The organism is Limosilactobacillus caviae (assembly GCF_014635905.1).
Lineage (GTDB): Bacteria > Bacillota > Bacilli > Lactobacillales > Lactobacillaceae > Limosilactobacillus > Limosilactobacillus caviae.
In genome coordinates this window covers 230,685-346,027 of the sequence record NZ_BMDS01000001.1, presented here as the reverse complement: position 1 = coordinate 346,027, position 115,343 = coordinate 230,685, and the positions used below count along the sequence as shown (strand labels likewise).

Annotated in this window: 122 protein-coding genes, 2 riboswitches and 3 other annotated features (2 of these 127 cut by a window edge); of the genes, 48 read left to right on the top strand and 74 right to left on the bottom strand. The window is 39.2% G+C overall.

The annotated features are described in order from the left end of the window. The 6 genes from trpX to IEU90_RS01355 all read left to right on the top strand — a co-directional run. A protein-coding gene (gene trpX, locus IEU90_RS01380) for a tryptophan ABC transporter substrate-binding protein (RefSeq protein WP_153709275.1) crosses the window boundary here: on the top strand, positions 1-85 show its end. Its footprint begins 911 nt before the window's first position; 85 of the gene's 996 nt are visible here — the last part of the coding sequence; its start codon lies beyond the left edge, outside the window; it ends in the stop codon at positions 83-85. After that, a complete protein-coding gene (locus IEU90_RS01375) occupies positions 82-981 on the top strand; it encodes an ABC transporter permease (RefSeq protein WP_153709276.1) in 900 nt (299 codons plus the stop codon). Before trpX ends, IEU90_RS01375 begins: the two co-directional genes overlap by 4 nt. Further along, on the top strand, positions 974-1,738 hold the full coding sequence (locus IEU90_RS01370; protein ID WP_153709277.1) for an ABC transporter ATP-binding protein: 765 nt from the start codon (positions 974-976) through the stop codon (positions 1,736-1,738). The genes IEU90_RS01375 and IEU90_RS01370 overlap by 8 nt, the downstream gene beginning before the upstream one ends. 65 nt (positions 1,739-1,803) lie before the next feature. Beyond that, positions 1,804-2,367, top strand: a complete 564-nt coding sequence (locus IEU90_RS01365; protein ID WP_153709278.1) for a cadmium resistance transporter — start codon at positions 1,804-1,806, stop codon at positions 2,365-2,367. Between the two features lie 40 nt (positions 2,368-2,407). Continuing rightward, positions 2,408-2,737, top strand: a complete 330-nt coding sequence (locus IEU90_RS01360) for an ArsR/SmtB family transcription factor (RefSeq protein WP_153709279.1) — start codon at positions 2,408-2,410, stop codon at positions 2,735-2,737. A gap of 112 nt (positions 2,738-2,849) precedes the next feature. After that, complete coding sequence (locus tag IEU90_RS01355; protein WP_188357622.1) at positions 2,850-4,175, top strand: MATE family efflux transporter; 1,326 nt, start codon at positions 2,850-2,852, stop codon at positions 4,173-4,175. A gap of 299 nt (positions 4,176-4,474) precedes the next feature. Here IEU90_RS01355 and IEU90_RS01350 read toward each other — a convergent pair whose 3' ends face one another. The 5 genes from IEU90_RS01350 to IEU90_RS01330 form a co-directional block, all read right to left on the bottom strand. Next, positions 4,475-9,304, bottom strand: coding sequence for a mucin-binding protein (locus IEU90_RS01350; protein WP_188357621.1), 4,830 nt, complete (start codon positions 9,302-9,304; stop codon positions 4,475-4,477). A 63-nt stretch (positions 9,305-9,367) separates the two neighbouring features. Further along, complete coding sequence (locus tag IEU90_RS01345; RefSeq protein ID WP_188357620.1) at positions 9,368-9,532, bottom strand: KxYKxGKxW signal peptide domain-containing protein; 165 nt, start codon at positions 9,530-9,532, stop codon at positions 9,368-9,370. Between the two features lie 174 nt (positions 9,533-9,706). Then, positions 9,707-10,024: a thioredoxin gene (gene trxA / locus IEU90_RS01340; RefSeq protein ID WP_188357619.1), complete on the bottom strand. Its 318-nt coding sequence runs from the start codon at positions 10,022-10,024 to the stop codon at positions 9,707-9,709. Continuing rightward, positions 10,014-10,781, bottom strand: a complete 768-nt coding sequence (locus tag IEU90_RS01335) for a TerC family protein (protein WP_153709282.1) — start codon at positions 10,779-10,781, stop codon at positions 10,014-10,016. The genes trxA and IEU90_RS01335 overlap by 11 nt, the downstream gene beginning before the upstream one ends. Next, positions 10,782-11,720 carry an RluA family pseudouridine synthase gene (locus tag IEU90_RS01330; protein WP_153709283.1) on the bottom strand — a complete coding sequence of 313 codons (939 nt, stop codon included), beginning with the start codon at positions 11,718-11,720 and terminating at the stop codon, positions 10,782-10,784. A gap of 145 nt (positions 11,721-11,865) precedes the next feature. Here IEU90_RS01330 and IEU90_RS01325 point away from each other — a divergent pair, with 145 nt between their 5' ends. Beyond that, positions 11,866-12,783, top strand: coding sequence for a magnesium transporter CorA family protein (locus IEU90_RS01325; RefSeq protein WP_153709284.1), 918 nt, complete (start codon positions 11,866-11,868; stop codon positions 12,781-12,783). A gap of 46 nt (positions 12,784-12,829) precedes the next feature. Here IEU90_RS01325 and IEU90_RS01320 read toward each other — a convergent pair whose 3' ends face one another. After that, complete coding sequence (locus tag IEU90_RS01320; RefSeq protein WP_188357618.1) at positions 12,830-14,263, bottom strand: C69 family dipeptidase; 1,434 nt, start codon at positions 14,261-14,263, stop codon at positions 12,830-12,832. Between the two features lie 167 nt (positions 14,264-14,430). Further along, positions 14,431-14,529, top strand: a riboswitch (purine riboswitch). Positions 14,530-14,634: 105 nt separating this feature from the next. Between IEU90_RS01320 and IEU90_RS01315 the strand changes: the two genes are divergently transcribed. Then, positions 14,635-15,963, top strand: coding sequence for a nucleobase:cation symporter-2 family protein (locus IEU90_RS01315; protein WP_153709286.1), 1,329 nt, complete (start codon positions 14,635-14,637; stop codon positions 15,961-15,963). A 312-nt stretch (positions 15,964-16,275) separates the two neighbouring features. Continuing rightward, the gene (gene nhaC / locus IEU90_RS01310) at positions 16,276-17,673 is read left to right on the top strand and encodes a Na+/H+ antiporter NhaC (protein ID WP_153709287.1); all 1,398 of its coding nucleotides are present in this window, start codon (positions 16,276-16,278) and stop codon (positions 17,671-17,673) included. A gap of 113 nt (positions 17,674-17,786) precedes the next feature. Here the strand turns inward: nhaC and IEU90_RS01305 are convergent, their stop codons facing one another. After that, entirely contained in the window at positions 17,787-18,440 is a 654-nt protein-coding gene (locus IEU90_RS01305; protein ID WP_153709288.1) for a histidine phosphatase family protein, read from the bottom strand. 132 nt (positions 18,441-18,572) lie between these two features. On the opposite strand from IEU90_RS01305, the gene IEU90_RS01300 reads away from it, so the two are divergent. Together IEU90_RS01300 and IEU90_RS01295 are read left to right on the top strand one after the other, a co-directional pair. Next, complete coding sequence (locus IEU90_RS01300; RefSeq protein ID WP_153709289.1) at positions 18,573-18,842, top strand: hypothetical protein; 270 nt, start codon at positions 18,573-18,575, stop codon at positions 18,840-18,842. Between the two features lie 125 nt (positions 18,843-18,967). Beyond that, positions 18,968-21,097, top strand: coding sequence for an LTA synthase family protein (locus tag IEU90_RS01295; RefSeq protein WP_188357617.1), 2,130 nt, complete (start codon positions 18,968-18,970; stop codon positions 21,095-21,097). A 44-nt stretch (positions 21,098-21,141) separates the two neighbouring features. On the opposite strand, the gene IEU90_RS01290 is transcribed toward IEU90_RS01295, so the two are convergent. Genes IEU90_RS01290 through IEU90_RS01250 form a run of 9 tightly spaced genes read right to left on the bottom strand, consistent with a single transcriptional unit; the run spans position 21,142 to position 28,851 of the window. Then, the gene (locus tag IEU90_RS01290; RefSeq protein WP_153709291.1) at positions 21,142-21,645 is read right to left on the bottom strand and encodes a shikimate kinase; all 504 of its coding nucleotides are present in this window, start codon (positions 21,643-21,645) and stop codon (positions 21,142-21,144) included. Positions 21,646-21,647: 2 nt separating this feature from the next. Continuing rightward, positions 21,648-22,724: a prephenate dehydrogenase gene (locus tag IEU90_RS01285; protein ID WP_188357616.1), complete on the bottom strand. Its 1,077-nt coding sequence runs from the start codon at positions 22,722-22,724 to the stop codon at positions 21,648-21,650. Positions 22,725-22,726: 2 nt separating this feature from the next. Then, complete coding sequence (aroA, locus tag IEU90_RS01280) at positions 22,727-24,019, bottom strand: 3-phosphoshikimate 1-carboxyvinyltransferase (protein WP_153709292.1); 1,293 nt, start codon at positions 24,017-24,019, stop codon at positions 22,727-22,729. Further along, a complete protein-coding gene (locus IEU90_RS01275) occupies positions 23,997-24,551 on the bottom strand; it encodes a hypothetical protein (RefSeq protein ID WP_153709293.1) in 555 nt (184 codons plus the stop codon). Before IEU90_RS01275 ends, aroA begins: the two co-directional genes overlap by 23 nt. Beyond that, positions 24,551-25,723 carry a chorismate synthase gene (gene aroC / locus IEU90_RS01270; RefSeq protein ID WP_188357615.1) on the bottom strand — a complete coding sequence of 391 codons (1,173 nt, stop codon included), beginning with the start codon at positions 25,721-25,723 and terminating at the stop codon, positions 24,551-24,553. Before aroC ends, IEU90_RS01275 begins: the two co-directional genes overlap by 1 nt. 5 nt (positions 25,724-25,728) lie before the next feature. Next, positions 25,729-26,001, bottom strand: coding sequence for a chorismate mutase (locus tag IEU90_RS01265; RefSeq protein ID WP_153709295.1), 273 nt, complete (start codon positions 25,999-26,001; stop codon positions 25,729-25,731). A gap of 11 nt (positions 26,002-26,012) precedes the next feature. Further along, positions 26,013-26,768 carry a type I 3-dehydroquinate dehydratase gene (gene aroD / locus IEU90_RS01260; protein ID WP_153709296.1) on the bottom strand — a complete coding sequence of 252 codons (756 nt, stop codon included), beginning with the start codon at positions 26,766-26,768 and terminating at the stop codon, positions 26,013-26,015. 6 nt (positions 26,769-26,774) lie between these two features. Beyond that, complete coding sequence (locus IEU90_RS01255; protein WP_153709297.1) at positions 26,775-27,647, bottom strand: shikimate dehydrogenase; 873 nt, start codon at positions 27,645-27,647, stop codon at positions 26,775-26,777. Further along, the gene (locus tag IEU90_RS01250; RefSeq protein ID WP_153709298.1) at positions 27,634-28,851 is read right to left on the bottom strand and encodes an MFS transporter; all 1,218 of its coding nucleotides are present in this window, start codon (positions 28,849-28,851) and stop codon (positions 27,634-27,636) included. Before IEU90_RS01250 ends, IEU90_RS01255 begins: the two co-directional genes overlap by 14 nt. A 430-nt stretch (positions 28,852-29,281) precedes the next feature. Between IEU90_RS01250 and IEU90_RS01245 the strand changes: the two genes are divergently transcribed. Next, complete coding sequence (locus IEU90_RS01245; RefSeq protein ID WP_153709299.1) at positions 29,282-30,403, top strand: glycerol dehydrogenase; 1,122 nt, start codon at positions 29,282-29,284, stop codon at positions 30,401-30,403. A 103-nt stretch (positions 30,404-30,506) separates the two neighbouring features. Here the strand turns inward: IEU90_RS01245 and IEU90_RS01240 are convergent, their stop codons facing one another. After that, on the bottom strand, positions 30,507-31,361 hold the full coding sequence (locus IEU90_RS01240) for an alpha/beta hydrolase (RefSeq protein ID WP_163704735.1): 855 nt from the start codon (positions 31,359-31,361) through the stop codon (positions 30,507-30,509). A gap of 38 nt (positions 31,362-31,399) precedes the next feature. Next, positions 31,400-32,611 (bottom strand): D-alanyl-D-alanine carboxypeptidase family protein, encoded by a 1,212-nt coding sequence (locus tag IEU90_RS01235; protein ID WP_153709301.1) that lies wholly within the window; start codon positions 32,609-32,611, stop codon positions 31,400-31,402. A 70-nt stretch (positions 32,612-32,681) separates the two neighbouring features. Here IEU90_RS01235 and IEU90_RS01230 point away from each other — a divergent pair, with 70 nt between their 5' ends. Then, the gene (locus IEU90_RS01230; protein ID WP_153709302.1) at positions 32,682-33,263 is read left to right on the top strand and encodes a hypothetical protein; all 582 of its coding nucleotides are present in this window, start codon (positions 32,682-32,684) and stop codon (positions 33,261-33,263) included. Positions 33,264-33,461: 198 nt separating this feature from the next. Here IEU90_RS01230 and IEU90_RS01225 read toward each other — a convergent pair whose 3' ends face one another. After that, positions 33,462-34,106 carry a L,D-transpeptidase gene (locus IEU90_RS01225; protein ID WP_153709303.1) on the bottom strand — a complete coding sequence of 215 codons (645 nt, stop codon included), beginning with the start codon at positions 34,104-34,106 and terminating at the stop codon, positions 33,462-33,464. Positions 34,107-34,297: 191 nt separating this feature from the next. Here IEU90_RS01225 and IEU90_RS01220 point away from each other — a divergent pair, with 191 nt between their 5' ends. The 4 genes from IEU90_RS01220 (at position 34,298) to IEU90_RS01205 (ending at position 37,405) form a co-directional block, all read left to right on the top strand. Further along, the gene (locus tag IEU90_RS01220) at positions 34,298-34,540 is read left to right on the top strand and encodes a hypothetical protein (protein ID WP_153709304.1); all 243 of its coding nucleotides are present in this window, start codon (positions 34,298-34,300) and stop codon (positions 34,538-34,540) included. A gap of 79 nt (positions 34,541-34,619) precedes the next feature. Then, positions 34,620-36,005: a L,D-transpeptidase family protein gene (locus tag IEU90_RS01215; RefSeq protein ID WP_153709305.1), complete on the top strand. Its 1,386-nt coding sequence runs from the start codon at positions 34,620-34,622 to the stop codon at positions 36,003-36,005. Positions 36,006-36,167: 162 nt separating this feature from the next. Then, positions 36,168-36,809, top strand: a complete 642-nt coding sequence (locus IEU90_RS01210; RefSeq protein ID WP_188357614.1) for an NAD(P)H-hydrate epimerase — start codon at positions 36,168-36,170, stop codon at positions 36,807-36,809. Between the two features lie 101 nt (positions 36,810-36,910). Beyond that, a complete protein-coding gene (locus IEU90_RS01205) occupies positions 36,911-37,405 on the top strand; it encodes a winged helix DNA-binding protein (RefSeq protein WP_153709307.1) in 495 nt (164 codons plus the stop codon). Positions 37,406-37,471: 66 nt separating this feature from the next. On the opposite strand, the gene hisS is transcribed toward IEU90_RS01205, so the two are convergent. From hisS to IEU90_RS01190, 3 genes are all read right to left on the bottom strand, one after another. Then, complete coding sequence (gene hisS / locus IEU90_RS01200) at positions 37,472-38,749, bottom strand: histidine--tRNA ligase (RefSeq protein ID WP_153709308.1); 1,278 nt, start codon at positions 38,747-38,749, stop codon at positions 37,472-37,474. Between the two features lie 325 nt (positions 38,750-39,074). Further along, positions 39,075-40,271 carry an MDR family MFS transporter gene (locus tag IEU90_RS01195; RefSeq protein ID WP_188357680.1) on the bottom strand — a complete coding sequence of 399 codons (1,197 nt, stop codon included), beginning with the start codon at positions 40,269-40,271 and terminating at the stop codon, positions 39,075-39,077. Positions 40,272-40,274: 3 nt separating this feature from the next. Beyond that, positions 40,275-40,895, bottom strand: coding sequence for an LVIS_2131 family protein (locus IEU90_RS01190; protein WP_188357613.1), 621 nt, complete (start codon positions 40,893-40,895; stop codon positions 40,275-40,277). 223 nt (positions 40,896-41,118) lie between these two features. On the opposite strand from IEU90_RS01190, the gene IEU90_RS01185 reads away from it, so the two are divergent. Next, entirely contained in the window at positions 41,119-41,304 is a 186-nt protein-coding gene (locus tag IEU90_RS01185; RefSeq protein WP_003665077.1) for an LBP_cg2779 family protein, read from the top strand. A gap of 122 nt (positions 41,305-41,426) precedes the next feature. Here IEU90_RS01185 and IEU90_RS01180 read toward each other — a convergent pair whose 3' ends face one another. Continuing rightward, positions 41,427-42,368, bottom strand: coding sequence for a LacI family DNA-binding transcriptional regulator (locus IEU90_RS01180; RefSeq protein ID WP_153709311.1), 942 nt, complete (start codon positions 42,366-42,368; stop codon positions 41,427-41,429). A gap of 413 nt (positions 42,369-42,781) precedes the next feature. Between IEU90_RS01180 and IEU90_RS01175 the strand changes: the two genes are divergently transcribed. Both IEU90_RS01175 and IEU90_RS01170 read left to right on the top strand, forming a co-directional pair. Then, entirely contained in the window at positions 42,782-44,503 is a 1,722-nt protein-coding gene (locus tag IEU90_RS01175) for a LysM peptidoglycan-binding domain-containing protein (protein WP_153709312.1), read from the top strand. A gap of 162 nt (positions 44,504-44,665) precedes the next feature. Beyond that, a complete protein-coding gene (locus tag IEU90_RS01170) occupies positions 44,666-44,983 on the top strand; it encodes an ArsR/SmtB family transcription factor (protein ID WP_076460125.1) in 318 nt (105 codons plus the stop codon). A gap of 101 nt (positions 44,984-45,084) precedes the next feature. Here IEU90_RS01170 and IEU90_RS01165 read toward each other — a convergent pair whose 3' ends face one another. From IEU90_RS01165 to IEU90_RS01145, 5 genes are all read right to left on the bottom strand, one after another. Beyond that, complete coding sequence (locus IEU90_RS01165) at positions 45,085-45,321, bottom strand: hypothetical protein (protein ID WP_188357612.1); 237 nt, start codon at positions 45,319-45,321, stop codon at positions 45,085-45,087. A gap of 107 nt (positions 45,322-45,428) precedes the next feature. Beyond that, positions 45,429-47,411, bottom strand: coding sequence for an ABC transporter ATP-binding protein/permease (locus tag IEU90_RS01160; protein ID WP_153709314.1), 1,983 nt, complete (start codon positions 47,409-47,411; stop codon positions 45,429-45,431). 96 nt (positions 47,412-47,507) lie between these two features. Then, positions 47,508-48,203 (bottom strand): ABC transporter ATP-binding protein, encoded by a 696-nt coding sequence (locus IEU90_RS01155; protein ID WP_153709315.1) that lies wholly within the window; start codon positions 48,201-48,203, stop codon positions 47,508-47,510. A 13-nt stretch (positions 48,204-48,216) separates the two neighbouring features. Beyond that, positions 48,217-49,275, bottom strand: a complete 1,059-nt coding sequence (locus IEU90_RS01150) for an ABC transporter permease (protein ID WP_153709316.1) — start codon at positions 49,273-49,275, stop codon at positions 48,217-48,219. Positions 49,276-49,285: 10 nt separating this feature from the next. After that, positions 49,286-49,798, bottom strand: a complete 513-nt coding sequence (locus IEU90_RS01145; RefSeq protein WP_188357611.1) for a TetR/AcrR family transcriptional regulator — start codon at positions 49,796-49,798, stop codon at positions 49,286-49,288. Between the two features lie 150 nt (positions 49,799-49,948). On the opposite strand from IEU90_RS01145, the gene IEU90_RS01140 reads away from it, so the two are divergent. Further along, positions 49,949-52,612: an LTA synthase family protein gene (locus tag IEU90_RS01140; protein WP_188357610.1), complete on the top strand. Its 2,664-nt coding sequence runs from the start codon at positions 49,949-49,951 to the stop codon at positions 52,610-52,612. Positions 52,613-52,953: 341 nt separating this feature from the next. Here the strand turns inward: IEU90_RS01140 and IEU90_RS01135 are convergent, their stop codons facing one another. Next, complete coding sequence (locus IEU90_RS01135; protein ID WP_003665087.1) at positions 52,954-53,964, bottom strand: zinc-dependent alcohol dehydrogenase family protein; 1,011 nt, start codon at positions 53,962-53,964, stop codon at positions 52,954-52,956. Between the two features lie 523 nt (positions 53,965-54,487). Here IEU90_RS01135 and IEU90_RS01130 point away from each other — a divergent pair. The 4 genes from IEU90_RS01130 to IEU90_RS11400 all read left to right on the top strand — a co-directional run bounded on the left by IEU90_RS01130 (position 54,488) and on the right by IEU90_RS11400 (position 59,610). Beyond that, positions 54,488-56,128 carry an Nramp family divalent metal transporter gene (locus IEU90_RS01130; protein WP_188357609.1) on the top strand — a complete coding sequence of 547 codons (1,641 nt, stop codon included), beginning with the start codon at positions 54,488-54,490 and terminating at the stop codon, positions 56,126-56,128. 264 nt (positions 56,129-56,392) lie between these two features. Beyond that, positions 56,393-57,088 carry a hypothetical protein gene (locus IEU90_RS01125; protein WP_188357608.1) on the top strand — a complete coding sequence of 232 codons (696 nt, stop codon included), beginning with the start codon at positions 56,393-56,395 and terminating at the stop codon, positions 57,086-57,088. Positions 57,089-57,413: 325 nt separating this feature from the next. Then, positions 57,414-59,219: a threonine--tRNA ligase gene (gene thrS / locus IEU90_RS01120; RefSeq protein ID WP_153709321.1), complete on the top strand. Its 1,806-nt coding sequence runs from the start codon at positions 57,414-57,416 to the stop codon at positions 59,217-59,219. Between the two features lie 256 nt (positions 59,220-59,475). Further along, positions 59,476-59,610, top strand: a complete 135-nt coding sequence (locus IEU90_RS11400) for a hypothetical protein (protein ID WP_259395117.1) — start codon at positions 59,476-59,478, stop codon at positions 59,608-59,610. 56 nt (positions 59,611-59,666) lie between these two features. Here the strand turns inward: IEU90_RS11400 and IEU90_RS01115 are convergent, their stop codons facing one another. Then, the gene (locus tag IEU90_RS01115; RefSeq protein ID WP_153709322.1) at positions 59,667-60,503 is read right to left on the bottom strand and encodes an AraC family transcriptional regulator; all 837 of its coding nucleotides are present in this window, start codon (positions 60,501-60,503) and stop codon (positions 59,667-59,669) included. 234 nt (positions 60,504-60,737) lie between these two features. Between IEU90_RS01115 and IEU90_RS01110 the strand changes: the two genes are divergently transcribed. Further along, the gene (locus IEU90_RS01110) at positions 60,738-62,711 is read left to right on the top strand and encodes a sugar MFS transporter (protein ID WP_153709323.1); all 1,974 of its coding nucleotides are present in this window, start codon (positions 60,738-60,740) and stop codon (positions 62,709-62,711) included. A 78-nt stretch (positions 62,712-62,789) separates the two neighbouring features. Here IEU90_RS01110 and IEU90_RS01105 read toward each other — a convergent pair whose 3' ends face one another. Both IEU90_RS01105 and IEU90_RS01100 read right to left on the bottom strand, forming a co-directional pair. Then, positions 62,790-64,037 (bottom strand): MFS transporter, encoded by a 1,248-nt coding sequence (locus IEU90_RS01105; RefSeq protein WP_188357607.1) that lies wholly within the window; start codon positions 64,035-64,037, stop codon positions 62,790-62,792. A 9-nt stretch (positions 64,038-64,046) separates the two neighbouring features. Continuing rightward, positions 64,047-65,339, bottom strand: a complete 1,293-nt coding sequence (locus tag IEU90_RS01100; protein WP_188357606.1) for an alkaline phosphatase family protein — start codon at positions 65,337-65,339, stop codon at positions 64,047-64,049. A gap of 226 nt (positions 65,340-65,565) precedes the next feature. On the opposite strand from IEU90_RS01100, the gene IEU90_RS01095 reads away from it, so the two are divergent. Further along, positions 65,566-66,942 (top strand): APC family permease, encoded by a 1,377-nt coding sequence (locus IEU90_RS01095; protein ID WP_153709325.1) that lies wholly within the window; start codon positions 65,566-65,568, stop codon positions 66,940-66,942. Positions 66,943-66,996: 54 nt separating this feature from the next. On the opposite strand, the gene IEU90_RS01090 is transcribed toward IEU90_RS01095, so the two are convergent. Continuing rightward, a complete protein-coding gene (locus tag IEU90_RS01090; RefSeq protein ID WP_153709326.1) occupies positions 66,997-67,953 on the bottom strand; it encodes a ketopantoate reductase family protein in 957 nt (318 codons plus the stop codon). Positions 67,954-68,006: 53 nt separating this feature from the next. Beyond that, positions 68,007-68,242, bottom strand: a binding site (T-box leader). A 120-nt stretch (positions 68,243-68,362) separates the two neighbouring features. Then, positions 68,363-68,626: a binding site (T-box leader), on the top strand. 82 nt (positions 68,627-68,708) lie between these two features. Here IEU90_RS01090 and IEU90_RS01085 point away from each other — a divergent pair. Then, entirely contained in the window at positions 68,709-69,845 is a 1,137-nt protein-coding gene (locus tag IEU90_RS01085; protein WP_153709327.1) for a 5-methyltetrahydropteroyltriglutamate--homocysteine S-methyltransferase, read from the top strand. 96 nt (positions 69,846-69,941) lie between these two features. On the opposite strand, the gene IEU90_RS01080 is transcribed toward IEU90_RS01085, so the two are convergent. The 5 genes from IEU90_RS01080 to IEU90_RS01060 all read right to left on the bottom strand — a co-directional run bounded on the left by IEU90_RS01080 (position 69,942) and on the right by IEU90_RS01060 (position 72,270). Beyond that, entirely contained in the window at positions 69,942-70,187 is a 246-nt protein-coding gene (locus IEU90_RS01080) for a cytochrome b5 domain-containing protein (RefSeq protein WP_153709328.1), read from the bottom strand. 18 nt (positions 70,188-70,205) lie between these two features. Beyond that, positions 70,206-70,424: a cytochrome b5-like heme/steroid binding domain-containing protein gene (locus IEU90_RS01075; protein ID WP_153709329.1), complete on the bottom strand. Its 219-nt coding sequence runs from the start codon at positions 70,422-70,424 to the stop codon at positions 70,206-70,208. A gap of 137 nt (positions 70,425-70,561) precedes the next feature. Next, a complete protein-coding gene (locus IEU90_RS01070) occupies positions 70,562-70,999 on the bottom strand; it encodes a GNAT family N-acetyltransferase (RefSeq protein ID WP_153709330.1) in 438 nt (145 codons plus the stop codon). Between the two features lie 174 nt (positions 71,000-71,173). After that, positions 71,174-71,830, bottom strand: a complete 657-nt coding sequence (locus tag IEU90_RS01065; RefSeq protein WP_188357605.1) for an NAD(P)H-binding protein — start codon at positions 71,828-71,830, stop codon at positions 71,174-71,176. 128 nt (positions 71,831-71,958) lie between these two features. Further along, the gene (locus tag IEU90_RS01060) at positions 71,959-72,270 is read right to left on the bottom strand and encodes a winged helix-turn-helix transcriptional regulator (RefSeq protein WP_153709332.1); all 312 of its coding nucleotides are present in this window, start codon (positions 72,268-72,270) and stop codon (positions 71,959-71,961) included. 103 nt (positions 72,271-72,373) lie between these two features. Between IEU90_RS01060 and IEU90_RS01055 the strand changes: the two genes are divergently transcribed. Both IEU90_RS01055 and IEU90_RS01050 read left to right on the top strand, forming a co-directional pair. Beyond that, positions 72,374-72,976: a nitroreductase family protein gene (locus IEU90_RS01055; protein ID WP_153709333.1), complete on the top strand. Its 603-nt coding sequence runs from the start codon at positions 72,374-72,376 to the stop codon at positions 72,974-72,976. A gap of 65 nt (positions 72,977-73,041) precedes the next feature. Continuing rightward, positions 73,042-73,479: a winged helix-turn-helix transcriptional regulator gene (locus IEU90_RS01050; protein WP_153709334.1), complete on the top strand. Its 438-nt coding sequence runs from the start codon at positions 73,042-73,044 to the stop codon at positions 73,477-73,479. Positions 73,480-73,488: 9 nt separating this feature from the next. On the opposite strand, the gene IEU90_RS01045 is transcribed toward IEU90_RS01050, so the two are convergent. The 3 genes from IEU90_RS01045 to IEU90_RS01035 all read right to left on the bottom strand — a co-directional run bounded on the left by IEU90_RS01045 (position 73,489) and on the right by IEU90_RS01035 (position 77,473). Further along, positions 73,489-74,802, bottom strand: a complete 1,314-nt coding sequence (locus IEU90_RS01045; RefSeq protein ID WP_153709335.1) for a hypothetical protein — start codon at positions 74,800-74,802, stop codon at positions 73,489-73,491. Between the two features lie 11 nt (positions 74,803-74,813). Continuing rightward, positions 74,814-75,995 (bottom strand): MFS transporter, encoded by a 1,182-nt coding sequence (locus IEU90_RS01040; protein ID WP_153709336.1) that lies wholly within the window; start codon positions 75,993-75,995, stop codon positions 74,814-74,816. Positions 75,996-76,150: 155 nt separating this feature from the next. Next, complete coding sequence (locus IEU90_RS01035; RefSeq protein WP_188357604.1) at positions 76,151-77,473, bottom strand: C1 family peptidase; 1,323 nt, start codon at positions 77,471-77,473, stop codon at positions 76,151-76,153. 218 nt (positions 77,474-77,691) lie between these two features. Between IEU90_RS01035 and IEU90_RS01030 the strand changes: the two genes are divergently transcribed. From IEU90_RS01030 to asnS, 6 genes are all read left to right on the top strand, one after another. Next, the gene (locus IEU90_RS01030) at positions 77,692-78,333 is read left to right on the top strand and encodes an NAD(P)H-binding protein (protein WP_153709337.1); all 642 of its coding nucleotides are present in this window, start codon (positions 77,692-77,694) and stop codon (positions 78,331-78,333) included. Positions 78,334-78,482: 149 nt separating this feature from the next. Next, on the top strand, positions 78,483-81,020 hold the full coding sequence (locus tag IEU90_RS01025) for a M1 family metallopeptidase (RefSeq protein ID WP_153709338.1): 2,538 nt from the start codon (positions 78,483-78,485) through the stop codon (positions 81,018-81,020). Positions 81,021-81,135: 115 nt separating this feature from the next. Next, positions 81,136-81,231, top strand: a riboswitch (THF riboswitch). A 54-nt stretch (positions 81,232-81,285) separates the two neighbouring features. Continuing rightward, on the top strand, positions 81,286-81,843 hold the full coding sequence (locus IEU90_RS01020; RefSeq protein WP_188357679.1) for a folate family ECF transporter S component: 558 nt from the start codon (positions 81,286-81,288) through the stop codon (positions 81,841-81,843). Between the two features lie 4 nt (positions 81,844-81,847). Next, complete coding sequence (locus IEU90_RS01015) at positions 81,848-82,249, top strand: GNAT family N-acetyltransferase (protein WP_153709339.1); 402 nt, start codon at positions 81,848-81,850, stop codon at positions 82,247-82,249. A 55-nt stretch (positions 82,250-82,304) separates the two neighbouring features. Next, positions 82,305-82,559, top strand: a binding site (T-box leader). Positions 82,560-82,622: 63 nt separating this feature from the next. Further along, positions 82,623-83,633 (top strand): aspartate--ammonia ligase, encoded by a 1,011-nt coding sequence (asnA, locus tag IEU90_RS01010; protein ID WP_153709340.1) that lies wholly within the window; start codon positions 82,623-82,625, stop codon positions 83,631-83,633. 19 nt (positions 83,634-83,652) lie between these two features. Then, positions 83,653-84,951, top strand: a complete 1,299-nt coding sequence (asnS, locus tag IEU90_RS01005) for an asparagine--tRNA ligase (protein ID WP_188357603.1) — start codon at positions 83,653-83,655, stop codon at positions 84,949-84,951. A 212-nt stretch (positions 84,952-85,163) separates the two neighbouring features. On the opposite strand, the gene IEU90_RS01000 is transcribed toward asnS, so the two are convergent. From IEU90_RS01000 to IEU90_RS00990, 3 genes are all read right to left on the bottom strand, one after another. Next, a complete protein-coding gene (locus tag IEU90_RS01000; protein ID WP_153709341.1) occupies positions 85,164-85,838 on the bottom strand; it encodes a type 1 glutamine amidotransferase in 675 nt (224 codons plus the stop codon). A 100-nt stretch (positions 85,839-85,938) separates the two neighbouring features. Next, the gene (locus IEU90_RS00995; RefSeq protein ID WP_153709342.1) at positions 85,939-86,301 is read right to left on the bottom strand and encodes a HesB/YadR/YfhF family protein; all 363 of its coding nucleotides are present in this window, start codon (positions 86,299-86,301) and stop codon (positions 85,939-85,941) included. A gap of 49 nt (positions 86,302-86,350) precedes the next feature. After that, positions 86,351-86,965 carry a DUF7679 family protein gene (locus tag IEU90_RS00990; protein ID WP_153709343.1) on the bottom strand — a complete coding sequence of 205 codons (615 nt, stop codon included), beginning with the start codon at positions 86,963-86,965 and terminating at the stop codon, positions 86,351-86,353. Between the two features lie 99 nt (positions 86,966-87,064). Here IEU90_RS00990 and IEU90_RS00985 point away from each other — a divergent pair, with 99 nt between their 5' ends. Continuing rightward, positions 87,065-88,054, top strand: coding sequence for an asparaginase (locus IEU90_RS00985; protein ID WP_153709344.1), 990 nt, complete (start codon positions 87,065-87,067; stop codon positions 88,052-88,054). Positions 88,055-88,139: 85 nt separating this feature from the next. Here the strand turns inward: IEU90_RS00985 and IEU90_RS00980 are convergent, their stop codons facing one another. From IEU90_RS00980 to IEU90_RS00955, 6 genes are all read right to left on the bottom strand, one after another. Further along, the gene (locus tag IEU90_RS00980) at positions 88,140-88,943 is read right to left on the bottom strand and encodes an SDR family NAD(P)-dependent oxidoreductase (protein WP_153709345.1); all 804 of its coding nucleotides are present in this window, start codon (positions 88,941-88,943) and stop codon (positions 88,140-88,142) included. A gap of 149 nt (positions 88,944-89,092) precedes the next feature. After that, positions 89,093-89,494: a phosphate-starvation-inducible protein PsiE gene (psiE, locus tag IEU90_RS00975; RefSeq protein WP_163705114.1), complete on the bottom strand. Its 402-nt coding sequence runs from the start codon at positions 89,492-89,494 to the stop codon at positions 89,093-89,095. A gap of 21 nt (positions 89,495-89,515) precedes the next feature. Continuing rightward, positions 89,516-90,517, bottom strand: a complete 1,002-nt coding sequence (locus IEU90_RS00970) for a DUF1002 domain-containing protein (RefSeq protein WP_153709346.1) — start codon at positions 90,515-90,517, stop codon at positions 89,516-89,518. Positions 90,518-90,615: 98 nt separating this feature from the next. Continuing rightward, the gene (locus tag IEU90_RS00965) at positions 90,616-91,215 is read right to left on the bottom strand and encodes an NAD(P)H-binding protein (protein ID WP_153709527.1); all 600 of its coding nucleotides are present in this window, start codon (positions 91,213-91,215) and stop codon (positions 90,616-90,618) included. Positions 91,216-91,217: 2 nt separating this feature from the next. Then, complete coding sequence (locus tag IEU90_RS00960; RefSeq protein ID WP_188357602.1) at positions 91,218-91,712, bottom strand: PadR family transcriptional regulator; 495 nt, start codon at positions 91,710-91,712, stop codon at positions 91,218-91,220. Further along, on the bottom strand, positions 91,700-92,560 hold the full coding sequence (locus IEU90_RS00955; protein ID WP_153709347.1) for an alpha/beta hydrolase: 861 nt from the start codon (positions 92,558-92,560) through the stop codon (positions 91,700-91,702). Before IEU90_RS00955 ends, IEU90_RS00960 begins: the two co-directional genes overlap by 13 nt. A 145-nt stretch (positions 92,561-92,705) precedes the next feature. Between IEU90_RS00955 and IEU90_RS00950 the strand changes: the two genes are divergently transcribed. Beyond that, positions 92,706-93,008: a type II toxin-antitoxin system Phd/YefM family antitoxin gene (locus IEU90_RS00950; protein WP_153709348.1), complete on the top strand. Its 303-nt coding sequence runs from the start codon at positions 92,706-92,708 to the stop codon at positions 93,006-93,008. Next, positions 93,005-93,340, top strand: a complete 336-nt coding sequence (locus IEU90_RS00945) for a type II toxin-antitoxin system YafQ family toxin (protein ID WP_153709349.1) — start codon at positions 93,005-93,007, stop codon at positions 93,338-93,340. Before IEU90_RS00950 ends, IEU90_RS00945 begins: the two co-directional genes overlap by 4 nt. 157 nt (positions 93,341-93,497) lie before the next feature. On the opposite strand, the gene IEU90_RS00940 is transcribed toward IEU90_RS00945, so the two are convergent. From IEU90_RS00940 to IEU90_RS00930, 3 genes are all read right to left on the bottom strand, one after another. Then, positions 93,498-94,034 (bottom strand): DapH/DapD/GlmU-related protein, encoded by a 537-nt coding sequence (locus tag IEU90_RS00940; RefSeq protein ID WP_188357601.1) that lies wholly within the window; start codon positions 94,032-94,034, stop codon positions 93,498-93,500. Between the two features lie 152 nt (positions 94,035-94,186). Continuing rightward, entirely contained in the window at positions 94,187-94,672 is a 486-nt protein-coding gene (locus tag IEU90_RS00935; RefSeq protein ID WP_153709351.1) for a flavodoxin, read from the bottom strand. Positions 94,673-94,755: 83 nt separating this feature from the next. Next, positions 94,756-95,202, bottom strand: a complete 447-nt coding sequence (locus IEU90_RS00930) for a MerR family transcriptional regulator (protein WP_153709352.1) — start codon at positions 95,200-95,202, stop codon at positions 94,756-94,758. A 142-nt stretch (positions 95,203-95,344) separates the two neighbouring features. Between IEU90_RS00930 and IEU90_RS00925 the strand changes: the two genes are divergently transcribed. Further along, on the top strand, positions 95,345-96,136 hold the full coding sequence (locus IEU90_RS00925; protein ID WP_153709353.1) for a Cof-type HAD-IIB family hydrolase: 792 nt from the start codon (positions 95,345-95,347) through the stop codon (positions 96,134-96,136). 55 nt (positions 96,137-96,191) lie between these two features. Here the strand turns inward: IEU90_RS00925 and IEU90_RS00920 are convergent, their stop codons facing one another. Beyond that, on the bottom strand, positions 96,192-96,482 hold the full coding sequence (locus tag IEU90_RS00920) for a hypothetical protein (RefSeq protein ID WP_153709354.1): 291 nt from the start codon (positions 96,480-96,482) through the stop codon (positions 96,192-96,194). A 116-nt stretch (positions 96,483-96,598) separates the two neighbouring features. On the opposite strand from IEU90_RS00920, the gene IEU90_RS00915 reads away from it, so the two are divergent. Beyond that, positions 96,599-96,982: a winged helix-turn-helix transcriptional regulator gene (locus IEU90_RS00915; protein WP_153709355.1), complete on the top strand. Its 384-nt coding sequence runs from the start codon at positions 96,599-96,601 to the stop codon at positions 96,980-96,982. Between the two features lie 161 nt (positions 96,983-97,143). Here the strand turns inward: IEU90_RS00915 and IEU90_RS00910 are convergent, their stop codons facing one another. Both IEU90_RS00910 and IEU90_RS00905 read right to left on the bottom strand, forming a co-directional pair. Beyond that, positions 97,144-97,920, bottom strand: a complete 777-nt coding sequence (locus tag IEU90_RS00910; protein ID WP_188357600.1) for an SDR family oxidoreductase — start codon at positions 97,918-97,920, stop codon at positions 97,144-97,146. Between the two features lie 37 nt (positions 97,921-97,957). Further along, positions 97,958-98,998: an alcohol dehydrogenase catalytic domain-containing protein gene (locus IEU90_RS00905; protein ID WP_153709357.1), complete on the bottom strand. Its 1,041-nt coding sequence runs from the start codon at positions 98,996-98,998 to the stop codon at positions 97,958-97,960. A 179-nt stretch (positions 98,999-99,177) separates the two neighbouring features. Between IEU90_RS00905 and IEU90_RS00900 the strand changes: the two genes are divergently transcribed. Then, on the top strand, positions 99,178-99,852 hold the full coding sequence (locus IEU90_RS00900; RefSeq protein ID WP_153709358.1) for a dihydrofolate reductase family protein: 675 nt from the start codon (positions 99,178-99,180) through the stop codon (positions 99,850-99,852). A gap of 100 nt (positions 99,853-99,952) precedes the next feature. On the opposite strand, the gene IEU90_RS00895 is transcribed toward IEU90_RS00900, so the two are convergent. The 7 genes from IEU90_RS00895 to IEU90_RS00865 all read right to left on the bottom strand — a co-directional run bounded on the left by IEU90_RS00895 (position 99,953) and on the right by IEU90_RS00865 (position 104,687). Next, positions 99,953-100,363 (bottom strand): MerR family transcriptional regulator, encoded by a 411-nt coding sequence (locus IEU90_RS00895; protein ID WP_153709359.1) that lies wholly within the window; start codon positions 100,361-100,363, stop codon positions 99,953-99,955. A 36-nt stretch (positions 100,364-100,399) separates the two neighbouring features. Beyond that, the gene (locus IEU90_RS00890) at positions 100,400-100,747 is read right to left on the bottom strand and encodes a MerR family transcriptional regulator (protein WP_153709360.1); all 348 of its coding nucleotides are present in this window, start codon (positions 100,745-100,747) and stop codon (positions 100,400-100,402) included. Between the two features lie 13 nt (positions 100,748-100,760). Continuing rightward, positions 100,761-101,195 carry a flavodoxin family protein gene (locus IEU90_RS00885; protein WP_229723559.1) on the bottom strand — a complete coding sequence of 145 codons (435 nt, stop codon included), beginning with the start codon at positions 101,193-101,195 and terminating at the stop codon, positions 100,761-100,763. A 316-nt stretch (positions 101,196-101,511) separates the two neighbouring features. Then, on the bottom strand, positions 101,512-101,745 hold the full coding sequence (locus IEU90_RS00880) for a flavodoxin (protein ID WP_188357599.1): 234 nt from the start codon (positions 101,743-101,745) through the stop codon (positions 101,512-101,514). A 246-nt stretch (positions 101,746-101,991) separates the two neighbouring features. After that, entirely contained in the window at positions 101,992-102,660 is a 669-nt protein-coding gene (locus tag IEU90_RS00875; RefSeq protein WP_153709362.1) for an NAD(P)H-binding protein, read from the bottom strand. Positions 102,661-102,927: 267 nt separating this feature from the next. Then, entirely contained in the window at positions 102,928-103,791 is an 864-nt protein-coding gene (locus IEU90_RS00870; protein WP_153709363.1) for an aldo/keto reductase, read from the bottom strand. Between the two features lie 14 nt (positions 103,792-103,805). Beyond that, positions 103,806-104,687 (bottom strand): aldo/keto reductase, encoded by an 882-nt coding sequence (locus IEU90_RS00865; protein ID WP_188357598.1) that lies wholly within the window; start codon positions 104,685-104,687, stop codon positions 103,806-103,808. Positions 104,688-104,907: 220 nt separating this feature from the next. Between IEU90_RS00865 and IEU90_RS00860 the strand changes: the two genes are divergently transcribed. Together IEU90_RS00860 and IEU90_RS00855 are read left to right on the top strand one after the other, a co-directional pair. Beyond that, on the top strand, positions 104,908-105,228 hold the full coding sequence (locus tag IEU90_RS00860; RefSeq protein ID WP_153709365.1) for a DMT family transporter: 321 nt from the start codon (positions 104,908-104,910) through the stop codon (positions 105,226-105,228). 74 nt (positions 105,229-105,302) lie between these two features. Beyond that, positions 105,303-106,166, top strand: a complete 864-nt coding sequence (locus IEU90_RS00855; protein WP_153709366.1) for a LysR family transcriptional regulator — start codon at positions 105,303-105,305, stop codon at positions 106,164-106,166. A gap of 180 nt (positions 106,167-106,346) precedes the next feature. Here IEU90_RS00855 and IEU90_RS00850 read toward each other — a convergent pair whose 3' ends face one another. Next, entirely contained in the window at positions 106,347-106,787 is a 441-nt protein-coding gene (locus IEU90_RS00850) for a GNAT family N-acetyltransferase (protein ID WP_229723513.1), read from the bottom strand. An 827-nt stretch (positions 106,788-107,614) separates the two neighbouring features. Here IEU90_RS00850 and IEU90_RS00845 point away from each other — a divergent pair. Beyond that, a complete protein-coding gene (locus tag IEU90_RS00845; protein WP_153709367.1) occupies positions 107,615-107,875 on the top strand; it encodes a type II toxin-antitoxin system PrlF family antitoxin in 261 nt (86 codons plus the stop codon). After that, complete coding sequence (locus IEU90_RS00840) at positions 107,875-108,222, top strand: type II toxin-antitoxin system PemK/MazF family toxin (RefSeq protein WP_153709368.1); 348 nt, start codon at positions 107,875-107,877, stop codon at positions 108,220-108,222. The genes IEU90_RS00845 and IEU90_RS00840 overlap by 1 nt, the downstream gene beginning before the upstream one ends. Positions 108,223-108,290: 68 nt before the next feature. Here the strand turns inward: IEU90_RS00840 and IEU90_RS00835 are convergent, their stop codons facing one another. The 10 genes from IEU90_RS00835 to IEU90_RS00795 all read right to left on the bottom strand — a co-directional run bounded on the left by IEU90_RS00835 (position 108,291) and on the right by IEU90_RS00795 (position 113,459). After that, complete coding sequence (locus IEU90_RS00835) at positions 108,291-108,599, bottom strand: type II toxin-antitoxin system RelE/ParE family toxin (RefSeq protein ID WP_188357597.1); 309 nt, start codon at positions 108,597-108,599, stop codon at positions 108,291-108,293. Beyond that, positions 108,589-108,855 carry a toxin-antitoxin system gene (locus IEU90_RS00830; RefSeq protein ID WP_153709370.1) on the bottom strand — a complete coding sequence of 89 codons (267 nt, stop codon included), beginning with the start codon at positions 108,853-108,855 and terminating at the stop codon, positions 108,589-108,591. Before IEU90_RS00830 ends, IEU90_RS00835 begins: the two co-directional genes overlap by 11 nt. 77 nt (positions 108,856-108,932) lie before the next feature. Beyond that, complete coding sequence (locus IEU90_RS11570; protein ID WP_488168357.1) at positions 108,933-109,019, bottom strand: hypothetical protein; 87 nt, start codon at positions 109,017-109,019, stop codon at positions 108,933-108,935. 17 nt (positions 109,020-109,036) lie between these two features. Further along, complete coding sequence (locus tag IEU90_RS00825; protein WP_229723511.1) at positions 109,037-109,279, bottom strand: hypothetical protein; 243 nt, start codon at positions 109,277-109,279, stop codon at positions 109,037-109,039. Next, positions 109,266-109,409, bottom strand: a complete 144-nt coding sequence (locus tag IEU90_RS00820) for a hypothetical protein (protein WP_153709371.1) — start codon at positions 109,407-109,409, stop codon at positions 109,266-109,268. Before IEU90_RS00820 ends, IEU90_RS00825 begins: the two co-directional genes overlap by 14 nt. 265 nt (positions 109,410-109,674) lie before the next feature. Beyond that, entirely contained in the window at positions 109,675-110,613 is a 939-nt protein-coding gene (locus tag IEU90_RS00815; protein WP_188357596.1) for a nucleoside hydrolase, read from the bottom strand. Between the two features lie 298 nt (positions 110,614-110,911). Then, positions 110,912-111,286, bottom strand: coding sequence for a DUF3021 domain-containing protein (locus IEU90_RS00810; protein ID WP_153709373.1), 375 nt, complete (start codon positions 111,284-111,286; stop codon positions 110,912-110,914). 12 nt (positions 111,287-111,298) lie between these two features. After that, positions 111,299-111,751 carry a LytTR family DNA-binding domain-containing protein gene (locus IEU90_RS00805; RefSeq protein WP_153709374.1) on the bottom strand — a complete coding sequence of 151 codons (453 nt, stop codon included), beginning with the start codon at positions 111,749-111,751 and terminating at the stop codon, positions 111,299-111,301. Positions 111,752-111,774: 23 nt separating this feature from the next. Further along, on the bottom strand, positions 111,775-112,614 hold the full coding sequence (locus IEU90_RS00800; RefSeq protein ID WP_153709375.1) for an ABC transporter permease: 840 nt from the start codon (positions 112,612-112,614) through the stop codon (positions 111,775-111,777). Next, positions 112,614-113,459 (bottom strand): ABC transporter ATP-binding protein, encoded by an 846-nt coding sequence (locus IEU90_RS00795; RefSeq protein ID WP_153709376.1) that lies wholly within the window; start codon positions 113,457-113,459, stop codon positions 112,614-112,616. The genes IEU90_RS00800 and IEU90_RS00795 overlap by 1 nt, the downstream gene beginning before the upstream one ends. A gap of 246 nt (positions 113,460-113,705) precedes the next feature. Here IEU90_RS00795 and IEU90_RS00790 point away from each other — a divergent pair, with 246 nt between their 5' ends. Next, positions 113,706-115,100 (top strand): DHA2 family efflux MFS transporter permease subunit, encoded by a 1,395-nt coding sequence (locus tag IEU90_RS00790; protein WP_153709377.1) that lies wholly within the window; start codon positions 113,706-113,708, stop codon positions 115,098-115,100. 140 nt (positions 115,101-115,240) lie between these two features. Then, positions 115,241-115,343 carry the 5' end (the start) of a carboxymuconolactone decarboxylase family protein gene (locus tag IEU90_RS00785; protein WP_102169277.1) on the top strand. It continues 218 nt past the right edge of the window, so the window shows 103 of its 321 coding nt (coding positions 1-103); the start codon lies at positions 115,241-115,243; its stop codon lies off the right edge, out of view.

The window sequence follows — 115,343 nt, the reverse complement described above, 5'->3', positions numbered from 1 at the left end:
CATTAAACAAGCATGGAAACTCAATTTACAGATTCCTGCTCAATTTGAAAAAGATGCCAAAACGAAAGGAGAGGTTTACAAATGAATCTAATCGTATCATCAATTGGTCAAGGACTGTTATGGGCTTTACTCGGTCTTGGACTTTACCTGACTTTTAGGATCCTTGATTTTGCTGACATGACTGTTGAAGGGACTTTCCCATTAGGTGCTGCTAGTGCGGTCGCCGCAATTACTCATGGTATTAATCCCTTTCTCGCAACCCTTATCGCAATTGGAGCAGGAATGCTAGCTGGTTTAATCACCGGCCTGCTTTATACAAAAGGAAAAATTCCTAGTTTGTTAGCCGGAATTTTGACCATGACAGCCGCTTATTCAGTTAACCTCCGAATTATGGGTAAATCCAACGTTTCACTGCTCGGTCAAAAAACGCTCTTTAGCGGCTCATTCATGCGTAGTCTTCCCCAGTACTTTGATAGTGTTTTTCTGGGAATGATCACAATTGCGATTATTACAGTAATTCTCGTCTTCTTCCTTGCTACTGATTATGGACAAGCTTTCATTGCTACTGGTGATAATCCGACCATGGCAAAATCATTCGGTATTCACACTGACATAATGGTAATTATCGGCTTAATGGTTTCAAACGGAATTGTTGGTCTCTGTGGCGCATTGATTGCCCAAAATAATGGTTATGCGGATATTAACATGGGAATTGGAACAATCGTTATTGCCCTTGCTTCCATCATTATCGGTGAAGTTGCCTTTGGAGAATTAACGCTTAACCAACGACTCGTCGCTGTTACTCTCGGTAGTATCATTTACCGTATTATTTTACTAGCCGTACTACAGTTAGGTTTCTCAGCCAACGACCTCAACCTTATTTCCTCCGTTGTCCTTGCAATCTGCATGATGCTACCACAACTTGAAGAACGCATCCATCTTAAAAAGCCAATTTTGAAAGGAGTTCGCCCTCATGAGTAAACCTATTTTAGAATTACAGGGTGTCAAAACCATTGTCAACAAAGGCACTTCTAACGAAACTACCATTCTCAAAGGCCTTAACCTAAAAATTAATGAAGGCGACTTTATCACCATCGTTGGAACTAACGGTGCCGGTAAATCAACTCTCTTTAACGTGATTGGTGGAAACCTGCATGCTGATGAAGGAAGGATTTTGCATAATGGTCAAGATATTACCAATACAACTGAAGAGCAACGAACCGCCTTTTTATCTCGGGTTTTTCAAGACCCCAAGCTTGGCACGGCGGCACGGATGACAGTCGCTGAAAATATGCTACTAGCAACAAAACGTGGCGAACGGCGGCATCTTATTCCCCGTAAGTTAAAAAGCAATATGGAGCGCTTTACTAAACTAGCTGCAACAATGAATAACGGTCTCGAAAAGCGAATGAACACTGCAACCGGTGCTCTTTCGGGGGGACAGCGACAAGCATTAAGTTTTCTAATGGCAACAATTAAACGTCCCGATATTATTTTGCTCGATGAACATACTGCTGCCCTCGATCCGCATACGAGTTTAAATTTATTACACGCAACTAACGAACGGATCACTAAAGATCATTTAACTGCTTTGATGATCACCCATAATCTTGAAGATGCCCTCACATATGGTAATCGGCTAATTGTCCTCAAAGATGGTGAAATTAAGGCTGACTTTAATGCCGACCAACGGAAAAATCTTACTGCCGAAAAATTATACGCCTACTTTGAAGGTTAGGTTGACTATATATCAATTTTGGTATATTTTAAATATATCGATTTTGATATATAGGAGTGTTATTTATGAATTGGTGGATTATCTTCATCACATTTCTTGCAGTAAACCTTGATTTCTTTTTTATCCTAATTTTTTTACTTGACCGTTATAGGCTTCGAGAGGTAATCGTCGGCTACCTTTGTGCCCTTTTAATCCTCGTTACTATTAGTTTTTTACTCGGAAAGACCCTTGCTGTTTTTCTCCCTGAATGGATTTTAGGTATTCTGGGAATTCTGCCGATCTATATGGCCCTTCATGATAACGATGAAGATCCTGATCATTTAGAAAAGCATAGCCCGATTGTGACTACTCTAATAACCTATCTTGCAGTTTGCACCGGTTGTAACCTCTCAATTTTCTTACCGATTTTGACTGGCCTTACACTACGTCAATTTGGTCTTGCCTTGATTTTTATTGCTTTTCTGTCCGTCCTGATAGTCTTATTTATTAAGTTAATTGGCAATTTACCGGTAATTAAAAAGACCATGGCACGATATAGTGAAGTCTTAATGAAAATAATCTACATTGGTGTTGGAATTTACGTGTTCTGGGATAGCGGGCTGATTACTCACCTTATTCAAATGGTATAATACTTACTAAACGACTATTCTAGAGGAAGTGTTACCGTTAATGGCATCATCACAAGATTTGATTAACGAGGCAGCTAAAATCTATAAGGTCCTTAGCAATAGTACCCGATTACGAATATTATATTACCTACGTCATCACGATGGCGAAGTTGACGTAAAGACAATTGTTAATGACCTTGATCTTGCACAACCAATTGTCTCAAAACAACTAGGTATTTTACGGCGCTATCAATTAGTTTGCACAAGGAAAGCTGGCACAAGAGTTTACTATCTTCTGGATGACCCCCATGTTGTTGAATTAACTGATGACATGATAAAACACGTTCAACACGAGATAAAAGGGGAACCACATCCAAAAAATCTTTACTAGTTATTTATAAATATGATAAAGTATTTACGAAATATACGAATTAAATTACTCGGGTGGGAAGAGGCAATTATGCGCACTCTTTCCACCCGTTTTCTTTAAGGAGGGACCACATGTGGATGAATTATTTGAACATGCATCAATAAAAAAGGCCTATTTTACGTTAGCAATGCCAGTCGTTTTAGGGATGGCCGTCACGTTAATCTATAACATGGTCGATACTTTCTTTGTCGCCAAAACCGGTAATCCAGACCTAGTCGCCGGTGTTTCACAAGGTGCACCTATTTTCACCCTGATGATTGCGCTTGGTGATATTTTTGGCCTCGGTGGTAGTTCAGTCATTTCACGGCTATTTGGCGAGCAGAAGGATAAAATTGCACGAAACGTTAGCGGATATTGTTTTTATTATTCAATAGTATGCGGCTTAATTATCACCGTCATTATGCTCATCTTTCAGAACCCTATTTTGCACTTATTAGGAGCATCACCGGCAACTTGGAAATATGCGCGTGAATACTACCTTGTTATTGCCTGGGGTGCTGCATTCATTATTTTCGGTTTATCACCGACAAATATTCTCCGAACAGAAGGATTAGCTATCCAATCAATGATCGCCAGTATGGTTGGAACCGGGATTAATATCATCTTAAACCCTATTTTTATTTTCACCTGTGGTCTAGGCGCTGCCGGTTCAGCACTTGCAACAGTAACTTCGAGTGTAATCGCCGACATTTTAATGATTTATTACCTACGAACAAAAAGCAAAAAGCTTACTACTTCAATTCATGAAACCAAGATTAGCAATCAATTAAAATGGCAAATATACGCAATCGGGATTCCTGCCTCTGTTACCAACATCATGGTTACTTTTGCAACGGCAATGACTAATCGTTATCTAATTAACTATGGCGCTAATAGTGTTGCAGCAATGGGGATTGCAATGAAAGCAAATTCAATTATTATCATGATAATGGTTGGCTTTGCTTTCGGAGCGCAACCGTTAATCGGCTATGCCTATGGAGCTCGTGATCAAAAGCGATTTAATGATGTTGTTAGATTTGATATTGCTGTAGTGGCAACCTTAAATATCGTCTTAACAATTTTACTTTTAATTTTTGCTCCTGAAATAATTCGGTGGTTTATGAATGACCCAATAATTGTTAAGGAAGGGGCAGCTATGTTACGTTGGCTGTCATCCTCTACTACCCTTGCCGGAATCATTTTAGTATTTACGACAACCTTTCAATCAATGGGAAAAGCAACTCCAGCGTTCTGGCTATCCTTTAGCCGTCAAGGATTAATCTTTGCATTTTCAATTGCAATTTTAAGTCACTTCTTTGGTTATATTGGAATTCTTGCTGCCCAGGCTGCTTCCGATTGCCTAACTTTTATCCTTGCATTAATCTTTTATCACTTTTACCGACCGCATTTCAAGAATTAATGGAGAACACTATGAAACGAATAACCGAATCATCAACTCTGCAAGAATCCTAATCAGGATGTTTGCAACAGTCGCTGATTGGCTTTGTTTTAGCACGCTTGGTTTATTATCCTCTTTTATGGTTATTAACTTTCTTGAATTTATTTATCTTTTTAGTAAGCTTCACCTCATAAAATAATTGCAAAAAGCAACGAGAGGCCGAGAAAAAACGAAATGTTTTTTCTCGGCCTCTGTTACTAGTAATTTTCAAACTTATCAGGTCTAATTACCAACCCTAACTTGCTTTACTAAATTACATATTAGTTTTTTGTCTTCCGTTTTCCTAATCCAAGGCCTAATAGTCCTACAACGCCAGCTAACAATCCTAATGCAGTAACTGCAACTGGGTTTTGCCCACCAGTTTGTGGCAATTGCTGATTTTCTTTTGCCGGACTATCTGTCGTCTCACCCTTCTCACTTACACTCATTGTGGCTGGTTGAGCTACCGGTTGAGTCTTTTGAAGTGGCTTAACTGATACGGGTTGAACAACTACTTCTTGATTAACTTCCGTATTAGGTTGGTCTACCGGATCTGATGCCGGAGTCTCATTATCTGCTGAGATGATTGGTTGTTCAGGAGTAGTTGGGTCTTTTGAATCATCCTCATCTGGTTGAGGTGTAACCGGTTCTGGTTGAACTGGCTGCTCATTCTCATCTGCCACGTATTTTACAACATGGTTAATATTTTCATTTGTGTGAGAAACTGTAATCGCTGGGATTTCGGCTTGATCTGGATGGAAGCCCTCGATTTCTGGCGTCTTAATCGCTTCGATTGTTTGATCTGGGCTCCATTTGTCTTCAATTACTTCACCAGTCCAAGGATTTGTCACTACCGTATGAGTAAACTCAACAGTAATTGTTTTATCATCAGGTAGACTTGGTCGTCCTTCCGTTACACCGTCTTCATACTCATATTTGATATTCTGAGTTACCTTCTCGGTTTCCGTCGTAACATTTGGAGCGGCATATTTAACAACATATTCAGTATCTCCGTTTTCATGCGTCACATTCACTGTACTTCCAGCTTGTGCAAGGTCGTAGTAAAAGCCTGCTAGTTCTGGGGTCGTAACCAACGTAAAGTTTTGTGCTGGACTCCACGTACTCGAAAGCACTTCACCTGTGAATGGGTTTGTTAATGTCGTTTGTGTGAACGTTAACGTCTGGACATTATTTTGTGGCAATGCTGGCCGTCCCGTTGTTACTCCATCTGCATATTGATACTTAACAGTTTGGGTCACCGTTTTATCTTCGGTAGTAACACTTGCCGGTGCGTATTTTACAACATACTCTGTATTAGCACTATCGTGAGTTACCACCTGGCTGCTTCCGGCTTGTGCTATATCATAGTAGAAGCCTTCTAAAATTGGCGTATCTACCAAACTAAAGCTCTGAGCCGGTGTCCACTCATCTGAAATCACTTCATCCGTAAATGGATTAGTAGTCACTGTATGAGTAAAAGTAAGCGTCTGGACATTATTTTCTGGCAGGCCAGGACGATCCGCGGTTACCCCATCAGCGTACTCATATTTAACATTTTGAGTAACCTGTTGTTCTTCAGTAACCACTTTAGCTGGTGCATACTTAACAACATACTCTGTATTGGCACCATCATGGGTCACAGGAAGGTTACTACCTGCTTGTGCTACATCATAGTAGTACCCTGCTAATTCAGGAGTGTTGATAATATTAAAGTTTTGTGGTCCGGTCCAACTAGCTGATTCAACTTCACCAGTAATTGGGTTACGAACAATTGTCTGCGTAAACGTCAATGTCTGCGTATTTGTCGACGGTAATGTCGGTCGGTTTGCTGTTTGACCATCTGCATATTCATAACGGATTGTTTGCGTAATATCTTTAGTCTCGGTCGTAGTATCAGGTGCTAAATAGTATACGTCATAAACCAGGTTCGGGCTTTCATGGGTTATTGTAGACAAACTTCCGGCCTGCGCTTGATCATAGTAGTAACCATCAAGCTGCGGACTGTTTACCAAAGTGAAACTTTGAGCCGGACTCCATGTATCCGAGATCACTTCGCCTGTAAATGGATTCGTTAAAATCGTCCGCGTGAATTCTAGCTGTTGAACATTATCGGTCGGTAATAATGCCGGGTTTCCACTTACACCGTTTGCATAATGATATCGAATTGTCTGGGTCACCACTTTACTCTCAGTCGTTTCCGTCGCTGGAGCATAGTTAACTACATACTCAGTATCACCACTTTCATGCGTTACATTCACCGTACTTCCTGCTTGAGCTAAGTCGTAATAGAGACCTGCCAGTTCTGGGGTCGTAACCAGCGTAAAGTTTTGTGCCGGACTCCATGTACTTGAAAGCACCTCACCTGTGAATGGGTTCGTTAATGTCGTTTGCGTAAACGTTAACGTCTGGACGTTATTTTGTGGTAATGCTGGCCGTCCCGTTGTAACCCCATCTGCGTATTGATATTTAATTATCTGGGTCACTGTCTTATCCGTGGTGGAAACCTGTGCAGGAGCATACTTAACAACATACTCAGTATCACCACTTTCATGCGTTACCTCAGCATTACTACCAGCTTGAGCTAGATCATAGTAAAATCCTGCAAGCGCTGGGGTTTCGAGGGCCGTAAAGTTTTGCGCTGGACTCCATGTATCTGAAATAATCTCATTGGTAAATGGATTGGTTACCACTACTCGATTAAATACCAGTTTTTGAATATCGGTTTGTGGTAATTCTGGACGGTTTTCCGTAACACCATCTAGATATTCATAACGGATTGTTTGAGTGACATCTTTTGTTTCAGTAACCGTGCTTACTGGAGCAGCGTAATTAACGACATAGTAAGTATCACTATCTTCTGGGATTACATAGTTATCGCTTCCTGCCACTGCAATATCTGCATAGAATCCGTTGATCGTTGGTGTTTGTACTAGTTCAAACTGATCATTTGTCGGGGTCCAATAGAACGCAACAACATTACCGTTAAATGGATTTGTAAGTGTTGTCTGGGTAAATGTAATATACTGGACATTATCTTTTGGCAGTTCTGGACGCCCCTGACTATTCCCATCTGCATACTGATAGTGAACAGTCTGGGTAATCACCTTATCTTCGGTTGTCGATGTTGGTGCTGCATAGTAAACAATATATTCAGTATTACCGCTTTCATGCGTCACACTCTCAATACTTCCTGCCTTGGCATCACTGTAGTAGTAGCCGTCTAACTTAGGAGTATCAACTAACGTGAAGTTTTGTGCTGGCGACCAAGTAGTACTTATAATTTCCCCAGTTTCGGGATTGCGTTGAATAGTCGCAGTAAACGTTAACGTTTGAACATTATCTTTCGGTAATTCCGGACGTCCATCTGTCACTCCATCAAGATACTCATAACGAACTGTTTGAGTGACTGTCTTTTCTTCAGTTGATTCATTTGGTCCGGCATATAAGACTGTAAATACCATACTCGGTGTTTCATGGGTAACATTATCATTTCCGCCAACTTGTTTTTGGTCTGCCCAGAAACCTTCAATCTCCGGTGACGCTACCGCTGTAAATTGTCCTGCTGGCGTCCACGTATCTGAGATTACTTTTCCTGTTACCGGGTTTGTAATAACCGTATGTACAAAGGTCAAACTTTGTACAACATTCTGTGGTAATACTGGTCGTCCTTGTGTAATTCCATCAGCGTATTTATATTCAACAGTTTGGGTAATAACCTTTTCTTCAGTATTAACAACAACGCGTCGATATTGGACCAGGGTATCTGCACCTGGGTTTCCAGGAATAATCGTTGCTTGAGTAGAGTCTGCTAGTACCCAACCTAGCGCTGTTAAATCTGGTGATTGGGTTGCTCCTGCTTTGTGCGGATCATTAGGATCATTATTGTAGATTGGTTGGTCAGCCCCAGCAATTGGATTGCCATTTTCATCTACCGGAATTATCTTTCCCAAGTCAGCATAAATTAATTGTACCGAATTAGCTCCCGGAACAAAAGGGTTACGGGCAAGAGTGCCATTACTAAAAGTCTTGTACTCATTAACCGGAACTGTCACCGTTTCTGTTTTTTGTCCTGGTCTTAAGAGTGAGATATTCATTGTCCCCTGCGGATCAATTAATTCGTATATTAGTGTTTGGGAAACATTACGATCCCAATCATACAATGTCTTTTGGTAATATTGACCAATCTGAAATTGCGATATTGTTCCTTCATATGCTCCATTGGCGGTATTTGCCAGACTCCCTTGTTGATTAGTAAGGTAATAGCCATTTAGTACCTGCTTATAGCTATCAACATTTGTAATTACAAATTGTTGGCCTGTAATCCCGTTAACCGGAACATTTGCAGGAAGGTTTGCGCTAGTAGTATAGTTACCATCCTTGTCCAGATAAATATATTCGATCGCTGGTGCATTGTTTTCTGGCGAAATATCAACTTTATCGGTGTAGTGAATACTATTTTGGTTTCCTAAACCATAAACTGGAGTAACCCGTAAATAAGATTTAATTGAAACGGAGGCCGGAATACTAATTTCTTTTCCGTTAAATTCTAATGTATATGCACCGGTATTGGAAACTCGATATACCTGCGTTTGCTGAGGGTTCTTAATTGCTGAACCATTACTGCTAACTGTTATATCAACATATTCATTAGGCCTCACGATATATTTTTGGTAACTCTTGGTATAAGAAGCATCTGTCACATAAAGATAGTTAGTCCCCTGTGGATCAGTAGTGTCAACAGATAAAATTAAGTGCGCATCTTTACCGTTAATTGTTGATCCATCTAATTTAACGATTTGATAAATGTAGTATGGCTCGCCCTGAGCATTTTTATCAACCAATTTAGCCGCATCGGTTGGATAATTTGATGGATTGCTTACTGTAATTGTTGAGTCAACCGCTTGAGTAGAAGTAGTCGCAACAGCTGATGCCGCACTTGTACTTTCTGCAGCTACTGGATTAGCAACTGCTGTTTCAGCTGGTTGAGTCATCGTTGTAGCACTAGTAGCTGCTGACTCGCTTTGAGGTGCATTGCTTTCAGCGACTGGTTCACTTATTAATTGTCCAGCTTGCGTACTTGCTTCGTCTACTGATTGTGAACTTTTACTCAATTGATTTTCAGGGCTTTCAGCAATGTCGCTTTGTGCTGAAGCCGGTGATCAGTATCGCTTAGGTTACTCACCGTGGAGGCTACTACCCCCCCCCACATTATCTACGTTCTCCGTAGTATCAGCGTGAATTATCTGCTGACTTCCTCCCCATAAAATTCCAGCTGAAATCAACGCTGTCATCCATAATTTCCCCGATTTGTATAACTTGTAATGTTGTTTTGTTTCCATCTGTCGTCTCCTTTTTGTGTAATTTGTAACTACACTAAGTATAGATGAAAGCGGAAACAAGTTGGTGGTCAAAATTAGGAGTTTCTATAAACTATTTCTAAAGTTTATAAGCAAATTCTAAATTTGTTTAAGAGATACTAAAAAAGGAAGCCATTGCAGCTTCCCTTTATACCGTTATTCACTTATTTTACGTTCAAAATAATGAGCCAGTTTTGCTTCTGGATAAACACCCGTCACCTTTTCCTTAGCTTCACCATTGCGGAAAAGAACTAAACTTGGGACACTCATCACCTTATATTGTTGAGCAATGCTTTGGTTACCATTCACGTTTAACTTAACGAATTTTATTTTATCGCCGAATCGTTGCTCAAGCTTTTCCATTACTGGTTCCATCATCTTACATGGTCCACACCATGGTGCCCAAAAATCAACAATTGTTAGCGGGCCTTGAATGATTTCATCAAAGTCTGCTGGTGTCGCATTAATTGCCATTTTTACCTACCTTCTTTTTCCGTGATCTGCGCATAAAATGTATGATAATCGTTACAGCAAAAACAAGCAAGATAAAACTACCAAAAATCCCTGATGGAATCTCAATATCAATAGCCGGGATCGTCAAGAATAACTTAATTGCAATCACAAAGATTAAAATATATGCCATCGGTTCCAATTCGGGTACCTTCCGCATTAACTTCATGATCACTTCCGCTATTCCACGCATACACGCAATCCCAATCAACCCACCAATTAAAACGATCACTGGATTTTCTGAAACAGCTAATGACGCTAGTACCGAGTCAATTGAGAAAATAATATCCATAAACTCGATTTGCAAGACAACCATCCAAAACAGCTTTCGTCCAGACAGTCTGGACTTACCTGTTCGTGCCTTACGCATTGCCCGTTTACCAAAAAACTTATTGTGGAAGTAACGATAGACAAGGTAAATTAAATAAGCAGCTCCAATAACTTTGATTTCCCAAAAGTTAATCAGGTAGACACCAATTCCGATAATTAAAAATCGGAAAAGATAAGAACCCCAAATTCCATAGAAAAGCGATTCTTCTTGCTCTTTTAACGTTGGTAATACTCGAGTCTGAGCTGCTAATACAACAGCGTTATCGACAGACAGTAAACATTCAATCATAACTAACGATAGAATAATCAACCAATCTTGTCCTGATGTAACAACCGTTGCCCAGTTATGTGGATCAAAAAATGGTCCATACAACTTCTCTAAAAGTGACAATTAATGTCCTCCTTTATTCAAATTTGCATCTTTTGCTAAGTTATATTTTACCAAATAATTTTGAAAATAGGACGGTAACGGGGCAGTAATGTTTAAAGATTTCATTATAAATGGCAATATTAACTTTTGCTTCCACCCATGCAAAAGCATTCCTTCTGCCGACTTTGGATTATAAAGCGGATCGCCGACAATCGGATGTCCACAATGTGCTAAGTGAACTCGCAACTGATGCGTCCGTCCTGTCGCCAATTGAAGTTTAACAAGTGACCGTGCTGGGTTGCTAGCGATGGTCTGATAATATGTTAGTGCCGGTTGTGCATTTTCTCCATTGACCTGATGAAGATGCGGATTAGCTGGGTTGCGTCCAATTGGCCAGCTCATTTCCCCCTGCCCTTGCATTTTCCCTTCAACAACTGCCAAATACTGACGATGAATGCGGCCATCACTAATTAAGCGGTTAAGGATTGGTACTACAATCGGATTCTTGGCAATAATGACAGCGCCACTTGTTTGGAGATCAATTCGGTGAACCATATACGCATTATTTTCACTATCCGCTAAGTAACCAGCAGCATCATTCATTAAAGTTCCCGGTTCCCCGTGATAATTTGGATGGGTCTTTTGTCCACGAGGCTTATTCACCACTAATAAGTCACGATTTTCATACAAGATTTTTAAACCCGGATGAGCAGAGGGAACATAGTCGTTTGCATCCGGTGTACGGACCTCATCACCACAGAATTGTAGTAAAATCTCATCTTCACTTTGGACATGTTTATTCATCGAAATGTATTTTCCATTAACAAGCACTGAACGCCTAACCCTTAGATAGTGAATTAAGCGGTTAGGAAGCAGCCATTGATCGTGAAGCAGTTGACGCAATGGTTTAATTTCCTGATTATCACTTAATGTTTCGATAATCCGCCATTGATAATTCATTTCATTTACCTCTTTTAGTCGAAACTTTAATAAAGTTATTTTACTTTATTTCCCAGGAAATATTTAGAATATTTTTAAGCAGGTTTACTTTTTAACAATAATAGCGTTGAATAGAATATGAGTAAATTTAAGGGGATGAGTACTGATGTTAACAACCGAGCAAATTAATGATCATAGTAAATGGATAAGTATATTTGAACCTCTTCCCCATGAACGACTAGACTTAATTGAAAAATATGAGGTTACTCAAGAGTTACTTGATTATGCAATTGACCCATACGAAAAAGCCCGGGTTGAAATTGATCAAGATGCCGGTGTCACATTATTAATTTTCGATGTTTACGTACCAACTCATGCAGTCACTGCCCCACAAACAGCACCAATCGGGATTATGCTAACTGCAAATAATATTATTACCTTTACAAATGCGAAAACTAATTTTGTAAACGGAATTGTTGCCAATCAGCTTCAATTGCTGAAAAAGCATGGTAATAATGAAGACAAGCTAAACTTGGTTTTCCCAGTCCTTTACCGCCTTTCTACTGATTATTTCGGTCCACTTCGTCGTGCAGACCAACAACGACAAGAAATTCAACGAAACCTTCAGCGTCGAACCGGACGACAAGCTATTACCCAATTTATGGAAATCGAAACCGGGTTAGTTTATATTCTTACCTCACTCAAAGGAAATGTTTCCTTACTCGAAGAATTTAAACGACGCTTTGGCGACCATATCACTACTAAACAATATAATGATCTTGACGATGTCATCATTGAAGCCCAACAAGGCCTGGAAATGGCGCAAATGACTTCAGACGTTTCTGCCCGTGTTTCCAATGCCTACAGCAAGGTTCTTGATAGTGACTTGAACCAAACAATGAAATATCTCACCATTTATTCAATTGTCCTTTCAATTCCAACAATTGTTTCTGGCTTTTATGGCGAAAACGTAAAGTTACCGCTCGCGAATGGAACATACTCATGGGTCTTCACCATTTTTATCACTTTAGTCTTAATGCTGGCGTGTGTGATCTTCCTGATTAACCGTCATTGGTGGAAATAAAATAGAAAAAGCTGAGAACACGATAAGTTCTTAGCTTTTCTTATTTTTATAAATTGTCACCGCGTTCAAACTGGAACTTAGAATTTAATAATGCTTCATGTAAAAGCTGATTAATTAGTTCGTGAGTTTCATTTAAAACATGGTTAGCAGTTTTCATATTTTGTTCAGTTAAGTAATTAATTAAATTGGCTGAATTCTGAATCTGGGCTATTTCCGTAATTTTATCAACGCGGCTCACCCCATAGCTTTGGCAGCGATCACGAAAGTCATTTACTTCATTGATGAAGTCATGGTAACGCGGTTCAACAATTACTTCTAACAACTTGTTTAACCAATAAGCACTTTTATCCGGTTGCGCATCATTGGTTGCATACTTGTATTTGGCAGGTGTGTCACAAATGTTAGTAAAGAACGGAACATATGGACTATAGCAGTAAAAGCCAAAATTAATCCATTGAATTGCAGCATACTGAGCGGGCACATCATGACGAATTTGTAAAATACATGAGCTTTGATTACGATCAAGCGCAATAGAACGAAATTTCCGTTGTTCTTTAAGGTCCCCAGATGCGAATGTTCCCATTGGATCATATGGCGTGCCATTATAGTGCGACGATAAGAAATATTCAACATCTTCAATTGCAATTTTCTTCTCAGCGTGTTGGATAAAGGGAATATTCTGACTAGTAGGTTCTTGTTCTAATGACGGCGTAAAGAGTTTTTGCCCGTACCAGGAACGTGGCGTGTTATAGTAGGCATCAGCTTCATCTTGTGTTCCAAAAATATTGCGAAAGTTAAAAGTTTGTGGATTAGGATTCAAGTGGTACTTTTCAACAAAATCCTGAATTTGTGGTGCATACATGAAGTTATCGTGATCATTAAAATCAATCTCTTCAATACACATAATGTTTGGGGCAATCGCATAGGCATCATCCGGAATTCGCTGGGCAACCCATTGATGGCCGCCACCAGTCTCAAAGTACCATACTTCATCTTTATCACTAAAGGCAATTCCATTACTTTCACCAGTGCCATACTTTTCGATAAGTCTTCCCAAACGCTGAACCCCTTCACGAGCCGACTTAACAAATGGCAAGACAAGATAAACCATTGAATCTTCGTTAACCCCGTTTTCAACTAACGGGTCATGCCCAAGCACCCGTGCATTTGTCATTTCGGTTTCAGTGGCGCTCATTGCAACATTGTATTCATTAATACCCTGTTCATCCCATCGTCCATCATCTGGAACACCATTAGGAGTCGCTGTGTAACGGCATCCTTGTCCTTTCATTTCTACTGTTAAGCCATTATATTTTGATACATAATGTTCTCCAGTATAATCCTTCGCTGGAAAAACCTTGAAAGTTTTCGGGTTAACCCCATCCTCAGCATCTTCATCACGTGCAATAATCGTCGAGCCGTCAATTGTAGCATCTTTTCCGACAAGCATTGCAGTACAACTACTCATTAGCTTCTTCATCACAATACGCTTCCTTCCATGGTAGTTAATGTACTTCTTAATGATACCACTCCATCAAAGATTATATTTAAAAGCATAATAAATGAACATTTGCCAATATCAATCGTCACTTTTAACGGCAGATTCCGAACTAAGCATTGAAAATAGCCGCGATTAATGCTAGGATAACAACATTAAAATAAATAGCCTATATAATACCGAAATATGGTCGGTTAGTTTCTACCTAAAGCCGTAAACTTTAGACTATAAGCACTTCTTAAAAACTGATACTGTCTGTTTTTAACTTAAAGCTTTAAAAATCGGTAGAGAGGCTGAAAATTTTTCAGGCTCTTATTTTTATTTAGGCGTGTTAATTTTTGAGGAGGTATATTTTGAAAGAACCTGTTTCATCTATTCAAGCACCTAGTCACCGCACTAAACTCGATTTTACCCGTCAATGGCAAAACTTTATTCTTGGGTTTCAGCATTTACTCGCTATGTACTCAGGAGACGTTCTTGTCCCGCTATTAATAGGTCATTACCTACACTTTACAACCCTTCAGATGACCTACCTTGTTTCAATTGATATTTTTATGTGCGGAATTGCGACTCTCTTGCAATTAAAACAAACACCATTAACTGGGATTGGTTTACCAGTTGTTCTCGGATGTGCCGTTCAGGCTGTAACGCCCTTAGAGACAATTGGCGGTAAGCTTGGAATTACCTACATGTATGGGGCCATTATTGCTGCCGGAATTTTTGTATTCTTAATTGCCGGCTTTTTTGCCCGACTTAAAAAACTCTTCCCGCCGGTAGTGACAGGTTCTTTAATTACTATTATCGGTTTTACCCTTGTGCCGGTTGGTTTCCAAGATCTGGGAGGAGGCACGCCAACTGCTGCTTCATTTGGTGCGCCTGCCAACCTTTTCATTGGTTTCTTAACAATTATCATAATTTTGGTATTTAATGCTTTTGCACGAGGCTTTATGAAATCAATCGCAATTTTATTAGGAATTTTAATTTCTTCATTCATCGCTGGGGCAATGGGTTTTGTTTCCCTCAAGCCAGTTAGCGAAGCCGCGTGGTTCCATGCCCCGCAGCTTTTCTTCTTTGGTATCCCCCGTTTTGACACTAGTGCGATGATTACAATGATCCTTGTTTCTCTTACTACAATGATTGAATCAACGGGTGTTTTCTTTGCCCTTAGCGATATTACCGGACGCCAATTAACAACAAAAGACCTTGAACGTGGTTACCGGGCTGAGGGCATTGCCGCAGTTCTAGGCGGACTTTTTAATACGTTTCCTTATTCAACTTTTTCTGAAAATGTCGGGGTCCTTAAAATGTCGGGGGTAAAAAGCCGGCAACCAGTTTACTATGCTGCCTTTCTATTACTACTACTCGGCCTATTGCCTAAGGTCGGCGCACTAGCCACGGTTATTCCAGAACCGGTGCTTGGCGGTGCTATGATTGTTATGTTTGGAATGGTCGGTGTTCAGGGAGTTCAAATCCTTCATAAAGTTGACTTTTCAAATAATGCCAATCTTTTAACTGCATCTGTCTCAATCGGGCTTGGTCTTGGGATTACCATGTATCCACAACTATTCCAACACATGCCAACAGAGTTTCAAATTATTCTCGGTAACGGAATTGTTGTTACCAGTATTTCAGCTGTGTTGCTCAACCTATTATTTAATCATCGATGGGCATCCGCTAATTAGTCCTTTCTCATTATTCTTTAATTTAGTTATTGACATTCAAATCTAAGCACGATATTATAATTGCAACAATTATCGTTTCAGTAGGTCCTTCGTTAGGGGTAAGAGAGCCGGTGGTTAAGTGCGAACTGGTCAGGCGGAGTGATTCGAATTATCGCGAGATCTAGATTGTCCGGCCATATTCAGTGCCGTTACCACCTGATATGAGCGTGCATAATATCAGTATGCACAAGTGGGTGGTACCGCGGTTTAAAATTAACCGTCCCGTTGATGTAAATATCAACGGGGCTTTTTTATTTCTAAGGAGGAAGTTTAATGAAAAATATCCATTTCAAAGAGGCGATAACCCTCTTACTAATTATGCTTATTATCTTGGGAACAGCGGTGATTAAGTTTGGATTATCACCACAGATTCCTGTATTGTTTGTCATTGCCTTGCTTATTTTCTGGGTTAAATTCCGGGGTGCTAGTTGGGACGAAATCCATCAAGGCATTCAAGAAGGAATCGGCACCGCAATCATCCCTATCTTTATCTTCATCCTTATCGGTGCTCTGATTGCCGTTTGGATTCAAGCAGGGGTTATCCCGACCATCATGATTGTCGGCTTTAAACTAATCAGCAGTCAGTTTTTTGTACCATCAACGTTTATCGTCTGCTCCTTAGTCGGACTATCAATTGGTAGTGGCTTCACAACCATTTCAACGATTGGTATTGCTCTCTTTGGAATGGGGGTTGCCCTCAACGCGAACCCAGCATTAGTAGCCGGTGCAATTATTTCTGGTGCCGTCTTTGGTGATAAAATGTCACCTCTTTCTGATTCAACTAATCTTGCTTCTGCGATTGCCGGTAGCGACCTTTTTGCCCATATTAAGAACATGATGTGGTCAACGATTCCATCCTTCATCGTTTCCTTAATCCTGTTCTGGTTCCTTGGCAATTCTAGTTCACACATGAGTGCTAGTAAAATAGCGCACACAATCGCTATTCTTAACCAGCACTTTTCAATTTCATGGTGGGCTTTATTACCAATTGCCTTAATGTTTATCTGTGCTTGGCGACACATTCCAGCTATTCCAACACTATTTATCAATATTATCGTGACTGTTGGCATGATCTTCTTCCAAAAATCTGGAACATCCCTTCAATCTCTTGCAAAACTGATCAGTGATGGTTTCGTTGCCCATACTAGCGACACAACTGTTAACACTCTGCTAACTCGTGGTGGTGTCAGCAGTATGATGGGAACCGTTTCGTTAATTATCGTGACCCTCTCGCTTGGTGGTATCTTAATGAAATTCAACATTGTTCAATCAGCAATGAAGCCATTGGTTGACCACCTCCATAAGCCTGGTAGTCTTATTACGGTTACAATTCTTTCTGGTATTGGAATTAACCTTTTTGTCGGTGAACAATACCTCTCTGTTATCCTTCCTGGTAAAGCTTTTAAGGGCGCCTTTGATAAAATGAACCTCTCTCCACTAGCGCTCAGTCGGGTTCTCGAAGATGGGGGAAGCGTTATTAACTACCTGATTCCATGGGGCGTTGCCGGTTCATTTGCGGCTTCAACTCTTGGCGTGCCAGTTCTTCACTTCCTCCCATTTGCTTTCTTCAGCCTCTTCTCCCCGGTATTCTCTATTCTTAGCGGAATTACTGGGATCGGTTTGAAGTGGCAAAAGGGAAAGCAAGATAAAGATGTTAGTGCAAGGGTGTAATATAAGTCCTATCAATCCGATAAAACATAAGGGCTTCAGTGCTCGGTTAAGCCGAACGCTGAGGCCCTTATTTATGCTTGTGGAGACGTGAGCCATGAATAGCTTCGGTCCTTCTACTTATTGTATTCAACAATTTCCATATCGTCATCAGTTAACGTTGCTCGTGTCAAGCTCCCATTAGCAGGACGCTCTGTTACGTCATATTTACCATGCCCAAAGCGTTCAACTAAACTTAACAAAGTATTACCATGACTTACCCATAAAACATTCGCGCCATCTGGTAAGTCGGCATCGCGAATAAGCGCTAACCCCTTGTTCATCCGTTGCCAGTATTCTTCATTGTTTTCAGCATCATGGAATGGGTCAGCATCTTTTAGCCAGTCTTTTGCTTGACCGATAGAATATTTTTCAACAATATCGCGGAAGTTCTTCAATCCATGCGGTGCTCCGGCATTATACCAGGCAAGATCCATATTCGTTCCTTCATATGATCCATAAAATTCTTCTCGAAAATAAGGAGCAGTTATTGGATGGTCCACTGAGTCAGCTTGGTTAACATTTAAGATTACTTGCGCTGTTTCCATTGCGCGGGGCAGGTCACTGCAAAAGGCAGCGTCAAAATGAATTTGCTGGAGTTTTTCCCCAGCTATCTTTGCATCCTCTTTTCCTTTCATTGTTAACGGGGAGTTACTCCACCCTTGTAATTTGTTATAGATATTAAAAAAAGTTTGCCCGTGACGAACAAGATAAATATTTAATTTAGTCATTGCGATCCCTCCATACGTTTATTGTACCGCTTACAAATTCTTAATACTATTTAAGAACTAACTTTGAGCTTTAAACATATTTCCTTCATATTATTCTCGTAGACTAAGCAATATAGGAGGAAGGCATTATATATGAAACTTAGAGACACTAATCAACCAAATATCGTTGCTGCGAAGATTATCAATGTTACTAAAAGAAATGTTACGGTAATTACTGAAGACGGGCACTTACTCAGAATTCCGCTAACCCAACAATATCGACAAGATAAAACCTTACATGCATCGTTAGTTGATATTCTAAAGGCTGGTATCTGGATTCCTGTAAATAAGAAACTCAAAAAAATATTCAATTATGACTGGTTACCTGCCCCTACTCCAGTAACTGTACCAGCAAAGAATTAAGTTTCTTCAATGATTTCTAGAAAAAGAATGTTTTACGGTAATCTGTGATAAAATAATTCTTGATTTGTCGAAATTTCACTTCGATAATATAGAACAAAACACATTGATTGCGAGGAACATTCCTAATGAAAAAATTAAGCAAATTTGTGGATACTAGGATTGGTTTTTTCACCCTCCTAGTTATCCTTTTTTGGTTAAAGACCCTGTTTGCTTACTTTACTGATTTTAAGCTTGGCGTAACGGGAATTTTTCAATACCTTATTTTAATCTTTAATCCGTTAGCCACGACTTTCTTTATTTACAGTTTGGCATTCTATTTTAAGCGCTCCCGATTCTTCTACCCTGTTATTATGGGGCTAGACATTGCTAATACATTATTGCTCTATTTAAATGTCATCTATTACCGTGAATTCACTGATTTTATGACCATCGCCACAATGACTGGTTATTCTAAAGTGAATCAGGGATTAAGCGGTAGTTCGTTAGCTCTTACTAACTTTCACGATGTCTTTTACTGGCTAGACATTGTAATAATTCTCATTTTATTGCTCTGCAAGGTTATCAAATTTGATCCCCGAGCAATCGGAACCCGCCTAGCATTTGCGTTTAGTTCTGTTGGTCTCGTCTTATTTGGCGTTAACCTATCCTTTGCGGAAATGAGCCGCCCTCAATTACTGGGTCGGACGTTTGACCGTTCTTATATCGTAAAGTATCTCGGTATTGATACTTTTACCGGTTATGATTTAGTAAAATCGCAACATATTAATAATATGCGGCAAAGCGCCACTAAGCCTGAATTATTAAAGGTGAAGAAATTTACTGATAAGCATTATGCGCCTGCTAACCCGCAAATGTATGGAATCGCTAAGGGGCGGAATGTAATCATAATTCACCTTGAAAGTTTCCAACAGTTCTTAATTAACAAGAAAATCAACGGGCAAGAAGTTACGCCATTCCTTAACTCACTGTATAACGGTAAGGATACCTACTCATTTGACAACTTCTTCCATCAGGTCGGTCAAGGAAAAACCAGTGATGCGGAAAACCTCCTTGAAACAAGTACGTTTGGCTTGCCACAGGGATCATTGTTCGCCACTCTGGGAAGCGACAATACATTCCAAGGTGCTCCAGCAATCCTAAATCAACGGGCAGGTTATACTAGTGCAGTATTCCATGGAAATGTTGCTAGTTTCTGGAATCGTAATAACGTTTATAAAAACTTAGGCTACCAATACTTCTTTGACGCCAGTTATTACGATACGTCTGGCGACAAGGCTACAGGATACGGCCTCAAAGATAAACTGCTATTCAAGAATTCAGTGAAGTATTTGCAAAGCTTGCAACAGCCTTTCTACGCTAAGTACATCACAGTTACTAATCACTTCCCTTATACTCTCGATGATGAGGATAAGGATCCAAACTTCCAAACAACTAATACCGGTGATAGCAACGTTGATAATTACTTTGTAACAGCTCATTATCTCGACCAGTCAATTCAAGAATTCTTTAATTACCTTCAAAAAACCGGTCTTGATAAAAAGTCCGTTATTATGATTTATGGTGACCATTACGGGATTTCTAATAGTGAAAATACTTCCTTAGCCAGCGTTCTCGGTAAGAATGCGGACGATTGGACTGACTTTGATAATGCTCAGCTTCAACGAGTTCCACTAATGTTCGTCATTCCGGGAACAGGTCACGGAAAAGTTTATCATACGTATGGTGGCGAAGTTGATATCCTCCCAACCCTGCTCCACTTATTGGGAATTAGCAGTAAACGATACATTCAGTTTGGAACTGATTTATTCTCTAGCAAGCATAACCAGGTAGTTGCTTTCCGTAATCGTGATTTTGTTACCCCTACTTATACTAGTGTCGGCGGAACAATTTATAATAATAAAACCGGTAAAGAAGCAAAACTAACTAAAAAACAACAAGAAAAATTAAAACGTGATCAGGATTTTGTGAATGAAGAATTAAGTCTTTCTGATTCACTAAACGAAAAAAACCTGCTTCGTTTCTACCATCCAAAGGGCTTCAAGAATGTTAATCCTGCTGATTATAACTACTCTAATGGTCTTAAACGTGCTGAACAGATTGAAAAAGAAAAAGGCATCAAATCAACAAGCATCTTCTCCGAAAACGGCGATCGATCAACTGTTGATGATTATGATACCGATGCCCCTGAGCAAAACCATTCATCAACTGATTCAAACCGAATTAAGATTACTAACCCGGATGCAAATAATAAATAGATAAAAAGCTGTTATCTCATGGCAAACACCTTGGGATAGCAGCTTTATTTTTGAAGATATTTAACTATCTGTTGTGCAATTTCCGTTGGGGTTAAGTGATCCGTCACTATTCGCAAGTCAGCACAACGATCGTAAAATGGTTGCCGTTCATGTTGCAATTGACGAATACCATCTACGTCTAATTTATTTCCTAGGGGCCGATTATTCTGTTGTTGAAGCCGGCGGTGGGTCTCTTCTGGACTTGCAGCAAGAAGGATAACCGGAACTCCCGCATGGCGAAGTAATTGAAGGTTATCTTCTCGCAATGGCGTTCCTCCACCAGTTGCAAGGATTCCTTCAAAGTCCATGCTTTGTTTTAATACATCATGTTCAAGTTGCCGAAAACCTTGTTCACCACTCTGCGCAAAAATTTGGGGAATAGTTTGGTGACTCTGCCGTTCAATTTCGCGGTCTAAGTCAAGAACCTGTTCATTTAGTTGCTGACCAAGAAGCTGACTTACCGTTGTCTTTCCGCTCCCCATAAAACCAATCAAAATTAATTTCACCATCTTCACCTCGTTACTATTTCATAATCTTTTTCTAAAATACGAGCAGCTTGGTCACGAGCTTCTTCCGTATTGAAAACTAATTGCAGGATTCCATTAATATCTTCGCGGACTTCCAAGATTTGAATATTAATAATTGATAACTGATGTTTTGCTAGCATCCCTGTTACCTTTGCGATTTCACCACTTTTATCCGGAATGTTGAGGAACAAATCGTAGAATGGTGCACGGACTGGTGTATTCAGACTCTCACGGCTTACCTTAGCCCGCTTGAAGAAATCAAATAATGCTGACCGGTCCTCTTTTTCAATCAGAGCGCCAATGTTTTCTAACCCTGTAATGTAACTGGTTAACTGTTTCAAAATTAATTCCTTATTGTTCAGCAGGATTGCACTCCACATCGTTGGATCCGAGGCAGCAATTCTCGTCACTGATTTAAATCCTCCCGCGGCTACTCGCATTCCAACAGGTTCATCTTTAAATGCTTGCTGGGTCTGGTTAACCAATTCGGCAGCAATGATATGTGGAACATGGCTGATTTGGGCCACAATTTTATCATGCTGAGATGGCGTTAATTCAAGCCATTTAGCATTTGTTCCCGCCAGTAACCAGGTTAATTTTGAAGTATCAGCTGATTCTGATGCTGGCAATAAAAAGTAGTAGGCATTCTCAATTAAGTCCGCGCGTCCTGCTCGAACACCAGACTTGTGCGATCCTGCCATTGGGTGACCGCCGATAAAAGTTAAGTTTTGTTGCGTTAAGACCTTGGCCGCCTGCATAATCGTTTGTTTGGTACTACCGACATCAGTGATAATTACCCCTGATTTTAATTTCAGATTAGCCAGTGCGGCAATATCCTTGATGATTTGTGAAACCGGACTTGCCAAAATAATGTAATCAGCCTGTTCAACTCCGGTCATATCAGTGACAACCTGATCTGCAATGTTATTTTCTTTTGCATATTGCAGCGTTTCTTCATTGACATCACTTGCAATAATCTGTATTTGGGGGTGGTCCTGCTTGATTGCACGGGCTAATGAGCTGCCAATTAATCCTAACCCCTTAATAAAAACTGTTTCCACCGTTAATTCCTCCCTGTCAGCGTTCCTAAATCGGTAAAGAAGTCAGGATATGAAATATTAATTGCTTCTTCATTAGTCATCGTTAATTCATCACTTGCTTTCAAGACCGCGATTGCATCCATCATTCCAATGCGGTGGTCACCGTGACTTGTTAATTGCGGATTACGAATCTGCCACGCTGGCTGACCATCAATAATCATGCCATCTGGTAATTCCTCTACATGAACCCCTAATTTTCGTAATTCTTCAACAACGGTCTTAATCCGATCCGTTTCTTTTACCCGTAATTCTTCCGCACCAGTAATCACACTGCGCCCATTTGCACAAGCCGCTAACAAAGCAACGAGCGGTAGTTCATCAATTAAACTTGGGATCATTTCTGCTCCAATGTCAATAGGGCGGAGTTTACTAGTCTTAACGGTGATATTTCCCAACGGTTCGCCTTTCGTTGGTAATTCTTCAATTGATAAATCAGCACCCATTTTTAGAAGGACCCGAATGATTCCAGTTCGGGTTGGGTTTAAGTTAACACGCTGTAAAGTTATCTCTGAATTAGGAACAATCGTACCGGCAACAAGGAAAAAGGCCGCTGAGGAAATATCCCCTGGCACTTCGACTACTTGCCCCGTTAAATGCGGATGCGGTACTACTGAAATAATTCGATTATCCCTCGTCATAATCTCGGCACCGAATTGTTGGAGCATAATTTCGGTATGATTACGAGTTGGCAGTTTTTCAATAATCGTTGATACTCCATCTGCCTGTAAAGCCGCAAAAATCAAAGCACTTTTTACTTGCGCACTAGCAACCGTCATTTGGTATTCAGCATGGTGTAAAGGATGACCAATAACTTTGGCTGGCAACGTTCCATTTTGCGTCAGCTCAACTTCCCCGCCAAAGACACTCAAAGGTTGACTAACCCGTTTCATCGGTCGTTTTTGAAGCGATGAATCGCCAGTTAAAGTAGTTGTGAAGTCTGTTCCTGCCAAAATACCCATCATCAACCGGGTCGTTGTTCCAGAGTTTCCCATATCTAATGGGTTTACGGATTGCTTTAATCCCTCAAATCCTTGCCCATGAACCAACACATCGGTTCCGGCTTGTTCGATTTTAATGCCAAGGTCTCTGAACGCCTGCATTGTTGAGCGGCAATCTTCACCATCTAGGAAGTGATGAATCGTCGTATCGCCATGGCTGATTGCCCCCAACATAATTGCGCGGTGGGAGATACTCTTATCTCCTGGGACTATCAAAATACCATGTAAACCATTTTTAGCCGGCTGCAATCTTTTCATCTCTTATTCCTCCTCGTATTCGATAAATACCCCAAAGCATCTTGGCAGTATATTCTTCTTTAATCTGTATTTCAGGCGTCAAGCGGGCAAATTTTTTACTTGTTAAAGCGTACCGGCCGTCATTTATGAATCGTTGATAAGCCTCATATTTACTGGGAACCGTCACGATTGTTACTTTTTCATTAACGCTTTCCCGTAACAGCTCTAGCGTGGCTGCATGAGTATAAGCAACTGATGAGCTAGTATCTGTACGTTGTAATAACACCAGGGAGGCCAGCTCGGTTACTAAACTATCAACTAATTGCAGTTGTTTAATATATCGGTAATGTAAATCACCCCAGCTATCCCCCTGCTGATTTCGGAACGCTGCGGGAACAATCAAATAATTATCGGTTAACTGGTCAAGGTGCTGATATATGTCTTCAAAGCTAGGATGCAATTTGATCTTAGCGGCGAGATGCTGTTTACGAATATAAGTCACGGCCGCCTGATAACTATCCGTCGCTGCTGGCCCCAGTGTGTGAATAATCATTAATATTCCACCAACTCTTGTCGGTAACGATCAATCTCACCTTTGAGCCGTTCAATATTTGAAGATTCAAATGCGTCCGTCACCGCTTTAGCCAATTCAATCGCCACAACATTTTCAACAACAATTGATGCTGGAACAATCGCCGTCGTATCCGAGCGTTCAACGTTTGCTTTTAACGGTTCCTTGGTGTTTACATCTACCGTCTGCAATGGCTTGTAAAGGGTCGGGATTGGCTTCATTGCCGCGTTAATAATGATTGGCATCCCATTAGTCATCCCGCCTTCAAAGCCGCCGAGATGATTAGTGAGTCGAGAAAAGCCGTTCGCTGGATCATAGCTTATTTCATCCATTACCTGACTACCCAAATTGGTAGCGTCCTTAAAACCATCACCAAAGCTAACCCCTTTAATCGCATTCACTCCCATAACAGCACCAGCTAACTTAGCATCTAGTTTAGTGTCCCAGCTAACATAGCTGCCTAATCCAGCAGGAACATTTTCAGCTACTACTCTGATAACGCCGCCCAGGGTATCACCTGCACGTTTCGTTCGGTCAATCAAGTCATGAATTAATACGACCTTATCTTGGTCAAGGATTCGCAAATCATTGGCTTCCACTTGTTCTTTTATCTGCGTAACATTAAGCGCTGAAGAAATGCCATCATCTGCTTTCACTGATCCTACTTGCTGAACATAGCCGATCATCTGAATTCCAAGTGCTGCCAACAGCTGTTCACAAATATTCCCAATCGCAACTCGGATTGCCGTTTCCCGCGCAGAAGAACGCTCCAGAACATTTCTTAAATCGCGGTGACGATACTTCATTCCACCAACTAGGTCCGCATGACCAGGACGGGGATGTTCAACCCGCCGAACAGTATTAGCTGGCGTTGCCGGAGTAGTTGGGTCCATAATCTCAGACCAGTGCGCATGGTCGCGATTTTTTACAACTAATGCAAGCGGCGAGCCAAGTGTTACCCCATGGCGTAAACCACCAACTATTTCGACCTGATCATGTTCAATCTTTTGCCGATTTCCGCGCCCGTAACCTCCCTGTCTGCTTGCAAGCGCCTGATTAATTTTCTCAACATCAATGGTTAAACCAGCCGGAATTCCCTCAATAATTCCCGTTAACTGCGGACCGTGTGATTCTCCTGCTGTAATGTAATGCATGTGATTCAATCCTTTCGTTGGCTTTTTTGGTATTCTCGTGAGCGATGCATGATTTCCTGATAAATTTCTTGGAGATATGGTAGAAGGTCAGAGCGATTAGTTAATCCTGCTACTTTGGTTAACACCTGTTGCTCACGTTTGGCATCAAGAACCGGTAAGTCATGTTTGAGCTTATAATCGTTTACCTCTGTTACAACATTAAAACGCTCTTCAAGAAGCTTTACCAGCTGTTGGTCAAGTTCATTAATTTTCTTTCGACTTGTTGATAAATCTTCCATATTATCCCTCCCTATTCATGTAGTACATCAAAAATTTTACTTAATTCGGTCACTGCCAATTGGCCGGGAGCAGATGCTTTGCCAACTGTACCAAAGCTAATGCATGAGCCAAAAATTTCGCCACCGATCCGAATTATTTTTCCTTGTTGTCCCATTCCAATCGCCACTAGAGGAATTCCATCTGCTAAATCCGCATGGTGGAGACTGGTACTCAAAATCGTTAATAAATCTTCGCGTGATCGTGGCATAACTGCAAACTTTGCAATGTCGGCACCAAGATTCGTCATTTGTTCAATCCGCGCTTGTAAAACAGCTGCAGGCGGTGTTCTGCAAAAATCATGGTTACTCATAATGACTTTCACTTGTTCTTCATGCGCTAACCGAACCAAAGGCAATATTACTGTTGTCGGGCGCAAAACTTCGATATCAATTAAATCAACTAAATGACTCTTAATTAACTCCTGGTAAATGCGCAAATACTCAGTAAGCTGAAAGTGATAATTACCGCCTTCTTCTTTTGTGCGCAGGGTAACCAACAATGGGTGACCACCTAAGACTTGGCGTAACTTACGAGCTGTTTCGAGAATTGCTGCATTGCTATGAATATTATCAAAAAAGTCCAACCGCCATTCGACCATATCAATCGGTTCTTGACATGCCCGTTTTGCTGCATCAACTAATGCTGGTGTTGTTGTCTCTACTAAAGGAACTGCGATTTTAGGCTTGCCCGACCCAATTTCAAGTCCATTTACTCTAACCGTTCGCATCTAGCTTCACTCCTCGTTAAACAATAACTGGTGAATGTATTCAACAGGCATCTCTTTCCCCGTCCAGAGTTTGAAAGCTTCCGCGCCCTGCTCAAGCATCATCCCGAGGCCATTGAGAACATGTTTAACACCAGCTTCCTTAGCAACTTTCATCAGCTTTGTTTCTCGTGGTGCATAAACAGTATCAAAAACAATCATATCTTTGTGGAACCATGTTGGGTCTTCAACTAAGGTCATGTCTTCAAGCGGCTTCATCCCTACCCCGGTTGAATCACAATAAATATCAGCAGTTGCTAACTCATGTTTAAAATCAGCACGGTCTTCTAGGTGGTGCAGACTAGCCTGACATTTTGTCTGTGCATTAATCATCTCAACATTCTTTTCTGCCTGCTTCCACTGGGCATCTTGACGGTTAAATATTGCAATTTCTTTTACTCCATCTAATGCTGCCTGGATAGCAATCGGCGTTCCCGCGCCACCAGCTCCAGTTAATACCATTTTCTTTCCCCGAATATCCAATCCTTCATCTGCTAATGATTTCATAAATCCGGTTCCATCAGTAGTGTAGCCGGTTAATACCCCGTTATCGTTTACAACAGTATTTACTGCTCCTGCCATCTTAGCTGCTGGTGATAGTTTATCTAACAACGGTAAAATCTTTTGCTTATTTGGCATTGAAACATTTGAGCCACGCATATCAAGTGTCCGAATAGCCTGAACTGCATCTGCTAATTGATCATTACCGACTTCAAAAGCAAGATAAGCGTAATTTAAGCCAAGTTTGGCAAAAGCATTGTTGTGCATTGTTGGTGACATTGAGTGTCTGATTGGTGTTGCCATTAGTCCAATTAAAATTGTGTGTCCATCAATTCGTTCCATTGTTAATCTTCTCCTTTACATTTAATAAAGCTAAAACAACCATTAAAACTGTGCCGCTCAAGGCAACTGCTAAGTCCCCAGCAAATGCTAATTGAATACTGTGGGTTGATAAAACTCCTGTAATTAGCGGAACCGTGAACGATGCAATACTACCGAAGAAGTAAAATGCCCCGGTTACCATTCCCCGATGATGAGGGTAGAGGTTCATGAAAACTGTTAACCCTGTTTGCATAATTCCTCCGGCAGCGCTAAACCCAAATACTAGGCTTGCAATACTAACAAGGTTAATATTATTTCCTTCGATTAAAATAATTAATAACGCAATAACTGCAACTAAATTCAAACTAATTAATAAAGTCATTTCATTAATATTCCGCTTCAATAAGATGAATAGAGTAATTACCCCAATAATTGACCCAACACTGTAAAGCGATAGGAGGGTATGGGCAGTAAGGTTACCGTACCCCAGTGACTTTTGAGCAAAGAGAGTAATCCATTGAGTAAACCAAATCATCACGGCCATTGAGGTGTAGCCGTATCCTAATAAAAGGATCGTCGCAAATATTTTCCTGAGTGACTTTTTTGATTGGCTAATCGTTTGCTGATGGTGACGGAGCGTTACCCGTTGAATTTTAGGAAACTTAACCGTACTCATGTTAACCATATTTGCAATTGTTAACACGGCCATTACGATAAAAGACCAACCGAACCATAGATTATTGGCGGATAAGGCTGCAACGATTAACGGTAAGATAAATTCACCAATAGAAACAAAACCTTTAATTAAAATCGTATCGTAGCCTTTACCATCATTCATTTCTACTAGCGTCGTGTATGTTCCTGCATCTAAAGCCGAATTAGCAATCCCTGCTAGAATTGCCAGACCATAAGCAACTGGAATACTATGCGTTGTTACCATTCCCAACGCAAAAATTAGGTAACAAGCCATCCCGATAAAAACAAATAATTTCCGACTAAGCATATCTGCTAGTGTTCCTGTTATTAGGTAGGCTACTAAACGGCCAATTCCAATCCCTGAAATAACAAAGGATACTGTTTTAATCGGTACTTGCCAGGTGCCACCAAGAGCAACCATATTTTGCGCTAAGATAATGATTCCAAAGCCATGAATCAGGTAGTTCATGTAAAGGCTTAATGACAGGCGTCGTTTATTAATCTGTGATTCTGCAATAGGCATTTCCATATCTCTTCTCCTTTAATAATCGTAAAAAAGCGCTAACTAGATCTGAGACTTAGTCAATCTAGTTAGCGCTTTAGGAAACGACAATCTGCCGAAATTATATACAGGAATCCTGAATATCTCGCTCTACTAGACCAACACCTAGCAAAGCATCATTAACTCAACTCTGCTTAGGTCCGAACGTCCCAGTCCGCACCTAAACAGCACGGACCTACATAAAGTAAGCAAAGCCGAAATAATATTTCTTAGTAGTTAATGATAATGAGGTCATCAAGAATCTTCCTTTCCGTTTAATTATTGTCTATTATTAAAACATTCTAATAATTTAAAGTCAACACTTAATTTTAAATCAATTAAAAGCAACTAAGCTTTCCACAGTTCTCCAAAAGTGATATTGTTATGTAGTACACAAAGTATAATTGGAGGGATTTTTATGGTTGAAGAATTTGGTTCACCATCGTCTTATATTCAAGGTAAGGGTGTACTTTTCGAAAGTAATAAGTATTTACAGAGTTTCGGTAAAAAGCCCCTATTATTAGCAGGCAGTACGGTTTACAAGATCGTTGGCCAAAAATTTGAAGAATATTTACAAGATAATGGCTACGATGTTACCCGCGTCCAATTTAACGGCGAATCATCAACTAATGAGGTTGACCGTGTAACTGCTATTGGTAAAGAAAATAACGTCTCGGTAATTTATGGTCTCGGTGGCGGTAAGACTGTTGACACCGCTAAGGCTATCGCTGATAACTTGCACCTGCCAGTAGTTATTATGCCAACACTTGCCTCTAATGACGCCCCTTGTTCACGCCTTTCGGTTATCTACACTGATGACGGTGGCTTCGATCACTACCGGTTCTATAACCAAAATCCTGACTTAGTATTAGTCGATACCCAGGTTATTACCGGTGGCCCCGTTCGCATGTTGATCTCCGGAATTGCAGACGCTCTTGCTACAAATGTTGAAGCACAAGCAGTTGCTAAAGCTAACAGTGATACGATGCTTGGCGAAAAGCAAACCTTAGTTGGTAATGCAATTGCACAAAAATGTGAGGAGACATTATTTAACTACTCACACCTCGCCGTTGCTGCTGCCCAGGATCATGTTGTTACACCAGCGCTCGCTAAGATTGTTGAAGCTAATACCCTTATGAGCGGTCTCGGTTTTGAAAGCGGTGGTTTATCCGGTGCTCACGCAATTCATGATGGCTTAACGATCCTTGAAGAAACCCATGACCTAACGCATGGTGAAAAGGTTGCCTATGGAACGTTGACTCAACTAATGCTTGAAGGGGCTAATAAGGAACGTTATGACAAGTACTTCCAATTTATCTTGTCACTAGGTTTGCCAACAACTCTTGCCGACCTTCATCTTGAGAATGTTTCTGATGAGAAGTTACTCAAGGCTGGAGAAGCTGCTTGTTCTGAGCAAGACACAATGGCCCGCTTACCATTTACAGTTACCCCTGATGATGTAGCCCAAGCATTCCGTGCCGTCGATGCTTATAGTAAGCAATATCTAAGCAAGCACCGCTGTCACCACAGTCGAATGTAATCAATATTTGCCCCCTATTATCGATACAAAAAGCAAATAGTACAGTAAATAAAAGGCCTCTAAAGCGCGGTAAAACCGAACTTTAGAGGCCTATTTGTGTTTCCTATTTTCCCCATAAAAAGTTAATTATAGCCTTATCGACCTGAGCATTATCATGGAGTTTTGAATGTTGAGCGTCTTTTCCAGTTATCTTAAGGACACGATACGATTTTGCTCGTGACCCTACTAGGTACTTAAGAGATAAGGTCGATGCATTATCAACCCGACCATCAGTCTTATCTCCTACATCCCCAACAATATTTAAGACAGCTACTTGACCCTTAGGATACATTTGCCGTGCTTTTGTCATTTGCTGATATGTTGCATTCATTTTATTTGGTTTGCCATTTTTATCTATTTTCATGCCAGCTGGTTGCTGAATCGCAACGGGGACTTGTTTGAAAGTCAATCCAGCAAAATGTCCGGCAATATCCACCTGTTTTTGTAATTGCGGCATATTTTGATTCTGCCCATTTCTAAGCATGTAATAAATAATTGAAATATTTCCCAAGGAATGACCAACCATATTAATTTTAGTAATGCGGTATCGCTTCTGCAGTGCCTTTACAACGTTTGTAGCATATTCACCATGCTTATTGAAATCTAACTGACGATTATTTTCATAATTCACTTCAACAATTGGGTTAATTGCCCCTTTATGCATTGACCCGTGAAGCGTTACCTTGCCATCATTACTAACATTAGCACGAATTACGGTACTAGTAACTCCCGCCTTTTTAGCAGCATTTACCATATGCTCTTCAGCGTGATAACTGCTCCCGCCACCATGAAAGAAAAGAGTAGGGGTTGTCGATTGCACATACTTACTATGCTTTTGCTGATGCCAAATTGCACCACCAATTATTGCGATAATAATAACTATTACTGTTGCGGTAATTCCGATATGACTTTTTTTCATCGTTTTTCTGCCTTTCCTTATAACCTTTCTTTAATTTATCAGTGCCATAATCGCTGCCAAAAGTTTCCGCGCCGCACATCATTAACGCTATATAAGGAATACGTCAAAGGTTCGCCAGTCAACGTTTCTAATTGGTCACTCGTTATCCTTAAGTTACCAACGTGCTCGCCTTTCCAAATAGGCGCTTCTAATTGACTATTTTTATATTGTGTTCCAATTGTATAGTCGGTTTTTGTGTCATAGGGGCTCCAGATTGTTACCTGTTGCGGACCTAGTTTCATTGTTTTTTCAGCTCCATTAGCCACTTTACGTGTTGTTACTGAAGACGGAACTTTTATTTTTTGAAGGTGGTATTCATTTTTAAGAATATCATATAAGTCTTGCGTTGCCTTAAATCGGTTATCTTTATTATCACCTTTAGAGTGCAAAATAACGGTAATAATTCGATGACCGCGATATTTACCGGTACTAGCAAAACAAGCACCAGCACTATCAGAGGTTCCCGTCTTTAAGCCGTCAATAGTTACTCCTTTTACAGTGTACTGCTCACCGGGAAGCATTTTATTTAAGTTTTTCTCTGTCTTAACTTGGTCCTTTGCTATTTGAAATTTCACTTCTTTTTGAGCGGTGATTTGGAGAAGCTCAGGATAATGTTTTATAAGATATTGCGATAAGATCGCCACATCACGGGCACTCATAGTATTTGCGGCATTATTAGGAAGATCGGCTAACTTGAAACTTTTCATATCACCATTATCTAAGCCAACCGAATTAACGATGTTGGTATGAGTCATTCCAATCTTTTTAGCCTTTTGCATCATCTTAAGGTTAAACTCATCGGTCCCATCCCCTGTAGCAGTTGCAAGAGCGACGGTCGCTCCGTCAGCTGATTTTACAAGTGCTGCATTTATCAATGTGCGGACAGAGTAAGATTGACCTGCTTTTAACCCAATCGATGAGTAGGCACCATCGTTTGAAATTGCCGCAATTTCGGGAGTTATTTTTACTTGAGTATCCCATGAAAGTTGTTTTTGCTGAATTTCGTCTTCAATTACCAAAATTGTCAAAAGCTTTGTAATTGAAGCCACCGGAAGTGCTTTTTCAATATTTTGCTTATAAATAATCTGGCCGGTAGATGCATCAACCATTATCGCTGCCGTTGCATCAATTCGACTGCTGGCTAAAACTGGTTGACTCCCTACCGCCATCACCACGAATAGAGATAAAATAAAAACTATCATTTTTTTCATGAAATCTATTCTCCTATTTCCTCCAAGTACGGTAAGATAAACTTAGCAATAAATAATAAAGGAATCCATCATGAATAAAGAAATTAAACATTTGCTTTTGATCTCGGTCACTCTATTCCTCATCTTTATTTTTATCTTTAATATCTACACATATCACGCTACCAATTTTGTCTCACAAGCAAGTAAAGCAAGTCAAATTATTAACCAAACTCGGCTCCGTTCTCCCAATATTAACCGTCCTTCGGAAAAGTGGACGTATCCTAATGTTAATAACGCACACATTGAATTAATCGCATTAAAAAAACCGCAACAAGTTTTAGTCATTAATTCTAGCAATCATCGCGTCATTTATATTGTGCATGCCCAAATCAATTTACCGGCACAAAAAAGGCCTCTTCATATCCTTCACGCCCGCGGACAACAAATATATCATATCAACGGTTCGCGGCAAGCTGTATCCAAGAATTGGCTAGGAATCAGTAATGGGAATTATATTGAAACTCCAGTTACGGATATGAACAACCACCGTGTCCCGCACAATCTGAGAAAAGTGCCGAAAGTTGAAAATACTATTCAAGTATCGCGTCCCGATGCCAAATGGCTTCAAGCATTGCCAGAAAACACACCCTTATTAGTTAAGGAGGGCTATTAAAATGTTTTTAAGATTAAAGCAAAGTCGCTTTTTTAACCATTTACTTGGCAGCAACCTCATCTTATTAATTCTGATATTTCTTTATGACCTACTTGCCTACTTTGTCCCCCTGGCTAAGCTCGCTATCATTCAAATCGTTCTGATCTTCTTTATAATTGATCTAATTTTAATTGGTCTTAAAATTATCTCCTTACACGATTAACCGACAATCTCAATCTTAGTTCCAACTGGCAGATTTTGTTCCATCCATTGAGCGTCTGGAATTGAAAGCCTTATACAACCATGTGAACCTTGTGTTTTGCCGAGCTTTGCAGCTTCTTCTTCATTATACTTACCATCCGCTTTAGTAGGGACACTATGGAATAAATATTCACCATGATTCTTCCATGAAACATAGTAATTAGCCCCTTCTTTCAAAGATTGGTTGAAGAAACTATCACCGCGTTCTTGCTGAGCATAGAATGTTCCTGTTGGGGTCGCACTCTTCATTTCTCCTGTCTTGGGATCCTTCTTATAGATTCCACCGGTGCTATACATCGTGTAAATAATTTTTGAACCATCATATAAGTATGTCCGGTTATTTTTAAGATCAACTTTAATCCAAAAATCTTTTACTTTGCTTAAATCTGGATAAGGGATTGTTTCTGAAGACTTATGCCAATCAATCGGTGTTCGCATATGACTTGCATTATTATTGTTTGATTTCTTTTCCTTTACTTGCGATTCAACTGTTGCTTTTTCTGGATGGGTATTCGAAGCAGCATGTAATTCTGGACCAATTGCAATTATTGCTACTAACAAGCAAAATATTCCATAAATCCAATGCTTTACTCGTAAGTTCAAGTTAATTTCTCCTTTACAGATAATTCAAAACATCACTATTATATTATAGGGAATTTTTTATTCAATCTTCATTTTAGAAAGGTGTTTAAAATGCGGGATAATCTTAAGGTTTCATATCTAACTGCTATCTTTTTCTTTATTGTTGCTATAATTTACGCAAACTTTTCATAAGTTCTGACGGGGATTTCAATATGACATCATTTCTTTCAAAATTATCGACTATCTGGTTCTATATTATCAATCATAAATGGTCAAAAGACATTTTACGAGCTAATTTGCTTTTTATTTTTCTCGTGATTGCCTATGACCTTTTTCATCTTTCCTTAAAAGCAATTGGTTGGCGAATATTCTTTAAAGTATTTCTCCTACTAAACATTTGTCTATTCTTTAAGTTCTTTCTTGATGGAATTGACCGTTATTTAAAAGCCCGTTAATTTTATGATCTTTTTATTGAGTATTTAGGTAGACGTGCTAAGATAAAAACGTGACTATTTTTAATTTGAGGAAGGTATAATGCGTTCAAATATTAAATACTGGTTAACTGGATTAGTCGCACTACTAGTCATTCTAATTGCCGGTATGTATATCCACCAAGCAAATCATTTTAATAAAAATGTGACAATTAATAATATTGCTGTTGGTGGACTTACCGCAAAGCAAGCTTTTGAAAAGGTAAAAGGAACCTCAGGAGCTACAAAAGTATACGTCGACAATAAATTAGTTTACCAATCTAAACCAATGAAAGCCAAGTTCACAAATGATGATGAGCAAAAATTTAATCAAGCCTTAAAGAAGCAATTCTCGCTCTTTCCATCGCATAAAGCAATAGAGTTGGCAGTTAAGCCGGACAACTTTGATGAAGCGTCACTAAACGCCGCTAAATCTAAGGTGACTGAACAGGTTCAACAACTCAATGCTAAGCGTAAGGCCCCCGTTGATGCGTACGCCATTTATCGTAATGATAAAGTTTCAATCGTTCCAGCTGTAAACGGAACTAAATACAACCTTCAAAACGCCATTAATCAGTTAAATAACCAAGCGGGAAGTACTAAAATCAACATCGCGTTGCATAATGAAAAGCCGCTTCCTGCCAATAGTAAGACTGTTAAGAATGAGCAACAACAACTAGAAAAACTAAAGGGTAAAAAGGTAACCTACCTCGTTCAAGATAAAAAGTATAATTTTGCAAGCAGCCAGATTATTACCGAAGCTACGTACCGCAACGGAAAATATAACTTTAATACCGCTGCATTAAATAAGCAAATTAAAAAGATTAATAACGAGCAGGCTACTCTTGGCAAGCCGTTTAAATTTAGGACCCATTCCGGTGCTGAAATTACAACTACTGCTAACGGTTCCTATGGTTGGAAAATTAGTGAGAAAAAAGCCGGGGACTCACTAACAAAGGCAATTATTAACGGACAACAAGAAGTTAACGGTAAAAACGACATAGAAGGTACCGGCTATAATACTACCGGCCTTGGCTACAACATTACCACTAATCACGGAATTGGTAACACTTATGCCGAAGTTTCGTTAGCTGACCAACGTGCCTACTTCTACAAAGATGGAAAATGCGTGCTTGAATCAGATATCGTAAGCGGAACTAACAACGAAGGCAATAAAACGCCAAAGGGAGTTTGGTATATTATGTACCAGCAAAGTCCATCGGTTCTCCGCGGACAAAATGATGACGGATCTAGTTATGCAAGCAAAGTTAATTACTGGTCACCATTTACAGAAACTGGATGCGGCTTCCACGATGCAAGTTGGCGCCATAATTGGTCAAAGACCGCCTACTTAAGTGATGGTTCGCATGGTTGTATTAACATGCAGCCAAGCATTGCTGGTCAAGCCTACCATGACTTAGAAAAAGATGAACCAGTTATTGTCTACTAAATTACTGAAAGCTCTTAGCAATTTGCTGAGGGCTTTTTTATCTCCCTATCTTTATATACGGATAAGGATCTGATTTTTTAAATATAAATTTAAACCATATCTGTAAACCTTCTTACCCTAAATCGTGTTACATTTAAGATGTATATTTAGGAGGCTTACATTATGACAGATAAAATTGTTACTGCAGAAGAAATGCGTCATTATGATTCTTATACAATCAATACTATTGGTATTCCTTCTCTTGTATTAATGGAACGAGCTGCCCTGGCCGTTCGGGATGAAATTCTACATGCTTTCCCACTAAACCTTAAAAATGTTGTTGTCGTTGCTGGGAGCGGAAATAATGGCGGCGACGGATTAGCAGTCGCCCGGCTATTTCATATTGCTGGCGTTCATGTTTCGATACTTAATGTTGGTAATCCTGACCATGCTTCAGATGAACACCAAACCCAAGATAACATTGTGAAATATTATCAGATTCCTGAAACAACTGATTTTGCCGTTCTTAACAATGCAACTTTAATAGTTGACGCAATGTTTGGAATCGGGATTGATCGTCCAATAACGGGTAATTACGCTGAGGCTATTAAGGCAATTAATAATACTGATGCCATTGTGGTTGCTGTCGACATGCCTTCTGGAATTAACACTGACACCGGAGAAGTAATGGGAATTGCTGTTAAAGCTACCGCTACTGTTACATTCGCATATAACAAGGTTGGTCTAGTAAAAAACGATGGTGCCAGTTATGCTGGTCGTATTGTGATTGCTAATGATATGGGAACCTATGCTATTGACGAGTAAGCCGTTTTTATCCTCAAGTCATTTCACTATTAATATCTAATTATTAATATTATTATAATAACTGGTAGGAGTTTTGATGAATTGATTTGGAGGTAAATAATATGTCAGAATTAACAACCAAGTTATTTTTAGATATTAAAGATTTCGAGAAATATCAGGCAATGCTAAAATGTCACGTTCATATTGAAGAAGAACGTCGTGGCGAATATTGCTTGTCCGGCTATCCTGACCGTCATAATTACCATCGTCTCCTCCGTATTTTACGAGGACATAATGATGGTCTATTAAGTCACCAATTAATTTATAATTTTGACTACCGCCCCAGTGAACTTAGTGATGCTACTAAAGCGTTAGTAGCAAATAACCTAGCAACAACCAGTATTATCAGTGATGAAGAATACAAAATTCGTCTTACCGATGAAGGAATAGAGGCAGCTGACAAACTATTATCTAGACGTGATAAAATCGCGGAAGCAGCTTACCACACCTTAAGCAATGATGAACAACGTGAACTTGATAATCTTATTAAGAAGTTGCTAGAAGATTATAAGAATCGCAATGTTAACTACACAGCACTTGAAAATATTTGCAATTAAGTCCTTGAGAAAACAAATGAGACCGAGAAAACAGTTAATTTTCTCAGTCTCTATTTATTACCAGTTTTATTTTAAATATTTTGCAGGTTCTGCAATGAAATCCGCGATCTTTACATCAACTGTGTCTTTCGTTGCTGCATTCTTTAATTGGAACTGTCCTTCTTCAACTTCACGAGTTCCAAACACAGCAAAGTATTTTGCATTACGGCGGAAGGCTTCCTTAATCTGTTTACCGACTTTTACACCACTATAATCCTTATCGGCGATGATCCCGTTTTGCCGAATTTTACTAAGGACTTCAAATGCCATTTCATCCCCTTGATCATCAGCACTAGCAAAGAAAATATCCAGCTGATCTTTAGGAGCAAACTCCGGATTCTCCTCTTGTAAAAGGAGCATTAACCGTTCAACACCCATTCCAAAACCAATTCCGCCTTCTTCTGGACCGCCAAGCTGACTAATTAAGCCATTATAACGTCCACCAGCACAAACAGTTGTAAAACCACCACCAAATGCTGGCGAATCGGACATAATCTCAAAAATCGTATGGTTATAGTAATCAAGCCCTCGAACCATATTAGTATCAATTTCAAAGTCAATGCCTAATTTTTTCAATAATGATTGAACTTCATCAAAGTAGGCTTGCGATTCATCATCAAGATAATCAAGAATTGAAGGTGCCTCAGCGACAATCTTTTTATCACCGGCATCTTTACTATCTAATACTCGTAATGGGTTCTTGTATAGACGTTCTTGTGAATCTTTACTCAATTCATCATAGTGTGGTTTTAAATAGTTAATTAAAGCTTCACGATAATCTTCACGAACCTTCTTATCACCAAGCGTGTTAATTACTAATTTAACGTTTGGAATTCCGAATTTCTTAAAGAGTGCCATCGCCATTGAAATAACTTCAACATCAATTTGCGGTGATTCATTATTTAGCGCCTCAACCCCAATTTGATGAAATTCCCGTTGACGTCCTGACTGTGGCCGTTCATATCTAAACATTGGTCCCATGTAGTAAACTTTATATGGCTTAGGATATTCCGGACCGTAAAGTTTGTTTTCAACATAAGCCCGGACCACACCAGCAGTACCTTCAGGGCGAAGTGCGATATGACGGTCTCCTTTATCGTGAAAGTCATACATTTCCTTTTCAACGATGTCAGAAGTGTCTCCTACATTCCGTGAGAAAACATTATAATCTTCAAACATCGGCGTTCGAATTCCTCGATATCCAAATTGGTTAAAGACTTCGCGGGCATTTTGTTCTACTTTTTCCCAAATACCTGTAGTACCTGGCAAGATATCAGCTGTTCCCTTTGGCTTTTGATAATCCATTATTTACTTTTCCCCTTTCGTTACGTATAAAACAAAAAGCCCTCTAAGACTACATAGCCTTAGAGGGCGATATTAATCACTGTTCCACCTCTATTTACAGCAACCTCACAGTTACTGCCTCATGAAGTTATTAACTTCTGACGATAACGGATCAACCGGAATAGACTACTAATCAAGTTCACCTATTCAGCTAGTAGAGGTGGATCATACCTGTCTCCAGCTCTCAACACTACCGGATCTCTGTTTATTACACAGGTACTTTGTTTCTACGTCAATGCTTTTACAATACAATAGTGATTTTACCATAGCTTAATCAATTTGGGTATCATTTCTCTAAATTAAGCCGGTGCTGGATTCGATGCAAATAATATAAATAAATGCAAATGATTCCAAGCGTTATAATCATCATCCCAAAAACTGACAGGAATAAGGTCTGATAGTTTCCCTTTTCAATAACGTATCCCCCATATAAGGGACCGAGTGCGCGGCCGATTGACATCATAATGTTAAGCAAACCTTGATAATGTCCTGCTTCATTCACATTAGTTAATTGTGTGATCCATGCTGGGAGACCTGCAAAACTCGTCATTTCCCCAATTGTTAATATTACAAAATCAAGGACAAAGGCAAATAATGTTCGGGCAAAAATCAGCAAGAAAAACGAGACCGCAAAAACAAAGAGACCGATTATAATCTGTGTTGACAACCTCATGTACGGGCTTAGCTTATTTACCAACGGCTGACCGACAATAATCAATACTCCGTTTAGTGTCCACAACATGCTATATGCATAAAATGGAATTCCCATATTAGTCATGTGGACAGCCATTACACTTTCCCACAGCGAATAACTAAGGTGGACCGTAATGTAATTTATTAGAATGAACCAAACAAGAATAATCCACCGCTGATGCAGCTGGCGGGAAACCTTATGACGCTCCTTACTGCCCTGCGCCTTCTTAGCTTTCCCCACTTCAACATTAAAGGTTAATATTACCAAGATTGTTAAGAACGCATAAAAAACTGTTGCAGCGATGAAAACAACCACAACACTGATTGACAATAAGACACCAACTAATAGTGTTCCAATGACCACCCCAATATTGAATGCCATGTAAATATAGTTAAAAACATAGCGAGCCGGATGATCACTTACCATCGCCCCATAGGAATTAACTATTGTCGCATTAATCCCATCGCCAAAACTATTAATGGTAATTAAGACAGCGTACCACGGCCAACCGTGAATAAAGATTAGCAGGAAAATTGCCAGCGTGGATAAGCTAACGCCAATTAAAGCTGTCTGATACTGTCGCCAGTGATCAAATAGCCAACCGCCTAAATAGTTACCGCTCATCATTGCAATGGACATCACCAGCATGACAAAACCAGCAGTTGTCAGACTTTGCCCCAGATAGTTATGCAAGTACATGGTTGTAAGCGGCCATAAAAAAGCTGCCCCAGTGTTATTTAATAAACTAGCAAAGGCAACCCATTTTAATTTTACTGTTTGTTGTTTCATCATTTAACGTTCAGATACCATTTCAGGAGAAGGAACCCGTAAAAGCGTATAGGTAGCAGCATTACGATTTGCTTTTAATCCTAGTCCATTAACAACCGTATTTTTATACTTAACATCCATTACGGCAGCAAATGCATGACCTGTCTTTGCATCTTCTTTTTCTAGCTGTTTCTTATCCCATGGCAAGGCACTAGCACTTAAGTTAATGATTCGTGAGCCGTCAGACACAGACCCGAAGCGAGAATTTGTCGTGTATTTATCATTACCAGTCCAATATGTGTAAGATACAATTGGATGTTTGCCACTCTTGCTGCGAGTAGCTAAAACATAATAAAAATCATCTGACTTATTTTCCATTTGTAATGGTTTGCAAGTAATTGATGTCCGTGTTTCCTGGTGGTTATTGATATCAACCGGCCGGAAGAATGTTAGGTACAGCATCCCTCCTAACCAGCATAATGACACAATTAACAGAATTATATAACGAATCATCAAGCTAGTCTCAACTACTTTTTTTGTCTTGGCAATCAGCATTAACTGATGAACGCGGATATAATGGATAACATAACAAAAAAACAGAATTGAACATATCCAAGATATCCATCCTAACCAATTCCAACTCATAACTTATAAATACTCCATTCTCTAAAAAGATTTACCTTGATTATCACACAAAATCATTCACTTGTCGTTAAATCTTAGCCACAAACAGATAAATTTAATAAAATAACTACTTGGATCTATTCAAACTGTGCTAAACTATTTTTTGGTAACAAGCCGTGTCTTGATTTAGAATAGGACATAAGAGTAAAATTATTTAATAATTCCATTAAGGAGGAGTTTTTTCATGGACAATTTGAGTGAGCTTGCTCAAGAATTGATTAACTTTGAGCGTGAAAATGACTTAAATGATAATGAAGTTGCTTTTGGCAGTCATCTTTCTGTCGAACGAATTCATGAGATTAAATCATCTAACACCCCTGTAACTTCAGAAGAAGTCGAATTACTTCAACGGTTCATGCAAAGTAAGTAACATTATGATTCATGCCGTCGTGGCAAAAACTTAAAGTAAATATTATGGAACAAAATTATAACTTGATTTTTGTTCTGTAAAAATGGAGACCGGAAAAGGCAAAGTTTTCCGGTCTCCATTTTTTATGGCTGATAAAATTCAACGGGTACAAGGGTTGTTTTTATGGTTTCATTTGGTGTCTCAATTCTTTTCATCAACGTGCGAATTAATTCTTGTGCAAGTAACGGGATTGGTTGAATAACAGTTGGCAAATATGGTGCCAATTTTCGGATTAACTGCGAGCCATCATACCCTGTAATGAAAAAGTCTTTGTTTATTTGCTTTCCCGCACTACGATACAGGTTATAAATCGTTAGCGCTTGAACATCATTAGAAGCTAAAACACCATCATAGTTCCCAGGAAATGTTGCTTCTAAGTCTAAATTCTGAATTGCTAACGGCTCAAAGTCACGGTTTTGCTTATTTAGAAAATCAAGTGCTCCCTGAATCCGGTTAATCGTTGGCGAGACAGATGTATCTTCATCAACAATCACTGCTAAATGCTTAACATCATGATCCACTAAATATTTAGCTGCTAATTCGCCACCGTGATAACTATCTGCCGCAACGATTGGAATGTTATCAGCTAAATAACGATCGAATGAAACGATTGGGGCTGTTAACTGGTGATACTCTTTAATATCAAGATTGTGCGAGCTTGATATAATTCCATCAACCTGGTTAGCCATTAACATATTTAAATACTCATGTTCGATTTCTGGATTTTGTGCAGATGATGCAATAATTGTTTTGTAACTTTTCTTAAACAATTCATGCTCTAATTCATTTGCTAATTCAGCAAAGAAGGGATTAGTTAGGTTAGGAAAAATCAAGCCTACAAACTTAGACGGCTTACCTTGCATTGCCCGTGCTAGTGCATTTGGTTGATAGTTTAACTCCCGCATTGCCGCATGAACCTTATCAATTGTCTTTTGACTTAATGAACCGTAATTATTTATTACACGGGAAACAGTAGTCACTGAAACCCCGGCTAGTTGGGCGACATCTTTTAACTTAGCAACCATTTTAAAACTCCTCATTAATTTAAGTTACTTTATTATAGCTTACTAAATTTGAACAATCGATGATTATTTCTAAACTTATACTATACATTCTGCCAGTAATACTATAATTACATATGTTTATTCTATCATTTGTTTTAAAATGTTTTTCAATCGATAAAGTAGTTCTTGTGAAGATGGTAATTATTGATTTTATACGATTTAAATAGCGGTTTTAAAGGATATACCGCTTTTCTCTCACCCAAATTTGATTGACGCTTGGAAAAATTAATGCTAGGTTATTAGTAGTTGAAATCTTTAGAACTTCTTAAACTTTTTTACTTTTTGCTATCATTTTAATTTATGAAATGATTAATAAGCCACTTTTAAATATTATGTTTAAGATCTTTAATATATAACATAAGGAGTCTCTGCCAATGAATCATCAATCAAATACAGATCCAGCAACACATTTTAAAATGTACAAGAGTGGAAAAAAATGGATGTTTGCTGGTTTAACTGCTGTTACTTTAATAACCACTACCGGTGCTGTTGCTCATGCCGCTGACAATGCTCCGGTTTCAAATAACCAGCCGGTTGCTGCTACTACGCAACAAAGCAGCGCTGATAGCACAAGTGCTTCAAGCGCTGTTCAAAGTAGTGCTAACGCTGTCAGTGCATCATCTGCAACGAGTTCTGCTGCTAGCGCTGCCCAAGCTTCCAGCGCCGTTGCCAGCACTGCTCCTGCCTCATCTGCAGTAAGCGTACAAAAACAAGTTGCCCCTGCTGCCCCACAAGCAACTAGTGCTGCTCAAGAAAATGCAACTACCGACCTTAGCAGCCTTCACTTCAGCAACAATGCTTCTCAACAAGCATTCATTCAAAGTGTGGCTCCCGGTGCAATTCAAGGATGGAATGAATACAAGGTTCTTCCTTCTGTAACTGTTGCACAGGCCATTGTTGAAAGTGGCTGGGGACGCTCTGCTTTATCTACGCAGGCACATAACCTCTTTGGTATCAAGGGTTCATACAATGGTAATTCTGTTACTATGAGAACGCGTGAAGTTTACGGTGGTCGAAGTGTTTATGTTAACGCTAATTTCCGTGCATATGCTAATAACTCCGAATCAGTTGCAGACCACGGTCGATTTCTTAATGTAAACCGGCGTTACAGTAACTTACTCGGTGATACAGATTATGCTTCTGTTGCCAGAAAATTACGCCAAGATGGTTATGCTACTGACCCAAGTTACGCTAGTACCTTAATTCGCTTTGTTCAAACTTACAATTTAAACCAATTAGACGCAGTTGCTCTTTCTGGTAAGGTTGTTACAAACAAGCAAACAAACAGTGCTCAAAATCCAGAAACGAATGTGAATGTTTCCTCAAATACAGGTTATTATACTGTTAAGAGCGGTGATACTTTATCACGCATTGCTGGTGAATTTAGCACAACGGTTAATAAGTTAGCTTCATTAAATGATATCCATAATGTAAACCGAATTTATGTTGGTCAACGGCTCTTAGTTCGTCAGCCTGCTGCAACCCAACAGACTTCAACAACTGCACCTGCTAAGCAAGCCGAATCTACAAATACTAACAGCAATACCAATACATACACTGTTCAAAACGGGGATACTCTTTCTGGTATTGCAAATAAGTTTAATACTACCTACACTCACCTAGCACAAGTTAATCACATTAGCAATCCTAATTTGATCCGGGTTGGTCAAGTATTAACTATTCATCAATCAGCTTCAAGCCAAAGCAGTAACGTTGCTTCAACCGCACATCAAACAAGCAGTAACACCACGACTAATCACGGTACTTACACCATTCAACGTGGCGATACCCTTTCTGATATTGCTGTACGGTTCAACACTACAACAGCTGCTTTAGCTTCAGCCAACCATATCGAAAATCCAAACTTGATTCGCGTTGGTCAACAATTACAAGTTAACGGTACAACAAACTCAACGGTTCGCGTTCGTTCAAATAATAATTATTCAACGGCTAACCATGGAAGCTACGTTGTGCAAAGCGGCGATTCATTATCTAAGATTGCTGCTTACCATGGCTTAAATTGGCGGGCAATTGCTGCTAAGAATAACTTACAAAGTCCATATACTATTTTTGTAGGACAACACTTAGCACTATAAAACTACCGATAATCCATTTATATTATATAAAGCAAAAGGTATAAGAAAATCTATGCTTTTTGCTTTTTTGTTTTAAAAAAAATATTTTATGTTTTAGAATAAGAGTAAGCAGTTTATTGTTAATATTCACGAACTAATATTTAGGGAGTTTATAGAAAGTAAGTGGTATTTATTGTGGTAAACCGTCGAACGACTGATATTCCAAACGTTAATAAGATCAGCCAACTATTTAAGCTATTGGGTAATCCCAAAAGATTACAACTATTATATTTGCTTATTCAACATTCAATGAGCGTTTCTGAAATTAGTATGAAGTTGAACTGGGAACAATCGGGGGTTTCCCACCAACTGCAACTATTGCGAAAATATAATTTAGTTCAACAACGGCGAGAAGGAAAGACCGTCATCTATCATCTGGAAGATCCACAGGTAATGACCCTAATCGCTGATGTTTTAAGTCATGCTGAAAAAATTATCTAATTTAGTGAATATTAATTGGGATCCCCCAATTGCTATAAAAGAAAGGCGTTTAGAACTCATGCTAAGGCAAACTTAGTAATGACTTCTAAACGTCTTTTTCGTTAATCTATAAATTGAATCTTAAATCGCTCATTTTCTAAAACGCCTTTTACAATAAGCGACTTGCCATTATGAAATTGCTCTTTATCCAGCCAAAAGCCTAGATGAGCATGACTATAAAACTTAAAATTATACCGCGGTGCAACATCAACATTACTGATTCGCATTACTCCTTGCGAACCATCAGAACAAGCAACTGTTTGTGATTGATTATTATTGTGAACATAAACTGTTGTCACTTTTAACACCTCCAATGATAATTATACACTATCTTTTGGCATACCTAAAATATTTTTTAAAATAAAAAGTATCAATTTTCAAAAGAATTGAAAACTGATACTTTTTATTAGTCTGCTGCTAGGGCATCAATTGGATTTAAGTTGGCAGCTCGTCGTGCCGGTAGTAATGCAGCAACAAACGAAATCACAATTGCAATCACAATCGCGAAAATAACATTACCAACCGTAATCTGAACAATATTATATTTGATTAAACCATATAAAGCATGGTTGAGAAGCAATGCCACAATTGCGACAATTACCAATGCCAATATCGCGGAAAAGAATCCGATAAAGACCGACTCAGACGTAAATAAGCGGCGAATATCTTTTTTCCGTTCACCAAGTGCTCGCAATATTCCAATTTCCTTTGTTCGCTCTGACACTGACATATACATTGTCACGATAATCATTAACGCGGAAACAAGTAATGAAATACCAGCTATTGCAGCGAGGACAGTTGAAGCAAGGCTGACATAAGTATTAACTGTCTTCAAAATTGACCCAACAGTAATTGCCCCCATCACACGTTTATTGTTAGTGTCACGAAGATTATCAATCTTAGCAGCTACATCTTGCACGTTATCTAAATTATTTACATTAACAGTTGCAAAGTTCGCTGCCGTTGACGCATTGGCTTTAGTTAGATGTTCCACCATTGTTGCATAGGTAATAGCAGTCACACTGCTTGCACCCTCTGAAATTCCTGAAACCTTAAACCTGCCTTGAACAGGAACCGGGTTATTATTCTTATCAACCCAATTAAACGAAACATCGATAGTTTTACCGATCATTTTCTTATAATTCTTCGCACTGGAGAGTTGGATAGCCTGCTGTTTGGCGAGGACAATTTCTCCATTTTTCGGTTTATGTCCCTGTTTTATCGAACTGCTAGTTACAGATTTGCTCCACGTTTGTAGCGATGTCCCGCTTTGCTTATTTCCGTTATACGTTGCCTGATAGGCGCTTACTGTTATTCCCGGTTCAACTGACGAAACATTTTTAATTTTACTAAGCCGCTTCAAATTATGATCACTCAACGTCATCGACTGCGGATCTGTTACCATCGTTCGTCCTAGTGACGATTGAATCTGCTCTTGTGTCATTTTTTTACCGGTAGGATTTTTAAATACCGTGACGGCTTGCGGATTTGCTAATGAGTTTATTTGATTTTGGATATACCCATTTATTCCGTTTCCTAACCCGCTAAATAGCAGCACAGCAAAAATACCGATTGCGGTCCCTAACATAATTAATGAGTTCCGCCAAAAATTATATATAAAATGTTTAAATGCGGTCCGGTAGCTTGCCATTGCCGGTAGAACACGCGGCGTTATCTTAGTAGGGTCATCAGGAATTGGATAGGCGGGATGCAATCGAGTATCACCATCAATCTTTCCGTCCACCAAATGAACAATTCGCGTCCCGTTATCGGCTACTTCTTGCGAATGAGTAACTGCAATTACTAATTTACCATCACGGGCAATCTCATCTAATAATGCTAAAACTTCTTTTGTATTTTGAGAGTCAAGAGCTCCGGTCGGTTCATCGGCGATAATGATTTGCGGATCACTAGCTAAAGCCCGCGCAATTGCAACCCGTTGCTTTTGCCCCCCTGATAAGTGATTAGGATGCTTTTTTACTTGCTCGCTTAACCCAACCTTATCGAGAAGCGTCAATGCCCGCTTTTTTCGCTCTTCTTTCGTTAAAGTAGTCATATCAAGGGCTACTAAAACGTTATCAAGAACTGTCAAATGCGAAATCAAGTTATAAGACTGATAGATATAACCAACCGTTGCTCGTCGATAACTATCAAGCTGCTTCTCTTTCTTATGATCAAGCAGCTTGCCATTTACTAAAACTTCACCTTCAAAATTACGGTCAAGTCCACCAATAATATTCATTAATGTCGACTTACCGCCACCGGATTCACCGAGAATTGACACAAATTCTCCCCGGTTAAATTGAAGGTTTATTCCCTTAAGTACTGGGAATTCTTCTTTATCTAAATAATATGATTTATGAATATTTTTCAGTTCTAAAAAAGCCATCTTGTCCTCCTTTTATCATTCGTAAATAGTTAGTTATCTAACTATAACAGGAATAGTGCCAAGTAACAAGAAGCTTTATTAATCCTTTACTATTATTTAGACTATTGCCGGGGATACTTTCCCGCGTTCTGTAAGCTGACCATCTGCTAATTCATATATATGATCTGCATACTTTCTTAATCGCAAATCATGAGTAACAACAATTACGGCCTTTCCTTCATTCTTTGCCATATCTTGAAATAATTGACCAACTGTTTTTACTAAGTTACTATCAAGTGCCGCAGTAGGCTCATCAGCCAGAATTATTTGCGGATCAGTATATAATGCTCGGGCAATGGCAACCCGCTGATTCTGACCACCCGAAAGTTCAGCCGGATACTGCTTTAGTAGGTTTTTTATATCAAGTTTCAGTAATAAGTTTTCAAATGCTTTTTGCGAAATATTCCCTTCCTTCTTAATTCGATCCACCAACTTAAATTGGTCTGCAATGTTTAAATATGGTAACAGATTATAGGATTGGAGAATAAAACCGATTTTTTTAAGTCTTAACTCGTCCCGCTGCTTAGGAGATAGGTGCAGAAGATCCAAGCCGTCAATTAGAACCTTCCCAGTTGTCGGTGTTTGTAAGCCACCTGCAATCGTTAAAAACGTACTTTTCCCTGATCCGGACGGGCCAAGAATAAGATTCATCTCGCCAGCATTTGCTTTAAAATTAACATCTTTAAGGACATGAACACGACCAATCCCTTGACCGTAATATTTATTAACATTTTGTAATTCCATCATTGCCATAACTATTACCTCCTTAATTCAATGCTCGGGCTGGATCGATCTTAACAATCATTCGGACCGGTAAAAGTGATCCTAACATTCCTAGTACAATCAACCCGACCGCCATTAAAGCAATTATCGGCCAATTCATAATAACCGGAACGCTCATCGGAACAACTAGTTTAGTAACAAACGTTAACAAGATTCCACCAAGAACTCCACTAATCATCAGAATTATCGATTGGGTAATCGTTGCTAAAACTAGGTGGCGAGCTGGTATCCCTTGAGCACGCATTACAGCATAATGACTGATTTTTTGCATTGTTAAGATATACAAGAAGACTGCAATAACAATTAACGAAATTACCATTAGGAAGCCAATCATAAAGGTAAAAGTATTATTTTGAGCTGAATATCCTGGCAGCTTGTTAATGTATTCTTTAGCAGTATAATGCTGCAATTTCGGATAAACACCCTTGCTAAGATTGTGGTCCGAGAATATCCCGCTGGCAACCGCCTCGCTGTTTAATCCACGTAATGCCCGCCAAACAGATATGTCACCGTACACAACCGGCGCAACACTCAGCTTTGCATCATTCACAAATCCAACAATTTTATATTTTTCATTTTGGGAATTAATCGTTACTTTATCCCCTAAATGATAGCCATCTTTTTTCAAGCTCTCATCAACAACGATCTCATTGCTTTTATTTACTTTATGACCACTTGTAACCTTAATCTTTTCCCGGGAAATAAATTGTGATGAATCTAAGCCAATAAACTGCGTGCTTTCTTTACTGGCGCCCTTTGTCTTTACGACAACCGGTGCCTGTCCAACAAGAGCAGTATTTCCCTGTTCTTTAGTTGGAAGCTGGTCACGGGTAATCAACGATTGACTAAGATTATCATTACTATTTTTATTTAAGAAAACAGTCTCCGTTCCCCATTCTTTAATCGCTGCATCGTTTTCGTTTTGCAGTCCTAACATCATTCCCATCAAGAAAAACATTAGATAACTTATCAGAACAATCATTGCAATAATTAATCCATAGTGTAGTTTCTCATGTTTCATTTCTTTTAATGCTAAAAACATATTTTGCCTCCTACTGCAATAAAGCAGTCAGTACTTTAGATAGCCTTTCAATCGCCTCAGCTTGCTTATCGGGCTGAAGAAGACAATCCTTAATTGTCTCATGGCTCAAAACCATTACACTCCATTCACGGGCATTATGTGTTTTAATTTGCGGATTTGTATCATCCCTTAGCAGTCCTTCATTTGTTTGAAAGTGTAATCGCATAAAATCACGATACTTACTTCCATTAATCTCATCTACAAAAGACTTAATCTGATTAATATACTCACTAGCTGCTAACATGTGGTTCGAACGGGTAATTGGTGTATGAATCTCTTGGATTGCAACTTGATAAAGGTACGTGTACGCTTCGGTTAAGTCCGTAAAGTACTTATAAAATGCTCCGCGCGCAATCCCCGCTTGTTTTACAATTCGTGCAACCTGCGCACTTGCAAGGCTATGGTGACTAAATTCTGCTAATAAGGCAGCCGTAATAACTTCTTTTTTCTGTAAATTCAAATTTTCAAACGTTACACTTGGCACTTTTATTCCTCCAATTCTCAATGACACCGTGTCACTATTAATTGTAGTTTAAACACTATCATCAAAGTGACACCGTGTCAACAAAGAAATCATTAAATTATATTTAGCGTTATACTTTAATTAGCTTAATTACATTTAGGGGTGCTTTTATTGATAAAAAGAAATATCCATTATCTCTCATGGTCACTGTTAGGGGTTAGTTGGCTATGGGCAGTTAACATGGTCATATGGTCACCAGAACTGCCATACCTTAACTTTAACCATCTCAATTCGCAAATGATGCTTATTCAATTAAGCCATAGTCTTACTATTTTCGGGAATATAGTAGCGGTACTGATAATCGGTAACCAGCTTGGTCGAAATACAAAGCCGTTATTGCCTACCACAATTAAGTATTGGCTATACACGGTCGGCATCTTGTTACTGACCCTCGGCGTTGTATGGCTGCGTTTTAATCGCTTTATTTACCATGACTTCTATCATGCAATTCTTCCGCTAGCAGGTAATACCGTCCCACTTGCCGGTGCAATTATCATCGGTTCTCTTGTTCTCCCGCTGATCAAACCTGTTATTTTGCGTGCTCCTCTTAGCTGGAGTACAGCAGTTTTTACTATCTTGGCAATTGTTACCTTCTTTAACCATGATTCATTTGGTCTCTTAAAAGGTGAGTCGGTAACCTACTATCTTCTTATTATGAGTTTAGGGATCGCCGCAACTGAACTTAAATTAAAGAAAGCCATCGTTTTGAAATGGACGTTGAGCTTCTTAATCGTTAATAGTTATTTGGTTAGCATTATGCCGGATGCTTCCTTCTTTACAAGAGGAACTCTAGAAACTGCTAATCGTTTTACTACTCCGGCTTCATTCACAATGGTTGCAACTGCACTAGGCTTTTATCTGCTTCTTCATCATAACTGGCAAGTATTTTTCAATAACCTGCATTATCGCATTTACTTTTTACTAACGATCGCATTGCTTATCCAAAATCCAGTTAGTCTTAATATTGCAGTACGCTATGCAAATCGCTCATCGCTTTTATGGAAACAGTTGTTATTCATTACCGGATGGTTTATTTGGATCCTTCTTTTTGCATTTATTCTGCCGCCAATTTTTAATCACCTGCAATATCGTTACGCCCTAAATAAACGACTCGCTCAATTTTGGACGACCGACCCTGCTATGCCCCTTGACCAGCAAACTGTAATCCTTGCTCAACGAGTTGAAAATTGGCTCTGGTCTAGGTGGGCAAATATTCTAGCTTTTGGCTGTTCATATGGGCTTGCGCTTTGTTCAATTTATTTAATGGGACGCCCTTCTGTTTTCGTTAAACAGTCAATGCTATGGGTTAATACCTTTTTGATTTTTTGCATTTTCAAATTTATCCAAGGCATCTGTAATCGTTACTGGGCTTCGCTTTTCTTAACTGTTATTCTTAACTTTATTTGGATTATTGCCAACATGCAGAAAATGGCATTCAGAAATGAATCAATTCTTCCTTCTGAAACTACAATGATTAGCAATATTCCCGCCCTCTTGAAGATGGTCAGCTCCCAGTTAATTATTGTTAGTCTGCTAATAATCATTAGCCTAGTTATTTTAATGATTATCCTAGAACGCAAGATTAAGGGCCCGCATTTAACACTTCGGCAACGGTTAACATGGCTTATCATTCCGCTTTGTATCTTTGGGAGTTCTTTCTTCTGGAATCAGCCTCACTCCCGAATTAATACCTTCGTGCGCGGATGGGGAGATATTCCTCACTTTATTCACCAATCAGCCGGTACGTTGCGAAACGGGCCGCTTGTTCAATTTTTAAATAATATTGATATTACGATTATGAACAAGCCAGCTGATTATTCGGCCAGTGAAATGAAGCAAATCAGCAAGCGATATACTACGGTCGCTAATCAAATTAATCGCCATCGTACTAATGAGCTTAAAAACCAAACAATCATTTTTAATCTTAGTGAGAGTTTTGCTAATCCCAACCGTGTTCCTGGCGTTAAGCTAAAAAACAATCCCATTCCAAATATAGAAAAAATAAAAAAGCGCACAACATCAGGAATTATGCTCAGTTCAGGCTATGGCGGGGGTACGGCTAACATAGAATACATGGCTTTAACCGGATTTGCAATGTGTAATTTTGCCCAAACCCTCTCTACCCCATATACACAACTCGTTCCATATTTACGTCATAATCCGTCAATCATTCAAAGTTTTAACTACGCCATTGCTATTCATCCCTACTCAAGTAAGTTTTACGATCGTGGAATTGACTATCCTAAGTTTGGTTTTAATAAGTTCTTTTATCTCGGTAACAAAAAAGCACCAATTATTCATCAAAAGAAAATCGGTGCCAATTCATATTTATCTGATGAAACCGCCTATGATAATACCTTAAATCAGTTATCCCGCCATCCTCAGGGACAATTCATTAACTTGATTACTATGCAAAACCACTTGCCTTACAATCACCTTTATCATCACATCAGTCACTATAAAGCCACAGTGCCGGCAAATGGTACGATTGCAGCTCAAGTTGAAAATTATGCAATGGGGATTCATTATACTGATCAAGCGGTAGCAAAGTTTATTAAGGAAATTGATAATATTGACCGTCCTATTACTCTTGTCTTTTATGGCGACCACCTTCCGGGCATCTACCGTAATAGCATGAAAAAGGATGGCCTCAAGCTTCATGAAACGGACTATTTTATTTACTCCAATCCAGCGGCACAAAGGCTGGGGGCAAAGAATCTCACAAAACATAACCATTACGTCGGGCCCAATGATTTTATCGCCATGACAGCCTAACAAACCAACTCAAAGGTTACCCCTTACCAAGCACTTCTTACCCAGCTTTATCAGCAATTACCAGCATATACTGTCAATACCCAAACTAATGGAACTAATTCTTATAACTCCGCGCCGGAATTCATTAATCAACATGGAGAAAAAGCAGATTATGCCAGTTTTGACGCTAAGCAAAAGCAACTTTGGCATGACTACCAACTTGTTCAATACGATTTAACAGCTGGTCATCAATACTTACTTAAATATAAAATGATGCGTTAAAAAGAAAAATCCAAGAATCGGCTAAACAGTCAATTCTTGGATTTTTTTACAGCTATTATGTTGTGTCAATTTTAGTTAAATTAAGCTTCTTCGCCGCCAACCTTAACAACAGCTTTTGAAACCTTACCTAACTTACCGCTAACAAAGTCTTCAACACCATCAAGATCTAATTCATGGGAGAAGAGTGGTAATGGATCAACAACACCAGAAGAAAGAAGTGCAATTGAATCTTCAAAGGTGTAAGGGTTAATGAAAGCCCCTTGGATCGTAAGTTGCTTTTGGAATACATCGTAAGTGTTTACTGAGAACTTGTCATCAGGGTTACCAACACCAAACATTAATACTTGAGCACCACGAGCCGCAGCTGCAAGTGCTTGTTCTTGAGTAGCTGGTAAACCAACAGCTTCAACAACGATGTCATATGCGTCAGCAGGGATTTCTTCTTTTGTAGTGTTAATAGTTTTAACGCCAAAGTGCTTACGGTTATTTTCCAACTTTTCGTCTGAACGACCAGCTAAAGTAACTTCGTGAATACCACGAGCCTTTAAAATTTGAGCGAATAATTGACCTTCAAAACCATCACCTAATACTAAAGCCTTTTGGTATGGGTGAGTTTCAAGCAAGTCAACACCGTGCATTGCACATGAAATTGGTTCAACAACTGCTGCTGCCTTTAATGAAACATCATCAGGAATTGGGTAAACAACCTTTGCAGGGGCAGTGAAGTATTCTTCAAAACCACCGTTACGGGTAACACCAACAGCATCAAGATGTTCACATAATTCTGGGCGTTGAGTCCGGCAATACTTACATTGACCACAGTAGATGTTAGGGTCAACAGTTACTCGATCACCTGGCTTAACGTTAGTAACTTCTGAACCAACCTTTGTAACTACACCTGAGTTTTCGTGACCTAAAACAATAGGAGGAACAGCAGATGCGGATCCTGGAAGACCAGCATAGAGCGCCTTATCGGTACCACAAATACCAGCGTAGGCAGTATGAATTAAGACTTCATCAGGCTTAATTTCAGGTTCTTTAATATCTTCAATTTCAAGTTGCTTTTTGCCTGTTAAAACAAGTGCCTTCATATTAAAATACCTCTCTTGTGAATTCAATCATTTGTCAAGTGCTAGTATAGTGTGAAAACGCCTTAATTGTCAAACGTCCAGCAATTAGCTCACATTCTTTTAATCATACTAAAACGTTAAACTTCACAAACTAAAAAGGCTATAAACATTGGTATAAAAGCATTTAAATAAAAATGTAAAATTTTTAAGATTTTTTTCTTCACTAACTTTTTCACCTAATCATAAATGGTTTTACCTTTTCTTTTTATACTCAATTTAATTTCACAAAGCTATCATCAATTTGCCCGGTTTTTGTTTCCTTATCCTCAAAGAAAAATTCCTACTATAAATGTATAAAGAACATCACTAATATTTTTAAATTTTTATCAATTTTCCTTGTAAGCGGTTAACTCCTATTAGGCACGCCAAAGTTTATCCCCAACCGTTCCTCAATCTACTCCAGGAAGCTGATATAACGGCGATTTTCCATTGCGGGATATATTTTTTTATGTTACCCTAACAAAGTATTCTAACTAAGTTAATTATGATTTCCAGTCTAATTAACAAAAATCAAACGAAAGGTGGATTTGGCGTGGACGACACAAAAAATCAACACCGTAAGCATAAACTGATTGAATATGCAAACGGTAAATCACTAGAGGAAATTAACGGAACAGTTGAAGTTCCTCGTGGAAAAGGTTTCTGGCGAACATTATTCGCTTACTCCGGTCCGGGTGCACTGGTTGCCGTGGGTTACATGGATCCAGGTAACTGGTCAACTTCAATTACTGGTGGACAAAGTTTCCAATATACCTTAATGACTACTATCTTGATTTCAAGTTTGATTGCGATGTTACTTCAATACATGGCGGCTAAACTCGGAATCGTGAGCCAAATGGACCTTGCTCAGGCAACACGGGCACGTACCGGTAAAGCATTAGGTATTATTTTATGGATTATGACTGAGTTAGCAATTATGGCTACTGATATTGCGGAAGTTATTGGTGCGGCCATCGCGTTAAACTTGCTTTTCCATATTCCGTTGATCCCATCTGTATTTATTACTGTCCTTGACGTTTTAGTATTGCTATTATTGACAAAGATTGGGTTCCGGAAAATCGAAGCAATTGTTGCTTGTTTAATTCTGGTAATCTTATTCGTTTTCGCTTACCAAGTAGCATTATCCAACCCTAACTGGGGCGGAGTATTTATGGGTCTTCTCCCATCTGCAAAAGCAATCGCTCAACATCCAGAAATTGGTGGAATTACTCCATTGACTGGGACATTAGGTATTATTGGTGCTACTGTTATGCCCCACAACTTATACCTTCACTCAGCAATTTCTCAGACTCGTAAAATTGACCATAACGATCTTGATAGTATCCGTCAAACAGTTCGTTTTACCACTTGGGATTCAAACATTCAGTTATCCCTTGCCTTCATCGTTAATTCCCTTCTTTTAATCATGGGGGTTGCGGTATTCAAGACTGGTGCTGTTCAAGATAGTTCTTTCTTCGGTCTGTATGATGCTTTGAATAATACGTCGATGCTTAGTAACCCGGTTTTGATTGCCGTTGCTAAGTCTGGTGTCCTATCAACCTTATTCGCTGTTGCCTTACTTGCTTCCGGTCAAAACTCAACTATTACCGGGACATTAACTGGTCAGGTTATCATGGAAGGGTTCATCCATATGCGGATGCCACTATGGGCTCGACGGTTAGTTACTCGGATTATTTCTGTTATCCCGGTTATTGCATGTGTTGCCATGACTAGTGGTGAAAATACGATTCAACAACACACTGCATTAAACCTTTTGATGGAAAACTCACAGGTCTTCTTAGCCTTTGCCCTTCCATTCTCAATGTTGCCATTACTGATGATGACAAACAGTGAGGTTGAAATGAGTGAATTCAAGAACCGTGGCTGGGTTAAGTTCTGTGGTTGGATTTCAGTAATTGCTCTTACTTTCCTAAACCTTTATAACCTTCCTGCAACTTACGAAGGTTTTGATATTTGGTCAAAGGGAACCTCTGACATCCTTGCTTACACTACTATCATTATCATCCTTGCCCTCTTAATCTGGACATGTGTTGAACTTTATAAGGGTGACAAACGCTTTGCTGCTGAAGGCAAAGGATTTGGTCAACGCGAGGCCCAAATGAAAGACTCAGCAACTGAAGATTAAAATAAAAGCTGGAATTTATTTCCAGTTTTTTTATTTTTGTAACGGTTCTTTCACAAAATGTTCATACTTGAACGGTATAGTATAGACAATCCCTAATATAAATAAACCCCTATTTTTCTTCTATACTATCCCCCTCAAAATAGCTATGAAGAAATACGAAAAGTGGTCGGCCCGTAATGAGTCGACCATTTTTTAATTCTTCGAGGATCTCCATGGTATAATAAGAAATTAGATATATTACTCATTAAGTATGAGGTGAAATCATTGAATAATAAAGATAATAATCAAAATGATAATAAACGTCGACCAACGCGGGTTGAGCTTTATGATACTCCTAAGCCAGGAGAAGAAAAGAAAAAGCGGTCTTTCTTCAGCCGCAAGTCAAAGCAACCTATGCCAAGTTCTAAGCACACATCTACGTCCCCGCAAAAAACAGGCACAAAGAAAAAGAATCGATACGGCATTTCCCGACGGATGTTTAAAGTCATTCTCGGCTGCCTACTAGTAGTTCTAATTGCTACAATTGTTATTTTCCTTGTTAAACAACAGGACCCCGTTAATGTTGATTCTAATGACACTACTGTTTCAACCAGTACATCCTCTCATAAGAAGAAGCATAAAAAGAGCAGCAGTCATAAACACCGTTCTAGTTCTAATAACACTAACGATAGCGATGATATTCAGGATTCTTATAGTTCTCCATCACCATCACATTCAAATAATAACAACAATTCACAAAATAACCATTCAACTAGTCAACAACCTACTGCTGGATCATCATCGGCTCCTCAACCAAGCCAACCAGCATCTGAAAGTCATCATGACCAGGATACTTATAGTTCTCCTTCACCATCACATTCAAGCAATCAGCAACCATCCTCTAACTCTGGTTCACAATCCAGCCCAAGCCAAAATAGTTCGCAGGCAACTCCTGTTACACCACAAAATAATAACCATTAATTTAATATAAGGGGTTGCCAATTGAAGTGGGCGTGCTATAATCAAGACAATTGATTGAAGGATATGCACTTTCAACATCCTCTACAGAGAGCGAGTGCCTAGAGTGGAAGCACTTGTGAGTGATAATGACTGTTGTACCACCTTCCCTTATTATTAGCCGACATAAGGCTAGTCGGATCGTGTCCGTTACCGCACCTTAGAGAGGACATTACTAGTGTGTCCTAAAGATGGGTGGAACCACGCTAATTATTGTTAATTAACGTCCCTGATGCTTTTTAGATAAGGCATCAGGGACGTTTTTATTTATATTAAAGGAGAGATTGATATGGCTCAAGTTGCTGTTATGTCCCCAGATGGATCAGTTAAAAAGATTGATCGGGATTCTCAAGAAGGTTTAGAAGCATTACGTAAGCTTTCAGCATTAATGCTAAAGGCTGCATTAAAGCAAGAATTTAAGGGTATTCGCCTTGGAGAAGCTGTTGCTGATGAAGATGGTTTCCATGTTGATTCTGACAAGGATGACCAACAAGTTTCCGCTGATGAATTAACTGCTCTTGAAGATGTTATTAAGGGTATGGCTAAGGATGACGTTAAGGTTGAATTTGTTGAAGTTCCCGTTGACGACGCCCTTGCCGAGGTTAAAGATGATCGTTTTTCTACTGAATTAATCAAAGAAAACGCTAAAGACGGCAAAGTTGCAATGTATCAACTCGGTGATGTCAAAGCCGTTGCCGATGATGATATTCTTTTATATGGTAACGTTGTTAAAAACTTCCGCCTTCTTTCCGTTGCCGGTGCGTACTGGAAAGGAATGTCCTCAAATCCAATGCTCCAACGGATTTACGGAACTGTCTTCTACAAGAAGGATGCATTAGAAGAAGATTTAAAGAAGCGCCAAGAAGCTAAGGAACGTGATCACCGGGTTATCGGTAATCAATTAGACCTCTTTTTCGTTGATCCAAAGGTTGGTGCCGGATTACCATACTGGATGCCGAAGGGTTCTACTATTCGGCGGACAATTGAACGTTACATCATTGACCGAGAAGTTGCCGATGGTTACAAACACGTTTACACTCCAGTATTGATGAACCTTGATGCCTACAAGACTTCTGGTCACTGGGAACACTATCGCGACGACATGTTCCCACCTATGGACATGGGTGACGGTGAAATGCTTGAATTACGGCCAATGAACTGCCCAAGCCATATTCAAATTTACAAGCACCATATCCGTTCTTACCGTGACCTACCATTGCGGATTGCCGAACTTGGAATGATGCACCGTTATGAAAAATCTGGTGCCCTTTCTGGTCTTCAACGGGTTCGTGAAATGACTTTAAACGATGGTCATACTTTTGTTACCCTTGATCAAATTCGTTCTGAATTCGCTAAGATTTTGAAGTTAATCATGAGTGTTTACGAAGATTTCGATATTACTGATTACAGTTTCCGTCTTTCTCTCCGTGACCCTAAGAACGTTAAGAAGTACTACGCTAATGACGAAATGTGGGAGAAGTCTCAATCCATGTTGAAGTCAGCCATGGACGACCTTAACCTTGATTACTACGAAGCAGAAGGTGAAGCTGCATTCTATGGTCCAAAGCTTGATATTCAAACTAAGACTGCCCTCGGTAATGATGAAACAATGTCCACTATTCAATTGGACTTCATGCTTCCAGAACGTTTTGGCCTTACTTATGTAGGTCAAGATGGTAAAGAACACCAGCCTGTTATGATTCACCGTGGTGTTGTTGGTACTATGGAACGATTCATTGCCTACCTAACTGAAATTTACAAGGGTGCTTTCCCTACTTGGCTATCTCCAGAACAGGTTCACATCATTCCAGTTAACGAAGATGCTCATGGCGAATATGCTGATAACCTCGCTAAGAAGATGAAGGCCGCTAATATTCGTGCTGTTGTTGATCACCGTAATGAAAAGATGGGTTACAAGATTCGTGAAGCTCAAACACAAAAGGTTCCATACACTCTTGTTGTTGGTGATGATGAAAAGAATAATAACGGTGTTTCTGTACGTAAGTATGGTGAAAAGGATCAAAACGAAATGAGCCAAGATGCATTTATGAACGAAATTCTTGGTGATATTGCATCCTACTCCCGCGAAAACTAATTAACAAAAAATGGCTTAAATCACTTTGTGAAAGCCATTTTTTTGTTTTAAATTTTTTAAACGTGAAAAAATTATCATTGCCTCAACCACCACTAATAAACCGTTTTCTACCTATTCGTGAATTTTTGGACAGCCTAAAATTAGTGATTGACACTGTTCCCTAAAGGCTTTATAGTAATAAATGCTCGCTTTTGAGCTACTAAATTAACAACTAATTATTCTAAAAACAAAATCACTTATTTTGGAGGTATGGATAATGTCAACTATGAACGATTTATTTAAGGCAATGAACAAAGCTACAGAAAGCCGTCACACTAGCGGTCTTTCATTTGAAACTAAGAATGATACACCTGCTGGTATCGGCCAGGGAATTCTTAACGTTCGCAAGTAATTATAAAATAAGGAAGGGTAACGTGGTAATCATCCTTGATCACCGGTATCCTTCCTTTAATTTTTTCTAATATTGTTACGAAACATTTGCGGACTAAACCCATCGTAACGCTTAAATGCTTTTGAAAACGTAAATTCGTCCTTATACCCGACCCGGTGAGCAATATCCTGGATCGGGTTATTTGAATTCAACAGTAATTGTTTAGCATCCTCCATCCGCAATTGCGATAGATATTTCTGCGGGGACAGGTTCATTTCCCGTTTAAATATCGTATAAAGGTAGCTACGTGAAATATTAATATGATGGCATAAGCTGGTAATCGTACAGTCACTATTCCGATAGTTTTCCTGGAGATAATAAATGGCAAGCTGCATTTGTTTATTAGCCTCACTGCTATCCTTTTCCCGCTTATTTGGATATTCTGTCACCAAATTATAAAACATTTGGTAAGTCAATGATTCGACAAGAATATCATTGGGCAATGAACTCGGAGCACGTAACGCATCATAGAGTTTTCGTAAACTGGCGTAAAAACTACTCTGCTGAACCTGTCGTAGGTAGCGTTTCTTTGCCAATGTTGATCCCTTTAACATCGTGTTTATTTTTGTACCCGAGAAACCAATCCAAAAATATTTCCATGGGTCTTCACCATCAGCCTGATAAAAACACGGAACTCCTTTGGGTAAAATAAATACATCTCCTGCCTGTAAGCTAACCGTATTGTGGTTGGCTGAAGAAAAGCTTCCCTTACCTTCTTGAATGTAATGAATAACGTAATTTTGCCGAACATTGTTACCACGATAAAAATAATTTGGTGGACAATCATCCTGACCAATAAATAGAATATTACTTTCTAAACTTTTCCACGAAATACTTTTATATTCACTATCCATTTTCTTCTCCAATACTTTATGACATTTCAGATGGATATTTGTTTTTACTTACAAAATAAAAATCATTAATTTCAAGCATTCTGAAACCATAAGATGTCAATATGTTTTATAACGATAATAACAAAAACTAGGTAAAGAAGTCCATGGTTTGACAAACGCTTAGCAAATATAATAGCAGTTAATGAAAGCGAATACATAAACTTTTATTGCTATTCAGAGAAAGAAGGAAAAATTATGGGTACTGAGGGAAAAACTAAAATGACCATGCGTGAGCGCCTTGCTTACAGCTTTGGAGCTTTTGGGAATGACTCTTTTTACGGTCTGCTATGCGGATACCTAATTATGTTTATCACATCGCACTTATTCGATACCGGTAACAAAGCTTTAGATAATAAGATGATTAGTATCGTTACCTTAATCATTATGCTTTTGCGGTTTGTTGAATTATTTATCGATCCCTTTATTGGAAATGCAATTGACCGTACTAAGACACGGTGGGGTCACTTCCGTCCATGGGTTGTTATTGGCGGGACGGTTTCTGCTATTATTCTTCTCTTGCTTTTCACCAATTTAGGCGGCCTTTATAAGAAGAACGCCATTGCATACCTCGTTGTTTTCGGAATCCTATACATCACTATGGACATCTTCTATTCATTTAAGGACGTTGGTTTCTGGTCAATGCTGCCATCCTTAACAACTGATTCTCGAGAACGTGAAAAAACAGCTACTTTCGCCCGGGTTGGTTCGACTATCGGTGGTGGAATGGTCGGAATTATTGTTATGCCAGCAGTTATCTACTTCTCTGCCACTAACACTAGTACCGGTGACAACCGCGGATGGTTTATGTTTGCCTTAATTATCTGTTCACTTGCAATGCTTTCAGCTTGGGGCGTTGGAATTTTCACACGCGAAGTTAACAGTGATATTCGGAAAAATAAGAAGGATACAGTTGGTGTTGTTGGAATTTTTAAGGCTCTTTCCGGTAATGATCAGCTGATGTGGGTTGCTTGCGCCTACCTCTTTTACTGTGTGGGAATTAACATTATTAACTCCCTCGAAGTCTACTACTTCACCTACATTATGGGAGCACCAAAGGCATTTTCAATTTTCTCTACTATCAACGTTTTTCTGGGAATCATCGGCACTTCACTCTTCCCGCTATTCTCTAAGCACCTCAGCCGTAAAGCCTTTTTCACTAGTTTAGTAGTCTTTATGCTTTGCGGAATCGCCCTCTTCTCCGTGGCTGGCGATAACTTAGCACTCGTTTTAATTGCTGCTTCGATGTTCGGTTTTCCTCAACCAATGGTATTCTTAATTGTTCTTATGATTATTACTGATTCGGTTGAATATGGACAGTTAAAACTTGGGCACCGTGATGAGTCACTGGCTCTCTCTGTTCGTCCATTGATTGACAAATTTGGTGGCGCTGTTGCTAATGGTGTAGTCGGTCAAGTAGCCATTATCGCTGGTATGACTACTGGTGCCACCGCTTCAACGATTACTGCAACTGGACGAATGAATTTTAAACTTCTAATGTTTGCGGTGCCAGCAGTTTTGCTTGTAATTGCTATTACCGTGTTTGCTAAAAAAGTTATTTTAAGTGAAGAAAAACATGCGGAAATCGTGGCTGAGCTTGAAAAAACATGGGGCAAAAAACTCAATAGTGGTGATTTAAATACACCAACTAAGACCGTTAACATCCCTACACCAATCTCCGGGGAATTAATTAAGCTTAGTGATGTCAATGATCAAACATTCTCATCTGGTGCTGTTGGTCAAGGTTTTGCAATTAAACCAAGTGACGGTCGAGTTCTCGCACCATTTGACGCTACTGTGCGGCAGGTCTTTACAACACGACATGCAGTTGGCTTAGTTAGTGACAATGGTGTTGCAATGCTAATTCACATTGGCCTTGGTACCGTTAAGCTAAAAGGTACCGGTTTTGTATCCTATGTTGAGGAAGGTCAGCAAGTTAAGAAGGGTCAAGAATTAATTGAATTTTGGGACCCAACCATCAAAAAGGCAGGTCTTGATGATACTGTCATCGTAACTATTACCAATTCTGATAAATTCGACAATATTACTTTGACTAGTCAAGCCGGGCGTAAAGTTAAGGCTGGTGAGGATGTCTTGAGTTTACAAATTGAACTCAACGAAGACTCGTCTGCTGATGAAATAACAAATACTCCTGTAGGTGATCCGGCTTAAATCGGTATTATTTATTCTATAAAAAGGACCTCAGTATTCTCATACTGGGATCCTTTTTATAATATGGTATTTACCAACTTAGTCATTCGCTGCTTTTGATGATGTGATCGTAAAAATAACAAATCCAATTGCAAATAAGATACTTAGTGAAGCCGCGCCAACTGTTGATTTTCCCGTCCATTGAGTGACAATTCCCACGATAAACGGTCCGAGAATGGCAGAAAATTTACCAAGAATATTATAAAAGCCGAAGAACTCGCTACTATCATTTTTAGGAACAAGACGGCCAAAATAGGAACGACTTAATGCTTGCAATCCCCCTTGGCTAGTTCCAACCAAAATTGCTAAAATCCAAAAATCGGTTAAAGTTTGTAGTCTTAAGGCATAGATGCAGATAAAGAAATAGATTACAATCCCTAAAATAATAATTTGCCGCGTAGAAAATTTATCAGCAAGCCACCCATATAAGATTGAAAATGGTACGGCAATTAATTGAACTACAAGCAAAACTACCATCAGCATCGCGGTCTTAATACCTAAATCTTTTCCAATCACCGTTGCCATTGTAAAAATTGTATCGACCCCATCAATATAGAAGAAATATGCAACCAAAAACCAAGTCAGCTGCTTATATTGATTAATGTGATATAGTGTCTTCCGCAAGCGTCGCAAACTGTCAATAAATGGATTAGGCGCATTTTCAACACTATAATGCTGGCACCCATCTTTTAACAACGGCCACCCAAAAATAATCCACCAGATTGCGGCAAGAATAAAACTAAATCGCGCTACCCCATAGCTGGTTAATAGTCCATTAAAGCCATTCGTTAATTCTGCAGCTAGGAAAATGATAAAAACAACGACACCGCCAAGGTAACCCATACTATAGCCAGTTGATGAAACACGGTCCATCTGATCATTGTTAGCAACATCCGTTAAAAAGCTATCATAAAATAAATTTCCACCCGAATAACCAATAATTGAACCAATATAAACAACTAAAAGTAACTGCCAATGCTTAATCGGAACAAGAGTAAGCCCGATTGTTAGGGTAATACCAAGCCATGTAAAAAAATTAAGCCAGCGCTTCTTAGCATGAGGATAATCAGCCAATGCCCCTAATAATGGTGCTAATAACGAAATAACAAGCGTTCCAAAACTATTTGCATACCCCCATAAGGCAGTCGAATCAGCTGCTTTAACACCAGCTTGGCCTGCTACCGCTTTAAAATAAACTGGTAAGACAGCTGTCACAACTAAAATTCCATAACCAGAATTTGCCCAATCATAAAGAATCCATTGCCACTGTTGTTTTGTAAACTTCACAACCTCACCTCACTCCTTGAAGACTGCGCTAATTACCTGTCCAGCAGTCGGGGCTGGATAATGTAACCCCAAGATTTTGGCAAACGTTGGCCCTTCGTCTACTAACTGTGCACTTTCAACCGTTGCGCCACATTTAATTTGCGGACCGGCAAAAACCGCCGTCGTATAATAATCTGCTTGTGTAGGGCCATAACCATGGACACCACGATAACGGTCAGGGGTTCCAATTGATTTAGGATTAACCTGCTCAACAATAGCGGGGCGGTTTACTTCATCAGTAAAATAATATCCAGGTTTAGCTTCAACTAAAAATGTACATTGGGGATCTGCGCCACGTTTAATCGCCGTTGCATTATCGTAAATTTTCTCTACTCCTTCAACACCGGCAATCATTTGCTTAAGTTTACCCCGATCAACCGCACCTCGCGTATAGATGTAGGTTTCACCATCACACGTTTTAGTAGTAACTTGCCAGTTATCCCGATAGGTACTCTTGTGGCCAAGGGGGTGAAGCAGGCCGTGGTCAGCAAATAACATGTTTAAGTGAATCATTGTATCAACATTAATCTGATAGTGATCACCGAGAACAACAAAATCTGTTTGATCATATGTACTTGCATCTTTTGTCGCCTGAATTACCTTAGCCACTCGCTTATCCAATCGTTGTAAGGCTTCCCTAGCTTGGATCGACCGAACCCCATAACGATGACGCATACTATCCATATCAACTAAATGAATCAATGTTAAATCAGGCTGTTTATTTTTAATTGTATCAACCGCACATGCCGTTACGAAATCATCAAGCCATGGCTGCTTAATCCCATGCCGCAACTTGCCATATTTCTTATTCATTTCATAAAGAAATAACGGACTACTTGCTTTCAACGAAACCAATACCTGATTAGTCCAAATACGATTAGGAAAAATTTCTGCAAGATTATAATTAATCTTACTACCAGCAGTTACAGGCCACAAAAACGCAGCAGTCGTTAACCCTTTTTCACGAGCAATATCATATAGTGGCATTGCTTTGATGTCTTTTCGATACCAGAACCAGTCAGGTGATTGGCGACGCGGTTGTAGTTTTGTGTTATTAATAATTCCGTGAACAGCAGGATAGTGTCCTGTAATGATTGAAGTATGTGACGGGTAAGTCAATGTTGGAAAGATTCCCGTAACCTTTTTCACCCAGGTTCCTTGTTTAATTAACTTTGCTAATGTTGGCGTTAATTGGCGTAATTCATTAAGGTCGCGAAAACCTAGTGAATCTAGCGAAATAACGATTAACTTATGCTGCTTCATTAGTTCATCTGCTTTCTTTTCAAAGTCACCATCTATTTTAAAATAAAATCGTGACTAATAAACAACTTTACAAGAGAAATCGGAAAAACATTTTTATAAGTATTACAATTCTCGTTATAAAGGCAGCCAGATCTTACTAAGTCAGCGCGGAGAATTTGATTCACAGTAATTTTTAATGTAAAATTAAGTTTCAGTTTTCTGTATTTTATCGAAAGGAATCATAATCATGCAAAATCAGTTACCAAAGGGAAAAGAACACGAGAAGACTCTCGGCCTTTTTGACCTTTCTATTCTAGGCATTGGCGCAATTATCGGAACCGGAATTTTAGTTTTAACTGGAATTGTCGCCGCGGAAGATTCGGGTCCCGCCATTGTTTTTTCATTTCTGATTGCTGCGCTCGCCAGTGGGTTAATCGGTCTTTGTTATTCTGAATTAACGACTAGCTTGCCTAATTCAGGGAGTGCCTTTTATTATGCATGGGTTTCAATTGGTAAGTTCATGGCATTCCTTGCTGGATGGACACTTATTGGGGTTTATGTCACTACAACCGCTACAGTTGCCAATGGGTGGACTGGATACGTACAATCATTCTTAGAAGTTCTTGGAATCAACTTACCGCATAAATTGTTAGTTAATCCGGCAGCAGGTGGCTATGTAAATCTCCCTGCCGTCCTAATGATTCTTTTTATGACAATTATTTTGACGCGCGGTACTAGCGAAAGTAAATTCGTTAATAACTTTTTAGTTGGTGTTAAGATTTTTATTATTATTCTATTTATCGCTGTCAGTGCCCAACATATTAATCCCGCTAATTGGCATCCATTTTTGCCTTACGGATACAAGGGAATTTTCACTGGCGCATCTGCAGTTTTCTTCTCCTTCCTAGGCTTTGATGCATTAGCTACATCTGCTGAAGATGCTAAGGACGTTGATAAAAATATTCCCCGGGCAATAATCTTATGCTTGGTTATTTCTACCGCCCTTTATATCCTCGTTAGTCTTGTTATGACGGGTGTTATTAGTTATAAAGATTTAAACGTTTCTGAAGCCATGTCGTATGTCCTCCTATCAAAGGGCCATAAGTATGTTGCCGAAATTGTTTCAATAGGTGCTGTCCTCGGGATCATGGCTGTTGTCTTTGCCTTTATTTACGCTGGTTCAAATATTATGAAGTCAATGAGCCGGAGCGCCTTTTTACCTCAAGGATTAGCTAAGGTTAACGACAAAACGCAAAGTCCTAACCGTGCTATTTGGTTAGTCGGACTGCTTTCTGCCATATTAGCTGGTGAATTTGACCTGCATTATCTTGCATTAATTGCTAATATTGGATCACTAGTTGTCTTTGCCTTAATTTCTCTTATTGTCATTATCTTACGTTATCGGTACCCAGAGTTAAAACGCCCATTTAAGGTACCATTTGGCAATGTTATTCCAGTTTTGTCAGTATTAATCTGTATTGTCTTATTAGTAAGTATTTCACTTAATGCTTGGCTAACATACTTACTATGGTTGGTAGTAGGATTAATCGTTTATTTCTGTTACTCGCTTCGTCATGCTAATGAATTTAATTTCAAAGACGAAAGTGATATTCCTGGTAATTAAAACAAGGTTCCAGAGTTCGGGATTGCCGAATACTGGAGCCTTTTATTTTACATATTATTCTGCGCTTCGGTTCTGCCGAGTTGTTTCTGCAAGGTGGACAAGATTCGTCACAAAATTATGTGTTTTAGCTTCATAATGATATTTACGACCAAGCTTAACAAAGTAACCATTGATATAGTCAACTTCCACAGGACGATTGTGACTCATGTCTTGATACATCGATGGGTAATGATGCGGACAACCAACTTTAGAAACATAGTTAACACTCTCTAATTCTTCCGCACGGGTGTTAACTAACTGAACTCCTGCCCGTTCACAGACGTCATAGGCTTCATCGATTAATTGGCGGGATAATTCATCTGCTTTTTCAAATGCCGCATATTCACCCATTGTGATTTCAAACATTGTACAAAGGGTATTGACAACCGAATTAAAGACCACTTTTGCCATTAATGTTCCCATAAAGTCATCTTTAAGTGACGGATTAAAGTTTGCCTTTTTTAGTTCTGCCATTAACTCCTGGGTCTTTTCATCAGGCTTTTCTGTATAATTAGCCCAATTAGTTGTTCCCATTCCACGTTCACCAACAAATTCAACTTCTCCTGGTTTCGTAAGGATAGTGGCAACTAATGCTGTTCCTGCAACAACCTTTTCTTTGGGGAAATATTTCAATAGTTTTTCAACATGCCCCATCCCATTCATTGCTGTCATCACATATTGATCTTTAAAGAAATGCTTGCACCGTTCTAACATATCATCTAACTGCATTTGCTTTAATTCAAAGAAAACAAAATCTGCATCTGTAGCAGTGTATTCTTCTGGCGTATAAACGTTAACCGGAACAAGGTGCCTATTTTTATGTTCACGCGTTACATAAACTCCGCCTTGTTCTTTCATCTTGTTGTAATGAGGCAACCAGCCCTCAACGAAATCAACATCATTCCCTGCTTCTTGCAATAAAACGCCAAACCGTAATCCCATTGCACCGGCACCAACTACTGTAAATTTCATGATCATCTACTCCTTTTTATGACTATAAAAAAAGCGTCCCTAGATCAAATACATCTAAGGACGCTTTTTGCGCGGTACCACCTTTATTTGCCAATAACTCACGTTACTAGCCTCATATGTTCAATGTTGCCATTAAACACGTCAGCTGTAATGGGCTGATCCCACCATTAATTACTAGTTTCATCATGGCACTCAAAGTGATTTTCGTTATAAGCAGATTATCCTTTTTCATCAGCCAAGGACTCTCTGCCAATCCGCTTATAATTACTCTTCTTTTCAACGTGTTTTATAATTATTTTTTAATTTTTATTTAATATAATCTCTTAGATATAAAATGTCAAGGATAATTTTTTATAAAATTGGCTTGACATACACCTTTTGTCCGCGTATTATAATGACAAATAAATGAGAAACAGCTTAAAAAAGATGAGTAATCTTAAAATCTTATTACAGAGAGTCACAGTTGATGAGATGTGATATAAGAGATTAAGATGAAGATGGTCTTGGAGCTTAACGAACCGCGAGTACCTTGTATAAGCGATTCACGATTGACGACCGATAAAACGTCTGGGTATAGCTTCCATTAGTGTACCTATTGAGGATGGTATTGCGAAATACTATCAAATTAGGGTGGTAACACGTTAATTAATAATGATTAATCAACGTCCCTAGGAAAAGTAGAAATATTTTTCCTAGGGACTTTTTTTATTACTTCAATACCTGAACTCACCACAAATAGAAAGGATCGATTTACTATGACTGAATTTACTACACGCACTACTTCACCATTTCGCTACGATATTGTTGGAAGTTTTCTTCGTCCGCAAGAACTAAAAGAGGCTCGTGCTAAATTTGCAAAAGGTGAAATTTCTCAAGCTGACTTAACTGCCGTTGAAGATAAAACAATTATTGAGTTAATTAAGCAAGAAGAAGCAGCTGGCCTTAAAGCAGTTACTGACGGTGAGTTCCGCCGTAGTTACTGGCATCTAGACTTTTTCTGGGGACTTCACGGTGTTAAGCACGTTAATTTAAAACATGGCTACTTTTTCCATGACGAAGAGACACGAAATGACTCGGCCCAAATCACTGGTAAAATTTCCGGTGAAAACCATCCCTTTGTTGAGCACTTTAAATTTACACGGGCACATGCTTCCGCTAATGTCCAAGTTAAGCAAACCATCCCCGCACCGGCCCAATTCCTAGAAGAATTTCTTCGACCAGAAAATCAAGCAAATGCAAAAGAATTTTATCCAAACCAAGACGACTTGGATCATGACATAGCGGCTGCCTATCATCAAGTTATTGAAGACCTTTATGCTGCCGGGTGTCGAACTCTCCAACTTGATGACTGTACCTGGGGAATTTCTGTTAATGCTTTTGCCAACCTAAAGAAGAAGGATCCAAACGCTGACGTTTCTCAGCTGGAAGCACTACAAGAGCGGTTCTTAAAAGTAAACAATGCTGCGATTGCTGATTTACCAGCTGACCTGACCGTTAATACCCATGTTTGCCGTGGAAATTATCATTCAACATGGGCTGCTGCTGGAGGATACGGTCCTGTTGCCGACAATCTTTTCGCTAAAGAAAATGTCACAGCATTCTACCTCGAATATGACAGCGAACGAGCTGGGAGCTTTGAACCGCTTAGCAAGGTGCCTGATGATAAGTATGTTGTCCTGGGCTTAGTTACTTCAAAATCAGGAGAGCTTGAAGATAAAAAGGAAATTATCAACCGAATTCATGAAGCCGCCCAATTCCACCCATTAGACCATCTTTGTCTCAGTCCGCAATGTGGTTTTGCGTCAACAGAAGAAGGAAATATTCTAACTGAAGAACAGCAATGGAAAAAGATTGCATTAGTTCAAGATATTGCTAAAGAAGTCTGGGGCTAACCCTTAAGACTTATAAGCTTTTAAATAATCAAAGGGGATTAAGAGAATTATCATTTTCTCTTAGTCCCCTTATTGTTAACTTTGTATTCTCTCGCCTTAATTTTCACCTGCTAAAACGCCGACTTTAGGCAAGTTGGCAAGAACACGATCCTTATGCGGTGAATCCTTATATAAAGCATCAGTCAAATCGTTCCCCGCTTGGTGTCCGTGGTGTTCTCCACCTTTCCATGCAGCAACATTAGTCACATCATATACTGTCCCATTGACAGCTACATATGCCGGATTACCATCTTTGCCATTAAACTTGTGTAGTTCGTCTAAAGTAAATGTCTTTTGCGTCATTGTAAAACACTCCTTTACCTAATCCGCCAACTTCCCAACTACTGGCAATTCAGCTAGCAATTTTTCTTTGTCAGCTGAACGATCAAAAACCAGTTCCATTAATTTCTTGGTACTAATCCCTTTTTTCGGTGCATCAGTAATATCATATACAATTCCATCAATTGCCATATAATGAGGCTTACCGTTATCACCATTATATTTTGCCAATTCCACACGCGAAAATTCTTTTGCAGCCATCAATAGTTCCTCCTAAAGATTATTACCAATTTAAATATAACACTACTATTTAATAAATAAACCTAAAAGCACTCAAATAGTTAAATAATAAGCATCAAAATATCGATTAAATTATAGTTAAATCTAGAATAAGACAGCTAATTTAATACCATGTCCAAATGCGGAATATTGTCCTCAAGATATATAGCAGAAATTGGCTTAAAGCCGAACGAAGCATAGAAATCTTTAAGGTATGCTTGTGCTTGAATCTGAATCATTTTATCCGGAAAAAGTTGTTTTGCTTCGTCAATTGTTGCTTGAACTAGCTGCCGCCCATAATTGTGTCCGCGAAATTGTTTTAGTACTAACACCCGGCCAAATGTCGCATGGCGTTCATCTTTATCCATAATTCGTGTATAGCCCACTAATGCACCCTGGTCATTCTTCAACATCAAATGATATGCCGAGTAATCTAACTCATCAATTTCTTGATAAGGACATTCTTGTTCAACCACGAATACTTTTACCCGTTCTTCTGCTAATTTGCACCATTCTATAGCTGACATTTCACTTAATTTTTTTATTTCTACATTCATACCAAATCCTCCTAAAAATAAAAGAGCACTAGCCAACTTCTTCATGTCATTGTGACAGGCCCTAGTAGAAGATGGTCAGTACTCTTATTGCCTATAATCCGGGGACTAAAGGCGAGTTCTTATAAATATTCGAGTTTAGTATACCACTGATGTAAAAACCTCACAAATAGCCAACTAGTACCAAGCTGGTTTATCACCATCAGTACCAGGTTTATTTACCCCAAAGTTTTTACGGGCATACGGCGCGGGGTTATCAATAATTTTCGCCACAAAATTACCAATAGATTTGCGTGAGACCTCGGTTCCTTTGAATGATTCTCCCTTTTCAGTCGTTTCATAATCAACTTCATCTTTATCTGTTAACCAAGCTGGTCGGATAATCGTGTAATCAAGGGCTGAATTTTCAATGACATCGGCTGCACTTCGGTAGGTTCCCAAGTAGCTATCTTTTTGACCGCCACCCAGCATTTCATTATTCCATTCACCAAATTTACCGGGTACTTCATTGTAAATACCGATTGATGAAATCCAGATTAACGGTTTAACAGCGTATTTTTCCATCAAACTGACAATATTTTTCGCTTGCTGTGTAATTTCAGGATTACGTAAATTAGCGTAAACAATATCTGCACGTTCAATTGCCGGTTCAAGGTCACCGATGTTTAAAACATCCCCCTTAATAATTGTTTCACGCCTCTTATCGACAACATCTATATTTTGTGGGTGACGAGTAAATAGTAGTAACTTATCATCACCATTAGCTAATAATGCATCAATCGCATATCCAGCAATTTTTCCAGTTGCGCCAAGAATTAAAACTTCTTTTGCCATAACTTCTAACCTCCTCATAAATTCTACTTTTAGTATACCGTCTTCTTTATTGATTAAAAGTAAGCACTTTTAAGTAAGGTAGTTACATCCGAGTAAGATATTATTGATAGCCAGGCGATTGGCTGTTTTTAATTTTTTGTGTATTTTTCGCCCCACTGATTAATTGACTTAATTATCGGAATTAAACTTTCTCCTACCTCTGTTAAAGTATATTCAGTCTTAAGAGGAACTTCTGAATATACTTGTTTCTGAATAATTCCCGCCTTTTCTAGGTCTTTTAATTGAAGCGCCAGCAGTCGTTTTGAACAATCGGGAATCAATTTCTGTAATTCTGAAAAATGACATGGTCCATGCGTACTAATTTGATATATGATTACGCTTTTCCACTTTCCATTTATTAACTTAAGCGTATTTTCGATGGGACAATCTTTTCTTACCATTTTTACCCCTTTCACTGGTGAAATAAAATTCACTTCTTGTATCTTTTTAATTTTAGGTTACTATTAGTAAGTAAACAAAAGCGAATATATGGGAGTGATTTTTATGAATTCACAATTTAACACTTTTGCGGCAAAGCGACGTTCAATCTATGCTCTTGGCAATAACCTTTCACAAACGCCAGAAGAGATTTTTGATTTAGTAAAAGAAACAATTAAAAATTCACCAACCGCATTCAACAGTCAAACAGTCCGCGCAGTCATTTTATTTGGTCAATCATCTGACAAAGTATGGGACATCGTTGAAGATACCCTGCATAAGATTGTGAAGGATCCTAATGCTTTTGCAAAAACCAAGGAAAAAATTGCTGCTTTTAGGGCTGGTTACGGAACCATCCTCTATTTTACAGATACTGCAATTGTGCACCAATTAGAAAATGATTACCCATCATATGCTGATAATTTTGCTAACTGGGCTGAACAAGGCCTCGGGGGAGCACAACAAGCTGTCTGGACCGCTCTCGCTGAAAATGGGATTGGTGCTAGTCTTCAACATTATAACCCATTAATCGATGATGCTATCCATCAAACATTTAATATCCCCGCTAATTGGCAATTACGTGCTGAAATGCCATTTGGGTCGATTGAAGCTGCAGCTGGAGAAAAGACACATCTTAATGACGAAGAAATGTTTAAATTAATTAAGTGATCCTGTTTTTCTTTACCTCCAATAACGTTATATAATTAAGTAGAGACGCTAAAGGAGGTATTTCGATGGAACAACACCCGAAAATGTATAATACAGGCGCCGATTATGCTCTATCAATTATTGGCGGCAAATGGAAATCAGTCATTCTCTACCTTTTAGCTGGTCACCCCCGCCGAACTAGTGAGCTTGTTAAGCAATTAGGTACCTCGTATAAGGTATTAAGTGACCAACTTCGGGAAATGACGGATGCTGGTCTCGTTGTCCGCAAAAGTTTTAATACTATTCCTCCCCATGTCGAATATCGCCTAACTGCTGAGGGTGAAAATCTTTATGCCGCCCTCCGCTACCTTAACTACTGGGGTGAAAATCGGGCAAGAATAACCGGTGATGCTAAAATTATGTGTACCGACGAAATGAAACAAAGCGGTGATGATGGTTTGTGCGTTATCACTAAAAAGCACCTTAATCATTGGAAACAAGAAATTGTAAAAAGCAAGGACTGAGAGATACTTCTATCTGAGTTCTTGCTTTTTTGAATTATTTAGTTTAAATGCTAACCACATAACGAACAAAATCATATATCCGGCCAGAATAATATGGGTATTCATGACGATTGGGAAACTCTGAATACTGGTTTTACCTAGTGAAAGGGCACCAAAAATCTTGTTCATTCCTGCTGTGCCGGCGAAGATAAACAAGCTTCCCCACATTACTAACTGTGAAACTATCCCTGCAATTGATGCATAGTAATAATTGACAATTAATGAAATATTATAATTATGAGTTGCCTTTTCGTAATCATTAATCACTATTTTACGTTCTGCACCCGCGAAGCTACGAATAATAAATATACCAATAAAATATGTTGGCAACCAGAACGTTAAAAGAATACCGATTATTATCATTACTAAATTAATTTGATAATTTTCAAAATGAAACAAGCGGTGAGTTTGCTTCACGAGTATGCCGCCAAATACAAATGCGAATAAATAAGCTATGATCGTCCATGAATACATTTTTGTTCCATACAAAGCGCCAATAAAAATGGTGCTATATAAGGTCCAATATTGACCACAGACACCATATAACATTATTCGCTGCCGTAAATGATTCGGATACTGAAGCAATTGACGATGGTTTAAGATCAACACAAGAATCATTGTAATAAGGAAAATTAACAAAAGCGCGCTTCCCCATTCAAGAGGCTGGCCAATTCCTAAGCTTCTTCCTAAGCGCAACAGTAGCATTGCCCCAAGTAACACTAATGCAAGTAAGTAATTAGCCCAGCGTAAATGAACGGGCCATGGGTGGACTGCGCGTGGGGTGTCCCAAATAGATGCCATCGCACAGAGAGTAACAACGAGCATTAAAGCAAAACTAATTGCAGGAGTCTTTATTTCAACTACTATTCCCACAGCAACTAAAACGATCACCAGCTGAAATATTGGTTTAAGCCGCTTCTTTTGAGGAAGCAGTCCTTGTTTCCTTAAGCGTCCCCGCTGATTAATTGCAGTTGGAAATAATCGAGAAGCAATTCCAGCTCCAACTCCAGATAAATCCCAAAAAACAGGCTGAAATCCACCAAACAGTCCTAATAAGTAGCCAATAACTCCACTATAAAGACCAATCCAAGCTAGACGCTGATAATCATATTCTAGGTCACGACAAAACAATAAAATTGTATGGCGAAAAGCATAAAAAATAGCGAACGGTAACGCACCTACAAAAATATCAGATTGTCCTTTAGTAAGCGAAATGTACACTATAAAGGGCATTAAATTTAATAATAAGCTACAAACACCCGTGAATTTTTCTAATCTTTTCATTTTTACTACTCCTAATGATGATCAATTGCGTCATTTAATTTCTTCCGATTTGCTAAGAATATAATAACAATTAGCGGAATGATGAATAACATTACCGGATAGAAGTATTTAACCGGCAAAGTGCTATCAATAATTCCACCGATAACCGGACCTAATGTCATTCCAATATCGAGTCCAAGGAAAAACGTCGAACTTGCTAATCCACGCTCAGTATCTGGCGCTAACATCATTGCTGTAGATTGACAAACAGAGTAAATAATCCCATAGCCAAATGCCATCCCCGCAGCTGCTAATCCCATTTCAATATTAGTCTTCATGACAGTTAGCATAATTAAGTAAAAGATGGTTGCAACCGTACTTAAAATTAGCCAAGGCTGAAAACGGACCGTGTCAAACTGATTCCGTAAAAACAACCGACTTAGTAAAAGAACTACTGCATAAATTAAGAAGTAGGCACCAACAGCAATTGATAAATGTCGCTGCTCGGCATATTCAACAATATCTGCTTGCGTTGCAAAATAAGGAATAGCAAATAATGCCACGATCAACGCTACAGGAACCGCATCACGCTGGATAATTTTAATATGCAATTTTTTATTTTTATCTACTGGCTGTTTAATAACTGGGTTCGCACGATTGCCAACAAATTGAACCGTTATTACCACCATTAGTGCTGAAATGGCAGAAACAATAATTGCTGTCCGATAGCCAACTACCTTATATAAATTAATTGAAACAGCCGGCGCACATGCCATCGCTAAGGCGTTCATCAAGCCATAAAAGCTCATCGCTTCACCTACATGCTTAATTGGAACCAAGTAGGCTAACCACGTTGTCATACAAACGGTACATAGCACATATCCCATCCCATTAACTAGCCGAAACAGTAATAAAAGGCCACTATTAGGAGTTATTACATAGCCTAATACGCCTAGAAAACATAACGTACCCCCAATAAAAGATAAACGGTATTTTGAAAAGTGATCAGTTAAGTTACCAGCGATCGGCCGCAAGAACATCGCCACAATACTCATCATGCCGACAATGATCCCTGCAAAAGCGCTAGATGCTCCTAAATCTTGAGCATACCCATTAATTAACGGGTTGCAATACATATTACTAAACATAAAAAAGAATGAAGCCGCCATTACTAGCCGAACATCTTTTGAAAAAATTCTCTCTTTTTTTGCCATCAATTCTCCAGCTTTCTCTGCAATTATTACTGTTTAACTTCTACTTTCTATCATACAACCATTTTCAGTATATCCATAATTTCCCGGGAAATTAACAAAAAAAGAAACAGGTTTTTATTTCCTGTTCCTCAATATCCTCATAATATTCTATTTCATTACTGTAATGAATCCCACGCTGGTAAAATTGCTGGCTCGCTTGCAGCTACTTTCTTTACCCGATCACTAAGGTACTTTTTATTAATAACTGCCTCATAAGTATATTCTTCAAACCAATCTTGCGTCATAACAAAGTAACCATTATCACCGTTATCTTTGCCCCAACTATTTTCAATCTTCCACCGTGTTGGTTGGTCATTCACCATATCAAAGCCAGTCAATGTCATCGCATGTGAAACAACACCCTGTTTAGTTTCTAAACGATGCTTTTTATCCATTACAAAATCAACATCAAGCAGTTCTTCACGATGATATAGCTTGGCATCCATTAAACCTCGCTTACGATCCATTTGTTGGAGAACATCATTACCAACCCAAACAGTTTCGCCAGCCTTTAATTGCTTAATAGCCCCTTCTTGTAATTCTTCAAAAGGAACATTGACAAATTTAATTGGTAATCCGTCAACAACACTATCTTGGGCAGGCATTAAGTAACTACGATCCATTTCATGATCAGGAGCATTAGTAACTACAATATAATCATTTAAGTTTGTGTCAAAATATTCATGATAGAACTTCAATGGTGTCAAACCAAGGACCTGATGAAACTTTTTATCATCATCACGGTATTCAAGATCAAACTTTGCAGGCGGTTCACCAAATGAGTACGCTGCAATCTTATAAACGTCACCCATCATTCGCTCTTGTGCTTCTTGTAGTTCCTTTTCACTTGCATTTGTCTGAACCATTGTCCGCAATTCAAGCGCATCTTTACGCATCAAACTGTCAAACACTTCTGCAACATCTGAGGTATCCTTGGTATTATGGGTATCTGGCATTACATATTCAGGAACAACGCCATATTTTTCAATAATAGAAGCCGCATTAGCCCATTGTCCGCCATCATTTAATGCAAAACTAAAGTAGAAATCAACGGTGCGATCATGCAAGGGCTTGTCTGCTGTTGCAATAATCTTTTGGAAGAACATATTTGCCCGTTCAATTCGGTCCCAGAAAAACAAGTAATTTTGTGATAATTCAAAGTCCTTAAACTTATATTTTGTTGCAAATTTATGACGAAGTGTATTTAAGGCCGCAAATGACCAGCAACGTCCACTATGCCGTTGATTTGTTGGCTTACCAGTCTTAATTTCATAAGAAAATGCCCGATGAAGGCGTTCACTTGATGCCGGATCTTCACTTGACGCCTTAATTCCATTCTTTTGTATTGCCCGGGCAATAATTTCTGCATCCTTACGCGAATGAAATTCTTTCTTTAATTTTTCAACCATTTTTGAAGTTAAATCATGTTCTTCAGTCACAATAAATCCCTTCTTTGTATAAAATTTTCAAATGACTCATACACTATTAATGATACCGCACTTTATATAAAATTATTGAACTAACGGCCTCTTCCTTGCTTTTTATAATTGCTATTTCTTTTAGGCTTATAAAAAGTAAGCTATAATTATGTTAGTAAGTCATCTTTACTTATAAATTGTATCAATTGCGTTAAAATTTTATTTAGGAGGTCGATTTTATGAAAAAAGTATTTGTTGTCGGCGGTTCAGGTCGTGTTGCTACTGATTTAATCAAAGATTTGGTTGCTACTGGCAATGAGGTTACTGCCGGTGCTCGTCACCCAGAAAAAGTGATTAAACTAAATCATGTTACAGCTATCGAATTAAACTTGCATGACAGCGTTGAAAAAATTGCTGAATTAATGAAGGACGCAGATGCAGTTTACTTTGTTGCTGGTTCACGTGGCAAAGATCTGCTCCAAACAGATGCCATGGGTGCGGTTAAAACAATGCAAGCCGCCGAAAAAAATGGTATTAAGCGTTATATTATGCTAAGTTCCCTCTATGCTCTACAACCTGAAATGTGGTCCAAGATTCCATCATTAGCAGGCATTATGGACTACAATGTGGCGAAGTTCTTCGCTGATAATTACCTTGTCTCCAATACCAACTTAGATTACACCATCCTTCAACCAGCAAGTCTAGTTGAAGAACCTGGTACAGGTAAAATTCAAATTGGTGAAGGATCTGCTACCACTAACCCGATTCCAGATGTTGCACAAACTTTAGCAGATATTTTACAACATGACAACACAATTGGTCATGTAATCATGATGCGGAGCGGTAATACCCCTATTGAAGAAGCATTAGCTAAAATTTAAATTCATTTTACAGGTTGTCGGCCAGTCTGGAATGGCGTAAGATTGGTCTACAACTTTTTTCTATCTTAAAGTCAGGTAATAGTTTAGCTAATTTTTCTAATCAGCCGTATAATAAACATTAAAAACATATTAAGAAGGGGACCTTACGTATGGCAGAACTCGATCGTTTTTATAATACTTTTCAACCAGATCATTATGATGTCTTTATTGATGTTAATCGTGCAGAAAAAACAATTAATGGTAAGACGACAATCACTGGTAATGCAAGTACTCCTAAGATTGCAATTAACCAAAAGAATTTGCAGGTTACCAGTATTCAATCTAATGGTCAAGAATTAAACTTTAGTGTTGATAATGATGCTGAAGCGGTTTGGATTACCCTTCCTCAAACTGGCAAGGTAACTTTTACGGTTACTTATAATACCAAGCTGACTGATTCAATGATGGGAATCTATCCATCATATTACGAAGTTAACGGCGAGAAAAAGCAGATCATTGGGACACAGTTTGAAACAACTTTTGCACGACAGGCATTTCCTTGTGTTGATGAACCAGAAGCAAAGGCCACTTTTAGTTTAGCAATTAAATTTGATGAACATCCTGGCGAAACCATCATTGCTAACATGCCAGAAGATCACGTTGAAGATGGTGTCCACTACTTTGAACCAACTGTCCGAATGTCAACCTACCTCGTTGCGTTTGCTTTCGGTGAACTTCAAAGTAAAATGACTACAACTAAAAGCGGTGTTAAGGTCGGTGTCTTTGCCACTAAGGCTCACCAGCCAAAGGAACTTGACTTTGCGTTGGATATTGCTAAACGGGCAATTGATTTCTATGAAGACTTTTACCAAACACCGTACCCTCTTCCTCATTCATGGCAGTTAGCCTTACCAGACTTTTCTGCTGGGGCAATGGAAAACTGGGGATTGGTAACATACCGTGAAGCTTATTTGCTGCTCGATCCAGATAACACTTCTCTTGAAATGAAACAATTAGTCGCAACGGTCATCACACACGAATTAGCCCATCAATGGTTTGGTGATCTCGTCACAATGAAGTGGTGGGACGACTTATGGCTTAATGAAAGTTTTGCCAACATGATGGAGTACGTTGCTGTCGATGCCCTCCAACCCGACTGGCACATTTGGGAACTTTTCCAAACTTCAGAAGCCCCAATGGCATTACAGCGGGATGCTACTGATGGCGTTCAATCAGTTCACGTCAACGTTAATAACCCAGCTGAAATTGATGCCTTGTTCGATGGTGCTATTGTTTACGCAAAGGGCTCACGGATGTTGGTAATGGTCCGCGCCCTCCTAGGCGACAAGGCGTTGCGTGAAGGTCTTAAGAATTACTTTGCCGCTCATAAGTACAACAACGCAACCGGTGCTGACTTATGGAAGGCTCTCGGTGATGCATCAAAACTCAACATTGGTAAGATTATGAATTCGTGGCTTGAGCAACCAGGCTATCCCGTGGTAACCGCACAAATCGATCAAAACGGTGACTTAGTACTATCACAGAAACAATTCTTTATTGGTGACGGTAAAGATGTTGACCGTCAATGGCAGATTCCACTTAATAGTAACTATGATGCTGCACCACAAATTATGGCTGATAACTCTATTAATCTTGGTAATTATCAGTCATTGCGAGAAAGTAACGGTCATCCGTTCCGCCTAAATGTCGGCAACAACTCGCACTTTATTGTGAAATATGATGACACATTATTGGCTGATATCCTTGACCATACTGATGAATTAGACCCAATTTCACAACGGCAGCTTTTACAAGATCTACGTTTGCTTGCTCAAGGTCAACAAGTATCCTATGCTTCATTAATCCCATTGATGACTAAGTTTAAGGATAGCAAGTCATCAATTGTTAATGCAGAACTTTATCAAATCGCAAATAACTTAAAAATGTTTGCAACACCGGGGTCACCTGCAGAACAAGAACTGCGCCAATTCTTTGACTTCTTAAGCCAAGATCAAGTTGCGCGGCTTGGTTGGATGCCACAAGATGGTGAAAGCAATGATGATCAATTAACACGACCATATGTAATTAGTGCTTCGCTATATGCCCACAATACTGATTCAGTTTCCAAAGCACACCAGATTTTTACTGATTATCAAGATAAGCTTGAAAGTCTTTCGGCAGATATTCGTGGTTTTATCTTAAAGAATGAGGTTCAAAACTATGGCAGTGAATCACTCTTTAAGAAATTAGTTACTGCCTACCAGCAAACCGCTGATGCTAGTTATAAGCAAGACTTACGAATGGCAATCCCAAGTACAACTGACCCTGCGCTTATTAGTAAGGTTGTTAGTTACTTTGAAGATGCTAATGTTGTCAAACCACAAGATCTCCGTGCATGGTATCGGAGTCTCTTAGTTAACAATGCTGGACAACAAGCTGCTTGGAACTGGCTTCGCGACGAATGGCAATGGTTAAACGATACAGTTGGCGGTGATATGGAATTTGCAACGTTTATTACTGTAACTGCTGGTATTTTCCATACTTCTGAACGATTAAAAGAATTCAAGGATTTCTTTGAACCAAAACTTAATACCCCAGGCTTAACCCGTGAAATTAAAATGGATATCAAAGTAATTGAAAGTAAGGTTGCACTAGTTGAAAAAGAGCAAAATGCGGTAAATGAAATGATTGCCAAAAGTTTAAACTAAATAATATATCAAAAAAGGAACTATGACATTGAAATTGCTTGTTATAGTTCCTTTTTGTTTTACTTTTGCCATCATTTTTATTGTTTAATATCCGTACTTATCGTATACTTCAATTGTTGGGGTAGGAATCCCAGAGTCATTGTCCAGCGGAACGGAATGTGAACGTTGGAAGGAAGCTTTCGCGCTGCTTTGGTTTTCCGCATTCACCATAAACGGAAACGTCAATGTGTTCCCTGACAAATTTTTATAAGGGAGTGGATTGATGATGTCTACGTTATCTTTTACCGGACCACGGTTTACGACTAAGAACCTAACCTTAGCAGCGATGTTGATTGCTTTACAGGTTATATTGGAAAAACTCTCAATCGGTGATCCGTCAGTATTAAAATTTAGTTTCGGCTTTGTTGCAACTGCCCTTCTCGGGTACTGTCTCGGCCCATGGATCAGCGCCTGGGCAATGATCGTTGCAGATATAATTAGTAATACTATTCTTAGTTCAGGTAGTTTATTCTTCCCTGGTTTTACTTTATCGGCCTTCATTTCTGGAATAATTGCCGGAATGTTTTTATACCAGCAACGAATTAGTTGGCAGCGAGTATTAGTATATGAATTTTTTCAAATTTTGCTTACAAACGTGATTGGAACAACTCTCTGGCTCTACCTGATGAGTTTGAGTTCTAGTAGTAGCAGCCATACTTTTATGGCGTTATTATTTATCCGTCTTCCGAAAGAACTTATTACTTGGCCGATTGAATCACTGATTGTATTAGTCATTCTACGTCAAATATCTCGAATGAATTTAATTACAAAGAATCATGATTAGAAAAATGAAACCGACTGACATCGATAATATTATGACTGTTTGGCTAACAGCTAATTTAGAAGCTCATCCTTTTATCGACTCCAAATACTGGTATCAAAATGTCTCCGCTGTTAGAAATGCGATTCTGCAAGCAGAAGTTTATTGTTTTGTCGACAATCTTGATCAAGTTAATGGTTTTATTGGTCTCCAAGGAAGTTATATTGCGGGACTATTTGTCACTAAGCATTATCGATCGCAGCATATCGGAACCACGCTACTTAATATTGCTAAAGAAAAGCACCAGGTTTTAACCATAAATGTGTATATGAAAAACCAGGCAGCAATTAATTTTTACTGTCACAATGGCTTTAATATTACCAAGCATAGCGATATTGAAGCTGAAATGACATGGTCTAAGATAAAATAATTTAAATAAAGTATTGCATTTTAAAAGAATTAGGTTAAAATACAATTAACAAAATAAAAAAGCGATGAGAAAGAAGAGTAACTAGTTGTATTCGTTCAGTGAACCGATGATAGTGAGAAATCGGTCGACCCTACGCTAGTGAATAACACTTTCGCGAGTGCTGCCAACCCAAATGAGTTTACTTAAAGTAGGCTTGGCCGGATCTGGACCGTTACCTTACCAGCAGAGCATTATAGCGTGTTCTTGAGGAGGTCTAGATATTTCTAGACAATTTGGGTGGTACCGCGGAAAAAAGCCTTTCGTCCCTTAGTTTTAGGGAACGAAAGGCTTTTTTAATTCATTCCTAAATCTAATATTTAAGGAGTTGTCTATTATGGACTTAACTATTCCAGCGGATTACGATCCACGACTTTCAATTCGAGAAACAGAAGCAGCTATTCGTTATATTCGTGAAACATTCCAAGATGAATTTGGTAAAGAATTAAACCTTCAACGGATGTCAGCGCCGATGTTCGTTGAAAAAAGCACTGGACTAAACGATAACTTAAACGGCGTCGAACAACCGGTGTCTTTTGAAATGAAGGACATGCCTGGAGAAACAGTTGAAGTTGTTCATTCACTAGCCAAATGGAAACGTCTTGCGCTTAAACGGTACGGTTTTGGAATGCACGAAGGTCTTTACACCAACATGAACGCCATTCGTAAAGAAGAAGACCTTGATAACTTCCACTCAATTTATGTCGACCAATGGGACTGGGAAAAAGTTATTGCTAAAGAAGAACGAACGGAAGAAACATTAAAAGATACTGTCCGAACGATCTTCAAGGTGATTAAGCATATGGAACACGAGGTTTGGTATAAGTTTCCACAAGCCGTATACCACCTGCCTGATGAAATTCACTTTGTAACTACCCAAGAACTTGAAGATCGCTGGCCTGACTTAACCCCAATGGAACGTGAAGATAAGATTGCTAAAGAACTTGGCGCCGTCTTTGTAATGAAGATTGGTGATAAGTTAAAGCGCAGCGGTAAGCCTCACGATGGCCGGGCACCAGATTATGATGACTGGAGTTTAAACGGTGACATTATTTTCTGGTATGAACCTTTACAGCGGCGGATTGAAATCTCCAGTATGGGAATCCGGGTTAGTCCTGAGTCAATGAAGTATCAGCTCGAACAGGCTGGTGCAACTGATCGTGAAAAATTACCTTTCCATAAAATGTTGCTCAATGGCGAATTACCATATACAATTGGTGGAGGAATTGGTCAGTCACGCCTTTGCATGCTCCTACTTGGTAAGGCCCATGTTGGAGAAGTACAAGCAAGTATCTGGCCAGAAGATATGATTAAGAAGTGTGAAGCAGCACACATTCAGATTTTATAATTTAAGGGAGAGTATAGAAGTGGAAACTATTACAATTAGTCAAGCTCCTCAACACGTTGGGGAAACTGTTAAAATTGGTGTTTGGTTAACTGATAAGCGTTCAAGCGGTAAGATTGCATTCTTACAATTACGAGATGGAACCGGCTTTTTCCAAGGAATTATCCGAAAAAATGATGTTTCAGAAGAAAAATTTGATTCTGCAAAACATGATCTTCACCAAGAAACTAGTTTTTGGGTAACTGGTGAAATCGCTGAAGACAAGCGTTCAAAGTTTGGTTATGAAATCCATATCAAAGACTTTGAGATTGTGGGTGAAAGTGAAGAATACCCAATTGGTAACAAGGAACACGGTATTGACTTCTTACTTGACAATCGTCACTTATGGTTACGTTCACGCAAGCCATGGGCACTAATGCGGATTCGCAGCCGCGTTAAGCTTGCAACAATGGAATTCTTTGACAAGCATGGTTTCACCCAATTTGATGCTCCAATCTTAACTGGAAGTGCTCCTGAAGGTACTACTGAATTATTTGAAACAGATTACTTCGACCGGTCAGCCTACCTTTCACAATCCGGTCAATTATACGGTGAAGCTGGTGCGCTTGCACTTGGCCGTATCTACACTATGGGTCCTACTTTCCGGGCTGAAAAATCTAAGACCCGTCGTCACTTAATGGAATTCTGGATGATTGAACCAGAAATGGCTTGGATGCATGAGGATGAAAGCGAAGAAATTCAAGAACAATACGTCGCCTACCTAATCCAAGACTTAATTGACCACTGCGCAACTGAATTAGAAATGGTTGGCCGAAGCGTTGAAAGTTTGAAGCCATTTACTGAACTTCCTTACCCACGAATCACCTACAAAGAAGCGATTGAAATGCTTAAGAAAGGCGGCTTTGACGTTGAATACGGCGCTGATTTCGGTTCACCAGAAGAAACCTACCTTGCCGACCAATTCAAGAAGCCAGTCTTTATCAAGAATTATCCAAAAGAAATCAAAGCATTCTACATGCCACAAGACCCAGATGACGCTCGTCAAGTTATCTGTGCCGACTTGTTAGCACCAGAAGGCTACGGTGAAATCATCGGTGGTTCCGAACGTGCATATGACTACGAATACATCACTAGCAAGCTAGAAGAAAATGGTTTAAGCAAAGAAAACTATGGCTGGTATGATGACTTACGGAAGTACGGTTCAGTTCCTCACTCTGGATTTGGAATGGGTCTTGAACGATTCCTTGCTTGGATCACCCTTCAAGATCATATTCGGGAAAACATTCCGTTCCCACGGATGCTTAACCGGTTGAATCCATAAAAGGTAAAAATTGTCATGATAAATATTATTTTAGAATATCGGGCCTCTTTATTTACTAGTTAGAGGACTAAAGAGTTGAGATTTTTTCTCAGCTCTTTTTCTTTACTAAAAAGCCCCCTGGGTATCAGATGAATTGCTATTTCATCTATATACTCAGAGGGCTTTATAACATAAAGCTGTTCCGCTTTCCTTAGAAAAAATATATTCAATTACTAACTATTCTTCATCATAAAATCCAACAATTGGTACATAACTCGCTTATTTTCAGTAGGAACATCATGCGCAATAATCTCGGCACCCGTTTGATGCAAGTCATTATGGTCCAATGGGTATTGATCATCATTAACTGCAATCTCACGAACATTGTCTGGACCTGGCTCAAAGTGGAATTGGAGGCCAATTACGTTACCATTCATAATAAATCCTTGGTTCTTAACCAAATCGCTGCTAAATAACAGGTCTGCTTGGTCTGGAACTTCAAACATCTCTTCGTGCCAATGTAAAGCAGTTAACTTTTCAGGAATACCAGGAATAATATTATTCTTTAGGTATACTGGCGCCCATCCGACTTCCTTGTGAGGTGCTTTTTTAATCGCATATCCTAACGTTTTTGCAATCTGCTGTGCCCCATAACATGCTCCAAAAATAGGTTTATGGGCATCTAACAATTGCTGAATCAATACGCGCTCTTGCTTAATCCATGGTAAGTCATCATTAGGACTCATTGGCCCGCCAAGAATAATCAGCATATCGGTCTCAGTAGCTGTCGGAAGATTGCCAAACTGATATGGATGATAAATATACATCTCATGACCGTGATCCTGTGACCATTGCTGAATTGTTCCGGGTCCCTCATTAGGTGTATGTTGCAAAACATTGATTCTCATCGAATATCCTTTCCGTCGACGGCAATGTTGGGCTAGGTATCGCCTGCAAGTACCTAAGATATTATTGTTATACCATTATCACAATCGGTTAACAATGTATTTATTCCCAGTATTCCTCATATTTGCTGGACGCACCAGTAGAAGCATCAACGTCAGTATTTCCGTTATGTTCCCATTTAAAATTGAAGGTCGGCTGAGCATCGTTTTCAGTGTAATCAACCGTCACAATCATCCCTGAAAAGAACCACCCATCATCGAAATTAATATGGTAGCTGATCCCATCCTTTTCAGTTACAACTGTCGCATTATCTAAGTTATCTTCAACAGCATAACCCTGCTCTGGACTATGCTTAACATTATGCGGCTGAACTGTTTTACCATAAAGCTTTATCCCACTGCCACTTGTCAGATTCAAGTTCTTCTTAAACCACTGACTAGCATTATCTGTAATAATCAGTTGCATTTTAATCGCTCTCCTCTCAAGAACACTTACTAATAATAAGATACAATAATTAAATTATTAACTCAACAGCCAAAATAATAGCACCTACTATCAACACTAAACTAGTCCCAATAAATAAAATGTAGCGCCATACCTGTTGACGCACCTGTTTTACCTTTTGCTGGCGATATTGTGTAAGGATTGCCTTAATCCGTTGTTGGTTCTGTGGTTGAAAATCATGAGTAAGAAAACTTATTTCCCGTGATAGTTGGACCTTATTAAAAAACCACTTAACCTGTGAATAATGCGGCTTAATAAACTGACTCCTTGTTATCCACCGTGGATTACCGGTTCGGACCGGCAGAATTAAAATTCTAGTAACAATTGCTGGCTTTATTTTTGCTTTTCCTTCATGATAGTGCGAAACTGGTACATTTATTAATGCCCCTAGTAAAATATCTCGCCACTTCCCAGGATGATGCCGACGATGCTGATCTAATGGTTGTTGAAGATCACGGGCTAATTGATAGTTTCCTATCTTGCCGTCCATAAACTGTACTTGCACCCAATAGTACCATTGGTTAGAGTCGTGGGGCTTTTTTCGCCTTTTCACTTTTGGCTTTATTTCTTGATGATATAAAGCCCGTTTTGAAAATGACCAATTCCGTATATCCGGCTCTCTCATTAACTTTCCCCTTTTCCGTGATAATGCCACGTTAAATTGCTTGTGTTTATAAAAACTACAATTTAAAATAATAACAAAAATTGAATCATGGTGACTAAAATGACTAAAAAATTATTGCTTCTCTCCACCGGTGGCACAATTGCGTCAGTTGTGTCAGATGAAGGACTTGCTCCTGGAGAATCAGGGGAAGAATTAATCAAAATGCTCGGCCGACTTGAATATGATATTACTGTCCGCGATATTTTAGAATTAGATTCTTCAAATATTCAACCGGAAGAATGGAAAATTATTGCTGAGGCGATCTATGATCATCGAAACGATTATGATGGAATCGTTGTTTCGCACGGTACAGACACAATGGCTTACACTGCATCGATGCTGACGTTTATGCTTCAACACCTTAATATCCCCGTAGTCTTAACCGGAAGCCAAGTACCAATGAATGTGATTCTTAGTGACGCGCCTGATAATTTACGGCTAGCTTTCACAGCGGCAGCAAACTGTGCCCCTGGTGTCTATATCGCCTTTAACCGCAAAGTGATGCGTGGCTGCCGAAGTGTGAAGGTCCGGACAACCGCATTTGATGCTTTTGAAAGTGTTAATGTCCCACCAGTGGGCGAAGTAACCTCTGATGGTTTCTCCTTAAAAGACCACCGCATTCCTGAATCTGGCGAATGTCAGTTAAACACAAAGATCGACACCCACGTTTCACTAGTAAAACTTTTCCCCGGCTTTGATCCTGCCCTCCTCCATGCTATGGCTAAAAACGGTTGTCATGGTATCGTTATTGAGGCCTATGGATTGGGCGGAATGACCTCAATCCGTCGTAATATGGTAGCTGCCGTTGGTGAACTTATCCGCAATGGAATTCCAATCATCACGACTAGCCAGTGTCTTTACGAACGAAGCGATCTGACCAAGTATGAAGTTGGACGGTTAGCGTTGCTTGAGGGAGCTATTAGTGCTCGGGATATGACCTCTGAAAGTGCAATTGCCAAATTAATGTGGGGGTTAGGTCAGGGAATGGACGTTAAAGCCATTACTAACTTCTTCGATATGGATGTCGCTGGCGAAGTTACCCTCGACTAACCTTAAATTTTAATAACATAACAAGAAAGTCCTCTAGTACCCCATAAAAATGGCTGCTAGAGGACTCTTATTATTTCACTTTATATTAATTTTGCTTGATCTTACCACTGATAACATCACTATAAATTGGTGTTGGTAATCCAAATCCGCCACAAACAGGGACTAATTCGCCAGTGATATTGCGTGCCTCGTCACTTGCGAGAAATGCAACCGCATTAGCAATGTCTTCAGGCTCAACAAATTTGCCAAGCGGAACATTATTTAAGAACGTTTCCATAAAGTCCTTAGATAAATTCTTAATAGCGTCAGTATCAACCATTCCTGGTAAGACCGCGTTACAACGAATCTGTTGACGGGCATATTGAACAGCAATATTCCGTGTTAATGAATCAATGGCTGCTTTGGAGGTCGTATAAGCTAGACGCGAGACATCCGGTGTTGTTCCGGCAACCGAAGAAATATTAACAATGCTTCCGCCAGTTTTTTGTTTCATCATCTGTTCAACAGCGTAACGTGTACCGTAGTAGACACTACCAATATTTTCCTTAATAATGGCAAAGAATTTTTCTGGATCGCCAGTTGTCAGCGTTAAATCATGCGCAATATCAGTTGTTCCAAAATTATTAACTAGGATATCAATTCGACCAGCGTCTTTAACTACTTCATCGACCATTGGCTTATATGAACTAAAGTCAATCGCATTGTAAACTACCCGCCGATAGTGATCGTTTTCCGCATGCAGCTTATTAGTCAAATTAATGTCTTTATCACTATCACGAACTGCCATATAAACAATCGCACCATCTTCAACAAACTTTTTAACAATCGCAAAACCAATTCCGCGGCTACATGCCGTTACAATTGCAACTTTTCCTGTTAAATCGCTCATATCTGCACCTTCCTTAATTAATAAATTTATAACTGCTTACAGTTTCATTATATTGAATTCGTTTTCAAAACTTAAGGATAATGCATTATATTTAATTTTTAACAATATAATTAAAAAACTGAGAACAAATTTTGCTCCCAGTTTTCGATTTATTTGATAAAACGGTTAAGGATAACCATTCCAATAATTAGCAGTAGAATGGCTAAAGCATACAAGACAATTTCAACCGGATCACCATGCGTTGCGATTAGTCCCCGCAATAGCGCTGTAACTCCTAAACTCATCAAAAAGTTAACGGAAATATGACCATTGTGTTTAAGCGCTGAAATAATCATTGCTATAAATTCAAAGAATAGGAAGAAAACAATCACATCATCGAGGATTTTAAAATAAACATTCGCCAGGTTTAAAGTAAATAACTGCGTGCTGAGGTTGAATAATTCAATAAATAATACAACGCTCAAACATATACCTAACAGGGCCATCGCAATAATTGTCAGCAATTGCAAAAAACGACTAAATTTAACAATAAACTGATTAAACTTTTCCACTTTGATTCTCCATCAACCTAGCTAGAACCAACTACGAACCCAGTTAACCAACCGTGTCCACCAAGATTGGGCCTCTTGTTGAATAGCCTGACCATCTTTAGAATTCAAAAATTTCTTAGCTTTATTCATCATGTCGCCAGATGAATTCTTTACATTATTAATAGTATCAGTAACGTGTGAACTATAGTCTTTGCTAGAACTGATTGGCGAATTATTAAACTGAACTAAGGCATTAATAATTGGCTGCTCATAATTCTTGGTTTCATTATAAATATTACGAGCTTCTAGTTTTTGATTAAATGTTGTCTGAATATCATTTTGCGTTGGGGTATTTCCCTGTTTCTTTTGCTGGTTAATCTCTTTTGTTGTATCACCAACCGCAGCCATTAATTTCCCAGGGTACTTGCTGTCATCTTTATTTGCCTCAATCGCACTATTTGTAGCGGTCAGCATTTGGTTAGCTGATTGCGTGTTTTGCTCATTAAGACCAACTCCATCGGCCGCAATTGCTTTATAAACCCCTGTCAACGCCGATTCACCAGACACAGCACGATTAGCACTAACGGTAATTGTTACATCGGTCACTCCAGCCATCTGGGCAACCATTGCATATTGCTGGGCGGTAACTTTAGTGATGTTATCCTCACCATTAAATTTTTTGACATTAACCTTTATTCCAGAACCTGGATCGGTCGGAACAATTGCCACTGAACTAACCATTGCAGCATTAGTAGTTGACCCGTTAGGATTGATGTACTTCTGATAGTCGCTTGCCGTTGCTGTCAGGTTAGTAAAATTATCATCAACTGCTAAAACGTTATCCAGTTCACTCTTATCTGCAGCTCCTGCACCATATACAACATATGACTTATTAAGCGTATGCGTTTGAGTGCTATTACTACTTGAACTTTCACTATTTGTAGTTTCAGCTGCTAATACACTAGTCTGCGTAACCGGAACAGCTAATAGCGAAAATGCTAGCGTTGACGCAAGCAATATCTTTGTTAACTTTTTCGAGTGCATGTGTGTTCTCCTTTTTCACGAAATAAGCTATTTTAATAATAAAAAAATTGTCCTAAAAATACTAGTAATTTACTAACATCTTTAGAACAGTTTAATGATTAATTCGGCGTATTTATTCCAACGCTATTTCGGGAGTATAGTCGATCGTCCTTAACTAGTCGCAGCACTAAATCAGCAATCGAACTTATCGTTGCATATTGACCACCAAATGGCTGCCCTTTCTGTGTTATTACATAATTAATCGGTCCGCGCATAAACCAGCCGGGACGAATAATCGTATAATTAAGATCCGAAGCTTCAATTGCATCAGCTGCCTGACGATAAGGAATTAAAGCTGGCTTATGCTCCAAGTTGTTAGCTGTCCCGATTGAATTTGGAATCTCATTATAAATTCCCATTGAAGTAATAAAAATTAGCCGTGAAACATGATTACGATTCATTGCGGCAATTATTTGCTCAGCGTACACTCCTAAAGGACCACGCAGAGCTACAAAAACTGCGTCCTGATTAATCATTGCTTTATCAAGATCAGCAGCATTCATTACATTGCCTGCGATTATATTTTCCTGGGGGTGCGGATCAATTTGATTTGCAGAACGGGCAAATAGCGTTAAATGATAATCAGTATTCTTCAAGAATTTTTGGCGAACCGCGCTTCCAAGAGTCCCAGTTGCTCCGAGAATCAAGACATTTTTCATCATTATTTCTCCTCCAACTGTTTTTGTACTTCCTCCAACCACTGAATCTGACCCTGCGTACGTGATATTGCACGCATCAAGATTAAGTAGTGACCATAATTATTTTGAATCATCGTATCATTAGTAAAAAGTTTTTGGCGACGGCAACCTAAATAATTAAGTTCTTTCTTTAATAGTACCAATTGTTGGGAAATTAGTTCAGGAATCCGCTTATCATTCATATCTTTGATAAAAAATAATTTTAGCGAAAAAAGGTCTTCATGTACCGGCAACTCTGTAACTAATTGGTTTAGCCAATCGTCCAGCGTCTTTTTACCGGTTGCGGTTATTTCGTAATACTTTTCCTTGGCATTATCACTACTCGTTGAAACTTTAATCCACCCATCATTTACCATTCTTCTCAATTCAGGATAAATCTGACTGTGCGATGCTTTCCAAAAATCACCAATTTCAGTACTAAATTCCGCTGTAACTTCACGACCAATTATTTTTCCCACAAGAACTTAATTAGTGCCTTATTTACTTGGCTATTATCATGTAATTTACTGTGTTGAGCATTCTTACCATGAATTTCGATCTCCTGATAAGACTTAGCCCGGTCAGCAACAAGGTACTTCAATGATTTAGCAGAATTAACTGGCACATCTTCATCAGAATGACTGCCATCACCAACATCACCATAAATATTTAGAACCGCGGTATTCTTAGGAAAAGTTTGGCGCAATCCTAATAATCCACGATATGCAGAATCCTGTTGCTCCGGTTCACCGGTTTGCGCATCTACTTTGGCCTCAGCTTCACGCTCTCCAACTAACCCATTATAATGACCGGCAATTGCGACTAAGTGGGCGACTTTAGGCAACTTTTTATTATTCACATTATCATTAATGTAGTTAATAATCTCTAAGTTTCCCATTGAATGACCAACTAAGTTAATCTGCTTATAATGATGTTGTTTTTGCAAAGCAACTACTACATTTTTTACATAAGTCCCACCGTGACGATACCCTTGAGCGTAATCATCCTGGTAACCAGCCAATTTATTATCCTCTAAATTCACTTCAACAATCGGGTTAACTGCATTAGCTGGGATTTGGCGGTTAAAAGTAACATTCCCCTTCTTATCAACATTTGCCCGGACAATTGTTTTAGTAACTCCTGCGTCACGAGCAGCGTTCGCCATCTTTTCTTCTGCATGGGAACTACTACCCCAGCCATGGACAAAGATTGTTGGGGTTGATGATTGAACATAGCTGACTTTAGCATCTCCTCTATGAGTAAAGCCTACTAATCCAAGCGCAACTACTATTAAAGTTAAAAAAATATTTTTAGTAATTTTTTGCATTTATTTCTCCTTTGTTTTATTTAAATTCTCTTAACTACAAGTTTTTCTCATAACCATTCTCACTGCAAATTTTATTTCCTATTATGGTAATAATGTACATAATAAAGTACAATATAGTGTAAAGAATACGAAGGGAGTCCTTATAATGCCAATTGCTACTACTCAAAGTGATTTTCGTAACCATATTAAAGACTACTTAGATCAAGTAAATGACGAAAATCAAACAGTGCTAATTGCACGTTCTAATCAACGAGCTGCAGCTGTTATCTCACAAGAACAACTCAATACTCTTCTTGAAGCAGTTAATGCCAAGGAAGATTCGCTAAATTATGCAATCGCAAGAGATAAGCTAATAGAAATGCATGTATTACCCGATGACCCAATCGTTGAACCAACTGACGACTATTGGAATAGTTTTAAACCAAAGGATAACCGTAGTAAACAATGATGTATCAATATAAACCACGAAAATCATTTGAAAGAAGCTTAACTTATCTTGCACAACTCGATATAACAATTATTGATGAAGTAAAAGAAGCTATTTTTATCCTACTAGATGGTGATACCCTTCCAAACGATTTCCACGATCATGAACTTGAAGGAAATTATACCGGTTATCGTGAATTTCATCTTCGCGATACCCCTAAAGGACAACAACCAACTGAAACAAACGATATTGTTATTATTTACAAAATTGACAATCAAGATTTAGTGCTGGTTGCTGTTGATATTGATTCCCATAAAAAATTATTCTATGGTCGCTATCATAAGAAACGATAGATTGATCTATTAGAAGCATTGTAGTATTACAAATTAACATCAAAAGGCTACTGAGCTAATACATTCCTAGGTCGGTAGCTTTTTTAGGCTTTGAATCCAAGAATCAATTTGTCTTAAATTATTCAATATTGCGCCCTGATTACACTAGTATCACTAATTATTTCTCTCCAATTTCCTTAATTATTTTTGCTGGTACGCCGGCCACAACTGTATTAGCCGGAACATCTTTCGTCACAACCGCGCCTGCCGCAACAACAGCATTTTTACCAACTGTTATACCAGGTAAAATCGTTGAATTAGCACCCAGCCAAACATTTTCATCAATCAGCACCGGCTTCATCTCAACCTCGTGCCTTTTCTGCGGGTCTAACGGGTGATTTACTGAAATAATCGTTGCATTCGGACCAACTAAAACTTTATCAGCTAATGTAATCCCGCCAAGGTCAGTAAACATTACACCACTATTGATAAAGACGCCTTTCCCAATTCTTAAATTAGCACCGTAGTCACTACGAATTGGCAATCTTATTTCAACCGAATCATCAATCTGCTGACTAGTAATCTTGCCAATCACCTGCCGAATTTCTTTTTGTGAAGCTGCACTGCTATTCAATTGTTGAAGAAGGTCTTGGTTTTTTAAAGCAGTTTTAGTAATCTCCTTTATCTCTTTAAGATCTGCGTGTTGCATTAACATCCCTCGCCTTATTGATTTGTTATATTCATCATAACTACTCACGGTAAGAATGTTAAAGACTTATATTTTATAGTTAACTATAACTAAAAGGAATGGTAAGACTATAAATATAGCTACTGACCCGAAGAGCTTCCCAATCAGTAGCTATTAAATTATGCCAAGCTAAGGTTATCTACCCATGAATCGATTTGACCGGCATTATTTAACACGGCTCCTTGATTAACCTTAGTATCATAATTATTTTCTTTGATTGCCCTTTCAATAAAGCTTTGCGAACGATCATAATTAGTTCCGCCAGAAGTGGCAAAAAGTGCTAAGTTCTTACCATTGAGATCTAGCTTATCAATTAAATCAGCAATCATTCGGGGTGGAATCGCCCACCAGATCGGGTGTCCAATCACGATATTATCGTATCCTGAAATATCTGGAAAATCCTCTTTAACAGCTACTCGACTATTGTGATCGTGCTGTTCGATTGACGTCCGACTAGTTGAATCATGCCAATCGAGGTCTGCGGCAGTATATGGCTGAGCAGCATGAATTTCCGCAATATCGGCATCTAATTTTTGAGCAACCTTTTCTGCAATTTTCTTAGTCGTGTTTGTTGCAGAGTAGTATAAAACAAGGGTCTTTGCCATATAAAATCTCTCCTTAATCATTTTATCTCTTAAGAATATGGTTAGTATAAGACTTAAAGTATACTTTAAGTCAAGCACTAAAATTAATTTTCATTTTCGATTTTTGAAAACACTTCCATAAGCGGCATTGACTCTAAAACATTCTTTTCCGTTCCATCTTTAACTGCTTGGTCATAATATGCACATTTAAAGTCTAAAATTTGTAAGTTCTTTTGCATTTCTTCCATTCTATTAAGAAATCTTCGCCGAATTGCGTGAAATAATTTTTGACGTTCAACAATTGAATCATCACCCTGAGCAATTAGTCGCGTATAATCCTGAATTTCTTTAAGCGTTAAACCGGTCTTTTTCAAACATTCGATCACCCGGATTGTATCAATATCCCTTTGAGTAAACTTGCGGATTCCGCGAGAGCTTTTTTGTAAATAAGGTAAAAATTCCAGACTATCATAGTAACGAATCGTCGAACTAGGAAGTCCGGTTATCTTTGAAACTTCACCAATTGAGTACACTTTTTCTGTCGTTAGCATGAGAATCCTCCTCTACTTAAAGTTAGCTTTAATTTCTGATTATTATATCGCGCTAATTTTGAGTTTCAAACATTTACTGCCTTGCTTTTTTTACAGGGCTAATTTTAAAATAAACTCAAAATGCTTATATGGAGGATGCTTTATGATTCGTGCAATTGCTACCGATATTGACGGCACATTTCTGACAACTAACCGGACGTATGACCACCGGCTATTCAATACTGCTTTTCAGCTAATGCAGCAACGAAATGTTAAGTTTATTGTTGCTAGTGGTGATCAATATTACTTTCTTCGGTCACTTTTCCCAGACATTGCTAATCAGATTGCCTTTGTCGCTGAAAATGGTGTTTTAACGGTTGATCAAGGAGAAGAAATTGCCTGTGGTCAGTTAAAGATGAATGATGTTGAAGACATTATCGCCTATATTGATGCGATTCCCGATACTTACTACGTTGTTTGCGGCCGCCAATTTGCCTATGTTAAAGATACTATGCCTGAAAAATTCAAACAGGGGCTTCATCGCTTCTATACACGTACCAAGGTCGTTAAAGATTTTTCGTCCCTCAATGACAAAATCTTTAAATTTGCCCTAGTCGTCCCGCCAGCAAACATGCGGACAATCGCACATAACATCAACACTAGATTTGCGGGAATTATCCGTGCAACTGCTAGTGGTAATGGCGCAATTGATTTAATCATTCCAGAAATGGATAAATCATACGGGTTAAAAAAGTTACTCAATCGTTGGCAAATTTCACCAACCGATTTAGTGGTCTTTGGCGATGGTGAAAATGATCTTGAGATGTTTGACCTCGCTGGTACAAGTTACGCCATGGAAAACGCACCGACAAACGTCAAGAAAGCAGCTACTCATATAATTGGAACTAATGATGATCAAGCGGTGTTACACGAGATAAATAGATTGCTTAATTAGCTTACAAAAAAATGGCACCACTATTATGCGATGCCATTAAGAAACGCTATTCAATTTAATTTACACTATAAATCCGTACTTCGGGGTCTGCTGACCATGTTGGCTTTAACCCTGGAAAAACATGTTGGGTAAACATTTCACTGTCGAGGTATGCCTTGGCTTGTTCAACACTATCAAAGCCATGAAGGACTTGGACATCTTCATCTCGAATTAAAAGATCCTTGGTTTCTGCACCGGGGATAGTCTTGAGGAACGGTTCACGGTAGTCTGTATAAACCTTTGCTGCAGCTGCCCGATTCTTCTCCGGAATTACCATTGTTACTTGTAAATATGCTTTAACTGCCATTTTATTTCCTCCTCAAATCAATTAATTTACAATTTTGATAATAGTCGTTTACAATCAAAATTAATACGAATTCAAAAACGATTGAGCTACTAAATAATTTTTGAGGAAGGTCAGGTATGTATCAACGTAAAATACCAAAAGAATATTATTGTACTGTTGACTATGGATTAGATATCTTTGGTGGCAAGTGGAAGCCACGGATTCTCTGTATTCTTGGTCACGTTAATTCAATGCGCTACGGCGAACTAAAAGCACAAATGGAAAATATCTCAGACGCTGCTTTAGCAGATAGTCTCCATGAATTACAGCAGGCAGGAATTATTGAGCGTCGACAATATAATGAGATGCCGATTCGGGTCGAATACTCATTGACGGCTGAAGGTAAAAGCCTGATTCCGGTGCTTAATACGATTTCTAATTGGGCGATTAAGCATAGTGATACGGAAATATATACAGGGAAACATTTTGAGAAAGTGCATCGGGCAAAATTTGAGAATTAAAAATGACGGTACAGTTTTAATGCTGGATCGTCATTTTTCAGTTACTTTTCATAAAATAAACAACTGGATCTACAAAAAACTTCACGACTAGATAAATTATTTATTCAGCCTATGAAGTTATACGCATAACGTACACACTAGCAATTTTTCATTAGTCGTGCCTAAATATATTTACGAAATGCTTCATCACCAAGTTCTTGGCGTTTTTCATATAATTCTTTGGTAATCTTACCAGTAACATAACACATCCGATCACGATCATTATCAGTGACAGCCTTATAGATATCTTGAGCTACTTCCTCAGGCGATTCTAAATTATCTGTATCTGGCATTAACATTTCTGTTTGATTTTTTAGTAACTGATCAAATCCCGGCATTGCAGATGCCTCCATCTTAAAACCGGTCTTCACAACTCCTGGGACGATAATTTTTACCTGAATGCCAAAAGGCGCTAACTCATGGTAGAGCATTTCACATACTCCAGTCACCGCCCACTTATCTGCTGCATAAATACCATCTAGAGCTAATCCCATTTCCCCAACAAGGGAAGTGGTTGTCAAAATTAGCCCACTTTTCTTCTTTTTGAAATACGGGATAAATTTTTGGGTGACACGGATCATTCCCAGCAGGTTAGTGTTTAAAGACTTTTGCATGGTTTCTTCGGTCATATCCTCAAATCGTGACTTCATTCCATAGCCAGCATTATTGAACAGGACATCAACTTCATGCTTTTCGAGAACTGTTGAAACTGTCTTTGAGATTTGTTCAGGCTTCGTTACATCAAGTGGATAAATAAAAACATTTTGATAGGATGTTAATTCGGTTTCTTTTTCAGGTGAACGCATGGTAGCAATCACCGTCCACCCTTTTTCTGCAAATAATTTTGCTGTTGCTTTACCAATTCCAGATGACGAACCAACAATGAAAATTGTACTCATATTCACTACACTCCTTATCTTGAGATGGACGATTAAATTATTCACTGACCATAATTAATGACTTGATTGCTTCACGTTTGTCCATCGCTTCATATGCTTGTTGAATTTCATCAAGACTAAAACGCTTAGTGAAGACTTCTCCTGGATGAATTTTGCCTTTTAATACAGCATCAAGAAGAATAGCACGATCATAAGTAGTGACGGAAGCAATTCCTCCGCGGAGACCAACGTTCTTCCAGAAAAGTTGGTTGGACTTTGGTTCGGTTTGCGGAACGCCAACCCGGCCAATGACTGCACCAGGACAAGCAATCTGGCCAGCTTGGTCAATCGCGCTAGTGGCACCGACACATTCCAGCACAGCGTCAGCACCGGCATTTTCCTTGGTTAATGCTAGGACATCCTGCACTGTTTGATCTCCTTTTGTCGCTACAATATCGGTTGCACCGAATTCTCTACCTAATGCTGCTCGATCCTCGTGGTGGCTAAGCAAAATAATCTTTTCAGCACCCAAAAGCTTGGCACCAATCACACCACACAGACCAACAGCACCGTCACCAATAACTGCAACCGTGTCGCCTTCCTTTACCTCGGCACTCTTAGCGGCATGGAAGCCAGTAGCCATAACATCAGAAAGAGTTTGTAAGGATGCTAATTGGTCATCAGTATAATCTGCTGGAGTACCCGGAATTTTAACTAAGCCAGAGTTGGCTGGTTCGTACTTCATAAATTCTGCTTGGTAACCACCATTGGTACCTGGCTTCTGGTTTAGACAGTTGCCTTCAAAACCATTCAAGCAAGCAACACAGTGACCACAACCATGAGTAAACGGCACGATTACAAAGTCACCTGGCTTGATCTGGTCAACATCGTCACTGACACTTTCGACCACCCCGATGGCTTCATGGCCGACTAAGGAATTTGCTTGCCGTTTGGCAATTCCACGATACCACCATAAATCAGAGCCACAGACACTCGCACGGACTACTCGAATGATCGCTTGGTTATCACCATCAATTATTGGCTTGGGAACATCGTGAATTTCAACTTTTCCTGGTTCCACAAATACGGCTGCTTTCATTTATATCCGCTCCTTTAATGTTTTTTTGCATTGTATCAACTTAACAATTCTTACTATAAACCTTGAAGTCGACTATAAGGCAAGCAAAAATTTATCTAGTATGTATTTTAAGCATGCTTTTCAATTGCCGAAATTAATTCTTAAAATTAAGATAGTACAGAAACGAGGAGGAAGAAAAAATGAGTAAGCCATATATTATTTGCCATATGATGACTTCGGTTGATGGCCGAATTGACTGTGGAATGACTGCACAACTTCAAGGAAATAACACTTACTATTCAACACTTAATGAACTTAACGCCCCAACACGAATTAGTGGACGGGTAACCGCGCAAACTGAACTTTCTAACGGTCAATTACTTTCTAATAATGCTACCCCGATCGGTAAGGAAGTCTTTCATCAAAACACGGTTGCAGACGCCTATGAAATTGTGATGGACACCAAGGGACGAACTAGCTGGAGTGATGATCACGGCAGTTCCAAGCCACACCTCATCATTACTAGCGAACAAGCATCAACAGATTATTTAACTGATCTTGATAATAAGGGAATCTCTTGGATTGCGACCGGAAAAGAACAAATTAACCTCGCACGAGCCATGGAAATCTTGCGGAACAAATTTGGTGTCGAACGTCTGGCGATTGTTGGCGGTGGCAAAATCAATGGTGGTTTCCTTGAAGCCGGGCTGATTGACGAAATCAGTATTGTCATTGGGCCAGGTGCCGATGGACGGGTTAATCAACCAAGTTTATTTGACGGTCGCCCGGAGAATCAGCGACCAATTGATTTAAAGCTCAAAGCTGTTCAATCATTTGATGACGGCGCGGTTTGGTTGCGTTATTTAACTAAATAACTTGTTTAAAGAAAACTGTCCAAAATCAGCCAGTTTGGGACAGTTTAAATTTCCAAACTAAAAAAGCTTAGAACTACTTTTCAGTAATCCTAAGCTTTTATTATTCATCCAGCATCTTTTTCTTCTTCAACTCATAGTATTCTTCTTCATCTAAGAATGGCATCACGTGATCCTCAAAGTGGTCAAGCTTATAAGATAAGTAATTTAGCGTTTTATCAAGTTCATTCCGCTTAGCCAGCAAAACATCATACTGTTCCTTGACCAGTGACTTTTGGGCCTCGCGACTATCACTATGTTCACGATATAAACTAACAAAGTCAATCAATGATTCAACTGACATTCCCGCATTACGCATTGCCTTAATAAACAACGCCCATTTAATCTCATTTTCCGTATAATCACGGTAGCCACTGGCGTTACGAGGAACCTCTGGAATTAATCCGCTATTTTCCCAATATCGCAAGGTTTCTTTTGGAATATCCAATCGTTCACTTACTTCTTTGATATTCATCTACATTCCTCCTGTACCTTCTTTAATTCTAACACATCAAGCAATTTCTTCTTTCTCAACCATCTTTTCCATTTCATTAATGCAATCAGTTAAGCATTGATGGTCTTCCTTTAATTGGTTTAACTGCTCCTGAAGTAAAGATTGACGGGCAGGAATAGCTTTTTTACCTAACATTGCTAACTTAACATATTCGATTTGAAAATCAGGAGAAACATTCATCATATTTAATAATTTAGCATATTCTACCCACCGAATATCCGTATCAGTAAAAGTCCGCAAGCCATCACGATCGCGTGTAATTGGTGGAATCATACCAAGACGTTCCCAACGACGAATTGTATCGGTAGAAATTGACAGTTTCTCCGCTACTTGTTGAATGTTCATTGCATTGCTCCTTTTAACTTAATTCTTTAATCCATGCTGCTAAATCGTTCGATCCTTCATGAGCAGGTAAGACATTTAACTTCCCTGCCCATTCCTTAAATGTATCTTCATAGCCGTCTGCCATTCCAGCATCAGTGTAAAATGAAGCTACTTTACCGGGATAATTTTTAATTTGTTCAAGAAAAGTATGAACCGGTGTTGCAGGGGCACCTTGCCAGACAGGACTACCAACAAGAATCAAATCATATTGATCAGCATTTGGAATTTCACTCACTAATTTGGGATATTGGTTATTCTTAATCTGTTCGATCGCAATTTCATCAGTTTTATACATGTCGCGATCAAATGTGTCGGGTGCTACTTCAATCTTATACATATCAGCGTCAACTAATTGGGCTAGTTCTTCGGCAACTCCCTGAGTTCGTCCAGAACGTGAGTAAGTCGCAATTAATACTTTGTCCCCCCTTATTTGAATCTCTCATAACTATAAACCTTGCAGTTAACTTTAAGGCAAGAGCTTAATTTAAGCTTTTTAGCCACCGTTCAATTTGGTAACCTGCTCGATCGACTTTGTTACCGTCTATCACTAATGGTCTAAGTCCAACTAATTGATTTACTACCATTTCACTTCCTCCTTATGATTGATATTGTTAGTCACCCCTACTTTCTAGTTATTGTTCTGGAGAAGTCCATTTCGTTGTAAAAATCGTCGCAACTGTGCGTTGTTATTATCATAACGGAAGCCATTCTTAATAGTCGCTCCGTCAGCCTTGGCTAACCATTGGCGGTTGTTGCCACCATGTTGGAAAACCGATTAAAACTGTGTCATAGCGGTTTAGGTTAGGGATATTCCGTTTGATTGCCGGGTGGATATTTCTCCGCCGTTCACGAGCTACCCGTGCATAATTGTCATAGCCCTTAGGATAAGCTTTGGCACGTTGGAGACGCACAATATCAGCACCTATATCACGTTGAATTTGTCCAAAACCGATTACCATTACTAAGTATTGCCATTAAGGTGGAAATAATCCATCGATTCTGCAGTCGCATAACTAATCACTCCTTAAAAATTAATATTTTTAGATTGTGGATAGTATAGACCTTGGAGTCGACTACAAGGCAAGCAAATTCCTTTATAAAATCAAAGAGACCAGAAGTAATTTCTAGTCTCTAACTTAGATATAGTTTTTTTGTAGGTATTAATGAATGTCAATTATTATGAGTGGGGATTAACAAATAAGTAATTAATATACCGGTCGGTTGCTTCCTTGAGTATCAGGGTCTGCAATTCCTAGACTGTCATTGCTACCAAATGTTGGATCAGCAACGATCTTCAAGACAACATCAGCAATGCTTTGCCGAGAACCAGATACACCAACAAATTCATCATCTTTGTGAGTAATGGTGTACTTGACTTCATCACGATCGTTTAACCATGGTAAACGAAGAGTTGTGTAATCCAAGCCAGATTCAGCAGCGAGTTTGTCTGATATCACAGCAGCATTGTCATCAGTTACAGTACCGCCAAAGCAGGTATCTCGGTTCCACTTACCAAATTTGCCAGGGACTTCATCATAAATTCCAAGTAAGTTGGTCAAAATAAGCCGGTTAACACCATCTTTCTTCATTGCATCAATGATGTTGTGAGTTGGGCGGTTATGACCTGCATCATCATGGTCAATCACCGCGTTAAAAACCATATCTTGACCCTTAACTGCCTTTTCAACATCAGCAGGATTGTTTAAATCCCCTTCGATAATAGTAACTCGCGGATTATCAGCAAGATCACTCAGACGATTGCTGTTACGAAGCATTAAAGTTAATTTAACATCCTTAAATTGATCTTCATTCAAGATCCGGTTTTCAACGATTCGAGCGATTTGCCCATTAGCTGCTAAAATTGCTAATTTCAATTCTTATTTCCTCCTCAATTGATCTTAGTAGTAACGACGGTTCTTGTTAACCTTGGCAATTTCTGCCATCTTAACACCGTTGTTCAAAGTAAATGTTTCTTCCGCTTTATTTCACCTCATTATTTTTGATATCCTTTCAACGGTTTATATACTAATCCTTATAGTCGACTTTAAGGCAAGCCTTTTTTCTAAAAAAATTCTGGATAGGTATTTTACTTATACACCCATCCAGAATTTTAATATTGCATCATTATTTTCTGTCTTCAATTAATCATTAGCGTGCACATCGTATTGACTGAGCATTTCTTCAACGCCCGGTGCATCTGGATCGTGCATCCCCTTGCCTTTGTCTAAGGCGCGCATTTGATCCATTTCGGCGGAGTTCAATTCAAAGTCAAAGATTTCCATGTTGCTCTTGATCCGGGCTTCATGAACTGACTTTGGAAAGACCGTTACCCCTTCTTGATGTTCAAAGCGGAGGATAATTTGACCAGCGTCCTTACCATACTTTTCCGCCATCTTGGTAATGACTGATTCGTGAAAGAGATCTGCGTTTCCTTGGCCTAGTGGTGCCCAAGCTTCAAGGGCAACCCCATTCTTAGCCATGATTTGCCGCAATTCTTTTTGTTGGAAGTATGGGTTAAATTCAACTTGGTTAACTGCTGGCATTACGTCAAAGTTAGGAACAAACTTATTCCAAATCTTTGGTGTCATGTTAGAAACGCCAATTGAACGAATCTTACCAGCCTTTTGTGCTTCTTCAAGTGCTTTCCAAGCTTCATCGACCTTGCCGTATGGTTGGTGAATCAAGTACATATCCATGTAGTCCAAGCCAAGTTTCTTCAATGAAAGATCAATAGCCTTCTTGGCATCTTCATAAGCGTAGTCTTGAAGCCAAAGCTTAGAAGTTACCCAGATTTGATCACGAGGAATGCCACTATCCTTAATTGCCTTACCAACTTCCTGTTCATTAAAGTAGGCTGTTGCAGTATCAATATGCCGGTAACCAGCAGCTAAAGCCTCCTTAACTGCTTGGTAGGTTGTGCCATCAGCAGGGATTTGGAAAGTTCCGAAACCGAATGAAGGAATTTCATTACCGTCATTGAGTTTAAATGTTGGAATATTAGCCATAATTAAGCTCCTCCTTATTTTTCACTATCTTGCACTTGCTTCAAACTGGAACCAAAAATTTGTTCAATCGTCACTGGATCACGGTGATCAAAGAATTGACTTTCGTCCTTATCAAGGCTAGCCATCTTCTTCATATCATCATCTGATAATTCAAAATCAAAAACGTTAATATTTTCGGCCATCCGGTTCTGGTGAACAGACTTAGGAATGACTGTGATTCCACGTCGTAGGAGCCAGCGCAGGATTACTTGACCATTGCTCTTGCCGTATTTTGTAGCAATTTCCGCAATGGTTTCATTAGTAAAGATATTGTGTTTACCCTCCGCAAATGGTGCCCAGGCTTCAACGCGGACATCTTGACTTTGCGCAAATTTAACTTCGGCATCTTCTTGGTACCATGGGTTAACTTCGATTTGGTTAATAGCTGGCTTAACTGGCATTGTCAGCATTAAGTCTTGCAGCTGGTCAGCGTAGAAGTTAGAAACCCCGATTGCCCGAATCTTACCTTCTTTTTGCGCTTCTTCTAAGGCTCGCCATGCGCCCATTGTATCGCCGTATGGCTGGTGAAGCAGGTAAAGGTCCATGTAGTCTAACCCAAGCTTTTGCAGAGAAGTATCAATCCCCTTCTTAGCCCGTTCGTAGTTAAAATCAGAAACCCATAATTTAGAAGTAACAAAGATATCATCACGGTTAACTGAACTGTTTTTAATTGCCTTACCAACCGCTTCTTCATTTTGGTAAGCAGCCGCGGTATCAATTAAGCGGTAACCAGTTTCAATGGCATCCGTAACCGCTTGTTCGGCTTGAGATAAATCAGGAACTTGGAAAACCCCAAACCCAAGAGTTGGCATTTCGACACCGTTATTTAACTTTACTGTTGGGACATTATTTGACATTAGATTAACTTCCTTTCGTTTGTTTTTGTGATTGTCTATATCATAAGCGCCAAAAAACAAATTGAAAATTACTTGATTAGTATAGAAGCATACGCATTACGTATACTAAAAAACTAGATAGTTAAAATCCCAACCTCGCGAGAAGATTTATTTATTCAAGGCTTTAATTAAAAAAATTTCGCCGATATAATACTTTTACTGAAATAATGGAGGCAACAAAATGTATTATATTGAATTAGCGGTTGCAATTATCATGGAATTGCTTGGAACAAACTTAATGAAACTTTCCAATGGTTTTACTCATTTATGGTTTTCAATTGGGACTTTAGTTTCTTATGGGTTGTGTTTTTTCTTCCTTTCATTATCGCTTAAGGGAATCAAGCTGAACATTGCTTATGCTACATGGGGTGGTGCCGGGATTGTCCTTGCTGCTTTAGTTTCTTATTTTATTTTTCACGAGCAGACATCAGGACTACAAATTTTCGGAATTGCATTAATTGTGGTCGGCGTGATTATTGCTAACCTTGCTGGTGGACATTAATTACAGTAATTTTAAGGCACTAATGGTTAGAGTAGACTTATTAGTATCTTATTTTTTGAAGGTGGTTCTTATTAATGATTGATAATTACCTATTAGAAGAACTTGTCACGTTTGCCAAATATAAAACCCTCGCGAAAACAGCGGCCGAGTTGAATGTCACTCAGCCAACTGTTACGCGGGGGATGCAAAAATTAGAAGATGAATTGGGTGTTCAATTGTTTGATCGCCACCCCAACCGAATTACGTTAACCAAAACTGGCAAAATTGCAGCTGAAAAAGCCAACCAGCTTTTACAAGCTAACCAGCAATTTATTACTGAAATTAAGAACTACGCACAAAACCAGCAAGTTTTTAAAATCGCCAGTGTAGCGCCTGGTCCGCTAATTGTGTTAGAGCAAAATCTGACAAAACTAAACGCCAACATTGATATCGATGAAGCACTTCTTGACCAGAATAGTGTTGAAAAGTGTCTACTAAACCACCGATATTCAGTAATTATTACCAATTGTGAAATCCAGACTGATTTAATTGAATCCCGTTATCTTGGTCAGGAACACCTTTATGTTAACTTAGATCAGTTCATGTACCTAGCTAATCAACGACAGGTTACTTTTAAAGAATTAGCTGGATTCAGTTTTGTCGTCCTCAATGAAATTGGTCCATGGAAGCAAATCATTCAGAGTAATATTCCTAACGCAAAGTTTCTTTATCAAACCGAACATGACGCCCTGAGTGAATTAACCAAATATACTAATTTCCCCTTCTTTACAACGAACATTACTCAGCCGGATAATGTTTATGACACAACCGATACTGTTGCATTACCAATAACTGATAGTTCAGCAACAATGACTTTTTACGTAACCTATTTAAAAAGCCAACGAAGTACGATTGCTCCATTGGCGAAAAAAGTGGTTAGCGTTTGGCCTAAAAAATAATGTTCCTCGGTAATGATGGCAAATAGCGGCTTATTTTTTGTGAATGTGAAATTACTTTTACATTCAACGCTAGTTTTATAAAAGTGTAAAAGTAATTTCAAACTAACAAGAGATTAATAAACGATCCATTATTCAACAGCTGATTGATTAATGGATCATTTTTTGATATTACCTATTTTGCTAACCTCGTTTCATTTTTAAAATCGGGTATGGATTCCCTTGATCATCAAGTGGTGACCGTGAAACAACCTTAAAGCCCATGTGTTCATAGAAGCCACGAGCATTCGGATTCTGTTCATTAACTGCTAATTCGTCAATATGATATTGGGTCATTCCATATTGAAGTAGTTGACTGCCAATTCCCTTACCGCGTTCACTTGCCGCTACGAATAGCATTTCAAGTTTGGTGTCATTAATTCCCATCAATGCTTTAATTCGATCATTTTCAAGAGCAACGATTAGGTGTTGAACGCCACGAAAAGCCTGCGAAACATATTGTTTAATATCAGCAATCTCCTTGGGACTAAGAAACTGATGGGTTGCAGTAACCGAGCTTTCCCAGGTAGCAATCAGTTGCCTCATTTCATTATCACTAATTGTCGTTAATTCTTTGATTTTCACTTATTTTTCACTCCCTATTAAATCTTAATTCGGTAATTGAGTTGTTACTATAAGAACTGCATTTAATCTATCAGTGAAGTTTACAAACTTTATAATAATCGTTGCCTTATCCATGATAGTCAACTTCTTAGTTAGGATAAATTCTAAGATTTTTGTGTTTCTTTTTATCAAGTATCAATTCGCATATTATATACATGATTATTCTATGGTCTAATCTCTTTAAGCGCATTACCATGATATAATATTTAATGGATTGTAAGACAAGTTGGCAGTGCTTAATCTCTGGTTTGAAAAGATACAGAGGTGCTGCCAATGGAAGTAGTTAAATTTTGTTAGTAGTCATTGAGTTCATCTATGAAAGGTCTTCACCGTATGGGGTTTACTCCCTTTGATGGTTTCGCACATGTGCTCCAAGCAATGCACGGATTACCAGAAGGAGTCCAATATGCAAGCCTAGTGACCCTAGTCATTTTAGTTAGCATATTTGTTTGGGCTAGCGTTCATTTACATAAATAGGCCAAACAAAAACACCATCCTTAAGTTTAACGGCTTAGATGGTGTCTGATGTCATATCACTTAATGAGATTAGGCATTGTCAACAATACTTATTAATCTCGAAAGAGTCATGTTGCACCATGGCTCTTTTTATTTACAGTCTATTATAACATGGTCAAATATGGAAGTACACGGGCCAATATGGCTTATTGCGAACCAAACCAACCAAAAGTATTAATCAAGATAATACTCCAATACAAATAAAATTCCTTACTATTTCCTTACCAGAATTTCAAAAGTATAATTGTAAGGCAATAGTAAGGAGATGAGATATGATGGAATTACCAGTTCAAATTAATTTACGAATTACTAGTAAAAATCAAGTAACGATTCCCAAAACAGTCCGTAATTTTCTAAAGGTAAAACCATCTGACTCCATTGAATGGACCATTGATACTAATGGACAAGTTAGTGTAACAAAAGGCACTGCTGAGCTATGGGCCATGGTCAGTGAGCAAGAAAAAGAGTACGGTAATTTAAGTACGCCAGAGATTGACTGGGGAACGGATATAGAAAGTGACGATTTCGACTAATGAAATTAAATCAAGGAGATATTGTGTGGATCAACCTAAGTCCAGCAAAAGGTACAGAAACAAAGAAAAAACGTCCCTGCATTGTCATTAGTAATAATCAATACAATCGCTATTTCAACACCATTATTATTGTCCCGATTAGTTCATCTAAAAAATACCTTACTTTAGAAAAATACATTAAGTCACCACTTTTCCTAAATATCGAGAAAGACAATATTCAGGGAACAGCTTTACTTCAACATTTGCGAACAATTGATCCAGCAAAACAATCTAACGGTAAAGTTGTTGCTCGACTAACGCCAAATGAAATTAAAACTATTCACTCGGTAATTCAGCAATTTTTGTAAAATTAATATAAGGACAATGAATTAAAGCTTCAATTGACACATTTTACATGCCAATTGAAGCTTTTACTTTAAAATTTAACTTTCATTTCTGCAGTATTAAAAATTGCCCCAATAATAATCTGATCATTAGCCTGGTCTAATCGGTAAAAGATACCATAGCTATGACCAATTAAGATGCGGTAAGTCTGTTTCTTAAAGCCATACAGCTCAGTGACATCAGTTCCTATTCTAGGATAAGCACCAATTAATTTGATCTTCTTATCAATATGTGACGTAAATTGATGAATCTTGACGGCAGACAACTTTAATTCATCATGCCAATATAAAATCGCGCATTCTAGGGAATCGGCAAAGCTTGGTGTATATTTAATCTTCATCTTGTCCCCAGCCATACTTTCCAAAGCGCTTTTTCATGTCTTCTTCAGTGAGTAATTGATCGGACTTAAAGGACTGTTCAATCATTTTACGATCATGTTCAATATCAGCATCGCTCACAACTGGAGAATACTGAATTGTCCCGTTATCTAACAATTTAGGTTCAAATAATGCATTTTCACCGATCTTAAATTGCGCCGGAATTGTTAAAGTCATTGAAGTCCCCTGTTTTCGCGCTTTAACTGGTTTATATCTCATCACGCTCACCTCAAATATAATTATATCATAATTATATTTAGACCGTTTTTATCAATTTACCCAAGATGATAAGAAAATTAAAATTCATCTAACATTATTTGTTCTTCAATAAAGCGGTCAAAATACGGCAACATAAACTGCACATAGCCATAGCTTGTTGGCATAATAATTTGGTCATCAATTAATTTCCGTCGATAAAAAAAATATAACCGGGCTTCTTATCCATCTCACGGCCAATTTCCTGTGCTTTAACTTTTGGACGACTAATTTTTACCACCGCTTGCACAAATTGCCGTTCCTTTTCTATCATTTCGTGATAGACCTTATAATACAAATTCCGAAAAAGATCACTAATATACTGGTCTAAGATTCGATCAATTGTTTCTTTCGTAATTATATTGCTTCCCTGCTCACCGTTGACCATAAATCAATAATGTCTGAAATGGCGAGTTGTCACTATTTAATTCTGTAATGATCCGCTGGGAAAGAGAATTGCGATCAAGAAAAACACTCGGTACAGTCCCAAAGCTGGGGTTAAATGGATTATTTATCATTACCGCCCACCTCATTTTATAACTTTTTATAACTCTTTAAAAGTAATAAAAATAGGTGGCTAGTCTTTATGAGGAGAAATGATAAATTAGCGTGATTGATTGGCTGTTATCATAATCCTCTCATTACCAAAAAGTGGTCTACTAAACTAGCTCTTAAAAGCTGATTAGTAGACCATTTCTTTAAATCAATGCTCCATTGACAAACAGGTTAGTTAATGTATAACACGCGGAGTAGTTAATTTTCGTAATTCAGTCAGTTCAACCACTACTTCATCTGAGCACTCTTCAACAGTTTATCGAAGTGCCGGTAGAATTTTTCCTGGTCAGCCTTTGTAACCAATGTCAGTTCGCGACCTTCAGCACTTTTGTATGTCCGACCAGCGCCGCGTCCATTAACTTCAACCGCGGCCTTTTCTACCGTCGATTCAACAATTTCAGGGTATAAGCTCGACAAGGTCGTCAGCACGTCCCACAGGTAGTAGGTCGAGTCGGCTTCATCAGCTAAAACTAGCGAGTAGCCCTGCCCTACCAGGTCAAACGCTGGGTAACGCCGATTGGTTGCGAAGTGGCGCCGCAATTCTGGCGTTAATGGCAGCTCCTCGGTACTTTCCAAGCCGACCATCTGAATATCTAAATCAGAATCAAAGACCGTCTTGACCGCTTCGGGATCCCAAAAGGCATTCCATTCCGCGGTCCCGTCAAAACCAGGTTCATTGACGTTGCCATGACCATCTAAGCTGCCACCCATCCAGTACAGCTTATCAATGTTGTCCTGAAGTGACGGGTCAATCTCCAAGGCCCGGGCTAGGTCGGTCAGGGGACCCGTCATGACCAGGGTAACCGGAGAATCGGCCGCTTTAATCTTGTCCAGCATGTCCAGGTGAGCTGGTTTTGCCGCCTGCCTTGTTTCTACCTTTCCTGGTTCATTCAAAATCGGCAGGTCGTTAAACGAGAAGGAACTCAGCCGCCAGTTGGACGGAAACTGGTGGTGGGCACGTGAATCTGACTTAGCAACTTCCAGCTTGTCACCGCGCAGGTTGAAGCGATCAATAATCTTGCGCGCCGCCATGACGGCCGGGTCAACATAACAGTCTGCATCGATCACGCCGACCCCCAACAACTTAATGTCTGGTGCCCGCAATAGCAGCAACAGGGAAACCAAATCGTCAACGTTACCGTCATGATTAAAATAAATGTTCTTCAAGTTTAATTCCTCCTTTATGCTATTTACGATAATAGCATAAAAAGATAATTACGAACAAACTATTTTAGTTACTTTTTTATTATTCGTTTAGTAAACCTTTTTGACTTGTAACTGCTAATCAAGAGTTCGGTATTTTCAAACCAAAATATGGAGGATTTAGGCAGTATAAGCAAGGGTCTGAAAATTAACTCAGCTGTTTTAATCAACCCTAAATAAGCTCGCTCCGTATCAAAAGACAAAGGCCTAAAATCAGCTTATCAGCGAATTTCGGGTCTACGTATCGTTCTCATCTTTACCATTATTTCCGCTTATTCAATTTTGCGTTAATCTCTCGAACATCACGCTCTTGCTGGAGCCGAAGAACAATCCAAATAACCACGTAGGCAATTACGATTAACCACAACGACTGCAAAGTGATTCCCCAGTGATTGACGACAATCATAACTGCCACCAGGAGAACCGTAATTATAAAATGAACGATTAACGCCCCAAAATAGTTTAAGTCCGTTTGAAAGATAAATGTTGCCACACCAATTATTCCACTGATAACCATGACGCTGATAGTATTCAATGTCGTTGGTAACATCGGTTGAAAGTGAGTGGTTAAAAACACTAAGTACGTGGTTGACCCAATCGCCAACCCTTTTAAAAATCGTTTTAAAATTCTCTTCATCTGTAATCCCCACTACAAGCCTAAGTATTGCTTAATTACCGGTACGTACCGTCTACTAACCGTTGTTCTGACACCCGTCTCTAGTCTGGCTACTAACGTTCCCGAAAAGCCATTCTCGATTGCCTGTAAATAATCCATATTGATGATGGCAAAGCGCGAAATTTGGATAAAGTTAGGCGCTGTTAGCCGGGCGTGAATATCCTTCAATTTGCCCACCGACTTAATCACTTGAGCGGTAGTATAAAATGAGAGCTCATTTTGGTTGACTTCGACCATTACTAAGTCGGCTGTTTTAATAATCATAAAGCGGTCAGGCGTCTTGATTGGCAGCTCCTTTGCTGAGTTGCTCTCAAATGCTTTTAAATAATTAAGAAGGTGGTCAACGCGTGCCGTTTTAGCAGAACTCTCAACAATTACTGTAAGTTCTCCCGGCTCTAGGTCCGCCTCTTGAAACCGAACTTTCAATTTACGGAAACCTCCTGAATAAGTTAATGCTGCTTATATTTTAAATGATTAACGATAATTAGCAAACCAAGGCCAAGCAGACTTACGATTGTGACCAACAGCAGGTTTTGTGACAGTCCCAAAGAATGCTTAAACACCGTCAGCTTAATTCCTAAGTATTCATTGAGCTCTGGTCGAACTACTGCCGGAATTCGATTTCCAACCAGAAGCTCGCGAAAGCTGCTGGCAATATAAGAACTTGGAAAGGCCTTGACCAAATGGCGGCCAAACGCTGATAATGCGCCCACGGGTATGTAAGTGGCAATTGCAAACCCGATCCCAGTCCCAATCAAGGCCGACATTCGGTTAAAGACAACTTGGCTGTGAATAAATTCGATAATAATCTGGCAAAAGACGGTTGCAACAAGAGTGCCTAGCAGTGAAACTAGCAAGAGCTTACCGCCATCTTCCCATTTAATTGTCAAGTTATCAGTCGCTTTAAAGTAGACTGCCATGATGATAAAAGACACCAATTGCATAATCAAACTAATTAAAAAGGCACTGATAAAATAACTAATCGCAAGCTGCCACTGTTTCAGTGCTGTCATCCGAAAATCCTGATAGCGGTTGTCTTCCCGGTCGCTTACTAACTGCCCTAAGGCGCCAAAGGCCGTAGTGACCCCGGCAATTGTTAAAATACCACCCATCATCCAGGCATCTAAGACCTGGTTTGCATTAGCGACTCTTTGCCATTCTTGGACTAAATTCTCTTTCAGGAAACCAATATAAATAAAGAATGCAATCAGGGCTCCCAGTAATGACATCATGGCACCCATGCGGTTACGAAAGTATAGTTTGAGATTACGGTAAATTAAAGCTACCATTATTGAATCTCCTTTCCGGTAATGTTGACAAAGGCGTCATCTAGGTCGCCCTGCCGGTATTCAAAGTTTTCCAAGCTGCTCCGGTAATGGTCGAGGAGCGTCAGGGCTTGTTCATGGTCAATTCCGTTAATTTCATAACGCCGGTGGTCAACCAACTTGGCACCCTCTGGAGCCGTGTCATCTTTGAATGTCATCAGCAATAAATTCTGTGCGTATTGTTGTTTTAACTGTGTTGCCGAACCGGTCGCCAGCACTTTACCTTCTTCCAAAATATAAATTAGTTCTGCGTTACTGGCTTCTTCCAAGTAGTGGGTAGTCAGAAAAATCGTCAGCCCCTGCTCTTGCTGCAGTTTTCGCAAAAACTGCCAAATGACATTGCGCGTTTGAATGTCAAGACCTGTTGTTGGTTCGTCTAGAAACAGTAAATTGGGATGGTTTAATAGTGCCCGCGCAATATCAACCCGTCTTTTCTGACCACCGGACAGAGTTCCGTACCGCTGGTGAAGGAACTTAGTTAGCCCCATCATCTTTGCTAGGCTCTCAATCCAGTTTTGGTCAATGCCCTGGTACATTGCTGCCCGACTTTGTAAATTCTCGCTGATCGTTAAGTTATCATCCAGTACGCTATTCTGGAAAACAACGCCGATTTTTAAGCCCTTGGAGTAGGAAATGATTCCTCCAGTCGGTTTTAGCAGGCCCACCAGCATGTTAATGGTGGTTGATTTGCCAGCGCCGTTTGTTCCTAAGTACGCAACCAATGCTCCTTGGGGAATCGCTAAATCCAGCTGGTTGACAGCAATTTTGTTACCATACTTCTTAGTTAAATTTTTGGTTGTTATTAGCATTTCTCTCACCTCAGTTAGCATTGTATTAACTTTGGGTCACTAATACGTTCTTTTCTCAATGGGCGGTTAACATTGGCGGGTGAGTTGCTGATTTTCTTATCCCAAATTCAATTTGCAATCCCTACTATTCTCTGATATGATACTGGTAATTTAATAACAGGCGCTCAAGAACAGCGGGCGAAAAAATAAGAGCTGGATAAGGAAGCTAATTTCCTGTCCAGCTCTTTTTCTTTGAAAGGAGTTATTATGTCTCGTCAAAATAAGATTCTAATGGTGATTACCCTGCTTTGTGGGAGTTTCATCACTGCCTTTTCCGAAACTTTGCTTAATAATGGCCTGCCAACAATTATGGCTGAAGTTCACGTGAGCGAAATGACTGTTCAATGGCTTAGCACTGGTTACATGTTAGCCGCTGGAATCACCATGCCGCTCGCCGCCTATCTCACTAATTCGGTAAAATTAAGGACACTCTTTACCGCCACGATGACCATCTTTTTAGCGGGAACGGTTATTTCAGCATTTGCACCCAATTTTCCCCTACTATTGATTGGTCGACTAATTGAAGGAGTTGCAGTTGGCGTTAATATGCCGTTAATTCCTAATGTTCTTGCCTTGATTTTCTCGCCACGGCATCGAGGAACCGTAATGGGCCTTGCCGGAATTATTATTAACTTCGGACCGGCTGCCGGACCAACAGTTTCTGGAATTGTGGTTGATTACTTCAGTTGGCGAATGTTGTTTATTATTTTAATTCCGATCTGTATTCTCGTTCTGATTGCTACTCAATTATTCGTTAAAAACGTGATTCCATCCCAACCTTCTTCTATTGATGTTCTTTCCGTTTTAACTTCCATGGCGGGATTAGCAATATTGCTATATAGTCTAGGTCGCGTTGGCGAAACTGGACGATTAGACTGGCTAACTTTAGCTCTCCAGGTAGTCGGAATTGCTGTCATGATTTTCTTTGTTAAACGTCAACTCAAGCTTAAGAAGCCATTACTGGAAATGCGGGTCTTTAAGGCTCCTTCTTTCCGACTTGGCGCAATCCTGGCCCTCCTTAACACATCGTCCTTAATGGCAACTGAGCTAATGCTGCCACTCTTTAACCAGAACGTTCTAAAAGTCACACCAACTGTCTCCGGACTAATGCTAATCCCGAGTGCCCTTGTGATGATGGTGGCTTCACCGATCGCTGGACGGCTCTATGATCAAATTGGAATTAAGAAGGTCGCCTTTCTAGGTTTTGGGATCGGATTGCTAGCAACGATTCCAATGGCCTTCTACTCACCGACTACGAGTATATTTACCGTAACTGCCTTGTATGCATTACGTTGTGGAGGCCTTAACCTGGCATACTCACCAGTTAGCGTCTACGGTTTGAATGCTCTTTCCCAAGAATACGTTGTTTTCGGTAATACCCTGATGGTCAACATGAACCAAATTGCAGATGCCTTTGCTAATGCGATGGCTGCTACCTTGCAATCACTCGGCCAAAAACACGGCATCGCCCACAAGCTTTCAACATCAGTAGCGGCTCTCCAAGGCTTTCATTGGTCCTTTTGGTCGATCGCGGTTCTTAACATTATTGCCTTCTGTCTCTTGTTCAAACTTAAGAATCGTTCGACAGTTGAATTAAAGTAGTTAGAATTGCGTAGCCCGTTATGTATATGCGTTTAATTCACTTTTTGCATAGATAATTACTTAATATGAGTATTTCTTATTTTATTTCATCTAGTTTATAGTAAAGATAACTAAAGAGAACTTTGAAAGGAGTCTTTATCATGGCAAAAAAACAAACTGCTGGCCGCGATCAATTGGGTGATTTTGCCCCTAAATTTGCTGAATTAAACGATGATGTGCTATTTGGACAAGTATGGTCCCGAG

Excerpts from the sequence above, each read along its gene's own strand:
- IEU90_RS01375 (WP_153709276.1), top strand. The coding sequence starts at position 82 with ATGAATCTAATCGTATCATCAATTGGTCAAGGACTGTTATGGGCTTTA.
- IEU90_RS01370 (WP_153709277.1), top strand. The coding sequence starts at position 974 with ATGAGTAAACCTATTTTAGAATTACAGGGTGTCAAAACCATTGTCAAC.
- IEU90_RS01365 (WP_153709278.1), top strand. The coding sequence starts at position 1,804 with ATGAATTGGTGGATTATCTTCATCACATTTCTTGCAGTAAACCTTGAT.
- IEU90_RS01360 (WP_153709279.1), top strand. The coding sequence starts at position 2,408 with ATGGCATCATCACAAGATTTGATTAACGAGGCAGCTAAAATCTATAAG.
- IEU90_RS01345 (WP_188357620.1), bottom strand. The coding sequence starts at position 9,532 with ATGGAAACAAAACAACATTACAAGTTATACAAATCGGGGAAATTATGG.
- trxA (WP_188357619.1), bottom strand. The coding sequence starts at position 10,024 with ATGGCAATTAATGCGACACCAGCAGACTTTGATGAAATCATTCAAGGC.
- IEU90_RS01330 (WP_153709283.1), bottom strand. The coding sequence starts at position 11,720 with ATGAATTATCAATGGCGGATTATCGAAACATTAAGTGATAATCAGGAA.
- IEU90_RS01325 (WP_153709284.1), top strand. The coding sequence starts at position 11,866 with ATGTTAACAACCGAGCAAATTAATGATCATAGTAAATGGATAAGTATA.
- IEU90_RS01320 (WP_188357618.1), bottom strand. The coding sequence starts at position 14,263 with ATGAAGAAGCTAATGAGTAGTTGTACTGCAATGCTTGTCGGAAAAGAT.
- nhaC (WP_153709287.1), top strand. The coding sequence starts at position 16,276 with ATGAAAAATATCCATTTCAAAGAGGCGATAACCCTCTTACTAATTATG.
- IEU90_RS01305 (WP_153709288.1), bottom strand. The coding sequence starts at position 18,440 with ATGACTAAATTAAATATTTATCTTGTTCGTCACGGGCAAACTTTTTTT.
- IEU90_RS01300 (WP_153709289.1), top strand. The coding sequence starts at position 18,573 with ATGAAACTTAGAGACACTAATCAACCAAATATCGTTGCTGCGAAGATT.
- IEU90_RS01295 (WP_188357617.1), top strand. The coding sequence starts at position 18,968 with ATGAAAAAATTAAGCAAATTTGTGGATACTAGGATTGGTTTTTTCACC.
- IEU90_RS01290 (WP_153709291.1), bottom strand. The coding sequence starts at position 21,645 with ATGGTGAAATTAATTTTGATTGGTTTTATGGGGAGCGGAAAGACAACG.
- aroA (WP_153709292.1), bottom strand. The coding sequence starts at position 24,019 with ATGAAAAGATTGCAGCCGGCTAAAAATGGTTTACATGGTATTTTGATA.
- IEU90_RS01275 (WP_153709293.1), bottom strand. The coding sequence starts at position 24,551 with ATGATTATTCACACACTGGGGCCAGCAGCGACGGATAGTTATCAGGCG.
- aroC (WP_188357615.1), bottom strand. The coding sequence starts at position 25,723 with ATGCATTACATTACAGCAGGAGAATCACACGGTCCGCAGTTAACGGGA.
- IEU90_RS01265 (WP_153709295.1), bottom strand. The coding sequence starts at position 26,001 with ATGGAAGATTTATCAACAAGTCGAAAGAAAATTAATGAACTTGACCAA.
- aroD (WP_153709296.1), bottom strand. The coding sequence starts at position 26,768 with ATGCGAACGGTTAGAGTAAATGGACTTGAAATTGGGTCGGGCAAGCCT.
- IEU90_RS01255 (WP_153709297.1), bottom strand. The coding sequence starts at position 27,647 with ATGGAACGAATTGATGGACACACAATTTTAATTGGACTAATGGCAACA.
- IEU90_RS01250 (WP_153709298.1), bottom strand. The coding sequence starts at position 28,851 with ATGGAAATGCCTATTGCAGAATCACAGATTAATAAACGACGCCTGTCA.
- IEU90_RS01245 (WP_153709299.1), top strand. The coding sequence starts at position 29,282 with ATGGTTGAAGAATTTGGTTCACCATCGTCTTATATTCAAGGTAAGGGT.
- IEU90_RS01240 (WP_163704735.1), bottom strand. The coding sequence starts at position 31,361 with ATGAAAAAAAGTCATATCGGAATTACCGCAACAGTAATAGTTATTATT.
- IEU90_RS01235 (WP_153709301.1), bottom strand. The coding sequence starts at position 32,611 with ATGAAAAAAATGATAGTTTTTATTTTATCTCTATTCGTGGTGATGGCG.
- IEU90_RS01230 (WP_153709302.1), top strand. The coding sequence starts at position 32,682 with ATGAATAAAGAAATTAAACATTTGCTTTTGATCTCGGTCACTCTATTC.
- IEU90_RS01220 (WP_153709304.1), top strand. The coding sequence starts at position 34,298 with ATGACATCATTTCTTTCAAAATTATCGACTATCTGGTTCTATATTATC.
- IEU90_RS01215 (WP_153709305.1), top strand. The coding sequence starts at position 34,620 with ATGCGTTCAAATATTAAATACTGGTTAACTGGATTAGTCGCACTACTA.
- IEU90_RS01210 (WP_188357614.1), top strand. The coding sequence starts at position 36,168 with ATGACAGATAAAATTGTTACTGCAGAAGAAATGCGTCATTATGATTCT.
- IEU90_RS01205 (WP_153709307.1), top strand. The coding sequence starts at position 36,911 with ATGTCAGAATTAACAACCAAGTTATTTTTAGATATTAAAGATTTCGAG.
- hisS (WP_153709308.1), bottom strand. The coding sequence starts at position 38,749 with ATGGATTATCAAAAGCCAAAGGGAACAGCTGATATCTTGCCAGGTACT.
- IEU90_RS01195 (WP_188357680.1), bottom strand. The coding sequence starts at position 40,271 with ATGAAACAACAAACAGTAAAATTAAAATGGGTTGCCTTTGCTAGTTTA.
- IEU90_RS01190 (WP_188357613.1), bottom strand. The coding sequence starts at position 40,895 with ATGAGTTGGAATTGGTTAGGATGGATATCTTGGATATGTTCAATTCTG.
- IEU90_RS01185 (WP_003665077.1), top strand. The coding sequence starts at position 41,119 with ATGGACAATTTGAGTGAGCTTGCTCAAGAATTGATTAACTTTGAGCGT.
- IEU90_RS01180 (WP_153709311.1), bottom strand. The coding sequence starts at position 42,368 with ATGGTTGCTAAGTTAAAAGATGTCGCCCAACTAGCCGGGGTTTCAGTG.
- IEU90_RS01175 (WP_153709312.1), top strand. The coding sequence starts at position 42,782 with ATGAATCATCAATCAAATACAGATCCAGCAACACATTTTAAAATGTAC.
- IEU90_RS01160 (WP_153709314.1), bottom strand. The coding sequence starts at position 47,411 with ATGGCTTTTTTAGAACTGAAAAATATTCATAAATCATATTATTTAGAT.
- IEU90_RS01155 (WP_153709315.1), bottom strand. The coding sequence starts at position 48,203 with ATGGCAATGATGGAATTACAAAATGTTAATAAATATTACGGTCAAGGG.
- IEU90_RS01150 (WP_153709316.1), bottom strand. The coding sequence starts at position 49,275 with ATGTTTTTAGCATTAAAAGAAATGAAACATGAGAAACTACACTATGGA.
- IEU90_RS01135 (WP_003665087.1), bottom strand. The coding sequence starts at position 53,964 with ATGAAGGCACTTGTTTTAACAGGCAAAAAGCAACTTGAAATTGAAGAT.
- IEU90_RS01130 (WP_188357609.1), top strand. The coding sequence starts at position 54,488 with ATGATTTCCAGTCTAATTAACAAAAATCAAACGAAAGGTGGATTTGGC.
- thrS (WP_153709321.1), top strand. The coding sequence starts at position 57,414 with ATGGCTCAAGTTGCTGTTATGTCCCCAGATGGATCAGTTAAAAAGATT.
- IEU90_RS11400 (WP_259395117.1), top strand. The coding sequence starts at position 59,476 with ATGTCAACTATGAACGATTTATTTAAGGCAATGAACAAAGCTACAGAA.
- IEU90_RS01115 (WP_153709322.1), bottom strand. The coding sequence starts at position 60,503 with ATGGATAGTGAATATAAAAGTATTTCGTGGAAAAGTTTAGAAAGTAAT.
- IEU90_RS01110 (WP_153709323.1), top strand. The coding sequence starts at position 60,738 with ATGGGTACTGAGGGAAAAACTAAAATGACCATGCGTGAGCGCCTTGCT.
- IEU90_RS01100 (WP_188357606.1), bottom strand. The coding sequence starts at position 65,339 with ATGAAGCAGCATAAGTTAATCGTTATTTCGCTAGATTCACTAGGTTTT.
- IEU90_RS01095 (WP_153709325.1), top strand. The coding sequence starts at position 65,566 with ATGCAAAATCAGTTACCAAAGGGAAAAGAACACGAGAAGACTCTCGGC.
- IEU90_RS01090 (WP_153709326.1), bottom strand. The coding sequence starts at position 67,953 with ATGAAATTTACAGTAGTTGGTGCCGGTGCAATGGGATTACGGTTTGGC.
- IEU90_RS01085 (WP_153709327.1), top strand. The coding sequence starts at position 68,709 with ATGACTGAATTTACTACACGCACTACTTCACCATTTCGCTACGATATT.
- IEU90_RS01080 (WP_153709328.1), bottom strand. The coding sequence starts at position 70,187 with ATGACGCAAAAGACATTTACTTTAGACGAACTACACAAGTTTAATGGC.
- IEU90_RS01075 (WP_153709329.1), bottom strand. The coding sequence starts at position 70,424 with ATGGCTGCAAAAGAATTTTCGCGTGTGGAATTGGCAAAATATAATGGT.
- IEU90_RS01070 (WP_153709330.1), bottom strand. The coding sequence starts at position 70,999 with ATGAATGTAGAAATAAAAAAATTAAGTGAAATGTCAGCTATAGAATGG.
- IEU90_RS01065 (WP_188357605.1), bottom strand. The coding sequence starts at position 71,830 with ATGGCAAAAGAAGTTTTAATTCTTGGCGCAACTGGAAAAATTGCTGGA.
- IEU90_RS01060 (WP_153709332.1), bottom strand. The coding sequence starts at position 72,270 with ATGGTAAGAAAAGATTGTCCCATCGAAAATACGCTTAAGTTAATAAAT.
- IEU90_RS01055 (WP_153709333.1), top strand. The coding sequence starts at position 72,374 with ATGAATTCACAATTTAACACTTTTGCGGCAAAGCGACGTTCAATCTAT.
- IEU90_RS01050 (WP_153709334.1), top strand. The coding sequence starts at position 73,042 with ATGGAACAACACCCGAAAATGTATAATACAGGCGCCGATTATGCTCTA.
- IEU90_RS01045 (WP_153709335.1), bottom strand. The coding sequence starts at position 74,802 with ATGAAAAGATTAGAAAAATTCACGGGTGTTTGTAGCTTATTATTAAAT.
- IEU90_RS01040 (WP_153709336.1), bottom strand. The coding sequence starts at position 75,995 with ATGGCAAAAAAAGAGAGAATTTTTTCAAAAGATGTTCGGCTAGTAATG.
- IEU90_RS01030 (WP_153709337.1), top strand. The coding sequence starts at position 77,692 with ATGAAAAAAGTATTTGTTGTCGGCGGTTCAGGTCGTGTTGCTACTGAT.
- IEU90_RS01025 (WP_153709338.1), top strand. The coding sequence starts at position 78,483 with ATGGCAGAACTCGATCGTTTTTATAATACTTTTCAACCAGATCATTAT.
- IEU90_RS01020 (WP_188357679.1), top strand. The coding sequence starts at position 81,286 with ATGTCTACGTTATCTTTTACCGGACCACGGTTTACGACTAAGAACCTA.
- IEU90_RS01015 (WP_153709339.1), top strand. The coding sequence starts at position 81,848 with ATGAAACCGACTGACATCGATAATATTATGACTGTTTGGCTAACAGCT.
- asnA (WP_153709340.1), top strand. The coding sequence starts at position 82,623 with ATGGACTTAACTATTCCAGCGGATTACGATCCACGACTTTCAATTCGA.
- IEU90_RS01000 (WP_153709341.1), bottom strand. The coding sequence starts at position 85,838 with ATGAGAATCAATGTTTTGCAACATACACCTAATGAGGGACCCGGAACA.
- IEU90_RS00995 (WP_153709342.1), bottom strand. The coding sequence starts at position 86,301 with ATGCAACTGATTATTACAGATAATGCTAGTCAGTGGTTTAAGAAGAAC.
- IEU90_RS00990 (WP_153709343.1), bottom strand. The coding sequence starts at position 86,965 with ATGAGAGAGCCGGATATACGGAATTGGTCATTTTCAAAACGGGCTTTA.
- IEU90_RS00985 (WP_153709344.1), top strand. The coding sequence starts at position 87,065 with ATGACTAAAAAATTATTGCTTCTCTCCACCGGTGGCACAATTGCGTCA.
- IEU90_RS00980 (WP_153709345.1), bottom strand. The coding sequence starts at position 88,943 with ATGAGCGATTTAACAGGAAAAGTTGCAATTGTAACGGCATGTAGCCGC.
- IEU90_RS00970 (WP_153709346.1), bottom strand. The coding sequence starts at position 90,517 with ATGCACTCGAAAAAGTTAACAAAGATATTGCTTGCGTCAACGCTAGCA.
- IEU90_RS00965 (WP_153709527.1), bottom strand. The coding sequence starts at position 91,215 with ATGAAAAATGTCTTGATTCTCGGAGCAACTGGGACTCTTGGAAGCGCG.
- IEU90_RS00955 (WP_153709347.1), bottom strand. The coding sequence starts at position 92,560 with ATGCAAAAAATTACTAAAAATATTTTTTTAACTTTAATAGTAGTTGCG.
- IEU90_RS00950 (WP_153709348.1), top strand. The coding sequence starts at position 92,706 with ATGCCAATTGCTACTACTCAAAGTGATTTTCGTAACCATATTAAAGAC.
- IEU90_RS00945 (WP_153709349.1), top strand. The coding sequence starts at position 93,005 with ATGATGTATCAATATAAACCACGAAAATCATTTGAAAGAAGCTTAACT.
- IEU90_RS00940 (WP_188357601.1), bottom strand. The coding sequence starts at position 94,034 with ATGTTAATGCAACACGCAGATCTTAAAGAGATAAAGGAGATTACTAAA.
- IEU90_RS00935 (WP_153709351.1), bottom strand. The coding sequence starts at position 94,672 with ATGGCAAAGACCCTTGTTTTATACTACTCTGCAACAAACACGACTAAG.
- IEU90_RS00930 (WP_153709352.1), bottom strand. The coding sequence starts at position 95,202 with ATGCTAACGACAGAAAAAGTGTACTCAATTGGTGAAGTTTCAAAGATA.
- IEU90_RS00925 (WP_153709353.1), top strand. The coding sequence starts at position 95,345 with ATGATTCGTGCAATTGCTACCGATATTGACGGCACATTTCTGACAACT.
- IEU90_RS00920 (WP_153709354.1), bottom strand. The coding sequence starts at position 96,482 with ATGGCAGTTAAAGCATATTTACAAGTAACAATGGTAATTCCGGAGAAG.
- IEU90_RS00915 (WP_153709355.1), top strand. The coding sequence starts at position 96,599 with ATGTATCAACGTAAAATACCAAAAGAATATTATTGTACTGTTGACTAT.
- IEU90_RS00910 (WP_188357600.1), bottom strand. The coding sequence starts at position 97,920 with ATGAGTACAATTTTCATTGTTGGTTCGTCATCTGGAATTGGTAAAGCA.
- IEU90_RS00905 (WP_153709357.1), bottom strand. The coding sequence starts at position 98,998 with ATGAAAGCAGCCGTATTTGTGGAACCAGGAAAAGTTGAAATTCACGAT.
- IEU90_RS00900 (WP_153709358.1), top strand. The coding sequence starts at position 99,178 with ATGAGTAAGCCATATATTATTTGCCATATGATGACTTCGGTTGATGGC.
- IEU90_RS00895 (WP_153709359.1), bottom strand. The coding sequence starts at position 100,363 with ATGAATATCAAAGAAGTAAGTGAACGATTGGATATTCCAAAAGAAACC.
- IEU90_RS00890 (WP_153709360.1), bottom strand. The coding sequence starts at position 100,747 with ATGAACATTCAACAAGTAGCGGAGAAACTGTCAATTTCTACCGATACA.
- IEU90_RS00880 (WP_188357599.1), bottom strand. The coding sequence starts at position 101,745 with ATGGTAATCGGTTTTGGACAAATTCAACGTGATATAGGTGCTGATATT.
- IEU90_RS00870 (WP_153709363.1), bottom strand. The coding sequence starts at position 103,791 with ATGGCTAATATTCCAACATTTAAACTCAATGACGGTAATGAAATTCCT.
- IEU90_RS00865 (WP_188357598.1), bottom strand. The coding sequence starts at position 104,687 with ATGTCAAATAATGTCCCAACAGTAAAGTTAAATAACGGTGTCGAAATG.
- IEU90_RS00860 (WP_153709365.1), top strand. The coding sequence starts at position 104,908 with ATGTATTATATTGAATTAGCGGTTGCAATTATCATGGAATTGCTTGGA.
- IEU90_RS00855 (WP_153709366.1), top strand. The coding sequence starts at position 105,303 with ATGATTGATAATTACCTATTAGAAGAACTTGTCACGTTTGCCAAATAT.
- IEU90_RS00845 (WP_153709367.1), top strand. The coding sequence starts at position 107,615 with ATGATGGAATTACCAGTTCAAATTAATTTACGAATTACTAGTAAAAAT.
- IEU90_RS00840 (WP_153709368.1), top strand. The coding sequence starts at position 107,875 with ATGAAATTAAATCAAGGAGATATTGTGTGGATCAACCTAAGTCCAGCA.
- IEU90_RS00835 (WP_188357597.1), bottom strand. The coding sequence starts at position 108,599 with ATGAAGATTAAATATACACCAAGCTTTGCCGATTCCCTAGAATGCGCG.
- IEU90_RS00830 (WP_153709370.1), bottom strand. The coding sequence starts at position 108,855 with ATGAGATATAAACCAGTTAAAGCGCGAAAACAGGGGACTTCAATGACT.
- IEU90_RS11570 (WP_488168357.1), bottom strand. The coding sequence starts at position 109,019 with ATGCCAACAAGCTATGGCTATGTGCAGTTTATGTTGCCGTATTTTGAC.
- IEU90_RS00825 (WP_229723511.1), bottom strand. The coding sequence starts at position 109,279 with ATGGTCAACGGTGAGCAGGGAAGCAATATAATTACGAAAGAAACAATT.
- IEU90_RS00820 (WP_153709371.1), bottom strand. The coding sequence starts at position 109,409 with ATGATAAATAATCCATTTAACCCCAGCTTTGGGACTGTACCGAGTGTT.
- IEU90_RS00810 (WP_153709373.1), bottom strand. The coding sequence starts at position 111,286 with ATGAAGAGAATTTTAAAACGATTTTTAAAAGGGTTGGCGATTGGGTCA.
- IEU90_RS00800 (WP_153709375.1), bottom strand. The coding sequence starts at position 112,614 with ATGGTAGCTTTAATTTACCGTAATCTCAAACTATACTTTCGTAACCGC.
- IEU90_RS00795 (WP_153709376.1), bottom strand. The coding sequence starts at position 113,459 with ATGCTAATAACAACCAAAAATTTAACTAAGAAGTATGGTAACAAAATT.
- IEU90_RS00790 (WP_153709377.1), top strand. The coding sequence starts at position 113,706 with ATGTCTCGTCAAAATAAGATTCTAATGGTGATTACCCTGCTTTGTGGG.